Source organism: Streptomyces sp. 3330, assembly GCF_031456635.1.
Classification (GTDB): Bacteria; Actinomycetota; Actinomycetes; order Streptomycetales; family Streptomycetaceae; genus Streptomyces.
Genome location: NZ_JAVDVA010000017.1, coordinates 1 through 113983, shown reverse-complemented (window position 1 = coordinate 113983; position 113983 = coordinate 1). Strand labels below are relative to the sequence as shown.

General features: G+C 71.2%; 103 protein-coding genes, 3 tRNA genes and 3 pseudogenes (1 of these 109 cut by a window edge). 48 read left to right on the top strand and 61 right to left on the bottom strand.

All coding sequences use genetic code 11. From position 1 onward, the window contains the following. On the bottom strand, positions 1-263 hold the beginning of the coding sequence (locus tag J2X68_RS26485; protein WP_310435072.1) for a peptidoglycan-binding protein. Its footprint begins 1093 nt before the window's first position; the window shows 263 of its 1356 coding nt (coding positions 1-263); the start codon lies at positions 261-263; its stop codon lies beyond the left edge, outside the window. A 194-nt stretch (positions 264-457) separates the two neighbouring features. Here J2X68_RS26485 and J2X68_RS26480 point away from each other — a divergent pair. Continuing rightward, positions 458-531 (top strand) — tRNA-Lys (locus J2X68_RS26480). 548 nt (positions 532-1079) lie between these two features. On the opposite strand, the gene J2X68_RS26475 is transcribed toward J2X68_RS26480, so the two are convergent. The 5 genes from J2X68_RS26475 to J2X68_RS26455 all read right to left on the bottom strand — a co-directional run bounded on the left by J2X68_RS26475 (position 1080) and on the right by J2X68_RS26455 (position 5583). Then, on the bottom strand, positions 1080-1739 hold the full coding sequence (locus J2X68_RS26475) for a class F sortase (RefSeq protein WP_310435071.1): 660 nt from the start codon (positions 1737-1739) through the stop codon (positions 1080-1082). A 2-nt stretch (positions 1740-1741) separates the two neighbouring features. Next, positions 1742-2371: a hypothetical protein gene (locus tag J2X68_RS26470; protein WP_310435070.1), complete on the bottom strand. Its 630-nt coding sequence runs from the start codon at positions 2369-2371 to the stop codon at positions 1742-1744. A gap of 104 nt (positions 2372-2475) precedes the next feature. After that, positions 2476-3255 (bottom strand): HAD-IIA family hydrolase, encoded by a 780-nt coding sequence (locus J2X68_RS26465; RefSeq protein ID WP_310435069.1) that lies wholly within the window; start codon positions 3253-3255, stop codon positions 2476-2478. Positions 3256-3421: 166 nt separating this feature from the next. Next, positions 3422-4369, bottom strand: a complete 948-nt coding sequence (locus J2X68_RS26460; RefSeq protein WP_310435157.1) for a hypothetical protein — start codon at positions 4367-4369, stop codon at positions 3422-3424. Between the two features lie 140 nt (positions 4370-4509). Further along, the gene (locus tag J2X68_RS26455; protein WP_310435156.1) at positions 4510-5583 is read right to left on the bottom strand and encodes an ROK family transcriptional regulator; all 1074 of its coding nucleotides are present in this window, start codon (positions 5581-5583) and stop codon (positions 4510-4512) included. Positions 5584-5756: 173 nt separating this feature from the next. On the opposite strand from J2X68_RS26455, the gene J2X68_RS26450 reads away from it, so the two are divergent. After that, entirely contained in the window at positions 5757-6884 is a 1128-nt protein-coding gene (locus tag J2X68_RS26450) for a Gfo/Idh/MocA family oxidoreductase (RefSeq protein ID WP_310435068.1), read from the top strand. Further along, entirely contained in the window at positions 6884-7393 is a 510-nt protein-coding gene (locus J2X68_RS26445) for a heme-degrading domain-containing protein (protein WP_310435067.1), read from the top strand. Before J2X68_RS26450 ends, J2X68_RS26445 begins: the two co-directional genes overlap by 1 nt. 96 nt (positions 7394-7489) lie before the next feature. Here J2X68_RS26445 and J2X68_RS26440 read toward each other — a convergent pair whose 3' ends face one another. The 4 genes from J2X68_RS26440 to J2X68_RS26425 form a co-directional block, all read right to left on the bottom strand. Continuing rightward, positions 7490-8347, bottom strand: a complete 858-nt coding sequence (locus J2X68_RS26440) for a fumarylacetoacetate hydrolase family protein (RefSeq protein ID WP_310435066.1) — start codon at positions 8345-8347, stop codon at positions 7490-7492. A gap of 170 nt (positions 8348-8517) precedes the next feature. After that, on the bottom strand, positions 8518-9219 hold the full coding sequence (locus tag J2X68_RS26435) for a membrane protein insertase YidC (protein ID WP_310435065.1): 702 nt from the start codon (positions 9217-9219) through the stop codon (positions 8518-8520). 95 nt (positions 9220-9314) lie between these two features. Then, entirely contained in the window at positions 9315-9626 is a 312-nt protein-coding gene (locus J2X68_RS26430; RefSeq protein WP_310435064.1) for a DUF6412 domain-containing protein, read from the bottom strand. Between the two features lie 57 nt (positions 9627-9683). Next, a complete protein-coding gene (locus tag J2X68_RS26425) occupies positions 9684-10211 on the bottom strand; it encodes a helix-turn-helix domain-containing protein (RefSeq protein ID WP_310435063.1) in 528 nt (175 codons plus the stop codon). A 69-nt stretch (positions 10212-10280) separates the two neighbouring features. Here J2X68_RS26425 and J2X68_RS26420 point away from each other — a divergent pair, with 69 nt between their 5' ends. The 4 genes and pseudogenes from J2X68_RS26420 to J2X68_RS26405 all read left to right on the top strand — a co-directional run. Next, positions 10281-11762: an MFS transporter gene (locus J2X68_RS26420; RefSeq protein WP_310435062.1), complete on the top strand. Its 1482-nt coding sequence runs from the start codon at positions 10281-10283 to the stop codon at positions 11760-11762. Positions 11763-12015: 253 nt separating this feature from the next. Continuing rightward, positions 12016-12771, top strand: a complete 756-nt coding sequence (locus J2X68_RS26415; protein ID WP_310435061.1) for a hypothetical protein — start codon at positions 12016-12018, stop codon at positions 12769-12771. Beyond that, entirely contained in the window at positions 12764-13147 is a 384-nt protein-coding gene (locus J2X68_RS26410; protein WP_310435060.1) for a GntR family transcriptional regulator, read from the top strand. Before J2X68_RS26415 ends, J2X68_RS26410 begins: the two co-directional genes overlap by 8 nt. A gap of 403 nt (positions 13148-13550) precedes the next feature. Next, positions 13551-14291, top strand: a pseudogene (locus J2X68_RS26405) (DUF817 domain-containing protein); the annotation flags it as partial. A 24-nt stretch (positions 14292-14315) separates the two neighbouring features. Here J2X68_RS26405 and J2X68_RS26400 read toward each other — a convergent pair. Beyond that, positions 14316-15179: a class E sortase gene (locus J2X68_RS26400; protein ID WP_310435059.1), complete on the bottom strand. Its 864-nt coding sequence runs from the start codon at positions 15177-15179 to the stop codon at positions 14316-14318. Positions 15180-15733: 554 nt separating this feature from the next. Between J2X68_RS26400 and J2X68_RS26395 the strand changes: the two genes are divergently transcribed. From J2X68_RS26395 to J2X68_RS26370, 6 genes and pseudogenes are all read left to right on the top strand, one after another. Continuing rightward, on the top strand, positions 15734-17209 hold the full coding sequence (locus J2X68_RS26395) for a beta-1,6-galactanase (RefSeq protein ID WP_310435058.1): 1476 nt from the start codon (positions 15734-15736) through the stop codon (positions 17207-17209). Between the two features lie 76 nt (positions 17210-17285). Next, the gene (locus J2X68_RS26390) at positions 17286-18314 is read left to right on the top strand and encodes an SEC-C domain-containing protein (RefSeq protein WP_310435057.1); all 1029 of its coding nucleotides are present in this window, start codon (positions 17286-17288) and stop codon (positions 18312-18314) included. Positions 18315-18504: 190 nt separating this feature from the next. Next, positions 18505-18906, top strand: a complete 402-nt coding sequence (locus tag J2X68_RS26385) for a very short patch repair endonuclease (protein WP_310435155.1) — start codon at positions 18505-18507, stop codon at positions 18904-18906. After that, a pseudogene (locus tag J2X68_RS26380) lies at positions 18903-19328 on the top strand (DNA cytosine methyltransferase). The gene J2X68_RS26385 and the pseudogene J2X68_RS26380 overlap by 4 nt, the downstream one beginning before the upstream one ends. A gap of 304 nt (positions 19329-19632) precedes the next feature. Beyond that, a complete protein-coding gene (locus J2X68_RS26375; protein WP_310435056.1) occupies positions 19633-19881 on the top strand; it encodes a DNA cytosine methyltransferase in 249 nt (82 codons plus the stop codon). 97 nt (positions 19882-19978) lie between these two features. Next, complete coding sequence (locus tag J2X68_RS26370; protein WP_310435055.1) at positions 19979-21208, top strand: DNA cytosine methyltransferase; 1230 nt, start codon at positions 19979-19981, stop codon at positions 21206-21208. Between the two features lie 207 nt (positions 21209-21415). Here the strand turns inward: J2X68_RS26370 and J2X68_RS26365 are convergent, their stop codons facing one another. From J2X68_RS26365 to J2X68_RS26355, 3 genes are read right to left on the bottom strand one after another with little or no spacing between them, the layout of a single operon-like run. Further along, positions 21416-22321, bottom strand: a complete 906-nt coding sequence (locus tag J2X68_RS26365; RefSeq protein ID WP_310435054.1) for a DUF6339 family protein — start codon at positions 22319-22321, stop codon at positions 21416-21418. Further along, positions 22318-23292, bottom strand: a complete 975-nt coding sequence (locus tag J2X68_RS26360; RefSeq protein ID WP_310435053.1) for a hypothetical protein — start codon at positions 23290-23292, stop codon at positions 22318-22320. The genes J2X68_RS26365 and J2X68_RS26360 overlap by 4 nt, the downstream gene beginning before the upstream one ends. Continuing rightward, the gene (locus tag J2X68_RS26355) at positions 23289-25382 is read right to left on the bottom strand and encodes a helix-turn-helix transcriptional regulator (protein ID WP_310435052.1); all 2094 of its coding nucleotides are present in this window, start codon (positions 25380-25382) and stop codon (positions 23289-23291) included. The genes J2X68_RS26360 and J2X68_RS26355 overlap by 4 nt, the downstream gene beginning before the upstream one ends. Positions 25383-25699: 317 nt before the next feature. On the opposite strand from J2X68_RS26355, the gene J2X68_RS26350 reads away from it, so the two are divergent. The 10 genes and pseudogenes from J2X68_RS26350 to J2X68_RS26305 all read left to right on the top strand — a co-directional run bounded on the left by J2X68_RS26350 (position 25700) and on the right by J2X68_RS26305 (position 40924). Continuing rightward, a complete protein-coding gene (locus J2X68_RS26350; protein ID WP_310435051.1) occupies positions 25700-26083 on the top strand; it encodes a hypothetical protein in 384 nt (127 codons plus the stop codon). Positions 26084-26204: 121 nt separating this feature from the next. Continuing rightward, the gene (locus tag J2X68_RS26345) at positions 26205-31004 is read left to right on the top strand and encodes a DEAD/DEAH box helicase (RefSeq protein ID WP_310435050.1); all 4800 of its coding nucleotides are present in this window, start codon (positions 26205-26207) and stop codon (positions 31002-31004) included. Next, complete coding sequence (locus J2X68_RS26340; protein WP_310435049.1) at positions 31001-32917, top strand: UvrD-helicase domain-containing protein; 1917 nt, start codon at positions 31001-31003, stop codon at positions 32915-32917. The genes J2X68_RS26345 and J2X68_RS26340 overlap by 4 nt, the downstream gene beginning before the upstream one ends. Continuing rightward, a complete protein-coding gene (locus tag J2X68_RS26335; protein WP_310435154.1) occupies positions 32914-36165 on the top strand; it encodes a helicase-related protein in 3252 nt (1083 codons plus the stop codon). Before J2X68_RS26340 ends, J2X68_RS26335 begins: the two co-directional genes overlap by 4 nt. A 3-nt stretch (positions 36166-36168) precedes the next feature. Further along, positions 36169-38025, top strand: a complete 1857-nt coding sequence (locus J2X68_RS26330; RefSeq protein ID WP_310435048.1) for a DUF1998 domain-containing protein — start codon at positions 36169-36171, stop codon at positions 38023-38025. A 217-nt stretch (positions 38026-38242) separates the two neighbouring features. After that, positions 38243-38413: pseudogene (locus tag J2X68_RS26325) on the top strand (IS1380 family transposase); the annotation flags it as partial. A 29-nt stretch (positions 38414-38442) separates the two neighbouring features. Then, complete coding sequence (locus J2X68_RS26320; protein ID WP_310435047.1) at positions 38443-38820, top strand: MarR family winged helix-turn-helix transcriptional regulator; 378 nt, start codon at positions 38443-38445, stop codon at positions 38818-38820. 25 nt (positions 38821-38845) lie between these two features. Next, positions 38846-39568 (top strand): RNA polymerase sigma factor, encoded by a 723-nt coding sequence (locus J2X68_RS26315; protein WP_310435153.1) that lies wholly within the window; start codon positions 38846-38848, stop codon positions 39566-39568. Further along, the gene (locus J2X68_RS26310) at positions 39565-40707 is read left to right on the top strand and encodes a CU044_5270 family protein (protein ID WP_310435046.1); all 1143 of its coding nucleotides are present in this window, start codon (positions 39565-39567) and stop codon (positions 40705-40707) included. Before J2X68_RS26315 ends, J2X68_RS26310 begins: the two co-directional genes overlap by 4 nt. After that, positions 40679-40924: a hypothetical protein gene (locus tag J2X68_RS26305; RefSeq protein ID WP_310435045.1), complete on the top strand. Its 246-nt coding sequence runs from the start codon at positions 40679-40681 to the stop codon at positions 40922-40924. The genes J2X68_RS26310 and J2X68_RS26305 overlap by 29 nt, the downstream gene beginning before the upstream one ends. Before the next feature lie 83 nt (positions 40925-41007). On the opposite strand, the gene J2X68_RS26300 is transcribed toward J2X68_RS26305, so the two are convergent. After that, the gene (locus J2X68_RS26300) at positions 41008-41454 is read right to left on the bottom strand and encodes an Hsp20/alpha crystallin family protein (protein ID WP_310435044.1); all 447 of its coding nucleotides are present in this window, start codon (positions 41452-41454) and stop codon (positions 41008-41010) included. 162 nt (positions 41455-41616) lie between these two features. On the opposite strand from J2X68_RS26300, the gene J2X68_RS26295 reads away from it, so the two are divergent. Beyond that, positions 41617-41919, top strand: coding sequence for a hypothetical protein (locus J2X68_RS26295; protein WP_310435043.1), 303 nt, complete (start codon positions 41617-41619; stop codon positions 41917-41919). An 89-nt stretch (positions 41920-42008) separates the two neighbouring features. Here the strand turns inward: J2X68_RS26295 and J2X68_RS26290 are convergent, their stop codons facing one another. Further along, a complete protein-coding gene (locus tag J2X68_RS26290) occupies positions 42009-42278 on the bottom strand; it encodes a hypothetical protein (protein WP_310435042.1) in 270 nt (89 codons plus the stop codon). Further along, complete coding sequence (locus J2X68_RS26285) at positions 42275-43267, bottom strand: helix-turn-helix domain-containing protein (RefSeq protein WP_310435041.1); 993 nt, start codon at positions 43265-43267, stop codon at positions 42275-42277. The genes J2X68_RS26290 and J2X68_RS26285 overlap by 4 nt, the downstream gene beginning before the upstream one ends. 192 nt (positions 43268-43459) lie before the next feature. On the opposite strand from J2X68_RS26285, the gene J2X68_RS26280 reads away from it, so the two are divergent. Beyond that, on the top strand, positions 43460-44077 hold the full coding sequence (locus J2X68_RS26280; RefSeq protein WP_310435040.1) for a protease: 618 nt from the start codon (positions 43460-43462) through the stop codon (positions 44075-44077). Between the two features lie 184 nt (positions 44078-44261). Here the strand turns inward: J2X68_RS26280 and J2X68_RS26275 are convergent, their stop codons facing one another. Beyond that, the gene (locus J2X68_RS26275) at positions 44262-45794 is read right to left on the bottom strand and encodes an MFS transporter (protein ID WP_310435039.1); all 1533 of its coding nucleotides are present in this window, start codon (positions 45792-45794) and stop codon (positions 44262-44264) included. Positions 45795-45859: 65 nt separating this feature from the next. After that, positions 45860-47182 carry a DUF445 domain-containing protein gene (locus tag J2X68_RS26270; RefSeq protein WP_310435038.1) on the bottom strand — a complete coding sequence of 441 codons (1323 nt, stop codon included), beginning with the start codon at positions 47180-47182 and terminating at the stop codon, positions 45860-45862. Positions 47183-47372: 190 nt separating this feature from the next. On the opposite strand from J2X68_RS26270, the gene J2X68_RS26265 reads away from it, so the two are divergent. Beyond that, on the top strand, positions 47373-48695 hold the full coding sequence (locus tag J2X68_RS26265; RefSeq protein ID WP_310435037.1) for an SGNH/GDSL hydrolase family protein: 1323 nt from the start codon (positions 47373-47375) through the stop codon (positions 48693-48695). Between the two features lie 24 nt (positions 48696-48719). On the opposite strand, the gene J2X68_RS26260 is transcribed toward J2X68_RS26265, so the two are convergent. The 4 genes from J2X68_RS26260 to J2X68_RS26245 are packed head-to-tail and all read right to left on the bottom strand — an operon-like array spanning position 48720 to position 52232. Beyond that, entirely contained in the window at positions 48720-49547 is an 828-nt protein-coding gene (locus J2X68_RS26260; protein WP_310435036.1) for a DUF1707 domain-containing protein, read from the bottom strand. Positions 49548-49556: 9 nt separating this feature from the next. Further along, positions 49557-50615 carry an ATP-binding cassette domain-containing protein gene (locus J2X68_RS26255; protein WP_399040862.1) on the bottom strand — a complete coding sequence of 353 codons (1059 nt, stop codon included), beginning with the start codon at positions 50613-50615 and terminating at the stop codon, positions 49557-49559. A 2-nt stretch (positions 50616-50617) separates the two neighbouring features. Next, positions 50618-51382, bottom strand: a complete 765-nt coding sequence (locus J2X68_RS26250) for an ABC transporter permease (protein ID WP_310435151.1) — start codon at positions 51380-51382, stop codon at positions 50618-50620. A 49-nt stretch (positions 51383-51431) separates the two neighbouring features. Continuing rightward, positions 51432-52232 carry an ABC-2 family transporter protein gene (locus J2X68_RS26245; RefSeq protein WP_310435035.1) on the bottom strand — a complete coding sequence of 267 codons (801 nt, stop codon included), beginning with the start codon at positions 52230-52232 and terminating at the stop codon, positions 51432-51434. Positions 52233-52475: 243 nt separating this feature from the next. Between J2X68_RS26245 and J2X68_RS26240 the strand changes: the two genes are divergently transcribed. After that, positions 52476-54899: a transglycosylase domain-containing protein gene (locus J2X68_RS26240; protein WP_310435034.1), complete on the top strand. Its 2424-nt coding sequence runs from the start codon at positions 52476-52478 to the stop codon at positions 54897-54899. Positions 54900-54953: 54 nt separating this feature from the next. On the opposite strand, the gene J2X68_RS26235 is transcribed toward J2X68_RS26240, so the two are convergent. The 3 genes from J2X68_RS26235 to J2X68_RS26225 form a co-directional block, all read right to left on the bottom strand. After that, entirely contained in the window at positions 54954-55274 is a 321-nt protein-coding gene (locus tag J2X68_RS26235) for a multidrug efflux SMR transporter (RefSeq protein ID WP_015660107.1), read from the bottom strand. Positions 55275-55462: 188 nt separating this feature from the next. After that, on the bottom strand, positions 55463-55765 hold the full coding sequence (locus J2X68_RS26230; RefSeq protein WP_372481747.1) for a co-chaperone GroES: 303 nt from the start codon (positions 55763-55765) through the stop codon (positions 55463-55465). A 98-nt stretch (positions 55766-55863) separates the two neighbouring features. After that, positions 55864-56193: a DUF3618 domain-containing protein gene (locus J2X68_RS26225; protein WP_310435033.1), complete on the bottom strand. Its 330-nt coding sequence runs from the start codon at positions 56191-56193 to the stop codon at positions 55864-55866. Positions 56194-56287: 94 nt separating this feature from the next. On the opposite strand from J2X68_RS26225, the gene bcp reads away from it, so the two are divergent. Together bcp and J2X68_RS26215 are read left to right on the top strand one after the other, a co-directional pair. Further along, positions 56288-56755, top strand: coding sequence for a thioredoxin-dependent thiol peroxidase (gene bcp, locus J2X68_RS26220; RefSeq protein ID WP_310435032.1), 468 nt, complete (start codon positions 56288-56290; stop codon positions 56753-56755). A 217-nt stretch (positions 56756-56972) separates the two neighbouring features. Continuing rightward, positions 56973-57045 (top strand) — tRNA-Leu (locus tag J2X68_RS26215). A 56-nt stretch (positions 57046-57101) separates the two neighbouring features. Here J2X68_RS26215 and rdgB read toward each other — a convergent pair. The 4 genes from rdgB to J2X68_RS26195 all read right to left on the bottom strand — a co-directional run bounded on the left by rdgB (position 57102) and on the right by J2X68_RS26195 (position 59327). Continuing rightward, a complete protein-coding gene (gene rdgB, locus J2X68_RS26210) occupies positions 57102-57704 on the bottom strand; it encodes an RdgB/HAM1 family non-canonical purine NTP pyrophosphatase (RefSeq protein WP_310435031.1) in 603 nt (200 codons plus the stop codon). 43 nt (positions 57705-57747) lie between these two features. After that, positions 57748-58164, bottom strand: a complete 417-nt coding sequence (locus J2X68_RS26205) for a hypothetical protein (protein ID WP_310435030.1) — start codon at positions 58162-58164, stop codon at positions 57748-57750. Between the two features lie 111 nt (positions 58165-58275). Beyond that, complete coding sequence (gene rph / locus J2X68_RS26200; RefSeq protein WP_310435029.1) at positions 58276-59013, bottom strand: ribonuclease PH; 738 nt, start codon at positions 59011-59013, stop codon at positions 58276-58278. Positions 59014-59093: 80 nt separating this feature from the next. Next, the gene (locus tag J2X68_RS26195; RefSeq protein WP_009298733.1) at positions 59094-59327 is read right to left on the bottom strand and encodes a glucose PTS transporter subunit EIIB; all 234 of its coding nucleotides are present in this window, start codon (positions 59325-59327) and stop codon (positions 59094-59096) included. A gap of 185 nt (positions 59328-59512) precedes the next feature. On the opposite strand from J2X68_RS26195, the gene J2X68_RS26190 reads away from it, so the two are divergent. Both J2X68_RS26190 and J2X68_RS26185 read left to right on the top strand, forming a co-directional pair. After that, positions 59513-60811 carry a PTS transporter subunit EIIC gene (locus J2X68_RS26190; RefSeq protein WP_310435028.1) on the top strand — a complete coding sequence of 433 codons (1299 nt, stop codon included), beginning with the start codon at positions 59513-59515 and terminating at the stop codon, positions 60809-60811. Positions 60812-61034: 223 nt separating this feature from the next. After that, positions 61035-62285: a PTS transporter subunit EIIC gene (locus tag J2X68_RS26185; protein ID WP_057600394.1), complete on the top strand. Its 1251-nt coding sequence runs from the start codon at positions 61035-61037 to the stop codon at positions 62283-62285. Positions 62286-62368: 83 nt separating this feature from the next. Here J2X68_RS26185 and J2X68_RS26180 read toward each other — a convergent pair whose 3' ends face one another. Continuing rightward, positions 62369-63121 (bottom strand): MBL fold metallo-hydrolase, encoded by a 753-nt coding sequence (locus J2X68_RS26180; protein WP_310435027.1) that lies wholly within the window; start codon positions 63119-63121, stop codon positions 62369-62371. A gap of 261 nt (positions 63122-63382) precedes the next feature. Between J2X68_RS26180 and J2X68_RS26175 the strand changes: the two genes are divergently transcribed. Continuing rightward, complete coding sequence (locus J2X68_RS26175) at positions 63383-63865, top strand: type II toxin-antitoxin system PemK/MazF family toxin (RefSeq protein ID WP_310435026.1); 483 nt, start codon at positions 63383-63385, stop codon at positions 63863-63865. Between the two features lie 4 nt (positions 63866-63869). Here the strand turns inward: J2X68_RS26175 and J2X68_RS26170 are convergent, their stop codons facing one another. The 6 genes from J2X68_RS26170 to J2X68_RS26145 form a co-directional block, all read right to left on the bottom strand. After that, positions 63870-64820 carry a cysteine synthase gene (locus tag J2X68_RS26170; RefSeq protein WP_310435025.1) on the bottom strand — a complete coding sequence of 317 codons (951 nt, stop codon included), beginning with the start codon at positions 64818-64820 and terminating at the stop codon, positions 63870-63872. A 16-nt stretch (positions 64821-64836) separates the two neighbouring features. Further along, entirely contained in the window at positions 64837-65115 is a 279-nt protein-coding gene (locus J2X68_RS26165; RefSeq protein WP_310435024.1) for a MoaD/ThiS family protein, read from the bottom strand. Positions 65116-65243: 128 nt separating this feature from the next. Continuing rightward, positions 65244-65339 (bottom strand): putative leader peptide, encoded by a 96-nt coding sequence (locus J2X68_RS26160; protein WP_020132206.1) that lies wholly within the window; start codon positions 65337-65339, stop codon positions 65244-65246. A 103-nt stretch (positions 65340-65442) separates the two neighbouring features. Further along, a complete protein-coding gene (locus tag J2X68_RS26155) occupies positions 65443-66564 on the bottom strand; it encodes a LacI family DNA-binding transcriptional regulator (protein WP_310435023.1) in 1122 nt (373 codons plus the stop codon). 81 nt (positions 66565-66645) lie between these two features. Further along, positions 66646-67230: a nicotinamidase gene (locus J2X68_RS26150; RefSeq protein WP_310435022.1), complete on the bottom strand. Its 585-nt coding sequence runs from the start codon at positions 67228-67230 to the stop codon at positions 66646-66648. A gap of 97 nt (positions 67231-67327) precedes the next feature. Then, positions 67328-68725, bottom strand: coding sequence for a nicotinate phosphoribosyltransferase (locus J2X68_RS26145; RefSeq protein WP_399040851.1), 1398 nt, complete (start codon positions 68723-68725; stop codon positions 67328-67330). An 8-nt stretch (positions 68726-68733) separates the two neighbouring features. On the opposite strand from J2X68_RS26145, the gene clpS reads away from it, so the two are divergent. The 4 genes from clpS (at position 68734) to J2X68_RS26125 (ending at position 72070) form a co-directional block, all read left to right on the top strand. Then, the gene (clpS, locus tag J2X68_RS26140; protein ID WP_057600402.1) at positions 68734-69099 is read left to right on the top strand and encodes an ATP-dependent Clp protease adapter ClpS; all 366 of its coding nucleotides are present in this window, start codon (positions 68734-68736) and stop codon (positions 69097-69099) included. An 11-nt stretch (positions 69100-69110) separates the two neighbouring features. Next, on the top strand, positions 69111-69719 hold the full coding sequence (locus J2X68_RS26135; protein ID WP_310435021.1) for a DUF2017 domain-containing protein: 609 nt from the start codon (positions 69111-69113) through the stop codon (positions 69717-69719). 350 nt (positions 69720-70069) lie between these two features. After that, positions 70070-71503, top strand: a complete 1434-nt coding sequence (locus tag J2X68_RS26130; protein ID WP_310435020.1) for an amino acid permease — start codon at positions 70070-70072, stop codon at positions 71501-71503. Positions 71504-71647: 144 nt separating this feature from the next. Further along, positions 71648-72070: a Mov34/MPN/PAD-1 family protein gene (locus J2X68_RS26125; protein ID WP_020132199.1), complete on the top strand. Its 423-nt coding sequence runs from the start codon at positions 71648-71650 to the stop codon at positions 72068-72070. A 116-nt stretch (positions 72071-72186) separates the two neighbouring features. Here the strand turns inward: J2X68_RS26125 and J2X68_RS26120 are convergent, their stop codons facing one another. Continuing rightward, entirely contained in the window at positions 72187-72543 is a 357-nt protein-coding gene (locus J2X68_RS26120; protein ID WP_310435019.1) for a hypothetical protein, read from the bottom strand. A 181-nt stretch (positions 72544-72724) separates the two neighbouring features. Then, positions 72725-75073: an immune inhibitor A domain-containing protein gene (locus J2X68_RS26115; RefSeq protein WP_310435018.1), complete on the bottom strand. Its 2349-nt coding sequence runs from the start codon at positions 75071-75073 to the stop codon at positions 72725-72727. A 368-nt stretch (positions 75074-75441) separates the two neighbouring features. Here J2X68_RS26115 and J2X68_RS26110 point away from each other — a divergent pair, with 368 nt between their 5' ends. Next, positions 75442-75801: a hypothetical protein gene (locus J2X68_RS26110; protein WP_310435017.1), complete on the top strand. Its 360-nt coding sequence runs from the start codon at positions 75442-75444 to the stop codon at positions 75799-75801. 66 nt (positions 75802-75867) lie between these two features. Here J2X68_RS26110 and J2X68_RS26105 read toward each other — a convergent pair whose 3' ends face one another. Together J2X68_RS26105 and J2X68_RS26100 are read right to left on the bottom strand one after the other, a co-directional pair. After that, positions 75868-76587, bottom strand: coding sequence for an RDD family protein (locus J2X68_RS26105; protein WP_310435016.1), 720 nt, complete (start codon positions 76585-76587; stop codon positions 75868-75870). 147 nt (positions 76588-76734) lie between these two features. Next, positions 76735-78516, bottom strand: coding sequence for an RDD family protein (locus J2X68_RS26100; RefSeq protein ID WP_310435015.1), 1782 nt, complete (start codon positions 78514-78516; stop codon positions 76735-76737). A gap of 272 nt (positions 78517-78788) precedes the next feature. Between J2X68_RS26100 and J2X68_RS26095 the strand changes: the two genes are divergently transcribed. After that, positions 78789-79265 (top strand): SsgA family sporulation/cell division regulator, encoded by a 477-nt coding sequence (locus J2X68_RS26095; protein WP_310435014.1) that lies wholly within the window; start codon positions 78789-78791, stop codon positions 79263-79265. 65 nt (positions 79266-79330) lie between these two features. On the opposite strand, the gene J2X68_RS26090 is transcribed toward J2X68_RS26095, so the two are convergent. Continuing rightward, positions 79331-80701 carry an FAD-linked oxidase C-terminal domain-containing protein gene (locus tag J2X68_RS26090; protein ID WP_310435013.1) on the bottom strand — a complete coding sequence of 457 codons (1371 nt, stop codon included), beginning with the start codon at positions 80699-80701 and terminating at the stop codon, positions 79331-79333. Positions 80702-80799: 98 nt separating this feature from the next. On the opposite strand from J2X68_RS26090, the gene J2X68_RS26085 reads away from it, so the two are divergent. Beyond that, positions 80800-82272 (top strand): tetratricopeptide repeat protein, encoded by a 1473-nt coding sequence (locus J2X68_RS26085; RefSeq protein ID WP_310435012.1) that lies wholly within the window; start codon positions 80800-80802, stop codon positions 82270-82272. Positions 82273-82324: 52 nt separating this feature from the next. Here J2X68_RS26085 and hppD read toward each other — a convergent pair whose 3' ends face one another. Continuing rightward, complete coding sequence (hppD, locus tag J2X68_RS26080) at positions 82325-83470, bottom strand: 4-hydroxyphenylpyruvate dioxygenase (protein ID WP_057600412.1); 1146 nt, start codon at positions 83468-83470, stop codon at positions 82325-82327. A gap of 126 nt (positions 83471-83596) precedes the next feature. Here hppD and J2X68_RS26075 point away from each other — a divergent pair, with 126 nt between their 5' ends. The 6 genes from J2X68_RS26075 (at position 83597) to J2X68_RS26050 (ending at position 88107) form a co-directional block, all read left to right on the top strand. Further along, positions 83597-84079 (top strand): Lrp/AsnC family transcriptional regulator, encoded by a 483-nt coding sequence (locus J2X68_RS26075; RefSeq protein ID WP_057600414.1) that lies wholly within the window; start codon positions 83597-83599, stop codon positions 84077-84079. Between the two features lie 59 nt (positions 84080-84138). Beyond that, entirely contained in the window at positions 84139-84786 is a 648-nt protein-coding gene (locus J2X68_RS26070) for an ABC transporter permease (protein WP_310435011.1), read from the top strand. Further along, the gene (locus J2X68_RS26065) at positions 84779-86026 is read left to right on the top strand and encodes a betaine/proline/choline family ABC transporter ATP-binding protein (RefSeq protein ID WP_310435010.1); all 1248 of its coding nucleotides are present in this window, start codon (positions 84779-84781) and stop codon (positions 86024-86026) included. Before J2X68_RS26070 ends, J2X68_RS26065 begins: the two co-directional genes overlap by 8 nt. Beyond that, positions 86023-86871: an ABC transporter permease gene (locus J2X68_RS26060; protein WP_399040843.1), complete on the top strand. Its 849-nt coding sequence runs from the start codon at positions 86023-86025 to the stop codon at positions 86869-86871. The genes J2X68_RS26065 and J2X68_RS26060 overlap by 4 nt, the downstream gene beginning before the upstream one ends. 86 nt (positions 86872-86957) lie before the next feature. Next, positions 86958-87839 (top strand): glycine betaine ABC transporter substrate-binding protein, encoded by an 882-nt coding sequence (locus tag J2X68_RS26055; RefSeq protein ID WP_310435148.1) that lies wholly within the window; start codon positions 86958-86960, stop codon positions 87837-87839. A 94-nt stretch (positions 87840-87933) separates the two neighbouring features. Beyond that, positions 87934-88107 carry a hypothetical protein gene (locus J2X68_RS26050; RefSeq protein ID WP_310435009.1) on the top strand — a complete coding sequence of 58 codons (174 nt, stop codon included), beginning with the start codon at positions 87934-87936 and terminating at the stop codon, positions 88105-88107. A gap of 345 nt (positions 88108-88452) precedes the next feature. On the opposite strand, the gene J2X68_RS26045 is transcribed toward J2X68_RS26050, so the two are convergent. The 4 genes from J2X68_RS26045 to J2X68_RS26030 all read right to left on the bottom strand — a co-directional run bounded on the left by J2X68_RS26045 (position 88453) and on the right by J2X68_RS26030 (position 94217). After that, complete coding sequence (locus tag J2X68_RS26045; protein ID WP_310435008.1) at positions 88453-89244, bottom strand: S16 family serine protease; 792 nt, start codon at positions 89242-89244, stop codon at positions 88453-88455. Between the two features lie 255 nt (positions 89245-89499). After that, positions 89500-90150 carry an IclR family transcriptional regulator gene (locus J2X68_RS26040; protein WP_020132430.1) on the bottom strand — a complete coding sequence of 217 codons (651 nt, stop codon included), beginning with the start codon at positions 90148-90150 and terminating at the stop codon, positions 89500-89502. 333 nt (positions 90151-90483) lie between these two features. Then, the gene (locus J2X68_RS26035; protein WP_310435007.1) at positions 90484-92286 is read right to left on the bottom strand and encodes a DEAD/DEAH box helicase; all 1803 of its coding nucleotides are present in this window, start codon (positions 92284-92286) and stop codon (positions 90484-90486) included. A gap of 392 nt (positions 92287-92678) precedes the next feature. Further along, entirely contained in the window at positions 92679-94217 is a 1539-nt protein-coding gene (locus tag J2X68_RS26030) for an MFS transporter (RefSeq protein ID WP_310435006.1), read from the bottom strand. A 219-nt stretch (positions 94218-94436) separates the two neighbouring features. On the opposite strand from J2X68_RS26030, the gene J2X68_RS26025 reads away from it, so the two are divergent. Then, positions 94437-94508: transfer RNA gene (locus tag J2X68_RS26025), tRNA-Cys, on the top strand. A gap of 68 nt (positions 94509-94576) precedes the next feature. Here the strand turns inward: J2X68_RS26025 and J2X68_RS26020 are convergent. Together J2X68_RS26020 and J2X68_RS26015 are read right to left on the bottom strand one after the other, a co-directional pair. Then, entirely contained in the window at positions 94577-95002 is a 426-nt protein-coding gene (locus J2X68_RS26020) for a hypothetical protein (RefSeq protein WP_310435005.1), read from the bottom strand. Positions 95003-95279: 277 nt separating this feature from the next. Further along, a complete protein-coding gene (locus tag J2X68_RS26015; RefSeq protein ID WP_310435004.1) occupies positions 95280-95687 on the bottom strand; it encodes a hypothetical protein in 408 nt (135 codons plus the stop codon). 546 nt (positions 95688-96233) lie between these two features. Between J2X68_RS26015 and J2X68_RS26010 the strand changes: the two genes are divergently transcribed. Further along, positions 96234-98675: a lamin tail domain-containing protein gene (locus tag J2X68_RS26010; protein WP_310435003.1), complete on the top strand. Its 2442-nt coding sequence runs from the start codon at positions 96234-96236 to the stop codon at positions 98673-98675. A 33-nt stretch (positions 98676-98708) separates the two neighbouring features. On the opposite strand, the gene J2X68_RS26005 is transcribed toward J2X68_RS26010, so the two are convergent. From J2X68_RS26005 to J2X68_RS25955, 11 genes are all read right to left on the bottom strand, one after another. Further along, the gene (locus tag J2X68_RS26005; RefSeq protein WP_310435002.1) at positions 98709-99929 is read right to left on the bottom strand and encodes an SUKH-4 family immunity protein; all 1221 of its coding nucleotides are present in this window, start codon (positions 99927-99929) and stop codon (positions 98709-98711) included. Between the two features lie 189 nt (positions 99930-100118). After that, positions 100119-100247, bottom strand: a complete 129-nt coding sequence (locus J2X68_RS26000) for a hypothetical protein (protein ID WP_310435001.1) — start codon at positions 100245-100247, stop codon at positions 100119-100121. Continuing rightward, positions 100244-102553 carry a molybdopterin cofactor-binding domain-containing protein gene (locus J2X68_RS25995; protein ID WP_310435000.1) on the bottom strand — a complete coding sequence of 770 codons (2310 nt, stop codon included), beginning with the start codon at positions 102551-102553 and terminating at the stop codon, positions 100244-100246. The genes J2X68_RS26000 and J2X68_RS25995 overlap by 4 nt, the downstream gene beginning before the upstream one ends. Next, complete coding sequence (locus tag J2X68_RS25990) at positions 102550-104325, bottom strand: 2Fe-2S iron-sulfur cluster-binding protein (RefSeq protein WP_310434999.1); 1776 nt, start codon at positions 104323-104325, stop codon at positions 102550-102552. The genes J2X68_RS25995 and J2X68_RS25990 overlap by 4 nt, the downstream gene beginning before the upstream one ends. Continuing rightward, the gene (locus tag J2X68_RS25985) at positions 104322-105215 is read right to left on the bottom strand and encodes a xanthine dehydrogenase family protein subunit M (protein WP_171397581.1); all 894 of its coding nucleotides are present in this window, start codon (positions 105213-105215) and stop codon (positions 104322-104324) included. The genes J2X68_RS25990 and J2X68_RS25985 overlap by 4 nt, the downstream gene beginning before the upstream one ends. 237 nt (positions 105216-105452) lie before the next feature. Beyond that, positions 105453-107093, bottom strand: a complete 1641-nt coding sequence (locus tag J2X68_RS25980) for a beta-N-acetylhexosaminidase (protein WP_310434998.1) — start codon at positions 107091-107093, stop codon at positions 105453-105455. 1 nt (position 107094) lies between these two features. Continuing rightward, positions 107095-107940 (bottom strand): carbohydrate ABC transporter permease, encoded by an 846-nt coding sequence (locus tag J2X68_RS25975; protein WP_310434997.1) that lies wholly within the window; start codon positions 107938-107940, stop codon positions 107095-107097. Between the two features lie 11 nt (positions 107941-107951). Then, positions 107952-108959: an ABC transporter permease subunit gene (locus J2X68_RS25970; RefSeq protein WP_310434996.1), complete on the bottom strand. Its 1008-nt coding sequence runs from the start codon at positions 108957-108959 to the stop codon at positions 107952-107954. Next, on the bottom strand, positions 108956-110251 hold the full coding sequence (locus J2X68_RS25965) for an extracellular solute-binding protein (protein ID WP_310434995.1): 1296 nt from the start codon (positions 110249-110251) through the stop codon (positions 108956-108958). The genes J2X68_RS25970 and J2X68_RS25965 overlap by 4 nt, the downstream gene beginning before the upstream one ends. Before the next feature lie 265 nt (positions 110252-110516). Then, a complete protein-coding gene (locus J2X68_RS25960; protein WP_078616040.1) occupies positions 110517-110816 on the bottom strand; it encodes a DUF3039 domain-containing protein in 300 nt (99 codons plus the stop codon). Positions 110817-110858: 42 nt separating this feature from the next. Then, positions 110859-111431, bottom strand: coding sequence for a YqgE/AlgH family protein (locus J2X68_RS25955; protein ID WP_310435147.1), 573 nt, complete (start codon positions 111429-111431; stop codon positions 110859-110861). 278 nt (positions 111432-111709) lie between these two features. Between J2X68_RS25955 and murA the strand changes: the two genes are divergently transcribed. Then, positions 111710-113056, top strand: coding sequence for a UDP-N-acetylglucosamine 1-carboxyvinyltransferase (gene murA, locus J2X68_RS25950; protein ID WP_310434994.1), 1347 nt, complete (start codon positions 111710-111712; stop codon positions 113054-113056). Positions 113057-113298: 242 nt separating this feature from the next. On the opposite strand, the gene J2X68_RS25945 is transcribed toward murA, so the two are convergent. After that, positions 113299-113580, bottom strand: coding sequence for an HU family DNA-binding protein (locus J2X68_RS25945; RefSeq protein WP_004000874.1), 282 nt, complete (start codon positions 113578-113580; stop codon positions 113299-113301). Positions 113581-113983: the final 403 nt, after the last annotated feature.

The following is a 113983-nucleotide window of genomic DNA, read 5'->3' as shown; positions in this document are numbered from 1 at the left end:
TTGCGGCCCTGCGGGGTCTCGGGCTCTTCACCTGCGGGGACGCCGGGCCGGTCGGTGATCTGTGGGGCCGCGACGGCGGGCGCCGCATGGGCGGCGCCGAGCGTCGCGGCCGCCGCCGTGGCGACGACAGCGACGCGATGGGCGGTCGGGTGACCGCCGAACCGGGCGGGCGGGGAATTCGACCCCGCCCACCGCCGAGATACGCATCCGGGGCACTCGCAGTCGCTCTCGGGCTCGAATTCCTCGAATACCGGAGAGCCCATGCGATTCCCCTCACACTCCAGCTGGAAATGTCCGCGACTGTGCACGTTCGCCAGTTTCTCAACTGTCTTCCCGACGCGCATGCTGACGGTCCGAATGATGTACGCGGCACCCGCCCGGCCCAGTGCCGCGGCGATCCGGGAGCCAGGTGGTCCGGGGCACCCCCGGGGGTCCTGTAGAGTTATCACGTCAGCAGGCGCCGCTAGCTCAGTTGGTTAGAGCAGCTGACTCTTAATCAGCGGGTCCGGGGTTCGAGTCCCTGGCGGCGCACAGACACCGAAGGCCCCTCGCGAAAGCGAGGGGCCTTCGTCGTATGCGCCCGGTCGCCCGGCGAGCGTGCACACGGAGGGCGCACCTCCGGCAGACCCGCACGCGGCTCCCACGACGGCATACCGCACTCATGTGCGAATAGGGGTGCCGATCACACAATGCCGGCGCCGATCGGCCGTACAGCACCACGGCGGACAACGGCGCCGCGCCCGCCAGGGACGGGATACAGAGCCTCACTGACGCTCACTCACCTTGGCTGCCCAACAACGGAATTGAGGCGCACGACCGCACAACTCCCGCTCTGCATGACCGACATAAGACGCGCACAGCCCACGAGAGTGCCGGAAAACGGTCATCGGCGCGATTCTCTGGGTAGGTGAACCTCACAGCCTCCCGCGCCGGTCGCCGGGCTACTCCCGCAGCCCGGGCGCGCGCGGTCGAGGACCGGCCCGGTCGGCGGTTTCGGGGGAGCGGGCCGTCGACCGGGCCAGGTGACGTCGGACGGGACGGCCATGGCCCGTCGGACCGGGGCCGGACGCCCGTGCCGGTCAGACGCCCGTGCCGGTCAGATACGCGGACACGATCACGTTCGCCGTGTAGCTGCGGCTCACCCGGTCGAAGGTGCCGCCGCAGGTGATCAGGCGCAGTTCGGCGCGGTCCTGCTGCCGGGGGCCATAGGCCTGGCGGGCGTCGAAGCGGTCGCGCTGGACCACCTCGACGTCGTCGACGGTGAACTCGGCGACCTTCCCGTCGTCACGGACCACCCGTACCGTCTCGCCGGCCTTGAGTGTGCTGAGCTTGTAGAAGACGGCGGGCCTGGCCTCGGTGTCGACGTGCCCGACCAGCAGGGCCGTGCCCCGGGCGCCGGGTTTCGCCCCGTCGGCGTACCAGCCGACGACGCCCGCCTGGTCGAAGGGCGGTGGGTCGATGCCCCCCTCGGCGTCCAGCCCGCGGGCGACGACCGGGGCCTGCACCCCCAGGTCGGGGATGTCGATGCGTTGCGGCAGCGCCTGCCCCAACGGCTTCGCGGCGGGCGGGAGTCCGGCGTCCGGCGGGCGGCCCACCGCGGCCATGTCACCGGTGGCCGGGGCGGATATGCCGGGCCGTACGTCGGTCACCTCGCGCCCCCACAGCCACAGCCCGAGCAGCAGCACCGCCCAGGCCAGACCGGTGAGGAAGCGGCCGGAAGAGCGTTCGCGGTCGGACATCCTCAATCCGTCCCGCGTCTGCGCTGCACCCCGCGGAACGCGACGGCGGCCGCGGCGACACCCGCGAGCACCAGCCCGACGACCGCCTGGACGGTGCCGGGACCATGGCCGTCCACCTGCGCGTCGTCGGCGGCGGCGAGCGGGACGAGGGGGGCGGCGCCACCGCCGCCGGCCTGCACCGGGGCGACGGGAGAGGCGGGCGCCGACGGCCGGTACGGCTCCGCCGACCCGACGCCCGAGACCTCCGAGGGCTCCGAGGCCTCCGAAGACTCGCCGGACTCCGGGGCGACGACCTCGACACGGCCCTTCACCTTGAAGTCGACGCAGGTGATCCGCACGTCGTAGGTGCCCGCCCCGATCGAGGACCGGACCCGGGTGTCGCCGACGAGCGTGCCGCCCGCTCCGGCGAGCTGCGCGTCCGCGACGAAGGCGGCCGAGGCCGCGGTGGCCGTTCTGCCGCCGCAGCCGACGACCTTCAGGGTGACCTCGGCGCCGGGTGCGGGCGTGGACGGCGTGATCGAGACGCTGCCGCCTTTGTCCCCGGCGCTTTCGCCCGAGGCGTACGCCGTCGGGACCAGCACCGCGGCGACGGCCGCGACCCCCGCACAGAGAGTGATTTTCAGTGAACCCATCGTGAACCTCCAGCTACAGGGAGACTCCCCCGCCGGGACCCGGCACGCATCCCCAGGCGGGACATCACTGCTCCGTACGAGTGGCTCACGCCCTGTTACGGGTTTCAGATCCGGTCGACGAGATCCGCGATCGAGTCCACGATCTCCGACGGGCGGTACGGGAAGTTCTCGACCTGCTCGGGCCGGGTCAGACCGGTGAGCACCAGGAACGTCCGCATGCCGGCCTCCATGCCCGCGAGGACGTCGGTGTCCATGCGGTCGCCGATCATCGCGCTGCTCTCGGAGTGCGCGCCGATGGCGTTCAGCCCCGTGCGCATCATCAGCGGGTTCGGCTTGCCCGCGAAGTACGGGTTCTTGCCGGTCGCCTTGGTGATCAGCGCGGCGACGGCTCCGGTGGCCGGGAGCGCGCCCTCGGCCGAGGGGCCGGTCTCGTCCGGGTTGGTGCAGATGAAACGGGCGCCGTCGTTGATGAGCCGGACGGCCTTCGTCATCGCCTCGAACGAGTAGGTGCGGGTCTCCCCTAGGACGACGTAGTCGGGCTCGTGGTCGGTGAGGATGTAGCCGATGTCGTGCAGCGCCGTGGTCAGACCGGCCTCGCCGATGACGTACGCCGTGCCCTCGGGCCGCTGGTCGTCCAGGAACTGGGCGGTGGCCATGGCCGAGGTCCAGATGTTCTCGATCGGCACGTCCAGGCCCATGCGCCGCAGCCGGGCGTGCAGGTCGCGCGGGGTGTAGATCGAGTTGTTGGTCAGGACCAGGAACGGCTTGCCCGAATCACGGAGCTTTTTCAGGAAGGCGTCGGCGCCGGGGATCGGCACGCCCTCGTGGATGAGCACACCGTCCATGTCGGTGAGCCACGACTCGATGGGCTTGCGGTCTGCCATGTCCCGGATCTCCCTGCCGTACGCGAACGCGAGTACGCGGTGGCCGCGCCTGTACGCGGTACTGCGCCCGCACGCGGTTGCTGCGTGCGCCCCAGCCTAAGCACAGGCCCGATCTTGAGGGAACGGCCGGTGGCGAGGCGTCCACCGGCTGGGACGCGGCCGCGGTTCAACGACGTCGCCGGGCCAGTCGACGAGCCAGCAGCAGGACCGTCCCGGCGGCGAGGAGACAGGCGGTCGCGCCGACCAGCACCACGGGCGAGCTGAGGCCGGTGCGGGCGAGTTCCTCGGCCTCGTCGGCGAGGGAGAGCCGGCCGGTGCCCGGGGCGGAGGCGTCCGGGGCGGGAGTGGCGGCGGTGGCGGTGGGCCGCGCGGTGGCGGTGGCCGCGCGGGTGGGATCCGGGGTGGGGGCGGCCGGGTCGAGACCGGGCGCGGTGGCGGAGTCGGGATCGGGGTCCGGAGCGGTGCCCGGACCGGGGCCGGCCTCGACGGTGAAGCGGTAGTCGTTCGACTGCCCGATCCAGTCGCCGTCGTCACCGTGCCGCTGGACGACCGCCGCGTTCGCGGTGACGGTGTCGGGCGCGGTGTCCGAGGTGAGGGCGAGGCGCAGCTTGACGGTGAGGGTCCGGCCCGGGCCCACGCTGAAGCCGGGGAACCCCTCGGCGCCGTCGGTCTGCCCCTCGGCCTGCCCGCCGTCCTTTTGGGCCTCCTCCTCGGCCTCTCCGGAGGTGGGCCCTTCGGCGGTGGGCCCTTCGGTGAAGGCTCCGACCAGTTCGTCGTCGTCGGTGGGTTCGAAGCGCACCGGGTGCGGTTGCCCGTCGGCGTAGAACTCCAGGTGCGCCTGGGAGGGCTTCAGGGTGCGTCCGGTGTCGACCAGGACGACGACCGGGTGAACCCCGTTGCAGGTGAGGCGGGTGGTGTTGGTGAGGTCGAGATACCAGACGCCGTAACCGCCGCCGGCGCGGTAGGAGTCCGGGCCCCCGTGCAGCCGGGTGGTGAGGGGGAAGTCCGCGCCGTCGGGAACGGCGCAGCTCGGGCCGGCTGCCGCGTGCGCAGGCGCGGGGAGGAGGGCGGCGGCCACGGCGAGGCAGAGGGAGACAGGCGGGCACAGTCGCATGAACACGTGAGCCTGCCCGAGAGACCGGTCCGCCCGGGAACGGCACACCGCACGACCGTACGCATCCCCTCGTTCGGCGGAGCCGCCCGGCGACTCGTTCAGCCGTCTCCCCGGCTCGTTCAGCCGTCGCCCCGGCTCGTTCAGCCGTCGCCCCGGCCGAAGACCGGGGCCAGCAGCAATTGGGCCGCGCCCTCCGCCACGCCCCGGGGGCCGCCGGGGGCGAGGCGTACCGGTACGGCGCCCTCGCGTGAGCCCTCGCGGCGCGCGTGGGCGTCGAGGACGGCGGCGACTCCCCGGACGAACGGCTCCGGCGTGGCCGCGATCGTGCGGCCGCCCAGCAGCACGGCGTCGATGTCGAGCAGGCCCGCCAGGTTCGCCGCGCCCTCGCCGAGCACCCGCGCCGCCTCGGCCAGGTCGCCCCGGCCGATGGCCGCGAGGCACAGCGCCTCGACGCAGCCCCGGTTGCCGCAGGGGCAGGGCGGCCCGTCCAGCTGGATGACCTGGTGTCCGAACTCCCCCGCGCCGGTGCGGGCCCCCCGGTGCACGGTCCCGCCGATCACCAGCCCGGCGCCGAGTCCCGTGCCGAGGTGCAGGCAGGCGAAGGAGCCGTGTTCGCCGCCGACCGCGAGGCCGAGCGCGGCGGCGTTGGTGTCCTTGTCGACGACCACCGGCGCCCCGAGCCGCGCCGCCAGCACGTCCCGCAGCGGAAACCCGTCCCACTCGGGGAAGCCGGTGACCCGGTGCAGCACCCCGCGGGCGTGATCGAGGGGCCCGGGAAGCACCACCCCGACGCCGAGCACCGTCGACGCGACACCACCGGCGAGGACCCGCGTCACCTCGTCCACCACCGCGCCCAGGACCGCCTCGGCCCCCGCGCCGAGGGACAGCGGGACGCACCGCTCGCCCACCACGCGTCCGTCGAGGTCGGCCAGGACCACCCGCAGCTCGTCCCGGTCGAGGTGGACGCCGACGGCGTGCCCGGCCTCGGGGACCAGGCGCAGGACCGTGCGCGGCTTGCCGCCGGTCGACGCGCGGTGGCCGGCCTCCGCCGCGAGCCCCTCCTCCCGCAGCCGAGCGGTGATCTTGCTGACCGCCTGCGGGGTGAGACCGGTGCGTTCGGCGAGTTCCAGCCGGCTGATGCCCTCCGGGCCCGCGGTGCGCAGCAGGTCGAGCACGAGCGCGGTGTTGTGGCTGCGCAGGGCGAGCAGGTTCACACCCGCCGTACGACCCGTCGTGGAGTCCGTCGTACGCGCGGCCGCGGGGCCCGTCGTGCGCGGTGTCGTGCGGCCCGGCGCGGGGTCCGGGCGGGCTTCGCCGTTCGTCCTTTTCACCCCGCCATTGTCTCCCGCGCTTGCACTTTGGCAACAGCGTTGCCAAAGTGGTCGGCATGACTGGACGCACAACCGGCGAGACCGACACCGGCATCCGCACCCGCACCGACCCGGCCGCCCCTCCGCTCCGCGTGGGCCTGATCGGCTACGGCCTCGCGGGCTCCGTGTTCCACGCCCCGCTGATCGCCGCGACCGAGGGCCTCGTCCTCGACACGGTGGTCACCTCGAACCCCGAGCGGCAGGAGCAGGCCCGCGCCGAGTTCCCGGACGTACGCGTCGTCGCCGGCCCCGACGAGCTGCTCGCCCGGGCCGACGCACTGGACCTGGTCGTCATCGCGTCCCCGAACAAGACGCACGTCCCGCTCGCGACCGCCGCGCTGAAGGCCGGCCTGGCGGTCGTCGTCGACAAGCCGGTCGCCGGCACCGCGGCCGAGGCGCGCCGGCTGGCCGCCCTCGCCGAGGAGCGCGGCCTGCTGCTCTCCGTCTTCCAGAACCGCCGCTGGGACAACGACTTCCTGACCCTCCGCAAGCTGCTCGCCGAGGGCGAACTCGGCGACGTGTGGCGCTTCGAGTCCCGCTTCGAGCGGTGGCGGCCGCTGCCGAAGGGGGGCTGGCGGGAGTCCGGCGACCCCACAGAGATCGGAGGTCTCCTCTACGACCTCGGCAGTCACCTCGTCGACCAGGCGCTGGTCCTGTTCGGCCCGGTGGTCTCGGTCTACGCCGAGGCGGACGTCCGCCGGCCGGGCGCGGAGACCGACGACGACACCTTCATCGCGCTCACGCACGCGAACGGCGTCCGCTCCCACCTCTACGCCTCCGCGACAACGTCCCAGCTCGGCCCGCGCTTCCGGGTGCTGGGCTCGAAGGCGGGCTACGTGAAGTACGGCCTGGACCCGCAGGAGGCGGCCCTGCGGGACGGCGAGCGGCCCGACGGCACCCCCGGCTGGGGCACCGAGCCCGCGGAGCTGTGGGGCCGGGTCGGCGCCGGGGAGTCCCCGCTGACCGGCGGCGGACGACCCGAACGGACCCTCCCCGGCGACTACCCGGCCTACTACGCTGCGGTGGCCAGGGCACTGATCGACGGCGGCCCCAACCCGGTGACCGCCGCCGAGGCGGCCGCCGCCCTGGACGTACTGGAGGCGGCCCGCCGTTCGGCACGAGACAAGGTGGCGGTGACGCTGTGATGGGAACCCACCAGATGACCCCGAAGTTCACCCCGGAGATCACCCCGACGCTGGAGGAGCTCCAGGCGCAGGAACGCCGGCTGGTCTTCCGTCAGTTCACGAACGACGACGCCTGGGAGCTCGGCTCGCTGCTGGTGGAACTGGCCCGCGAGCGCCAGGCCCCGGTCGCCGTCGACATCCACCGGGCCGGCCAGCAGCTCTTCCACGCCGCCCTGCCCGGTTCGACGCCCGACAACGACGCCTGGATCGCCCGCAAGCGCCGGGTGGTGGAGCGCTTCGGCGCCTCCTCCTACCTGGTGGGCTCGCGCTTCCGCGCCAAGGGCACGACCTTCGAGGACTCCTCCCGCCTCGACCCCGACGCGTACGCGGCCCACGGCGGCTCCTTCCCCGTCCACGTGGAGGGGGTCGGCATCGTCGGCGCCGTGACGGTGTCGGGGCTGCCCCAGCTGGAGGACCACCGGTTCGTGGTGGAGGCGCTGGAACAGTTCCTGGAGAAGTACCTGGGCTGAACGCGACCGCGGGGCGCGGGGAACCGCGCGGCCGGCCACGGACCGGCCCGCGGCCGCCGGCCGGTCCCGGCTCCCGGTTCCCCGCCCCCGGAGCGCTCACGCGTCCTTGAACTCCTGGCGCTGACGTCCCAGCCCGGCGATCTCCAGCTCCACCACGTCCCCGGCCCGCAGGTACGGCTTGGGCTCCGGCTCGCCCAGCGCGACCCCGGCGGGCGTCCCGGTGTTGATGACGTCCCCCGGGTACAGGGTCATGAACTGGCTGACGTACCGGACGACCTCCCCCACCGGGAAGATCTGCTCGGCCGTGGTCCCGTCCTGCTTCAGCTCCCCGTTGACCCAGAGTTTCAGGGAGAGGTCCTGCGGGTCGGCGATCTCGTCGGCCGTCACCAGCCAGGGGCCCAGCGGGTTGAACGTCTCGCAGTTCTTCCCCTTGTCCCAGGTCCCGCCGCGCTCGATCTGGAACTCGCGCTCCGACACGTCGTGCGCGACGGCGTACCCCGCCACGTGCGCGAGCCCGTCCCGCGCCGACTCCAGATAGCGGGCCGTGCGCCCGATGACCACCGCCAGCTCCACCTCCCAGTCGGTCTTGAGGGACCGGCGGGGCACGAGGACGGTGTCATGGGGCCCCACGACCGTGTCCGCCGCCTTGAAGAAGACGACGGGCTCGGCGGGCGGCTCGGCCCCGGTCTCCCGGGCGTGGTCGTGGTAGTTCAGCCCGATGCACACGATCTTGCCGATCCGGGCCAGCGGCGGCCCGATCCGCAGCCCGGCCGCGTCCAGCACCGGCAGCTCCCCGGACCCGGCGGCCTCCCGGACCCGCCCGAGCGCCTCCTCGTCCGCGAGCAGCGCCCCGTCGATGTCCGGGACGATCCCCGAGAGGTCCCGCAGGGTCCCCTCGGGGTCGAGCAGCGCGGGCCGCTCCGATCCCGCCGTACCGACTCGCAGCAGCTTCATGGTCCGTCTCTCCCTCGATCGCGGGGCAGTCCTCCGACGGGTGCAGCCATCGGAGGACTGGTCGATCCTCCAAGCTCGCGATTCGGTCCGCAAGCCCCCGTTCACGTACTGGACCGTCACCCGTGCGGCCGGCTCACCCGCGCGCACGGCCGCCGGGCCCCCCAGGGCCCTCACCTGTACAGGACCGCCCGCTCCAGCGCGCTCCAGGTCGTGCTCGTGATCACGTACAGCGCGGCGGCCAGCGGTACGACGGCCACGGTGACCAGCGTGAAGAAGGACAGGAACGGCATCACCTTGGTGATCGCGCCCACCCCGGGCACCTCCTCGGCGCCGCCGACCTGCGGCAGCGGCACCCGCTTCGCGCGCACGAAGTTGAAGGAGGCGACGGCCGCGGCGACGGCGAACAGCCCGAGATAGACCAGCCCGGCCGCGCCGAACATTCCGCCGCCGGCCAGCGCGTCCGCCCAGTGGTCGCCGAGGGTCGCGGCGAACAGCCGGTGCCCGAGCAGGGCGTTGTCCTCGCCGCCGATCGAGGAGCTGGAGAAGAGGTGGTAGAGCAGGAAGAAGGCCGGGATCTGGCAGAGGCCGGGCAGCAGTCCCGACAGCGGCGACACCTTCTCCTCGGCGTGCAGTTCCAGCACCGCCCGCTGCAGCCGCTCGGGGTTCCCGGCATGCTTCCCGCGCAGTTCGGCGATCCTCGGCTGCAACGCCGTACGGGCCTTCTGGCCGCGGGCCGCCGCGCGGGACAAGGGGTGCACGAGGAGTCGTACGAGTGCGGTGAACAGGACGATCGCGGCGGCCGCGGCGGTGGCGCCGAACAGGGGGTGGAGCAGGTCGGCGAGCCGCTCGACCAGGCTGGCGAAAACGGACATGGGTGGGGAGCCCTCCGGGGGTCTCGTCGTGCCGGGAAACGGGATGGCGGCATGACGACCCGCGCGGGTCACCCACGTGATGGCGGAGAGCGGCCCTACGCGACGGTCGTCGGGAGGGCGTGGCCGGGCGCGCGGGGGCGGGGACGGCCGGAGGCGTCGGGGTCGCGTTGCGGCAGGAAGGCCGTACGGCGGGCCCGGTCCCTGATCGCCGTACGCACCCGGGTGGGCGGTACGGCGGGGGCGCTGCGCGCGGCGACGAGTGCGCAGACGGCCAGCGCGGAGCCGGCCGCCGCGGTCGCGGCGAGCGCCACGGCGGCGGAGAGGCTGCCGGCGTCGAGGAGCGCCACGTCGAGGAGGAGGAGGAACAGCACGAGAGCGGGACGCGGGACGAACCGGCTGCGGATCACGCTCGTCTCCCCCCTCTCTTCTCTCCGGGACGCTGATCTCTGTACGTCCGCTGTCGGTTATACCTGACCGGCCTCGATCGGCTCCAGCAGCCTCTTCGGCTTCAGCAGCGCCCGGCTGACCGGATCCGCCGGGTCGGGGTCGAGTCCCGGCCCCGGCACCATGAGGACGTCCGGGACCGGCACGACAGTTCCGCAGGCGGGACATTCGCCGTACGGGCCGAGTTCGGTGCCGCAGTCCGCGTGCCGGAAGATCCGCAGCTTGGCCTCGCCGAAGTGCTCGCGGCCCCAGAGGCCGAGCGAGCGCAGGGTCGGCCACAGGGCGATGGCGCGGTCGGTGACGACGTACTCGTCGCGCGGCGGGGACTCCTGGTAGCGGCGCTTCTCGAGGATGCCCTCGGCGGTCAGCGCCTGGAGGCGGGCGGCCAGGACGGCGCGCGGGATGCCGAGGTGGACGAGGAAGTCGTTGTACCGGCGGACGCCGTAGAGCGCGTCGCGCACGACGAGGAGCGTCCAGCGTTCGCCGACGACCTCCAGCGCCCGAGCGATCGAGCACTCCTGTGCCGCGTAGTCCTTGCCGAGTGCCATGACGCCCACTGTAGCCATTCACCCGGGGTGGGTTCAATGACCGAACCTATGGTGCTAGCGTGCGGAGACATGAGTAGGTTCACTGAACGAACTGATGAGCGCACCGCACCGGTCCCCGTCGGCACGGCCCCCGTCGGCACGGAGCCGGTGGCACCGGTCGCGGCGCCCGTCCGCGCCCGCGCCACCCTCGCCGTGACCAGCGCGGCCACCGCTCTCGCCCTGATGACGTACACCGCGCCGGCGGTCACGCTCGTGGACACCGCCGCCGCCCTGCACACCGCGCCCTCCGCCCAGGCCTGGCTGCTCAACGGCACCCCGCTCGGCCTGGCGGCCGCGCTGCTGGTCGCCGGCAGCCTGGCCGACGACCACGGCCGCAGGCGGCTCTTCGTGTCGGGCACCCTGGCCCTCGCCCTCACCACCCTGCTCGGCGCCCTGGCGACGACGACCTGGCAGTTCACCCTGGCCCGGGTCGCGCAGGGCGCGGCCAGCGCGGCACTGCTGGCGAGCAGTCTGGGCCTGCTGGTGCACGCGTTCCCCACCCCGCGCGGCCGACTGCACGCCACCGGGGTGTGGGGCGCGTTCGTCAGCGCGGGCATCGCCGCGAGCCCGGTGCTCAGCGGCGCGCTGCCCGGCTGGCGCCTGGTCTACGTCCTGCTCGGCGGCGCGACCCTGCTCGTCGCCGCCGTCGCGCCCCGCGTGCTGACGGAGTCCCGCTCACCGCGCGGCGGCCGCCCCGACCTGCCCGGCGCTGCGGCCTTCGGCGCGGCGACCGTCGCCCTGATCGCGGCCCTGACCCTGGGCCGGGACGGCTGGCTGCGGGCGCCGGTGGGACTGCTGCTCCTGGCGTCGGTGGCCCTGCTGGCGCTCTTCGTGGTCGTCGAACGCCGGGTGGCCACCCCGATGATCGACCTCTCCCTGCTCCGCGACCCGGCCTTCCTGGCCTCCTCCACCGGCGGCCTGATGACCGGCCTCGCGGTGATCGGCCTGTTCAGCTTCCTGCCGACGGTGCTCCAGAAGTCGCTGGGCATGACCCCGATGGCCACCGCCTGGCTGTTCCTGCTCTGGTCCGGCCTGTCCTTCGTGGTCGCCCTCCAGGCCCGCCGACTGGCCGGCCGCGTCCCGACCCGGGTCCAGCTGGCCCTCGGGTTCGCCCTGCACGCGGCGGGTGTCCTGGCCCTGCTCGGCGCGGTGGACGCGGGCTCCTGGCACCGGATGCTCCCGGGTCTCGTCGTCGCCGGCATCGGCAGCGGCCTGCTGAACGCGGCGCTGCCCCTGCTCGCGGTGGAGTCGGTGCCGGCGGCACGCGCCGCGATGGGCTCGGGCGCGCAGCAGACACTGCGCTACGTCGGCTCGTGCGCCGGAGTAGCCCTGACGATCGCCATCGCCACCGGCACGGGCGGCGGGCTCGCCCAGGGGACGGACGTGGCGATGACGGTGTCCGCGGGACTGGCGATCCTCGGCGCCGTGGGCGTACTGGGCGCGCTGAGCTTGTCCCGAGCGGCGTCCGCGGCGAGGAACTCGGCCCCGTCGGGGACCCGGGGACGGAGCTGACCGGACCGGCGGGAGAGACCGAGGCGGCGGGAGAGACCGGCTCCCGGCGGGAGAGAACGAGACAGCGGGAGAGACCGGACCGGCGGGAGAGACCGGCTCCCGGCGGGACTCGCCCCTCCTCGGCGGGACTGACCATCCCGCGGCCGAGGAGAGCGCCCCCGGCGGGCTCTTGTATCAACCGATTGACACAAGATCCGACTCCCGGGCATCTTGTACTCACCAGTTGATACAAGAACTCACCGGGGGACCCGACATGCTGGACACCGTTCCACCTGAGCGACTGCTCGCCCGCGCCGACCTCTGCGCCCGCTGGGCCGGGCTGACCCTGGGGTTCGTCGTCGCACAGCAACTGGTGGTGCGGGACAGCGACGACGGCGCCATGACGTTCCTCAGCGCGGTCACGGCGTTCGGACTGTGCGCGGTCGGCGGTGTGCTGCTCGGCGACTCGCTCACCCCCGCCCCTCTCGAAGCGGTCCGCACCGCCAGCCTCGCCCCGCGCCGGGTCCGCGACCACGTACCGCCCCGGATGGCCCCGCTGCTGCTCTTCCAGACGGCGTGCCTCGTCGTCCTCCTGACGATCGGCGCGGCCGCGGCCTCTCCCGACGGCATGGGCCGGGCCGGCCGGGCCGTCACCGTGACGTGCCGGGGCGTGACCAGACCCCTCGCTCCCTGGCCCGGCATCCACTACGCCACCCCGATCCTCGCCTCCCTCACCCTCGGAACCGCCGCCTGCGTGTGGGCCCTGCGCCGCATCGCCCACCGCCCGGGCGAGAACCAGCGGCGCCACGACCGCTCCTGGGCGATCACCGCGGCCTGGGGACTGCTGGTCTCCAGCCAGCTGCTGCTCGTCCTCGGCATGATCGGCAGGGTGCTGTCCCGCACGACCTGCGCCGGCATGCTGGGCAACATCACCGCCCTGGTGATCTACCCCCTGGGCCTGCTCAGCCTGTTCAGCCTGGGCTGGTGCCTGTTCACCATCGTGATCCCCAGGGCCGTCGGCGATGAGTGAACCCGCGGTCCGCGTCGACACCACGAGCCAGGTGCCACCGTTCGAGCAGATCCGCGCCCAGCTCGCCGCCCTGATCGTCACCGGCCGGCTGACGGAGGGCGAACGCCTGCCGACCGTGCGCCAGCTGGCCTCCGACCTGGGTCTGGCGCCGGGAACCGTGGCCCGCGCCTACCGCGAGCTGGAGGCCGCCGAGCTGATCCGCACCCGTCGGGGCGCGGGCACCCGGGTGGCGGCGCCCCCGTCCGAGCCCGCCCGTCCCGACCCGGACCAACTCGCCACCCTGGCGCGTGACTTCACCGCCTCCGCCCGCGCCATCGGCGCCGACACCGAGGCCGTCCTGACCGCCGTCCGAGAGGCCCTGGAGGAGGGATCGTAGACGGGGACCGACCGGCTCGGCGGATGGACGGACCGCGCCGCCGCGGGCCGGGAGCGCGAGGCGGAGCGCAACCGCCGCCCCCGCCGGATCGCTCTACATGACCATGCGCAAGACGACCCCGCACGGAGCGGACCGGGCCGGCACGCACGAAGCGAGCGAGGACGCGGGCAGCACGGACACGGCGACCGCACCCGGAACGACGACGAACGCGACGGCCGCCCAGGGGGAGGCCACCCGCGGAAGGGCCGCGCACGGAAGGGCCGCGCACGGAAGGGGCACGCTCGGAAGGGGCACGCTCGGAAGACGCGCCGCCCTCGGAGGGGCGGCGACCGCGACGGACGGGTACGGGATCAGGAGCCGCGCGGAGACCTTCGCCCGGCAGCCGGCCGGCTTCGCCCGGCAGTTGCCATGTTTCGCGCGGCAGTTGCTGTGCTTCGCCTGGCTCCAGGCGCGCTGCTGCGCGTTCGCGGTCGCGCTGCTCGGCGGCATGGCGGTCTCGACCCTGCTCCCCTCCCTGCCGGTGGCCCGCTACGACCTGCTGCTCGTCTACGGCGTCCTGCTCACCGCCGTCGGCTTCCTGCTCGGCTGGGAGACCCGCCGGGAGGTCGCGGTCGTCGCCGTCTGCCATGTGCTCGGGCTCGCCTTCGAGATCGTCAAGGTGCGGGTGGGATCGTGGAGTTACCCCGAACCCGGACTGGCCAAGATCGCCGGGGTGCCGCTCTACGGAGGCTTCATGTACGCGGCCGTCGGCAGTTACGTCTGCCGGGCCTGGCGGCTGCTCGACCTGGACCTCACCGGCTACCGCTCCCGCGCCACCGCCGTCCCGGCCGTCGGCCTGTACGTCAATTTCCTGAGCCATCACTGGCTGCCGGACCTGCGTCTGCCCCTCGGCGCCCTGCTGCTGGCCGCGACCACCGGGACCCGGGTGCACTTCACGGTCGTCGAACGCCGGCACCGGATGCCCCTCGCCCTGGCCTTCGCGCTGATCGGCTTCTTCCTCTGGCTGGCGGAGAACATCGCCACCTACCTCGGGGCCTGGCGATACCCGTACCAGCTCCACGGCTGGGAGCCCGTCTCCGTGTCCAAGTGGGTCTCCTGGGCCCTGCTGATCAGCGTCACCTTCGTCATCTGCGGGACCGGACGCGGGCGCGGCGGCGCGACGTGCGCGCTACCCCCGGGACCGAACGCCGACCAGCCTGCCCCAGACGACCAGCCGGTACCGGGAGGTGTACTCGGGCGTGCAGGTGGTGAGGGTGAGGTAGCGGCCGGGGGCGTCGTAGCCGTAGGCGGGCTGGGTGAGGGAACGCGGCACGGGCCGGATGACGCCCGAGTCACGCGGTGAGGTCTGCGGCAGGATCTTGTCGACGAGGTAGGTGTAGGTCGCGTTCCGGGTCTCCACCTCCACCGTGTCGCCCTTCCTGAGCCGGTTGAGATACCGGAACGGCTCGCCGTGGGTGTTCCGGTGCCCGGCGACCGCGAAGTTGCCCTGCCGACCCGGCTGTTCGGTCCCGGCGTAGTGACCGACGTACCCCTTGTTCAGCACGTTCTGCTTGCTGGTGCCCTCGGCGACGGGGACCCGGAGATCGAGCCGCGGGACGCGGAGCACGGCGTAGGCCTGGGAGGCGCGCGGCTTCACGGACGACGACTCGGTCCCGCCCTGCCCGGTCCCGTCCTGCCCGGTCCCGTCCTGCCCGGTCCCTCCGCCGGACGCCGAGGGCGCTCCCCCGCCCCGGGTGGCGGAGCCGCTCCCGGGTTCGCCGTCACCGGCGTCGGCGGGGTCACCGGTTCCCGTGCCGGCCCCCCACTCCCGCTCCAGCGCCTCCACCCGCCGCTCGGCGCCGTCCTTCGCCTCCCGGTTGGTCCACCACAGCTGATGCGCGACGAGCAGCAGCACCAACACGCCTGCGGTGACGAGCACTTCGGCGCCGCCCCAGAGCGTCCGCCGCCAACGGGCGCGCCGCCGCCGGGTGCTGTGCTGCACGAGGGGGATCCGCTGCCCGAGGAATCTCCGCTGCACGAGGGGAATCCGCACGCGGGCACGATAAGGGGCGGGAGCCGAGGTCTCCAGACCGCTGAGCCGGTTCGCCCCCGCGAACCCTTCCCCGTCCTTTCTCCACAGGTTTGAGAAAGGGCTGTCAGAACTCTCGACAACACCACGGGCCACACCCGATGCTTCGTGACGCACCGACCTGCTGATGCACCGCCGTACTGATGCACCGCCGTACTGATGCACTGACCCTCTGACGCACTGACGCACCGCAACACCGCCGGCGGTCCCGCGCTGCCGCACCCGCCGGACCGCCACCGTGCCGGACCACCGTGCTGCGGGGCCGCCGGGCCGCGGGACCACCGAACACCCGGCACGCATGCGGCAGGCACCACGCACGGACGCACGGAGCACCACGCACGGACGCACACATGCACGGACGCAGGGACGCAGGGACGCAGGGACGCAGGGACGCAGGGACGCACGCACGGGTGCACTGCCGACGCACGCTCACCCGTGCGCCGACGCACCCGACGACGCACCCGACGACGCCGGCTGGGACGACCGGCGGTCGATCGCTGTCACGAAGCGGAGAAGTCATGATCCGACGCAGGACACTGCTGACGGCCACGGGCGGCGCGCTCTTCGGAGGCGCGCTCGCCACGGGCACCGCCCACGCCGACGCGACGATTTCCGTCAACCCGTCGACGACGTACGGAACCTGGGAGGGCTGGGGCACCTCCCTCGCCTGGTGGGCGAACGTCTTCGGCGCCCGGGACGACTTCGCCGACATCTTCTTCACGACCAAGTCGGTGTCCTACAACGGCAAGACCCTCCCCGGTCTCGGCCTCACCATCGCCCGCTACAACCTGGGCGCCTGCAGCTGGAACACGGTCAGCGGGGCGAGCATGGTGGCCTCCGCCAACATCCCCGCGTTCAAGCAGATCGAGGGCTACTGGCAGGACTGGAACAACGAGGACCCCACCTCCTCGGCCTGGGACTGGACGGCGGACGCGACCCAGCGCGCGATGCTCCAGAAGGCGGTGTCGCGCGGCGCGACGACCGAGCTCTTCGCCAACTCCCCGATGTGGTGGATGTGTTCCAACCACAACCCCTCCGGTGCCTCGGGCGGCGGCAACAACCTCCAGACGTGGAACTACCGCCAGCACGCCTCCCACCTGGCGGCCGTCGCGCTGTACGCGAAGTCGAACTGGGGCGTGAACTTCGCGACGGTCGACCCGTTCAACGAGCCGTCGTCGTCCTGGTGGACGGCGACCGGCACGCAGGAGGGCTGCCACATGGACGCGGCCGTCCAGTCGGCCGTACTGCCCTACATGCGCAGCGAGCTGGACAAGCGCGGCCTGGCCGCGACGAAGATCTCGGCGTCGGACGAGACGAGCTACGACCTCGCCCGCACCACGTGGAACTCCTTCTCGTCGACGACGAAGGGCTACGTGAACCGGGTCAACGTGCACGGCTACCAGGGCTCGGGCGGCCGCCGCGACCTGCTCTACACCGACGTGGTGACGACGGCCGGCAAGGCGTTGTGGAACTCGGAGACGGGCGACAACGACGGCACCGGCCTGTCCATGGCGAGCAACCTGCTCTACGACTTCCGCTGGCTGCACCCGACGGCATGGGTGTACTGGCAGGTCATGGACCCGTCGACGAACTGGGCGATGATCGCGTACGACGCGAGCACCCTGGCGGCGGGCGCGGTCACGACGAAGTACTACGTGATGGCCCAGTTCAGCCGGCACATCCGCCCCGGCATGACGATCCTCGACACGGGCGTGAGCTACGCGGCGGCGGCGATCGACAAGACGGCGAAGCGGCTGGTCATCGTGGCCGCGAACACCTCCGCCTCGGCCCAGACCCTGACCTTCGACCTCTCCCGCTTCACGACGGTCACGGGAGGCTCGTCGGGCCTGGTCCCCCGCTGGAACACCGTGACGAGCGGGTCGGGCGACCTCTACACGGCCCGCTCGGACACCTACCTGAGCGGCAAGACGATCAGCGTGCCGTTCGCGGCGGGCGCGGTGCAGACCCTTCAGGTGGACGGGGTGACGATCTAGGGAGCGCGAGCCGGGGGTCGGCCCCTGGCCTGCAGCTATCTCCTTTTTGTCATCGGCGGGCAGTACGGTGTCGTGCATGCGCCCCGACACGCCTGCCGAGAACGTCGACCACACCGCCGAAGCGGCACGCCTGGAGCGGACCGCCGGCCTGTATCCCGAGGACGCGGAAGCCCTGCTGCTGCAGGCCGCGGCCCACCTGGAACTGGCCGGCGACCGTCCCGCCGCGACGACCTTGTACGACCGTCTCCTGTCCTCCTCGGAGGGTCCGGACAACCTGGACGCCCCCCACCTGATCCGGGCCCTGAAGGCCGCCAACCTGTGGGAGTACGGCCACGAGGCCGAGGCCCGGGCCATCATCGACGGCATCCGGGCCGCGGCCCCCCGCGACCCGGCCCCCTGGGTGATCGTCGCGGAGTCGCTGGAGGCCCACGACGAGCTGGAGGCGGCGCAGAAGACGTTCACGGAGGGGGCGACCCTGCTCCTGGCGGACGTGCCGGAGCCCCCGCACGCCGCCCACCCGCTGCTCTTCGGCCGCCACCGGGTCCGCCGGATGCTGGGCGCGGCGCACGACGAGTGGGATCTGCTGGCGGACACCCTCCACTCGCTGCCCGTCTCCCTGGACGAGCTCCACGACCCCAAACGCGTCTGGTCCCTGGGCTCGGACAACCCGGCGGAACTGGAGGCGGAGATCTCCCGCCTGCGCGCCGAGCTGGGCGCCTTCCGAGAGGAGCTGTCCCGCCCGTTCCCGGTCGCCGTCCTGCACTGGCCGGCGGGCGAGCTGGCGGAGCTGGTCGCCGCGTACCCGTCGCTGTCCGCGGAGTACCCCTCCCACGAGGAGCACCTGGCGGGCATAGAGGCCTCCCTGACCGAACTCTCCGCCTCGGGCACGGCCAACCTCGGCATCGTCACCGGCACGGTCCCGTCCTACGAGGCCTTCGCGGCCTCGGAGGCCACCTCCCCGGCCGACACCGACCTCCTCCCCCAGTACGCGACGACACTGGCGGCCCGAGGCCGCGCGGTGAGCTGGCCACCGGAACGGGGGGCGGCTTGCTGGTGCGGGTCGGGGAGCCCGTACTCGGCGTGCCACGGAAACTCGGAGGGCTGAAGGTCCCTTGTAACCGGCGGTACCGCCGGACTCACCGCCGTGATGGAATCGACATTCACAGCCATAGTCCATCGGCTCGGCCGACTCGGGCCGGGCGACTCGGCTATGAATCGACCGGACCGAGCCACGATCGTGAGGCACATCAGCCTTGAGCACGATGAAGCCGTTGTCGCCTTCCGTCTCTGCGCGCATGAGCCGACAAGTCAGCAAGGACACGGCCGCTGAGCTCTCGGTCCGTCGCCTGCTCCACGCGGCCGGCCTGCGCTACCGCGTGGAGTACCCGGTGCCAGGCATGGCTCGGCGCCGGATCGACGTGGCCTTCACCTCGGTCAAGGTAGCCGTCCTGATCGACGGGTGCTTCTGGCACGGCTGCCCCGAACACGCGACGCAACCGAAGTCGAACGCGGAGTGGTGGCGCCAGAAGTTGGACCGCAACATGGCACGGGACATGGAGACCACGGAGCACCTCATGGCCGCCGGGTGGGAAGTCCTGCGGTTCTGGGAGCATGAGGCTCCGGAGGATGTGGCCCTTCGCATCGCGGCGGCGGTGAGGCACCGAAGGGCCCAACGGGGACGGGTGACGAATCGATGAGCCGGCTGACCTTTGTCGACGTGTGCTCAGGGGCGGGCGGGCTCGGTCTGGGACTGGAGCGGGCGGGCTTCGAGCCGACACTGCTCCTGGACGAGGACGCCAACGCCTGCCCGACCCTGCGGACCAACCGACCGTAGTGGAATGTGCTGCAAGCGGACCTCATGGACCTCGACCCCAGCGAGCACCCGGAAAGCTACGACATAGACCTGCTGTCCGCGGGACTGCCCCGAGTCAAGTCCAACGCCACGGCCGCCGGGACGGAGTCGGGCGAGGAGGAACGGCTGCTGAAGGCCGCCGTCTACTTCGCCCACGCCGTCAGGCCTCTGGCCCTGCTCCTCGAGAATGTGCCCGCCCTCGCGGACTCGGACGTATTCCATGACTTCCGTAAGTTCGCCCGGGCCGAGCTGGAGCATCTCGGATAGGAGTTCAGCCGGTTCGTCCTAAACACCGCCGCCTTCGCAGGGCCGCAGGACCGCAGGACCGCAAGCAGGGGATTCTGGTGGCACTCAAGAAGGGGTGGTTGTCCTCGTTCCGGTCCCCCCTCCCCCACCGTGACGGACCATGTGTCGGCCGGCGAGGCCCTGGCATCTCCATGCGATCGGCTGGTTGGAGGAACGTCGAGCGATGGGCGGCCCAGGCGACCTCGGTCGCTCCGACACTCGTCGGTGGGTCAAAGGATCGAGAGAGAGCCGACCTGGGGCCGGAACCAAACGAAAATGGGAGAAAATGGAGGTGAACGCTTACTCGCTGGGCAACGACATCCCCGGACCGGACTTCGTGTGGTCCCCGGAGCTCGGCAAGGACGGCATGGTGCGGCTCACAGTGAACCAGGCCGCTCTGCTTCAGGGCTTCCCGAAGGACTGGGAGATCGCCGGAAGGAAGGCGGCCCGCTACCGGCAGATCATCGGCCACGCCTTCCCGCCGCCTGTGGGCGAGGCGCTCGGGTTGGCGATCGCCCACGCACTCCGTTCCTGAACGAAGAACTTCCTGGTCAGAGCAGAAATCGCGGGCCCTCCACCGGCCTCACGATACGGACCTAGGCACCTTCCCCGGCCGGCTACACTTTCACCTCATGGCCCGAGCACCTCATCCGGACGCGAAGCAGGATCCGCCCGTCATCGTCGATCTCTTCGCGGGACCGGGTGGCCTGGACATCGCGGCAGAGGTACTCGGAGTACCCAGCATCGGTGTGGAGTGGGAGAAGTCGACCCGAGCGACCCGGCACGCAGCCGGTCTGCGCACCACCGAAGTGGGCGACGTGGCGAAGGTGAACCCGCTTGACCCCGAGGTGCGCTCGGCCAGCGTCCTCACCGGGGGTCCGCCCTGCCAGACCTACTCGGTGGCGGGCAACCGAGAGGGCCACAAAGCCCTCGAAGAGGTGATGGATCTGGCCGAGATCGTGGGGAACGGCAAGAGCATCGAGGAGCTGGAAAAGGCTTGGGCCGAGGTGGAGAGGAGGGCCCACGAACTGGCCTGGGCCGACGAGCGCACCGGGCTCGTGCTCCAACCGCTTCGGTGGATCGTCGAGAAGAAGCTCAAGGCCGACCCCTACGACGTGGTCGTGCTGGAGCAGGTCCCCACCGTCCTCCCCGTCTGGAAGAAGTATCGCGAGATCCTTCGCGATCTCGGATATGACGCCGACTGTCACATTCTGCACACCGAGGAGTACGGGGTGCCACAGACGCGTCGTCGCGCGGTGCTGATCGCCCGATACCAGGGGGACGGCAGGGGCCGAGATGTCGAGTTCCCGCCGCTGACCCATCAGCGCTACCGCAAGGGGGCGAAGCGCCTCCCTGCGGTTCCGGAACCCACGGTGCGGACACAGGCCCTCCAGCAGAGCCCGCTCTTCGACTCCCTAGCGCCAGCCCCCCAGTCGGTGAAGCCCTGGGTCTCCATGGGTGACGCGCTCAAGGATTCGCGTTCCACGGACTTCGTGGTCCGTTCCAACTACGGGTCGGGCGGTGACCCCAAGAAGCGAGGACTCCGCGCCTCCGACGTGCCGTCCGCCACCGTCACCGGCAAGGTGCGCCGCAACACGGTGTTCGACCTCAAGGGCTTCAACGCGGACGGCGAGCCCGAACTGGGTCCGGAACAGGACCGTTTCACGTTCCGCGAGGTCGGTCTGCTGCAGACCTTCCCGGTCGAGTACCCCTGGCAAGGCACCGACGTCGCACAGCAGATCGGCAACGCGATCCCGCCGCTCCTCGCCCTCCACGTCCTGTGCACGGCACTGGGACTGGACGAGAGCCGCAAGGAACGAGCCATCGAGGCGCTGAAGTGCTGGCGCCCTCCCCACCTGTAGGACGAAGGACTCGGATCAGTCCTCCCCACCTTGTTGTTCGGGATGAGCGAGCCATTCCCAGGTCTTCCTCATCCTCAAATCAACCACTCGGCAGTTGTTCACTCCGCCGAGTTCGACCCACGCGATGGTGGGACGCAGGTCGGAGCGCACATCGAACTGCGCCCACGCGTCCACCGCCGCTAACGCGCCATCTCTCCTGCGATCGCTCTAAGCGTGCGCCGTCCCGGACCGAGCTCGGTCACGCAACGGCGCCTCTGCGGCGAATCGCTCGAACATCCGCGACAGTACCTCGCAGGAGGAACGCCGGGCGGTGCCGTCGTCCGGCCCTCCGGGAAGCCGGTCCCACGGAACAGCCGGTGCCGATTCCGCATCGTCGATCCAGTCGGTGAGTGCGTGGTGGTCGGGCGCCTCGTCCGGAGCGATCACCTCGTACATGAGCGTGCTGCCGGCCGTATTGACTGCCGTACAGAGCGCGTTGACCCGATCCCCGAGTCGTGTGGCCCCCTCGTCGGCCAGCCCTTTGAGGACCCGCACCAGGGCCAGTGCTGTGGGTTTGTGATCGATGACAGCGAGCCGGAGCGCAGTGTTGGTCATGTCCTGATTGCGGCAGGCGATTTCCGCGGGGGTGTAATCAGGCCCGTCCCGGAACATCTCGGCGGCCCACCACAGTCGGGCGAACGCCTGGCTGTAGTGAGGGCCTACGAATCTGGCGCTGTTGACCTTCCTGGGCGTGCCGTCGCCGGCCTCCCCAGGCGGCATGTGCCGCCACAAGACAAAGTCCGGTGCCACGGCCAGCGCCAGGAAGTTCCACAGATCCGGGGTCGCCGCCTCAGCACGGGTCATCCGCAGGGTCGCGTGCAGCCGAGGCGCCAGCCAGGCATCGGCGTCGGTCCGCGCCGCATCAAACCTGTGCATGGCCTCCTCGACGATCTCCCGCACCGGGGCGGCGCTCCACCGGACGGAGTCACTCTCGATCTGCGTGCTCGACCGGAGAATCGCTACCTGTGGCAGGCCCTCCTGCCCCGCGCGTACCTCATGGGTGAGGAAGGCCGTGGCTAGGTGACTGGGGAGCAGCGCGAGCCGTTCGGGGGGCTCGATGCGGAGTCGGCTCATCGGCTCACTTCCTGGGCACGGGTTACGGCACGGATGGCCGCCGTCAGATTCTTGGGCACCTGGCCGCGCCTTCCGGCTGCGAACTGAATCCGCGACTGGACCTCTGCCCACCCTCGGCCGTCACCTCGACGGCTGTGGGCCTCGCCCAAGGCCTCGGAGAGGGGCAGCCCGGGAAACACCTCGGGAAGCATGGAGCGCAGCACTGACTCCCGCCATCCACCAGGAAAGCGCGGGGTGCCATCTTCATCGCAGTCGAGGTCGCTCAGCGCGGAGTGGAACATCGTCGCCCAGGCCTCTCCCGCAATCTGTGCGGCCACCAGTCCCGCGGTTGCCTTCTCCAACGGTCCACGAGCACCGGACAGCAGCTCGGGAAGCCCCTCGAAGGACGTGTTGAGCAGGACGGCCGGCACGTCTCCGGTGGTGTCGATTAACCAAGGCGCATCCATGAACGGACGCAGCCACTCCTGCGGACCGTCCCGGAAATCCTCCTCCAGGATCTCCAGATCGCGTTGTCTCGTGGGAGTGCGGGCAAGGAGGTCCACGATCCAGGGCGTATCCGTGGTACCGAGGACACGCCCGTCAACTCCACCGTGACTGCCGACGACACTTACGTCCAGGACGGCGCGCGCCACATGAGTGGAGCGGCGTACTCGGACCTCACCTCGCCAATGGGTGTCGTCACGACGGCGTTCCAGACGACTCACTCTGCGGGTGTTGGTGGCTCCCTCGGACAGTACGGCGACGCAGGTGACTCCGGACCATGGGCCGTCGGCCAATTCATCCATGGGGAGGGAGACTTCGAGATCCAGAACGCCTTCGGTCCAGTCGTTCCGCTCGATCTGATGAAGGGCGACGACCTGATCACGTTGGGAGATCAGCGAGAGGTGCAGTGGCTTCCCATCTATGCTCGCCCCCCGGACGGTGACCTCGATCTTCCCCACCAAAGTCGGATACGCGTACACGGTGCTCACGCCGAAGTCTCCCGTGCCTGTTGGATATCCACGATCACACCGGCCATGGCGGCGGCCACCGGGTGGCTGCCGACAGCCGTGACGCCACCGAAGCGCGCCGACCGCACGTCCGGATCGATGAGCAGCCTGCCGTCGACGATCTCGCAGTTCTCCTTCGCGGACAGCTCCGCCCACTCCAATGAAGGACGTCCCCCTGACCGCACATCGAACTTGACCACCGGCAGTAGCTGCCAACGGTCGTGGCGCTGCGGGACGGTCAGCGTCACGTCCAAGGTCCAGGCCCCGTCTCTGTCCACCTTCCCGACGACCCGGTCCACGAACGGGTGTCCCTGGCCACGACGACCACTCACTGCGGCCGGCGCATCGAGGCGCAGCAGCCTCCGGAGGACCTCGGGACCGGCCGATTCTTGACCGGCAGTCCGCCGACCCATCACGCCCCGCAACGCTGCGTCCATGGCCGCGTTGAACTCGGTCAATCGCCGAGGTGCGTTGGCATAGGCGGCGGTGAGTTCCTCTGTCGCCCCCCACCTGTCGTGCTCCGGCGGCTCGGCGGCCCGTAGGAACGCTTCGGCGGCATGGGTCGCCGCGCCATCGTCGCCAGTGGCGAAACCGGCGAGCAAAACAGCCTGGAAGGGGTCCCCTCCCGGCCGCAGGCCGCGCGGACGCCGGGCCGTGACCGTCATCCGGGTGCCGCGCATGCAGGTGATACGGCTGTGCTCCTCGTCCTTGTCGGCGGCTGGAGTGACCAGGAGTACGGCACGGTGACTGTGTCCTTCAGCCCTACGCCCGGCGGCCCGCAGCGGCGGGACGACGAGGGCGACGTCCACTGCGGCGACCTGTCCGGTGGCCGTGAGCTCGTCGACCGTCTCGCCGTCGATGTACGCCTGGAGCGCGTGGGCCAGCGCCGGGTGCCGATCGAGCGGATCGACCCGCTGCTCCGGAACCACAGATTCGCCGTTGCGAAGGGCACGGACCGATGCTTCCAGCACGGCCGACGTCGTACGGCCAGAGGTCATGGCGGCCCAGAAGTTGTCGGCCAGCGCCCGGCTGAGGGCCTCGTGCAGATCTTCCAGGGTGTCGTTGTTGCCGGCCGCGTCGTGGGCGCCGACGACGAGGAAGGAAGTTCCCGGATCGTCGCTGTCCCGATCGAGTCGCAGATCGGCGACGGTACGCTCGTCCGCCCACCAGGAGCGGGAGACACCTTCGTGCTCCTTCTCCGTGTCCGGCTCACCGAGCCATGCAGGCCCTGCGTATGCGACTCCGTCGACCTCTCGCCAAGGAAGATCGAGACGTCCCACTACCCGGCGCGCCGTCCGCCCCTCATGCGTCTCGGACAGGGTGCTGTTGATCAGCACCAGGCCCAGCCGACTCGCTGCCCACAGGGTGGCCTTCCCCAGCCCATACGAACCACCGGCCCGGTCGTTGCTTTTGTGGCTGTCGAGCTGCCGGCGAACCACAGCGGCGTATCGGCCGTCCCCGTACTCGGGCCCAGTCAGCCCCGAGGCGTTGTAGTCGTCCACCCGGAGAAGCAGAAGAGAGGACCCCTCGCGCAACGCCCGTAGCCCCTCGGCGAGGACCCGGCCGACCTTCTGCCGGGACTGTGCCGCCGCCGTGTAGTGGGGCTCCAGCTCGTCCCACTTCAGCGCGGAGAGGAAGGAGTGCAGGTGTTCGCCGGTCAGCTCATGCAGGGTGAAGCGCACGCGCACCGGGCGTCGCGGGTCCAGCCGCTCGTCCAGGGAGTTCTGTGTGACCTCCCGGGCCAGCACGGCCAGGTTCGCGTCGAATGCGAAGGCGGCCGCGTTGCCGTACTCCCGACCTCCGTCGTGATGGGCGATCCGGTGATACCAGCCGATCGGTCGGGCCGATCCGACGTCGGCGTCCCTGGTAACCAGGGTGGCAACGTCCGTCTCCAGGATCTCGGCGATCCTGACCATCATCTCCGCCCGCGGCCGTGCCCTGCCAGTGACCCACGCCGACACCGCCGCACGCGTCAGGTCCCCCAGTTGCTTGGCAAACTCCGCCTGCGAGATCCCCTTGCGGCGCAGCTGGCGCCCAAGCCACAGGCCGAAGTCCTCGGTGTCGTCCTCCACAGCCCCACTTCCCCATCGGTTCCGGGCAGCGTCACGATAGCACCGCGATTGACGTCAACGGCACTGTCAAATTTAAATAGACATGCGTGATCGATTCGAGCGCCAGCAGGGTGGGTTGAATTTTATTCCGATCTTCAGATCGGCACACAAGCTGCGTGCTAGGCTCCTCCTGGGCAACTCCCCACGTGGCCAAGGCCGTTGAGGATGCGCTTGCTCCGGGGACACAGCTCTGTCCTCAGACCAGTTGCACAGTCTTGTTTGCATTGCGTCATCCAGTCACGGGCGCTCGTTGGCGCGCCCACAGGGAGGGGACCCACATGAACGACGATGAGACCTGGATGGCGTGGTTCATCAAGGAGTACGACAACACGGAGGACCCCGATCTCCGCGCAGAGCTCCTGATGTGTCACGGTATCCACCCCCAGGTCCTCGCGTCGGAGCGGCGGCGTCTCGCCCGCCGCGCGCAGAGCAAGCCCACGGAGCAGACGACCACCCCCTTCGTCCCGCCCGTGCCCCGCACGTCCCGTGCCACCCGTCGCCCCACCACGCCTCGGCGCGCCGGTAGCCCCCGCACCTACCAGATCAAGGTCACCCGCACCAAGAGGATCCGCTCGGCCAAGCGGACCGCGACGGTCGTGACCGTGACGACGACCGTCACCACGATCACGACCGTCACCACGGTCACCACCACCGACAGCTGATCCCCCTCATTTCTCATAAGCTGTCCTGATTTGCTTCAGCCGGGGGGTGCCGGCTTCATAAGCGGTACCCCCTCCCCCACGGTGTCCTCGGTTCGTTTCTCTCGTTCGAGACAGGTGCCTCATGACCGACCGGCAGTTGGCCGACCCTTCGCTCCCGCCCGTGATCGACACCGTGATCCGACAGTCCTCGACCGTCCTGAAGACGTATCAGGTCGACCCGGGGCTGATACAGGAGCATGCCAACGGTGAGCGCCGAATTACCCAGGGCGGCTATGGCGAAAGGCAGTTGCTTGAACTCGTCCAGAACGCGGCGGACGAGATCGCGGCATCACCCGGCGGCAAGCTGCACGTCGTCCTGACCGAGAACCACCTCTATTGCGCGAACGAAGGCACCCCGGTCACGCCGGAGGGCGCCGAGACCATCCTGCGCATGAGTGTCTCGCGCAAGCGCGGCGGGCAGATCGGCCGCTTCGGCGTCGGCGTCAAGTCTGTGCTCTCCGTGAGCGACTCGCCTCAATTCTTCAGCGGGAACGGTGCCTTCGGTTTCGGCTTCGACCGGGACTGGTCCGCCGCCGAGATCGCCCAGGCCATCGGCCGGCAGGGCGACATCGGAATGGACACCCCGGTGCTCCGTATGGCCCGGCCCCTCGATGTCGAACAGGAGCGTGCCGACGACAATGTGCTGGACAAGCTCCTGCGCTGGGCCACGACCGTCGTCCGCCTGCCGTTGATGCCCGGCGCCGCTGAGCGTCTCGGACGCGACATCAGCGGGCACAGGAGTCGCAGCGGGCGGGTGACAGAGGCTTTCCCTGCCCACTTCCAGTTGTTCTCCTCCCACGTCGGCCAGGTACTCCTGCACGACGAGCGCACCATGCCCCCCGCGCGCAGGGAGATCTCGGTCGAACCCAACGGCATCCACCGCACCCTCAAGGAGGTGGCACGCGGCGCCAAGCAGACCACCGAACAGTGGAAGGTGTTCTCTGTCGCCCACTCCCCCACCGACAAGGTCTCGGACAGCGCTGGCGAGCTGCACAACCGGCCGGTGCTCGAGATCTCTTGGGCGGTGCCCGAATACGCCGTCCGCAACGGCCTGTACACGACGCCCGGCGGCAGGGGTTCGTTCTGGGCGTTCTTCCCGACGAAGTACGAGGTGTCGCTGACCGGCATCCTGAACGCCCCGTGGAAGACGAACGAGGACCGCCAGCACCTTCTCGACGGCAGCCCCTTCAACCGGGAGCTGTTGCAGGTCGCTGCCCGACTGGTGATCGATACCCTGCCCCAGCTCGTGCCCGCCGAAGACCCTGCCGCGTACCTTCCGCTGCTGCCGGGCCGCACCAAGGAGAAGCTCAACTGGGCGGACGAGCATTTTCTCAGGCAGTTCTGGGAGATGACGTCCCGGCGCCCCTCTTTGCCTGACCAGAACGGCGAACTCCAGGTCCCTCGGGACCTGTTCATCACGCCATCGGGTCTTGACAAGGAATGGGTCCGGATCTGGTCGGAGTACAGCGGTCGCCCCACCAACTGGGTGCACGGATCCGTCGACGCCTCCGACACCGCCCTCCGTCGCGGCAAAATGATGCACATCCTGGACGCGGCCGGGAAGACGCCCGAGAACGTCAAGGACTGGCTCGAAGCGCTCGTCGCCGACGGCTCCGCGGAGGCATCGTGCCACGCCATCGAGATCCTGTCGCTGATGGTGCTGAAGGATCAGTCCGGAGGCTTGCGCGGGGACTCCCCGCTCACCGCCGAGGCCCGCAAGGCCCGGATCGTGCTGACCGAGGAGCACGGGGTTGTCGCCCCCGTAGCCGGTGAGATCTTCCACCGAACCTCCGCCGACACGCTCCGCGACGACATGGTCTACGTCCACCCGTCGATCTCCGAGCGCCCCGAAATGGCGCGGCATCTGCACAACATCGGCATCAGGGTCGCCGATGCGCAGGGACGGTTCGAGGGCGTCCTCGATCAAGGGTTCGACAACTACGATGACAACTCGTGGTCGAACTTCTGGATCCTGCTGCGCAGCGCCGGCGGTAGCGCGAACGTCGACCGCATTCGTGCCAAGGTGCCCAGGCCACTGAAGACGCTGCGCGTCCGTACCATGGACGGTCGTTACAGGCCGATGTGCGACTGCCTCCTACCCGGACCGGTGGTGCCCCGCGACGGAAACCGCGACAAGGCCATCGTGGTCGACCTCGATTTCCATGAGAGCGACAGACCGGTCTTCCGCGACCTAGGGCTGTTCGATCGCCCTACCGGCGGATACCGAGCCCACGAGGAAACGTGGTTCGAGGAGTACCGACAGGTCGTTCACGACTCGCACCTGCGCAGTCTGCCGAGCGCCGCCCCCCGGCCCAGCATCTCCCGCCTCTCCGTCGAAGGTGCTCCGACGTTGGGACCGCTGCACCTGCTGCCCGCGCTGTCCGAGGAGGGCCGCGCAGCCTTCGTGGCGGCCCTGCCGGCGTCCGACATCTCGCAGCACTGGCAGATGCGGTACGGAGCCACCGCCAGCACCCGCAAGGCCGTGATGTCCCCGCTGCGCTGGATGATCTCCAAACATGGCCTCGTGAAGACCTCCTTGGGACTGACCCGGGTGTCCGAGGCCGTCGGTCCCCAGCTCAAGGCTTACCGTGCCGTGCTCCCTGTCGCCGAGATCTCGGAGGAGGCGGCGCGGAAGCTCAACATGCCCACGACCTCCGACGAGGTGCCCACCCGACGCTGGGGCAAGCTGTTGGACCTCGTACTCAAGAGCGAGGACGACGCCTTCATAGGTCGTGCGTACGCCCTGCTGCACCGGGTCGGCTTCGAGTTCCCGGAAGACGTGCTCACCCGCTGTCGGGTGGGGTCCTCCTGGGAAGGACGCGCCGACAACGAGATCGCCGTCGCGCTGAACGAGGTGGAGTTCAAGGAGCTCGTCCGTGAGCGCCTCCCCGCGCTCCTGGTCACCGACAAGGCGGACGTGGCCACGGCGAAGGTGATGATCGAGGAATGGGGAATGCTCAAGGTCTCCGACGTCATCAGCAGAGAGATCGAACCCGTCAAGACCGGCCGGCCCGTATCCCTGTTCGAGGAGTTCACAACGGTCAAGGCGCGCCTCGGTCAGGCAGGCAGCAGCTACAAGATCCAGCGCTGCTCCGAGCTTGAGCAGGTGGTGCGCACGCCCATGGGCAGCAAGCGGAAGTCGCTCAAGTTCGCGAGGAAGGGCCAGACCCTGTTCGTACTGGACTCCCTCGACCGGCTGCAGATTCTGCAGGCCGCCGATGAGGAGTTCAAGTGGGGCTTCGGCGTGGCCGGCTGCAGCCAGGCTCTCGCTCTCCAGGACAGGCAGGAGCACGACCAGGCTCTGCTGGGGCGGCTGCGCGCTGTGCGGGAAAGCGAGAGCGTCATCGACAAGATCGCTCTGCTGATCGGTGAGGAGGCCCTGCGTGGCGAACTTCCGCCCGGCCTCATGGAGAGCGAGATCCAGGAGCAGGGCGCCGAACCGAACCCTCGACGCATCGCCGAGATGGCCTTCAACGCCCACGGCGAAGCGATCCTTCGGGTTCACTCCCGGGATCTCGCTCTGGACTTCCCCACCCGCGCTCCCAGTTCCTTCACCGGGAACACCAAAGCCTTGCGTTTCGTCACCGACCTCGGGTTCCCGGACTCCTTCGCGGGCGCCCAGGTGCCCTCGCTGGATCCCCGCCTCGAGGTCGACGGTCCGTCCGAGTTCCCTTCCCTGCACCCCTACCAGGAGGAACTCGCGCAGGCGCTGCTCGCCCTGCTGGAGAACCGGATGCCCCAGCGCGGCATGCTCAGCCTGCCGACCGGATCAGGCAAGACACGCGTCACAGCGGAGGGAGTGATCCGGTGGATCCGTGATCGGGAGGATCTGCCCGGTCCGGTCCTGTGGATCGCCCAGACCGAAGAGCTGTGCGAGCAGGCCGTGCAGAGCTGGAAATTCGTCTGGTCGAAGGTGGGCCCCGAGCTACCCCTGGTCATCAGTCGTCTCTGGGCCTCGAACGAAGCGACCCCCGTCGACGGACGCCCGCACCTGGTCGTCGCCACCGACGCCAAACTTGACAACTGTCTGGAGAAAGAGGACTACGCCTGGCTGAAGGAGGCTGCCGAACTCGTCATCATCGACGAGGCGCACACCGCGATGTCCCCGCGCTACACACGGCTGCTCGAACAGCTCGACCTCACGCACCGCCGCACCAGTCGTCATCTGATCGGACTCACCGCAACCCCGTACCGGAACAACGAGGAACTGACCCGGCTGCTGGTGCAGCGGTTCGGCAGCCGCCTCGACACCGGCGTCTTCGACGGCGATCTGTCCGTCGCCATCAAGGGGTTGCAGCAGATCGGTGTCTTGGCCCAGGTCAAGCACCGAGAACTGGTGGGCGCCGATATCGCGCTCACGGCGGACGAGCGTGCCCAGTCCGAGAAATTCTCCACCTTGCCCAAGGGCGCCGAGCAGCGGTTGGCTGAGGACCACGGACGTAGCCAGCGCATCGTCGACGAGATCGTCGCCATGCCCTCCGACTGGCCGGTGCTGGTGTTCGCAACCTCCGTGGCCCACGCCAAGCTACTGGCCGCCAAGCTCGGTGACCGGGACATCAAGGCCGCCGCGATCGACTCGACCACGCCCCCCAGCGAACGACGCAAGCGGATCGACGACTTTCGCAAAGGCAGGATCCAGGTCCTGACCAACTACGGCGTGCTCACCCAGGGCTTCGACGCACCGGCCACCCGCGTCGTGGTCGTGGCCCGCCCGACATACAGCCCGAACATCTACCAGCAGATGATCGGACGTGGTCTGCGCGGCCCGAAGAACGGTGGCAAGGAGAGCTGCCTGATCCTGAACGTGCGGGACAACATCACGAACTTCGGTGAGGAACTCGCCTTCACCGAGTTCGAGTACCTGTGGAGCGAGGGCCAGTGACCGTCACCCCGCTCCCCGAGCATCGACTCACCGCCGCGCAGCAGGCCGTCGTGGACCAGCCCTGGGACACCCGGGTACTGGTCACTGCCGGCGCCGGCGCCGGCAAGACGCACACCCTCGTACGGCGGCTCGACGTGTTGGTGGAGCGCGAGGAACTGGAGGCCGGGGAGATCCTGGTGCTCAGCTTCTCCCGTGCCGCCGTTCGCGAACTCACCGAGCGGATCGAGCGGCACGCCGCCGCCGCGCAGCGGATTCGTGTGCAGACCTTCGACGCCTGGGCCGCAGCCCTGCTCAACCGCGCCTACCCGGACACGGACTGGGGAACGTACACCTTCGACGAACGCATCGAGGCCGCCACCGAGGCCATCGACAAGGGGGCGGTCGAGGGCGGCGAGTACCTGCCCGCCCATGTGGTGATCGATGAGGTTCAGGACCTCGTGGGGGTCCGTCGGGAGATGGTCGAGGCCCTGCTCGACCGATTCCAGGAGAACAGCGGCTTCACCGTGGTGGGTGATTCGGCTCAGGCGGTGTACGGATTCCAGGTGTCCGATCCGGATCAGCGGGCCGAGGAGACCGACCGCTTCCTGGCCTGGGTGCGTGCCACCTTCGGTGAGGACCTGGTGGAAATCCATCTGGGCGACAACTTCCGGGCCCGCAGCGAGGCTGCCCGGATGGCCCTGCCCTACGGCGCCCAGTTGCAGCGGCTGGCCCGTGATCGGGCCGTGGCCGCCGCCGAGGCCGAGCGTATCCACGGCGACCTGCGTGCTCTGCTGCTCTCGGCACCGAACTTCGGAAGCCTGGAGGACGAGTTCGTGCTGGCAGCGCTGCGCGACTATCCCGACACCACCACCATCCTGTGCCGCGACAACGGCCAGGCACTGACGTTGTCCGGCATGTTGGCCGACGCCGATGTCCCCCACACATTGCAGCGATCGGCGCGCGAGCGCTCGGCCCCTGTGTGGATCGCCGAACTCCTCGCCTCGACCGGCGCCTCCACTCTGAGCCGGGAACGCTTCGAAGAACTGCTGGTCGACCTGAGAGTCCCTGACGGCAGCACACCGGAGGCGCTGTGGCGGTCGGTGCGCAAGGTGGCGCGGGGCAGCGGCCGCGGCACCCTCGATGTCGTCGGACTGCACCGGGCACTCGCCGAGGGCCGGCTGCCCGACGAGCTCACTGCGGCTCAGTCGTCCTCGCTCGTGATCTCGACCGTGCACCGAGCCAAGGGCCTGGAGTTCGACCGGGTCCTGATCGTCGAACCACGCGTGCTGAAAGAGCCGGCCCAAGTCCGGAAGAAGAAGTACGACTACGACCCGGCGGCGGAAGCCCGGCTGCTGTATGTGGCCATGACCCGGACCCGGGACGATCTGTACGTCCTGGACGCCCCCAACTCGTGGCTCCTCCGCAAGGACAAGAAGATCGACCGCTGGTACCTGGGTGGTCGCAGCACCTGGGCCCGCAACGGAATCGAGCTGATCGGCTCGGACGTGTCCCACGAGCAGCCTCCGGGCACGGAGGGAATTCACCAGGACGCTGCGGAGGTGTCACGGTACCTCTTGGCCGACGTAACCGCCGGTGCCGAGGCGGAGCTCGTGCTGCTGCACGGCATCCCCGTCGCCGCCGACCAGTCCCCACCGTACGCAGTGGTGGTCGGCGGCCGACAGATCGCGGTGATGTCGGAGCGCTTCCGCACCGACCTGCACCGAATGCTGCGCCGCACCGCGCACTCTGAGGTCGATCGCTGGCCGCCGCTGATCACGGGTCTACGGGTCGAATGCGTGGAGAGCGTGGCGGGCAGTCCTGCGGCGACAGACGCCGCCGGGCTGGGTACGCACGGCGCGTGGGTCGCACCCCGGTTGTGCGGTCTGGGGCGCTTCCACTGGCACACGGACGGACCGGAAGGGAACGAGGGATGAGCGGGTCGACTCACCAGGCACATTACGAGGTGTGCGATTCGCTCCTCGGCGCCCTGCGGCAAGACCTGCTCGGCCCCGTGGGTGGTCCGGACGAGGTTCTCACCGACGATGCGCCGATCACCATGTATCCGATCGGCGTGCTCTTCCCGCGCTCGCAGCCGGACCCCGGGGTCTCGCCCCAAAGTGGTCCGGCCGAACAGGGGGAGCTGAAGTACGAGCGGGACGGGCTCGACGTGGTGTCACTCGGCACCCGTCGGGACATCGAGGAAGGCCCCGGCGACCTGGGCGTCTCGCTGGCGAACGTCCGGATGCCGTCGTCTCTCGGTTTGACATTCGCCGTGGATCCGACCATATCCACGCGAATTCGATTGACCGTACACGCTGCCGTCTACACCCCCGAGGACGCCGAGGGAAACCCGGTGTCGGCCAAGCGGACCGAGGCACGCAGCACGAAGGCCCAGCGGGAACATTGGCGTCGTTCCGCCCTGCGGATCGAGCCCGTCGACGTGGACGTCACGCAGTCCGGCCTGCTCGCCCCCTTCGGCCTCCATCCCGGGCTGGAACTGCGTGTACTGGTCCGCCCCCGGTCCGAGTCGGACGGGACGGTGACCGTGACGGCCACGGTCGTCAACAGTCTGCAGGTCGGCCAGTTCGACCTCCGGGACGCGCACTGCTTCTACCAACCGGAGCTGATCGTCACCGCTGAGGACGGCAGCAGCCCCGTGTTCGTGGCACGGCCGACCGCTCTGGACGCGGTCGACTCGGAACATGCGCTGAGCCGCCTCCTGTACCGCCATGCTCCGAGCTTCGCCACCGGCCATGGCTGCGCGGCGCATTGGGACTGGCCGCCACCTCCGGTGGGATCCGTATCGACCGATCGTCCGGCCGTCGCCACCCTGCGGACCGAGTTCATCCCCTCCCAGGAAGTGTTGCTGACAGACTCCAACCCGGAGATCGACGACAAGGCGCTGACCATGTACCGGCTGGGAACCGACCCGGCCCACGAAGTCGTCTCGGCCCTTCGTACCTTGCTGAGCGGATACGAGCGGTGGATCGAGACCCAAGAGGGTCAGGCTCGCCTGCTGCACGACACGGAACACGGCAAGATCGCGGCCGAACAGGTCCAGCTCTGCCGGCAAGCCCTGCGCCGGATGCGCGAAGGTGTGGATCTGTTGGAGGACACCGAGCAGCCGAACATTCTGCGCGCGTTCCGGCTGGCGAACCTCGCGATGGCCGACCAGCGGGCACGTACCGCGTGGATCAAGGACGGCAGGTCAGGTGAACCGGACAACCAGGCCGGGCGGTGGCGGCCCTTCCAGATCGCCTTCATCCTGCTCTGCCTGGCCGGGATCGTCGCTCCGGACCACGAAGACCGAAAAGTCTCCGACCTGCTGTGGTTCCCCACAGGTGGTGGCAAGACGGAGGCGTACCTCGGCCTGATCGCCTTCACCACCTTCCTGAGGCGCCTCCGGAGCGGGGATGCCGGGGCCGGCGTCACCGTGCTCATGCGGTACACGCTCCGACTGCTCACCCTCCAACAGTTCGAGCGCGCAGCGGCGCTCATCTGCGCGATGGAACTACTGCGGGCAGCCGACCCGGCGAGCCTGGGGCACGAGGAGATCTCCATCGGCATGTGGGTGGGCCGTTCGGCGACCCCCAACACCTTGGCCGTCGCCACGAGCAAGCTGGCCGAGCTCGTGCGCAACGAGAATTTCCAGTTGGAGACCGAGAACCCGGTCCAACTGCGCAACTGCCCCTGGTGCGGCGAATCGCTACGGGCGGCGGACTACTCGGTCGATGAAAGCGCCGTACGCATGACCGTCAACTGCCCCTCCGGCACGTGCGACTTCCACTGGGGGGGACTGCCGGTACACCTCATCGACGAAGCCATCTACGCCCATCGACCGACCTTGGTCATCGCAACGGTCGACAAGTTCGCCTCGATGCCGTGGCGACCCGCGTCGGCGGCCTTGTTCAACCGGGACGTGGACGGAGTGCGACCGCCCGAGCTCATCGTCCAGGACGAGCTCCATCTGATCTCGGGCCCGCTCGGCACGCTGACCGGCCTGTACGAGACGGCCGTGGACGCCTTGGCGGATCGCCCCAAGGTCGTCGCCTCGACCGCGACCATCCGACGCGCCGACGAGCAGGGCACCCGACTGTTCGCCCGTTCGGTGGAGCAGTTTCCGCCCTCGGGCCTCGACTCCCGGGATTCCTGGTTCGCCGTGGAGACGCCACGGGAGCGGAAGGCCGCCCGCCGCTACGTCGGCCTTTTGACCTCCAGCACCAGTCAGGCCACGTTGCTGATCCGGGTGTACGCCTCGCTGCTCCATCGGGCTCACACTCATGATGCTCCGCCTGAGGTGAAGGACGCCTATTGGACCCTGATCGGCTACTTCAACAGCCTGCGACTGCTTTCGGCGGCGGAGCTCCAGGTCCTTGACGACGTCCAAGAGCGTCTGGGACACCTCGCGCTGCGTGACGGAGTCAAAGTACGCCGCGCCGACGCCCTCACGGAGTTGAGCAGCCGGGCGAATTCCAGCGACATCTCCCGCCGGCTCAAGGCCGTGGAACGACATCTCCCTATGCCGGACGTACTGGATGTGTTGCTCGCCACCAACATGATCTCCGTGGGAGTAGACGTGGACCGACTGGGGCTGATGGCAGTGATGGGCCAACCGCAGACCACCGCGGAGTACATCCAGGCGACGAGCCGGGTCGGCCGGCAACATCCCGGTCTCGTCGCGATCATGCTCAACTCCACTCGCTCACGGGACCGTTCGCACTACGAGGACTTCCGGAGCTTCCACTCGGCCCTGTACCGCGAGGTGGAGTCCACCAGCGTGACCCCCTTCTCCGCCCGGGCCCGCGACCGAGGGCTGCACGCCGTGGTGGTGGCTCTGGCCCGGTTGATGTTGCCGGCCGCACGGAACAACGACGCGGCATCACGCGTGGAGGACTTCGTGGTGGACCTCCGCGAGACGGTCGGTACCCTCCTGCTCGACCGGGTGGCCGTGGTCGAGCCGGCCGAGCTCGAGTCCACCACAGCGGCCTTCGAGGACTTCGTCGGATGGTGGCAGGACGAAGCGCTGGCAAGCCCGAACCTTGTGTACGAGGCTCCGCGCGGCTCCCGCGTGCCCGCCCTCTTGGCCAACTACGACGACGAGTCGCCCGACGCCTCACCGTGGAAGACACTGTGGAGTCTGCGCGACGTCGACGCCTCGTCCACCTTCTTCGAGGAGCGCTGAACCATGAGCCCCGCCCCGCCTCGCACCCGTCGCCGTGGCCTCCCGTCGACCCCGGCCCGTACCGCCCGCAGGCTCGGAGAGATCCGCCGGGCCCAGCTCATCACGACGTACGGCGTCGGAGCCATGATCGCGGTGGAGAACGAGTCCTTCCTCGTCCGCGGCATCGACTCGTGGGACATCTCCGAGGCTCCCGTCATCTCGGAGCCCCGTCTGGCCTGGCAGTTGGGCGTCTCCGGCTTCCGGATGCCACCGGCTCCCGATCCCGACAAGGCCCGGGACGGCGTACGGGCAGTGCGCTTCCCGGAGATGTACTCATGCCCCAACTGCCATCAACTGCAGCCCTTCCGCAAGTTCAACTCGCCCGCCGGTCGGGCCGAGTGCTCGACCTGTCAGGAGAACCTGGTCCCGTCCCGTTTCGTGATCGCGTGCACGCACGGCCATCTGGAGGATTTCCCCTACTGGAAGTGGCTCCATAGGGGCAACCGGACGACATCCGGGGCCTGCGGGGGGCAACTGACGTTCCGGGCCGACGGCTCGACCGCATCACTGCGTGCCGTGTTGATCGGTTGCAGTTGTGGGGTGGAGGAGGTGTCCATGGAGGGGTCGTTCCGACGGCAGGCACTCAGGGACCTCGGCATCCGGTGCGCCGGCCGTAGCCCCTGGCTCAAGGACGCTCCCGCCGTGAGCTGCCAGGAGCCACCGCGCACCCTCCAGCGCGGTTCCTCCTCGGTGTGGTTCCCGGTCATGTACTCGGCCCTGTCCATCCCCCCGTGGAGCCAGGGCATCGCCAAGATCGTCGCGCCATATTACGAAATCTTCAAACATGAGGATGCCGCCTCCATCGAGGCGTACGTGCGCATGCAGAAACTGCTGCGTCACCACCCGGAGTACACCGGGAAGGACGTGGTGGCCGAGGTGGAGCGGAGGCGCACGGCCGAGGCCGCCGCGACGGAGCCGGCCGATGGTACGAAGATCGCCAAGCACGCACGCAACTACCGGCAGGAGATCTACGAGGGCGAGTACCAGAGCCTGTCCACGCCGCACCCCGAGGTCGCGGACCAGGAGCAGGAGTTCGTCTGCGAGCCCCCCACCACTCCGATCGGTGCTCTGCTCTCGTCCCGTGGCCTGGCTCAGGTGATGCTGGTCAAGCGGCTGCGCGAGGTTCGGGCACTGCAGTCGTTCCGGCGCGTGGAGGAACCGAGTCCGGCGGACTCCGCACTGCGCGAGGCCGCGATCTCTCTGGATCGGCCGAGTTGGCTGCCGGCTTTCGAAGTGAGCGGTGAAGGGGTGTTCGTTCGTCTCGACCCCGAGCGGGTGCGAGTCTGGGAGCAGGAACCGGGGCAGGTCGTTCGCGCCGCCCAGATCCGGGAAAATCACGAGAGGTTGCTGGCAGCACGCGTCGGCGACTCGGACAAGCCGGTTCCGCCCTCACCCGCCACGCCCCGTTTTCTCCTTCTACATGCCCTGGCACACATATTGATCAACGAATGGAGCCTGGACGGCGGTTACCCGGCAGCTTCCCTTCGCGAGCGGATCTACGGCGAGGAAGACATGGCAGGCGTACTCGTCTACACGGCCACCAGCGACTCCGCCGGCAGCCTCGGCGGCGTCGTCGCCCAGGGTGAACCGGACCGCCTCGAAGCCTCGCTCCGGGCTGCCCTGCACAGAGCGAGCTGGTGCTCTAATGACCCCCTGTGCATGGAGTCCGAGTCGAGCGGCGCGGACAGCCTGAACGTGGCCGCCTGCCATGCCTGTCTACTGCTCCCCGAGACGAGCTGCGAGAACAACAACATCCTGCTCGACCGGGCAGCCCTCGTCGGGACACCGGACGGTCTAGTGCCAGGCTTCTTCACTCGCTGACGCCTTGGCCGTTCGAGGCCGGTACGCCAGCCACCGGATCGGCTCACATTGCAAGAACTTGCGGACGAGCGCATCCCGGACGGGGAGTGTCAGCTTAACCTCGCGCTTTCGCGTGCAGGGCGTCCGATGGGTGATCAGAAACGCAGAGAGTGATCCTGACCTGCAACGATGGAGCTTGTCTAGGGTCCCGGTCGTCGCCTGAAAAAGTACTCTCCGGGTGGAGAAGCTGATCGAGACGGTCCGCAAGACCGGCCTGAACGGGGCGATATCGGCGGCGCTCGCACCGCGGCGGCGTCCTCGGGCTGTTCACGATCCAGGCAAGATTGAGCTGGATGTGGCTCTAGCGGTGGCGCTGGGCGGAGACTGCCTGGCCGATATGGGCTCGCTGGCGTTAATGGTCTGATCCGGCCCCTCAAGATGACCTCCCAAGTCCTGCGAGCCCTGGAGAACAAAGGACTCATCGAGCGGGAGGTCGACCCGGCCGGCACCCGCGCCAAACGACTGCGCGTCACCGACACCGGTGGCGACCTGGCCCCCCCGTGCGATGGCCGCGGTGGAGCAGGCCGACGCGCAGTTCTTCCAGCCCGTGCCGCTCGACGACGCCGTAGTTTTGCTCGGTCGCCTGGCCCATCCTCATCCCCAGCCCTGAAGCTCTCGCCGATCCCGAACACCACACCCGGCCGGGCGTGGCGGGCACGCGGGTTGTCCGCTGCGGTGGCGGTTGTGAGCCACGCCATGGGAACTCCCTGTGCGGTCCCGGAGAGGTACATGTGTGAGTTCCAACGAAGACGATGACGACGGCGACGGTGACGGCGGGCTGCTGCGGGCGCGGGTGCGGGACGGGGAGCGGGCCGCGTTCGCCGAGCTCTACGAGTCGTACGCGGCGGCCGTGTACAACCACGCCCTCCGGCTGACCGGTGACTGGTCCGTCGCCGAGGAGGTCATGTCGGAGACGTTCCTCGCCGCCTGGCGGGGGCGGGGGGCCGTGGAGGTCGAGGGCGGGTCGTTGCGGCCCTGGCTGTTCGGGATCGCCACCAACAAGGCGCGCAACGCCGACCGGAGCCTTCGGCGACGGCTCGCCTTCCTCGCCCGGCGGGCCCAGGCCAGCGCCGGCGCCGGGGGTGAGGAAGCCGTCGGGGACTTCGCCGAGGACGTCGTCGGACGGATCGACGACGCCCGCCGGCTCGCCGAAGTGCGGCGGGTGCTCGGGCGGTTGAGACGGCACGAGCGGGAGGTCATCGCCCTGTGCGTGTGGGGCGGGCTGGACTACGCGCAGGCCGCGGAGGCGCTCGGCGTGCCCGTCGGAACCGTCCGGTCCCGGTTGTCGCGGGCCCGGGCCCGGCTCCGGGAGATCGTCGAACGGGAGACACGGGAGGCCGGGCGCCGCCCGGAGCGGTCCGCGGAACGGCGTCCGGGGCCGCCGCCCGTGGAGCGGTCTGCGGGACGGCGTACGGGACGGCGTACGGAACCCCGTTCCCGTCGCGGAGAGGTAGAGAGTGAGACCGCGTTCGCGGTCCTGCCCATTCAGGAGGAAGCCCGATGAACGCCGTTCCCGCCGGGTCCGAGCAGGAGGAGCGCGCGGAACTCGCCGAACTGGCCCGGCTGTTGCCGACCGGTCCCGCCGAGCAGGTGCTGTCCCCCGGGCGTCGCTCCCATCACAAGGACGTTCTGATGCAGCTCATCGACCACGACCACGCCCGCGACCGCGACCACGAGAGGAGCGCCGCCGAATCGCCGGTTCGGTCCCGTCCGCGGCTCGCGCGGCCCGCTCTCGTCGCCGGGTCCGTCGCCGTCGCCGTCGCGTTGGCCGCCGGGCTCACCGTCGGGATCGGCGCGGGGCGGGACGACGGGGGTGCGGCGGTCCGGCCCGGTGCGAGCGGCACGGCGGGCGGTGCGGCGGAGGACGCGGGGGGCGGGAGTCGCGCCGCCGTCGTGACCCTCGACCGCATCGCCGCCGTCGCCCTGCGGACGGACGTCGAGCCGGTCGGCGACGGTCAGTTCGTGTACGTGCGCAGCAGGGGGGCCGGGAACGAGGGCGTCTTCGACGGGCCCGTCGAGCTCGGGAAGATGCACGAGCGGGAGGTGTGGTTCTCGCAGCGGCAGGGCCCGGTGACCGACGTCGGGCTGATCCGCGAGTACGGGCAGGACTGGCCGATCGAGGTCGGCGTGCCGGACGGTACGGATCCGCGGGACGCCGCGGTGCCGACCGGGTTCGACCGGCCCACCTACGCCTGGCTCGCCGCTCTGCCCACCGATCCCGCCGCCCTGCTGAAGCTGCTCTACGCCGATACCCGCGTCGAGGAGGGGGAGGACAAGGATCAGGAGGTCTTCGGCCGCATCGGCGATCTCATCGGCGAGCAGATCATGCCGTCCGCGACCGCCGCCGCGTTCTACCAGGCCACCGCCCGGATCCCCGGAGTGACCACGGTGGCCGACGCGGTGGACGCCGTCGGGCGGCACGGCATCGCCATCGCCCGGGAGGACACCCGGCACGGCACCCGCACCGAGTGGATCTTCGATCCCGGCACCCTGGAGTACCTCGGCGTACGCACCGTCTTCAGCCGGGACACCGAACGGGCGAAGGCGGGGACGGTCTACGACACCAGCGCGGTGCTGGAGCGGGCCGTCGTGGACAGGAGCGGGCAGGAGCCCGGTGAGCGGGGCCGGGCCGCACGGAGCTGACGCTGCCCGACGCGCGGCACGCTGCGCGGGGCGCGGGGCGCGGCGGCTGCGGCTGCGGCTGCGGCTGCGGCTGCGGCTGCGGCTGCGGCTGCGGCTGCGGCTGCGGCTGCGGCTGCGGCTGCGGCTGCGGCTGCGGCTGCGGGGGAACGCGGGATGCAGCACGTGGGATGCGGGATTCCCGGCCGCCGCGGGAAGTTGCTCGTGCGGCGCCCCGTGACCGGTGGTGCCGGTGGTGCGGGGCTCGGGCGAGCGCCGGGGCGTGGCCTCCTCGGCGCTCGCCCGAGCCACGTCAGGCGGCCGTCATCCGCTGAGCTGCCTGCGGTCGCTCCTCGCGCCGCCGGTGATCTGGATGCGGCGCGGCTTGGCCTGCTCGGCCACCGGGATGCGGAGGGTCAGCACGCCTGCCTCGTAGGACGCGTCGATACGGTCCGTGTCGAGGGTCTCGCCGAGGAAGAGCTGGCGGGTGAAGGTGCCGGCCGGACGCTCGGCGACGATCAGCTCGGCGCCCTCGGGGGCGGGGGAACGGCGCTCGGCGCGCACGTTGAGGACGTTGCGTTCGACGTCCAGTTCGATGGTCTCCGGGTCGATGCCCGGGAGGTCGAAGTGGACGAGGAACTCGTCTCCGGACCGATAGGCGTCCATCGCCATCGCCGCGGGGTGGTGATCGGTGCCGGTACCCGTACCGGGACCGAAGAACTGCTGGGCGAGTCGGTCGAATTCACGGAACGGGTCGGTACGCATGAGCATCACGGGTCACTCCTTCCAGAGAATGTGGGGTGCGATGCCTCACGTCTTCTTATATATACCGAGCGAGGAAAGTTGACAAGCCTCGACTCATGTTCGTGGTGTCGCCGGGTCCACGGTTAGCCTCGGGGCGACCGATGCCGACCGACGAGAAGGCAGGCAGACATGGCGAAGGTTCCCAGCGCGGTGATCGCCGCGGGCGGGCTGGTCGGCGGGTACGGCGTGGCCCGGTGGACGAGGAAGCGGCCGCTGGGCGGGGCCGTCCTGGCCGTCGCGGGAGCCGCGGCCGCGCAGCAGTGGCGGCAGCAGGCGGGCGGGAAGGCGGCAGGGGCACTGACCGCCGCGTACGTCGCCGCCTTCGCGGGGTCGCATCCGCTGGCGAAGAAGGTGGGCGCCTGGCCGTCGGTGTTCGGCGTCGCGGGCGCGGTCGCCCTCGCGTCGTGGGCGGTCGCCGACCGGCGAGGCTGAGGCAGGAGCGCCGGGCGGCCGGGAAGCGCGGGCCGGGAAACGGGCCGGGGAGCGGGCCGGGAAACGGGCCGGGAAACGGGCCGGGGAGCCTACCGGCCCAGTGCCGACCGCAGCGTCACCCCGTGCCGGCGGCGCAGGCGCCCCACCTCCCACACCGACAGCAGCGTCACCGACAGCGGGCCGCCCACCAGGAAGCCGTAGAGGACGAGGGGCGGGGCGGCCACCTCGGGGTCGTCCAACAGGCCCAGGCCGAACAGCGACCAGACCAGCAGCGGCGAGATCAGCGCCGGCAGCAGGTCGTGGACGTCGCCGAGGCGGAAGCAGGAGTTGAAGGCGTACACCAGGGCCAGCACGGTCACGGGGATCGCGAGAGCAGCGCGGCGGCTCCCCCGCTCCCTTCCCCCGACCGGAACGCCCGCCGATACCCCTGGGGGCTGGTGCCGACCACCTTGCGGAAGCGTTCGCGGAAGGCCGTCGGGGAGCCGAAACCCGCTTGGGTGGCGATGCGTTCCACCGGGTACGCCGTCGACTCCAGCAGGTACTGCGCGCGCCGCACCCGCGCCCGGTGCAGCCAGCGCAGCGGTGTCGTGCCGGTCTGTTCGCGGAAGCGACGGTTGAGGGTACGGGTGCTCATGCCGGCCCGCCCGGCGATCTGCTCCAGGGTCAGCTCCCGGCCGCAGTGGTCCTCCAGCCAGGCCAGCACGGGTTCGAGCGACGCCCCGGCAGGCGTGGGCGGCAGCTCGTGGACGATGAACTGGGCCTGGCCGCCCTCCCGTTCGAGCGGCATGACCGACATCCGGGCCGCCTGTGCGGCGACCGCCGAGCCGTAGTCGGCGCGGATCATGTGCAGGCACATGTCGAGGGCCGCGGCGGCGCCCGCCGAGGTCAGGAACTGGCCGTTGTCGACGTAGAGGACGTTCGGGTCGACCGTCACCTTCGGGTAGCGCTCGGCCAGTTCCCGCGCCGCGATCCAGTGCGTCGTCGCGCGCATCCCGTCCAGCAGGCCGGTCGCGGCGAGCAGGAACGCGCCGACGCAGACCGAGGCGATCCGGGTGCCGCTCGCCGCCGCGTCCCGCAGGGCCTCCGTGACGTCGATCGGCAGCTCGTCGGGCGGGTTCGCGACCCCGGGCAGGATGATCGTGTCCGCTTCCGCGAGCGCCTCGAGCCCGTGCGGCGCCCGCACGGTGAACGCCCCCGCGCTCGCCTCCCCGGAGGGCGACGGCGAGCAGACCCTGACCCGGTACGCCGGACGCCCGTCGGGCAGCCGCGGCCGGCCGAAGGCGTCGATCGGTGCGGACAGATCGAACGGGACGACCCCGTCCAGGACCAGTACGGCGACGGTGTGCATGGCAAGAGCGTAGGTGTGCGACGGATTACGGCCATCGCGGCCCCCTGATCACGGGTCGCTGATTCCCGCCGACACCTGGACGGCGGGGTGCCGTGCGGGCGGGGAACGGCCGGGTGCGCGGTGGCGAGAATCCGTCGGCCTCTGGCATTTCCGCCGCTTCCACGGGCCGCGTGCGCCGCCTAGCGTCGGTGCGTGACCAAGTTCCTCCTCGCCGTGCACGTGCTCGCCGCGATCGTCGCCATCGGGCCCGTCACCGTAGCCGCCAGCATGTTCCCGCCCGCCGCGCGCCGCGCCCTGGCCGCGCCCGACGACGCCCGCGCGAGCGAGACCGTACGGCTGCTGCACCGCATCTGCCAGGTGTACGCGGCCGTCGGGCTCGCCGTCCCCGTCTTCGGGTTCGCCACGGCGGGCGCCATGGGCGTGATGGGCGACCCCTGGCTGATCGCGTCGATCGTGCTGACCGTGCTGGCCGCGGGTGTGCTGCTGGTCCTCGTGCTGCCCGGGCAGGAGGTGCTCGTCGAGGCAACGGGGGCGGGCGAGGAGGCGGTGGCGGGAGCGGGCGAGGGTGCGGGGGCGGAGGTCGCCGCAAGCACCGGCACCAGCACCAGCGCCGGCTCCGGCTCCGGCTCCGGCACGGACACCGGCACCGTCCCCGGCTCCACCACCCACACCGGCACCGGCACCGGCACCGGCACCGGCTCCAGGGAGGCGACCGTTCGGCTGGCCATGGTCACCGGGATCTTCAACCTGCTGTGGGCGACCGTGACGATCCTGATGATCGTCAGGCCCGGGTCGACGACAGGCGCGTAGCCGGTCAGGTCGTCGATATCGGCCCGGCCTCCGGCGGAGCCGGGCCGAGCGGGGGACCGGCCGGGAGGGCCCGGGCATCAGGGCCCGGCGGCAAGGCGCCGTCGGCAGGGCCCGGGCGGCGGGGGCCGGGCAGCAGAGCCGGTCTCCGGGCCCGGGCACCCGCGTGGGGCGGCCGACCGCGCCGTCAGGCGGTGGCGTTCCGCGGGCCGCCCGGCGTCGGCCCGCCCGGCGTCGCCGCCTCGCGCGCCTTCGTCGTCGCCGCCGTCAACGGCCGGGCGATGTCCTCCAGGGAGCGTCGCTCGGCGTTGACCGCCAGGAACACCGCCACCAGACCGGCCGCGCACATCAGGGCCGCGCCGATGCAGAAGGCGAGGACCGTGTCGCCGACCTTGCCCGTGTCGGTGAGCTCGGCGAACAGCAGCGGGCCGCTGATGCCGCCGGCCGCGGTGCCGAGGGCGTAGAAGAAGGCGATGGACATCGCGCGGGTCTCCATCGGGAAGACCTCGGACACCGTCAGGTAGGCGCTCGACGCGCCCGCCGAGGCGAAGAACAGCACCGCGCACCAGCAGGCCGTCATCGTCGTCGCGTCCAGCGCGCCCTGGTCGAACAGCCAGGCCGTGCCGAACAGCAGGACACCGGAGAGCAGATAGGTGGAGGAGATCATCACCCGTCGGCCGACCGTGTCGAACAGCTTGCCCAGCAGCAGCGGACCGCAGAAGTTGCCGATGGCGATGACGGCGAAGTAGTAGCCGGTGTGGCCGCTCGGCACGTCGAAGAACTTGGTCAGGATCGCGCCGAAGCCGAAGGTGATCGCGTTGTAGAGGAAGGCCTGCCCGATGAACAGGGAGAAGCCGAGGACCGCGCGCCGCCGGTAGGACGAGAAGACCGTGCGGGCGATCTCGACGAAGGAGACGCTGCGGCGCTGGTGGATGGTGAGCTCGCCCTCGGCCCGCGGCAGCCGCTCCCCGTTCTCCTCCTCGATCTGCTGTTCGATCGAGCTGACGATCTGCTCGGCCTCCCGGTCCCGGCCGTGGATCAGCAGCCAGCGCGGACTCTCCGGGACGTGCCGCCGTACGAGCAGGATCACCAGGGCGAGGACGGCGCCCAGCGCGAACGTCAGCCGCCAGCCCACGTCCGCCGCGAAGATGTCCGTGTTCAGGGCGACGATCGACAGCAGCGAACCGGCGACCGCGCCGAGCCAGAAGCTGCCGTTGATGATCAGGTCGACGCGGCCCCGGTACTGCGCGGGGATCAGCTCGTCGATCGCGGAGTTGATGGCCGCGTACTCGCCGCCGATGCCGAAACCGGTGAGGAACCGGAAGAGCAGGAACCACCAGGTGTCGAAGGAGATCGCGGTCAGGGCGGTGGCCGCCAGATACACCGCGAGGGTGATCATGAACAGCTTCTTGCGGCCCCACTTGTCGGTCAGCCGGCCCCAGAACAGGGCCCCGAGACAGGCGCCCGCCACGTACAGCGCGGCGGCGATACCCGTGACCTGCCCGGAGGTGATGGGCAGGCCGCTTCCCGGTTCGGACAGGCGGCTCGCGATGTTCCCGACGACCGTGACCTCCAGGCCGTCCAGGATCCACACGGTGCCGAGTCCGAAGACGATGGTCCAGTGCCAGCGCGACCAGGGCAGCCGGTCGAGGCGGGCGGGGATGTCGGTGGTGATCGTCCGGCCGGACTCCGCCGGCACGGCGGCTTCTGCGCTGGTCATGGGCTCCCTCCTCGGCACGCTCCCCATCGGGCGGCACGCGGATCAGGTTCCCCCGGCCGACGGCTTCACGCCCCGAGCGCGCGCGCCACCGTGTAGATCAGCAACCCGGCCAGCGAACCCACCACCGTGCCGTTGATCCGGATGAACTGGAGGTCGCGGCCGATGTTGGCCTCGATCTTGCGCGTCGTGTGCTCCGCGTCCCAGCCCGCGACCGTGTCGGTGATCAGGGAGGTGATCTCCTTCCGGTAGGTCGTCACCACGTGCACCGCCGCGCCCTCGACCCAGCCGTCCACCTTCTGCTGGACCTTGCGCTCGGTGGCCATCCGGGCCCCCAGGGACAGGAGCGAGGCCCGCACCCGCAGCCGCAGCTCGCTGCGCTCGTCCTCCGCCGCCGCGACGATCATGGAGCGGACGGCGGTCCAGGCGGACGCGATGAGGTCCTGGACCTCGCCCCGGCCCAGCACCTCGCCCTTGAGCCGCTCCACCCGCGCCCGCGTGTCCGTGTCGGACTGCAGGTCGGAGGCGAAGTCGGTGAGGAACCGGTCCAGGGCGCCCCGGGCCGGGTGGGACGGCATGTCCCGCATCTCCCCGCAGAACCGCAGCAGTTCCTTGTAGACGCGCTCGCCGATCCGCTTGTCGACGAAACGGGGGGTCCAGCCGGGCGCGCCGCCCTCCACCGCGCCCATCACCGAGTCGCTGTGCAGCAGCAGCCAGTCGTACGCCCGGGTCACCACCAGGTCCACGGCCCGCCGGTGACCGCCGTCCGCGACGACCTTCTCCAGCATCTTGCCGATGCCCGGCGCGATCTCCTGCGCGTCCGCGCGCCGGGTGATCGCCTCCCCCACCACCGCCTGCACGTCCGAGTCGCGCAGCACCGTCAGCGCGCCCCGCAGCGCCGTCGCCAGCTCGGCCGTCACCCGGTCGGCGTGCTCCGGATCGGCCAGCCAGGCGCCCAGCCGGGTGGCGATGCCGACCGCGCGCAGCCGCTGCCGTACGACGTCCTCGGAGAGGAAGTTCTCCCCGACGAACTCACCCAGCGAGACGCCCAGTTGGTCCTTCTTGTTCGGGATGATCGCGGTGTGCGGGATGGGCAGGCCCAGCGGGTGGCGGAACAGCGCCGTGACCGCGAACCAGTCGGCGAGCGCACCGACCATGCCCGCCTCCGCGGCGGCCGCGACATAGCCCGCCCAGGGACCCGCGCCCCGGTGGGAGGCCCACTCGGCGAGGACGTACACCACGGCCACGAACAGCAGCAGCCCGGCCGCGGTGAGCTTCATCCGGCGCACCCCGCGCCGTTTCTCCTCGTCGGCGGCGCTGAAGACGGTCATCGTGCGCGCCGCCTTGACGCCGGCCGGCTGCTCCGTTTCCGTACGATCCATCCGTTCCATCCGTTCCGGTCGACGCCCCGTGCCACCCGTGTCCCGCACGCAGATATTGTCCCTGCTTGACCGACTCCCGGAACGGAACAAGAGTTCCCGGCGTCTGTCAGGTGGGGAGCTCGACGGTGAACTCCTGCGTGAACGCATCACCCGCACGACCCGGAGCCGCACCGCTCCCCTCACCGAGGAGAACCCCCGCATGACCAGGCGACATGGTGCCCTCCTGTCGGCGATCATCGCCCTCGTCGTGGGCCTTTCCGCCGCCATATACGTCTCCGCCGCCTCCGACCACGGTCCCGGGCTCGGCCCCGGGGCCGTCACCCGCGCCGCCGCACCCGGCAGCGCCGCCCCCGTCTCCACGGGCGTCTGGGTCGGCGCCTGGGCCGCCGCCCCGGTAGGCGGCGAACCGGGCACCGCGGCCGACGGCACCGCGGGCCGCACGGTCCGCAACGTCGTACACACCGGCGTCGGCGGGACGAGTGCCCGCGTCACGCTCTCCAATCTCCACGGCACCGGCCCGCTCACCGTGACACACGCCACCCTCGCCGTCGCGGCGGGCGACGGGAGCGCGGCGGCGGTGCCCGACACGCTGCGCCGGCTCACCTTCGGCGGCGCCACCACCGTCGTCGTCCCGGCCGGCGGACAGACGGTCAGCGACGCCGTGACCGTCGTCGTCCCGCACGACTCCGACGTCCTGGTCAGCACCTACACCCCCACCTCCGCCGGGCCGGTCACCTACCACCCGCACGCCCGGCAGGCCAACTACGTCGCCGAGGGCGAGTCCACCGAGGACGTCACCGGCGCCGCGTTCACCGGGGCCGGCGAGTACTGGCGCTACCTGACCGCCCTCGACGTGCTCAGCAACGAGGCCGACGGCACCCTCGTCGCCCTCGGCGACTCCATCACCGACGGCGTCACCTCCACCCCGGGCGCGAACCGCCGCTGGCCCGACGTCCTCGCCGGCCGGCTGCGGGCGAGCGCCGCCGCCGACGGGGACACGCCCCGCTACGGCGTCGTCAACGAGGGCATCAGCGGCAACCGGGTCCTCTCCGACGACTCCCGCCGCGGCGCCTCCGCGCTCCACCGCTTCGAACGGGACGTCCTCGGCCGCCCGAACGTCAAGGCCGTCGTCATCGACCTCGGCATCAACGACATCCTGCGCGACCCGGGACTCGCCGACCCGCAGGCGATCGTGGACGGCCTGCGCACCCTCGTCGAGCGCGCCCACGCCCACGGCATCAGGGTCGTCGGCACCACCCTCACCCCGTTCCGCGGCCACCGCGGCTACGACGACGGCCGCGAGGGCGTACGGCAGCGGATCAACCAGGTGATCCGGGCGGGCACGGTGTTCGACACGGTCGTCGACATGGACCGGGCGCTGCGCGACCCGTACGACCCGCGCAGCCTGCGCCCGGAGTACGACTCGGGCGACCATCTGCACCCCAGCGACCGCGGCTACCGCACGATGGCGCAGGCCCTCGACCTGGGGAAACTGGCAGGGGCGGCGCCCGCCCGGCTGTGACGGCCGCCCGGCCGCACGGCGGACTCAGTCCTCGTAGCGGCGCTCCCGCCGGTCCTCCCGGGCCCTGGCGGCGTGGCCCCGGCCGTGGCCGGGTCCATGCCCGCGCGGGACGTCGTCGTGGCCCTCCGGCATCGGGCGGCCGCTCTCCCCGGCGTCCTCCCGGGACGACGCACGCAGCTCACGCTTCGCCGCTCTGCGGTCCAGCTTCTCCTGCCGCCGCGCGGCCCGCGTCTTCTTGCGCTCGACGCCCACCCCGCCCCAGAAGGCGAACCCGCCGACGACCACCCGCGGCGCGCCCGGATCACCCGGCACCCCGGTCTCCCGCTGGTCGAAGCCGCCCATCACGCCGATGCCGCGGACCACGACCTCGACCCCCGGCGGCACGGTGATCTGCACCCCGCCCATGATCGCGACACAGTTGATCTCGACCTCGCCGGCGGCGAAGTCCGCCTCACGCAGGTCGATCTCCCCGCCGCCCCAGAAGGCGAAGCAGGTGAACCGCCGGGGGACCGTCCAGCGGCCCCTGCGCTGGAAGCCGGACAGCACCGCCACCGCCCAGGTCGACGAACCCTCGCCGCCCACGATCCGCCCGGCCCAACTCCCCTCGGCCGCCGGCTCCTTGTGCAGCGACACGACGGCGGGAGGCGTGACCCCGGCGACCGGCAGATCCCGGGTGATCGGCGCCAACTCCCCGTACGTGCGCGCCTTGTACGTCTCCTCCAGCCGCTCCTCGAACTCCGTCATGTCGAGCCGGCCCTCCGCGAGGGCGTCCCGCAGGACCTCGGCGACCCGCTCACGATCGGCGTCGGAGGCACGGAGATCCGGCAGGCCCGGGGCTGCGTCGTCGGTCATATCAGCAGCCTACGAGTTCCCGGGCCCCGGCACTACGGTCTCCGCGGCGCGCTCCCGGTCCGGCGGGGACCCGGGGGCGTCGCCCGTCGCGTACAGCATCTTCGCGATCACGGCCTCGATGTCCGGCTCCCGCACCGACAGGTCCACCAGCGGGTACTCCGCCGCGATCCGGGCCACGAGCGGAGCCGCCGACTCCGACGCCGGGAACGCCAGCCACTGCCGCGGCCCGTCCACCTTCACCACCCGCGCCGCCTCCCCCACCTCGACCGGCGGCAGCTCCCGTTCCAGGTCCACCACCAGCGTCCGCTCGCTCGCCCCCACCTCGTGCAGCCCGGCCGGCGCACCGTCGTAGACCAACCGGCCGTGGTCGATGACCATCACCCGGGAGCAGAGCTGCTCGATGTCCTGGAGGTCGTGCGTGGTGAGCAGCACCGTCGTGCCGCGCTCGGTGTTCAGCTCCCGCAGGAACTCCCGCACCCGCGCCTTGGAGACCACGTCCAGGCCGATCGTCGGCTCGTCCAGGTAGAGCACCTCGGGATCGTGCAGCAGCGCCGCGGCGATGTCCCCGCGCATCCGCTGGCCCAGCGACAGCTGACGCACCGGCACCTCCAGCAGCGGCGACAGATCCAGGAGTTCGACCAGCCGGTCGAGGTTCTCCCGGTAACGGCCGTCCGGGATCCGGTACATGCGGTGCATCAGCCGGTAGGAGTCGATCAGCGGCAGGTCCCACCACAACGTCGTACGCTGCCCGAACACCACCCCGATGCGATGCGCCAGCCGCGTCCGCTCCCGGGACGGGTCGATCCCGGCGACCCGCAGCCGGCCCCCGCTCGGTGTCAGGATCCCGGTCAGCATCTTGATCGTCGTCGACTTCCCCGCACCGTTCGGCCCGATGTAGCCGACCATCTCACCGCGCGCCACGGTGAACGAGAGCGCGTCCACCGCCCGCACCCGCCGCAGCTCCCGCTTCAGGAAACCGGTCCGCCTGCGCACGTCGAAGACCTTCTCGACCCGGTCCACCTCGATGAACGCGCTCTCCGACACCCTCGCACCCTCCGACACGGTCACCCTCAACTCCCCGTACTCCGATACGTCCGCAGCCCCGCCCGCCACGCCAGCCCCGCCACCGCACAGCACGCCACCGCCACCACCGGCGGAGCGAACGCCGCCCACTCCGGCAGCCCCAACGGATACGGCCGCCCCAGCACATGCGCCGCCGGCACCCAGTTGACGAACGCCAGCGGCAGCACGAACGTCACCCCGCGCACCAGCTCCGTGCCGAACACCGTCGGCGGATACTGCAACAGTGTCTGGCCGCCGTACGTGAACGCGGCCTGCACCTCGGACGCGTCCTGCGCCACGAACTGGAACGCCGCGCCCGCCACGAACACCGCCGAGAAGATCATCCCGCCGCACACCAGCATCACCGGCACCAGCGCCACGTCCACCGGCGTCCAGGCCACGTCCAGCGCGACGCACGCGTAGCCCAGCACCAGGGCGCCCTGGATCAGCCGGGCCACCCGGCGCAGCGCGAACCGGTCCGCGGCGACCTGGGCCAGGACCGGCGCGGGCCGCACCAGCAGCGTGTCGAGCGTGCCGTCCCGCACCCGCGAGCCCAGCCGGCCCGCCGAGCCGATCGACAGATCCGCGAGCCCGAACGACGTCGCCGACAACCCGTAGAGGAAGGCGACCTCCGGCAGCGCGTAGCCGCCCAGCACGTCCACCTGCGAGAACATCAGCAAGATCGCGACAAAGTCCAGCCCGGTCACCAGCAGACCACCGACCACCGTCAGCACGAACGACACCCGGTAGGCCAGCGTCGACCGGATCCACATCCCGGCGATCAGCCGGTAGGCCCGCAGCCCCTCCGCCGCCCGGCCGCCCTCACCCACCCTGCACCACCACCCGCCGCGTCGCCGCACCCTGCACCAGCCGGCCCACCGCCAGCAGCACCACCGCCCAGCAGGCCTGGAAGGCGAACGCGTACAGCGGATGCGTCCGCCCCATCAGCACGTCGGCCGGCATCTGCAGCAGCGCCGACCACGGCAGCAGCACCACGATGTCACCGAGCGGCCGGGGAAACGCGTTGAGCGGCAGCGCCATCCCCGAGAAGAACATCCCGGTGACCATCAGCACCTGCACCGCACCCGTGCCGTCCATCAGCCAGAACCCGCTCAACGCCACCAGGAACCGGATGCCGTAACTGACCACCATCGCCAGCACGATCGTCACCGCGAAGGCCAGCCAGGTCACCGGATCGTGGGGCAACGCCGTCGGAAAGAACAGCGCGCCGAAGACGAACGGCACCACCCCGCGACCCAGCAGCTGGAACGACGCCCGGCCCAGGTCGCCCGCCAGCCACCACACCTGGAGATCGGCCGGCCGGTACAGATCGACGGCGACCTCACCCGTGCGGATCCGCTCCATCAACTCCGTCTCGAAACCGCCGCCCTGGATCGCGAGCGTCGCGAACAGCGCCTGCCCCAGCCACACATAGGTGACGGCCTGCGCCTGGTCATAGCCCCCCAGGTGCGGTCGCTCGTCCCACAACGCGAGATAGGTGTAGACGAGGATCAGGCCGAAAACGGTGTTGGTGAACACCCCCGCGGCCGTGGCCACCCGATACGTCGCGTACCTTCGGAAACCCCCCGCCGCGACGGTCGCGTACAACCGCGCCGATCCCAAGGCAACCGTCCTCCTCGCCCACTAGTCACCCTTGGTGCCCGCTTCGGCACCGAAGCGCAGGAGCCTAGTGCGCCGCTCCGGCCACGTGCCACGCGTTTTCCGGGCACGACGTGTGACCGAACGCGCGCCGATTGTCGGGAACGGAACGCTGGGTGCGAGAGTCTTCAACAGGGGACGCAGAAGGCGTACGAGGCTTACGAGGCGTACGGGAACGTACGACGCGAAACAGGAGTCCAGCAACACATGAGTGACGAGCCACAGCCGCAGCAGCCCACCGAGGGCTCGGCACCCGGAGCCCCCGAGGCGGGTGACGGAGGAAGTGGCGAGGAAGGCAAGAAGATGAAGCGACCCAAGCGCACCGGACTGCGCCGGCTCCTGCCCACCTGGCGGATGGTGCTCGGCACGTTCGTCCTCGGCGTGCTGGTCCTCGGCGGGCTCTTCGTCCTCGGCTACTCCATGGTCAAGATCCCGCCGGCCAACGCGCTCGCCACCAAGCAGTCCAACGTCTACCTCTACGCCGACGGCACCGAGATCGCCCGCGACGGCACCGTCAACCGCGAGAACGTCGACCTCTCCCAGATCTCCAAGGACGCCCAGCACGCCGTCCTCGCCGCCGAGGACCGCGACTTCTACACCGAGTCCGCCATCGACCCCAAGGCGATGCTCCGGGCCGGCTGGAACACCGCCACCGGCAAGGGCAAGCAGTCCGGCTCCACGATCACCCAGCAGTACGTGAAGAACTACTACCTCGCGCAGGAACAGACCGTCACCCGCAAGGTGAAGGAGTTCTTCATCTCCATCAAGCTGGACCGCGAGACCTCCAAGGACGACATCCTCGAGGGCTACCTCAACACCAGCTACTTCGGCCGCAACGCCTACGGCATGCAGGCCGCCGCCAAGGCCTACTTCGGCATCGAGGCCGCCAAGCTCACCCCCGCCCAGGGCGCCTACCTCGCCGCCCTGGTCAACGCGCCCAGCGAGTACGACATCATCGCCCACCCCGAGAACAAGGCCGCCGCCGAGGCCCGCTGGAACTACGTCCTCGACGGCATGGTCACCAAGGGCTGGCTCGGCGAGACCGCGCGCACCGGCATGAAGTTCCCCGCCGTCAAGGAGACCTCCGGCGCCGACACCGGCATGTCCGGACAGCGCGGCTACCTCGTCAACGCGATCAAGGACTACCTGCGCGACAACAAGATCGTCACGCAGGACGAGCTCGACGCCGGCGGCTACCGCATCACCACCACGATCGAGAAGAAGAAGCAGAACGCCTTCGTCGACGCCGTCAACGACAAGCTGATGAAGAAGCTCGACAAGAAGAACCGCAAGGTCGACACCTACGTCCGCGCGGGCGGCGCCGCCGTCGAACCCAAGACCGGCAAGGTCCTCGCCCTGTACGGCGGCATCGACTACGTCAAGCAGTACACGAACAACGCCACCCGCCAGGACTTCCAGGTCGGCTCCACCTTCAAGCCCTTCGTCTTCACCTCGGCCGTCGAGAACGGCTCCGAGACCCAGGACGGCCGCCAGATCACCCCCAGCACGATCTACGACGGCACCAACAAGCGCCCCATCCAGGGCTGGTCCGGCGGCACCTACGCCCCCGAGAACGAGGACTACGTCAACTACGGCAACATCGACGTCCGCACCGCCACCGACAAGTCGGTGAACTCGGTGTACGCGCAGATGGCCGTCGACGTCGGCCCCGCCAAGGTCAAGCAGACCGCCATCGAGCTCGGCCTGCCCACGGACACCCCCGACCTGCAGCCCTACCCCTCCATCGCCCTCGGCACGGCCAACGCCAGCGTCCTGGACATGGCGGAGGCCTACGCCACCCTCGCCAACCACGGCAAGCACGGCACGTACACCCTGATCGAGAAGGTCACCAAGGACGGCTCCGACGTGGTGGACCTGCCCGAGCAGAAGTCCTCCCAGGTGGTCAGCCGCGAGGCCGCCGACACCACCACCTCGGTCCTGCGCAGCGTCGTCCAGAACGGCACCGCCACCGCGGCCCTCGCCGCCGACCGGCCCGCCGCCGGCAAGACCGGCACCGCCGAGGAGGACACCGCCGCCTGGTTCGCCGGCTACACGCCCGACCTCGCCACCGTGGTCGCGGTCATGGGCCAGGACCCGCAGACCGCCGCCCACAAGTCCCTCAAGGGCGCCATGGGCCTGCCCCGCATCAATGGCGGCGGCGCGCCCACCGAGATCTGGGCCCAGTTCACCAAGAACGCCCTCAAGGGCGAACCGGCCAGGGACTTCAACCTCCAGATCCAGGAGGGCGGCGAGCAGTCCGCCTACCCCTCGTCCCCGCCCTCCGAGGACGAGCCCAGCGACGACGAGACCGACGGCAGCACGCCGGACGCCGGCGACACCAAGGGCCAGACGCAGGGCCAGACCCAGGGGCAGACGAACGGCGGCACCACGACCGGCGGCACCACCGGAAGCACCACCTCCGGCACCACCGACGGCGGTACGACCAGCGGCAACACCTCGACCGGCACCACCGACGGCGGCACGTCGAGCAACGGAACGACCTCGGGCACCAGCTCCGGCACGACCGACGGCGGCACATCCACCGGCAGCACCGACGGCACGAGCGGAGACACCGGCACCACGACGGGCACGACGACCGGCCCCCAGCTCACGGCCACGGGCTGGGACTGACGCGAACGGCCTCGGCCGACGCGGACCGACGTCGGCCGAGGCGCACCGGCGCCCTCAGTGACCGCTGGTCGCCTTGAGGCCCACCACGGCGACCAGCAGCAGGCACACGAAGAAGATCCGGGCGGCGGTCGCCGGCTCCCCCAGCACCACCATGCCGACCACCGCCGCCCCCGCGGCCCCGATCCCGACCCATACGCCATAGGCGGTACCGATGGGCAGGGAGCGTGCGGCGTACGACAGCAGCAGCATGCTGGCGACGATGCCGGCGCCGGTGAACAGACTCGGGACGAGCCGGGTGAACCCGTCCGTGTACTTCATCCCGACCGACCAGCCGACTTCCAGCAGACCGGCGACGACGAGCAGAACCCAGGCCATGGGAGACACCTCCGAGACGCGAACGCGAACGCACTGACACAGCGATGCGTCGTCTTTTCCTGCGCTCCGCAGGCACTCCTGTCCGCGGCATCCCGGTACGGCGCGTCTCGTCGGGCTCCTTCCCAACGTAGCAAAGAAACGACAAAAGGGCTGGTGACCATGGTCACCAGCCCTTTTCGCCCACTACTTCAGAGGTACAGGCCGGTCGAGTCCTCCGAGCCCTCGAACCGGTCGGCCGCCACGGCGTGCAGATCGCGCTCCCGCATCAGCACGTACGCGACGCCCCGCACCTCGACCTCCGCACGGTCCTCGGGGTCGTACAGCACCCGGTCCCCCGGCTCCACGGTCCGCACGTTCTGCCCCACGGCGACCACCTGGGCCCATGCCAGCCGGCGACCGACGGCCGCGGTGGCGGGAATCAGAATGCCGCCACCCGAACGCCGCTCGCCCTCGCCGGTCTCCTGCTTCACGAGCACGCGGTCGTGCAGCATCCGGATGGGCAGCTTGTCGTGCGTGGTACTCAGATCGTCTCTCTTGGCGCTCACACCACTGAACCTACCCCGCGCGGATGCCCGGGGAGCGCAGGGGATCAGCCCCTGCGGCGCCGCCCGCTGAACGCGAGCAGCCCCACCACGCCGACGACCACGAGCGCCACCGGCACGACCCGCTCCAGCCGGGGCGCGCCCTCCTCGTTCACGAACTGCGCCCGCACCTCGCTCACGGCACGGTTGACCTGGACGTAGGCCTTCCCGAGCGTGTGATCGACGTTGGCGACGACCTTGGCTTTCGCGTCCCCGACGATGGTCTTCGGATGCACCCGCACCCCGATCTCGTCCAGCGTCTCCGCCAGCACCTCGCGGCGGGCCCTGATGTCCGCCTCGATCTGCGCCGGGGTTCTGGTGTCCGACGTCTCCGCCACGGTAAGGCCTCCGAAGTCAGCTGTGTCTTGTTCTGGACAGTCTGTCAGCTCTGCCCGCCGCCGCACTGTCAGGACCCCCGGTTACGCTGGCCAGATGAGCGAGCGACTCCAGCCCGGGGACGTGGCCCCCGCCTTCACCCTCCCCGACGCCGACGGCAACCAGGTGTCCCTGTCGGACCACAAGGGCCGCAAGGTCATCGTCTACTTCTACCCGGCCGCGCTTACCCCCGGCTGCACGAAGCAGGCCTGCGACTTCACGGACAACCTGGAACTGCTGACCGGCGCCGGGTACGACGTCATCGGCATCTCCCCCGACAGCCCCGAGAAGCTGGGCAGGTTCCGCGAGAAGGAGTCCCTGAAGGTCACCCTCCTGGCCGACCCCGAGAAGACCGTCACCGAGGCCTACGCGGCGTACGGCGAGAAGAAGAACTACGGCAAGACCTACATGGGCGTCATCCGCTCCACGATCGTGGTCGACGAGGAGGGCAAGGTCGAACGGGCCCTCTACAACGTCCGCGCCACCGGCCACGTCGCCAAGATCATCAAGGATCTGGGCATCTGAGAGCCCTCCTCCCGTCACCGAGCGGCCCGCGCCCGGGAATCCCCGGCGCGGGCCGCTCCTCCCTTTCGGGCGTGTCGATCACATCGACGGGGACGGGAGCGACGGCCGCCGGGAGAACCCGCGTTGTCGTGTCCTGACTGCCACGCCGTCACCGGAACCTGATGCGGAGGGGGCGGACGCGGAGCGACCCGGCCCAGTAAAGTAGGCCGCAGCACTGGCGCCCGTACGCCAAGGGCTGAGCGGCAACTTTTAGGTAGTTGTGTCTGTCGGTTCGAATCCGACCGGGCGTACAGAAAGAACAGGCCCTGCACCTTCGATTCGGAGGTGCAGGGCCTGGGTCTTTGGTTCAGCCCAGCAACTCCCGCACCACCGGCACGAGTCCCCGGAACGCCTTGCCGCGGTGGCTGATCGCGTTCTTCTCGGCCGGCGTCAGCTCCGCGCAGGTGCGGGTCTCGCCGTCGGGCTGGAGGATCGGGTCGTAGCCGAAGCCGTTGGTGCCGGTCGGGGTGTGGCGGAGGGTGCCGGTGAGGCGGCCCTCGACGACGCGTTCCGTGCCGTCCGGGAGGGCCAGGGCCGCGGCGCAGGCGAAGTGGGCGCCCCGGTGCTCCTCGGCGATGTCCGAGAGCTGGGCCAGGAGCAGGTCCAGGTTGGCCCGGTCGTCGCCGTGCTTGCCCGCCCAGCGGGCCGAGAAGATGCCCGGGGCGCCGTTCAGGACGTCGACGCAGAGGCCCGAGTCGTCGGCGACCGCCGGATGGCCCGTCGCCCGGGCGAGGGCGTGGGCCTTCAGGAGGGCGTTCTCGGCGAAGGTGACGCCGGTCTCCCTGACATCGGGGATGTCGGGGTAGGCGTCCGCGCCGACGAGGTCGTGGGGCAGACCTGCGTCGGCGAGGATCGACCTCAGTTCGGTGATCTTTCCGGCGTTGCGGGTGGCGAGGATCAGGCGGGTCATGCGCCCAGTATCCCCAGTGGCGCCGCCCGGGCGCCGCCGGGTGCTACGGGGTGCAGACCTTCGTCAGTTCGCCCGCCGCGTCGGTGACGGGGCTGAGGTCGGGGGTGTTGTCGCCGTTCTCGACGGCCGTGCGGACGTTGGCGACGGCGGTCTGGAGGTCGTCGACCGCCTTGTTGACGTCGGCGTTGTCCGTCTTGTCGCCTATCTTGTCGAGGTTGTTCTCGATGGAGGTCAGCGACTCCTCGGTCTGCGTGGGGTCGTTCGCGGCGTTCTCCACGGCCTGCTGGAGGTCGGTGACGCTGTCGGCGATGGAGTCGGCGGTCTGGACGCAGTCCAGGGCCTTGTTGACTGCGTCGCAGCCGGTCGCCGTCAGTCCCACGGTGAGGGCGACGGCCGCCGTGGCGGCGGCTATGACGGTTCGGCGACGCCGCAGTGGGCGTCGGCTCGCGGCCGTGGACATCAGTGTGTTCCTCCCCTTGCCAGGCCCAGGAGGCCCCCGTCGGTGTACTGGCCAAGACGCCGGGGCGGGCGGGCCGGTTGCTCGGGCCCGCCGCCTGTCTTGGTGTTCCCTTTACTTTCCGAGGACGGTATCAAGTGCCGTGCGCTGCAGGACAGTCAGTTCCGTGCAGCCCAGAACGGCCAGGTCCAGCAGGGAGTTGAGTTCCTCGCGGGCGAACGGATCGGCCTCGGCGGTGCCCTGGACCTCGACGAAGCGGCCGTCGCCGGTGCAGACGACGTTCATGTCGGTCTCGGCGCGGACGTCCTCCTCGTAGCGGAGGTCGAGGAGCGGGACTCCCCCGACGATGCCGACCGAGACGGCGGACACGGTTCCCGTGAGGGGTTGGCGGCCGGCCTTGACGAGCTTCTTGCCCTGGGCCCAGGTGATGGCGTCCGCCAGGGCGACGTACGCGCCGGTGATGGCCGCCGTGCGGGTGCCGCCGTCGGCCTGGAGGACGTCGCAGTCGAGGACGATCGTGTTCTCGCCGAGCGCCTTGTAGTCGATCACCGCGCGCAGGGAGCGGCCGATGAGGCGGGAGATCTCGTGGGTGCGGCCGCCGATCTTGCCGCGGACGGACTCGCGGTCGCCGCGGGTGTTGGTGGCGCGGGGGAGCATGGAGTACTCCGCGGTGACCCAGCCCTCGCCGCTGCCCTTGCGCCAGCGGGGGACGCCTTCGGTGACGGAGGCGGTGCAGAAGACCTTCGTGTCGCCGAAGGAGACGAGGACGGAGCCCTCGGCGTGCTTGCTCCAGCCACGTTCGATGGTGACGGGGCGGAGCTGTTCGGGGGTGCGGCCGTCGATTCGAGACATGGCGCTGAGCCTAGCCGCACCTGCGCAAGGGGCTCCTCCCACGGTGGTGGGAGGAGCCCCTCAGGAGTGAGCGCGAAGGCTCACATCATGTCTTCGATCTCCGCGGCGATGGGGTCGGCGTCGGTGCCGATGACGACCTGGATCGCGGTGCCCATCTTGACGACGCCGTGGGCGCCGGCGGCCTTCAGGGCGGCTTCGTCCACGAGCGAGGGGTCGTTGACCTCGGTGCGCAGCCGGGTGATGCAGCCTTCGATCTCTTCGATGTTGTCGAGGCCGCCGAGTCCGGCGACGATCTTCTCAGCCTTGGTGGCCATGTTCCGTCTCCCTGAATTCCCTGATGCGACCCGCGATGTGCACCGCTTTGTCGCAGTAACCCACAGTTGGCCCAGCTTCGCGAGCGATTGTGCCGGGTGTACCGAAGGATGACGTCAGTGATGACGTCGCAGCAACCCAATCGTCCGTAGCTGGTCTACACCACCTGACAGGCGGTCGCCAAACGATGAGTGCCGAGAGCGCCGAGACCCAGGTCAGTCCCGCACGCCGGCGCCGGCAGGCCGCATTCCAGGGTCTGCAGAAGATGGGGCGCAGTCTCCAGCTGCCGATCGCGGTGCTGCCGGCCGCGGGCATCCTCAACAGGCTCGGCCAGCCTGACGTGTTCGGGGACGACGGGCTCGGCTGGACCGATGTGGCGAAGGTGATGGCGGGTGCGGGCGCGGCGCTGCTCGACGGTTCCCTCGGGCTGCCGCTGCTGTTCTGCATCGGTGTGGCCATCGGCATGGCGAAGAAGTCGGACGGGTCGACGGCGCTGGCGGCGGTCGCGGGGTTCCTCGTCTACTACAACGTGCTGCGGCAGTTCCCGGAGGACTGCGGGCCGGGTTCGAAGGTGATCCCGAACATCGGATGCCAGGCGACCGACAACACGGTGGGGGCCTTCACCTACCAGAACCCGGGGGTCTTCGGCGGGATCGTGATGGGTCTGCTGACGGCGTTCTTCTGGCAGCGGTACCACCGCACGAAGCTGGTGGACTGGCTCGGGTTCTTCAACGGGCGGCGGCTGGTGCCGATCATCATGGCGTTCGTCGCGATCGCGTTCGCCGCGCTGTGCCTGTGGGTCTGGCCGCCGATCGGTGACGCCCTGGAGAGCTTCAGCGACTGGCTGGACGGGCTGGACGCGTGGGGTGCGGGCATCTTCGGCGTGGCGAACCGGGCGTTGCTGGTGATCGGGCTGCACCAGTTCCTGAACGTGCCCATCTGGTTCCAGTTCGGCAGCTACACGAAGCCGGACGGCACGGTGGTGCACGGCGACATCAACATGTTCCTGGCCGGCGACCCGGACGCGGGGCAGTTCACCTCGGGCTTCTTCCCGATCATGATGTTCGCGCTGCCCGCGGCGGCACTGGCGATCACGCACTGTGCCAGGCCGGGCCGCCGCAAGGAGGTCGGCGGTCTGATGCTGTCCGTGGCGCTGACGTCGTTCGTGACCGGTATCACCGAGCCGATCGAGTACTCGTTCCTGTTCGTCGCGCCGCTGCTGTACGCGCTGCACGCGGTGCTGACGGGGGCGTCGATGGCGGTGACGTGGGGGCTGGGCGTGCACGACGGTTTCAGTTTCTCGGCCGGGCTCATCGACTACGTCATCAACTGGAACCTGGCGACCCGGCCCTGGGGGATCATCCCGATCGGCCTGTGCTTCGCCGTCGTCTACTACGCGATCTTCCGCTTCGCGATCACGAAGTTCGATCTGAAGACCCCCGGCCGGGAGCCGGAGGAGGAGCTGGAGGACGTCACGAAGGCGTGAGGAAGGCCTGCGGCGGCCTCCCGCCGCACGACCCCAGGGCCCTCGGAACTCGGTTCCGAGGGCCCTTTCGCATGCCCCGCGCGGAGCGGGAGAACGACCAAGATCCGGCACGGCGCGTAGCCCTCCGGTTGCAGGTTTGACGGGTTCCTTATATCGCCTTCACCGTGCTACAACATGGTCTACACCACTGAGTGGTGTAGACCATCACCGATGGAGGAAGTCTATGAGCACCGCCACCGCGCCCACGGCGGCCCCCTCGAAGAAGTGGGGATCCGGCCTGTTGCAAGGCCTGCAGAAGGTAGGCCGAAGCCTTCAGCTCCCGATCGCCGTGCTGCCGGCGGCGGGCCTGCTGCTCCGGTTCGGCCAGGCCGACGTGCACGACAAGCTGCACCTGCCCGACAAGGTCACCGCGGTGTTCGCGACGGCCGGCGGCGCGATCTTCGACAACCTGCCGATGCTGTTCTGTATCGGTGTGGCGATCGGCTTCGCCAAGAAGTCGGACGGATCCACGGCGCTGGCCGCGCTGGTGGGCTTCCTGGTCTACAGCAACGTCCTGAAGGCGTTCCCGGTCTCCGAGGCCAAGGTCCAGGCGGGTGCGGACATAGCCGCGACCTACAACAACCCCGGTGTCCTCGGCGGCATCGTGATGGGTCTGCTGGGCGCGGTGGTCTGGCAGCGGTTCCACCGCACGAAGCTGGTGGACTGGCTCGGCTTCTTCAACGGCCGCCGTCTGGTGCCGATCATCATGGCGTTCGTCGGCACGGTGATGGGTGTCTTCTTCGGTCTGGTCTGGGAGCCGATCGGTGAGGTCATCTCGAACTTCGGCGAGTGGATGACGGGCCTCGGCGCGTTCGGCGCGGGTCTGTTCGGTCTCATCAACCGCGCGCTGATCCCGGTCGGCATGCACCAGTTCGTGAACACCGTCTCCTGGTTCCAGATCGGCGACTTCACCAACGCGGCCGGCGACGTCGTCCACGGCGACCTCAACCGCTTCTTCGCCGGTGACCCGACGGCCGGCCAGTTCATGTCCGGCTTCTTCCCGATCATGATGTTCGGTCTGCCGGCCGCCGCCCTGGCCATCGCGCACACCGCCCGCCCCGAGCGCCGCAAGGCCGTGCTGGGCATGATGATCTCGCTCGCGCTGACCTCGTTCGTCACCGGTGTCACCGAGCCCATCGAGTTCTCGTTCATGTTCATCGCGCCGCTGCTGTACGCGATCCACGCGGTGCTGACGGCCCTGTCCATGGCGATCACCTGGGCGCTCGGCGTCCACGCGGGCTTCACCTTCTCCGCGGGCTTCATCGACTACGCGCTGAACTGGAACCTCGCCACCAAGCCCTGGCTGATCATCCCGATCGGTCTGGTCTTCGGCGCGATCTACTACGTCGTCTTCCGCTTCGCCATCACGAAGTTCAACCTGCCCACCCCGGGCCGTGAGCCCGAGGAGGAGGTCGAGGACCTCACCAAGGCGTAGGCGCGCCGCGCGTCCGCGCCGGACACGCGAAGGACCCCGGAGCCCTGAACCGCTCCGGGGTCCTTCTGCGTGAGACGTCGGGTCTAGATCTCGTACGTCAGCCGTGGCGCGGCCAGTTCCACCGGGCCGTCGAACACCGCGCGGGCGTCCGCCAGGTTGACCCGGGGGTCGGTCCACGGCGGGATGTGGGTCAGCACGAGCTTGCGCGCGCCCGCCCTGCGTGCCGTCTCGCCGGCCTCCCGGCCGTTGAGGTGCAGGTCGGGGATGTTCTCCTTGCCGTGCGTGAAGGCGGCCTCGCACAGGAAGAGGTCGGTGTCACGGGCGAGGTCGTCCAGCGCGGGACTGACGCCGGTGTCACCGGAGTAGGTCAGCGATCTGCCGTCGTGTTCGACGCGGATGCCGTACGCCTCGACCGGGTGCGCGACGCGTTCGGTGTGCACGGTGAACGGGCCGATGTCGAAGGTGGACGGCTTGACCGTGTGGAAGTCGAAGACCTCGCTCATGGAGGACGCCGACGGGGTGTCGGCGTACGCCGTGGTCAGTCGGTGCTCCGTGCCCTCCGGGCCGTAGACCGGGATGGGGGCGCAGCGGCCGCCGTCGTGCCGGTAGTAGCGCGCGACGAAGTAGGCGCACATGTCGATGCAGTGGTCGGCGTGCAGATGGCTCAGGAAGATCGCGTCGAGGTCGTAGAGACCGCAGTGGCGCTGCAACTCGCCCAGGGCGCCGTTGCCCATGTCGAGAAGCAGCCGGAAGCCGTCGGCCTCGAGGAGGTAGCTCGAGCAGGCCGATTCCGCGGACGGGAACGACCCCGAGCAGCCGACGACGGTGAGCTTCATGAAGGCGAAACCTCCGCTGGCGGGAAACCGAGAAGTACCGGGTGAGGTCCGGGGGACGGATCGTGGAACGAATGATCGTTAAATGGGGCGACGGGGGTCGTGCGGTGCGTCGAGCGTAAGGCGCAAAACCCCGGGTCGCTCCTCCGCCAGGGGCCGTTGTGGGCGAACTCACCTGTGCTGTCACCGGTTCGGCTGGACCGGGGGCACGGGGAAGTGGTGATGGGGCGCGCGGTGGCGCTCACGCGCCGGTAACGTCGTCGTATGGACACGTCCTGGTGGCTCGCGCTCGCGGCGGTGATACTGCTCGCGCTCGTCGCGACGCTCGTGGACGGCTGGGGGCGGGGCCGCCGGCCGCAGCGGCGCAGGACCCGGCCGCCGGGCCGGACGACGGGTGGACCCGCGGGCCGGACGACCCGCGGCCATGACGTCGCCGGCCGTCCCCAGCCCGCCGAGATCTGGTGGGCGGACGTGCCGTTCGAGGATGGTCCGGGGGTGAAGGACCGGCCGTGTCTGGTCATCATGGTGCGCGGTGACCGCGCCACCGTCGCGAAGATCACCAGCAAGTACCACGACGAGCGGGCCGGAGTGATCCCGCTGCCGCCGGGTGCCGTGGGTGACGCGCAGGGGCGGCCGAGTTTTCTGGAGACGGACGAGCTGCGCCAGGTCCGGGTGAGCGACTTCCGGCGCAGGGTCGGTGTGGTGGACCCGGTCCTGTGGGACCAGGTCCGTCACCTGGCTACCTGAAACCCTACGCCCAGAGCTGGCCCTGGAGCGTCTCGATCGCTTCCTCGGTGGTGGCCGCGGTGTAGACGCCCGTGGACAGGTACTTCCAGCCGCCGTCGGCCACGACGAACGCGATGTCGGCGCTCTCCCCCGCCTTCAGCGCCTTCCTGCCGACGCCGATCGCCGCGTGCAGGGCGGCGCCCGTGGAGACGCCCGCGAAGATGCCCTCCTGCTGGAGGAGTTCCCGGGTGCGGGTCACGGCGTCCGCCGAGCCGACCGAGAAGCGGGTGGTGAGGACGGAGGCGTCGTACAGCTCGGGCACGAAGCCCTCGTCGAGGTTGCGCAGGCCGTAGACCAGGTCGTCGTAGCGCGGCTCGGCGGCGACGATCTTCACGTCCGGCTTGTTCTCGCGGAGGAACCGGCCGACGCCCATCAGGGTCCCCGTCGTACCGAGGCCGGCCACGAAGTGGGTGATGGACGGGAGGTCGGCGAGGATCTCCGGGCCGGTGGTGGCGTAGTGGGCGCCCGCGTTGTCGGGGTTGCCGTACTGGTAGAGCATCACCCAGTCGGGGTGCTCGGCGGCGAGCTCCTTGGCGACGCGGACCGCGGTGTTGGAGCCGCCCGCGGCCGGGGAGGAGATGATCTCGGCACCCCACATGGCGAGCAGGTCGCGGCGTTCCTGCGAGGTGTTCTCGGGCATCACGCAGACCATGCGGTAGCCCTTGAGCTTGGCCGCCATGGCGAGGGAGATGCCGGTGTTGCCGCTCGTCGGTTCCAGGATGGTGCAGCCGGGGGTGAGCCGGCCGTCCTTCTCGGCCTGCTCGACCATGTGCAGGGCGGGGCGGTCCTTGACCGAGCCGGTGGGGTTGCGGTCCTCCAGCTTCGCCCAGATGCGGACGTCGGCGGACGGCGAGAGCCGCGGCAGGCGCACCAGAGGGGTGTTGCCCACCGCGGCCAGCGGGGAGTCGTAACGCATGGGGTCCGGCGGCCGATCAGGCCATGCCGCCGGCCACGGCCGGCAGGATGGTCACGGTGTCGCCGTCGGTCAGCTTGGTGTCGATGCCCTCGACGAAGCGGACGTCCTCGTCGTTCAGGTACACGTTGACGAAGCGGCGCAGCTTTCCGTCGTCCACGATGCGGGCGTGGATGCCCGCGTGCCGGGTCTCGAGGTCGTTGAACAGGTCGGCGAGGGTGTCACCGTTGCCCTCCACCGCCTTCTGACCGTCGGTGTACTGGCGGAGGATGGTGGGGATGCGGACCTCGATGGCCATGGCTCAGGGCTCCTGTCGGAAGGTGTGGGCAGCGCGGGTTCGTGCGTGTGTGGCTCCCCCACGCTCGGCTGCGCTCGCGCGGGCGTACCCCCGTCGGCTCATGGCCGGTACGGCGGCGGGGTGGCGCGTCAACAGATGGCGCTGGCGAGCCTGCACAGGTCGACGTGCAGCCGCGCCACGAGCAGTGCGCCCGGCGTCTTCTCGCTCACGTCGTTCAGAACCATGGGCTCATCGTATCGATTCCCGGTCCGGCTCCCGGAATGTGATCCCACATCGCGGACGGTATCGGGCCGATGCGTGAGATGTCGCCGGGTCGCCGTCGCTCCGCTAGGCCGACGCGCGGCGCACCAGGCGGGTGGGGACGATCACGGAGGGTCCCTCGGACGACCCGCGCGGGGACCCGTCCGGCGATCCGTGCGAGGAGCCGGGTGACCCGTCCGGCGATCCGTCCCGCGATCCGATCGGCGCGTCCTCCCCTGCGAGCAGCAGCCGGGCCATGAGGCGGCCCATCTCCTCGATGTCCTGGTGGACGGTGGTGAGCGGCGGGTCGGTCGTCTCGGCGATGGAGGCGAGGTCGTCGAAGCCGACGACGGCCACGTCCTCGGGGACCCTGCGTCCGCGCTCGCGCAGGCTCTGCAGGGCGCCGGCCGCCATGAGGTCGGAGGCGACGAACACGGCGTCGAGGTCGGGACGGCGGTCCAGCAGCGCGGCCATGGCGTCGGCGCCGCCCTGCCGGGTGTAGTCGGCGCGCTCGACGAGGGGCGGCGACCCGGCTTCGCGCAGCACGTCCCGGTACCCGGCCAGCCGGTCCGCTGCGGAGTTCTCCTGGTCGTAGGGCCCGGCGACGGTGGCGATCCGCCGCCGTCCGAGGGCGACCAGATGCCGGACGGCCAGCCGGGCGCCGCCCCGGTTGTCGCCGTCGACGTGGGCCAGGCCGGGCCGCACGGGGTCGCCGTCGCACGGCAGCGGGCGGCCGCCGAACACGGCCGGGAGGCCGAGCCGGTCGATGATCTCGGCCAGCCGGTCGCCCGGGCGCAGGGAGAACACGATCGCGCCGTCGACATGGCCGCCGCCGAGGTAGTCGGTCATGCGCGTGTAGTCGTCGGGCTCCTCCAGGAAGAGCAGGACGGCCTGGGCGCCGTGGAGCGCGAGTTCGCGGCGGATCCCGCGCAGGAGGAGGTCGAAGAAGGGGTCGATGAAAAGCCGGTTCTCCGGCTGGGCGGCGACCACGGCGACGGCGTTCGTGCGGTGGGTGACGAGTTGCCGGGCCGCCTGGTTGGGGACGTAGCCCAGCTCGGTGATCACCTGGCGGACCCGGTCGACGACCTCCGCCCGTACCCGGGCCTCCCCGTTGATCACCCGGGACACGGTCGACTTCGACACGCCCGACTGCCGGGCGACGTCTGCGAGCGTGGGCCGCCGTACGTGCGAGCGTTGCGTCAACACCATCTCCGTTGGGGCGAGTTGTGCGTGCACCTTGCGGAAACGGTATCCGGCGGACCTGTGGCCGGGACCGGGGCCCGGCCGGCCCTACACGACCGGCTTGCCGGTCAGTTCCACGCCGGCCGCGCGCAGCTCCTCCAGCGCCCGGTCGGTGCTCTCCTCGGCCACGCCCGCGGTGAGGTCCAGCAGGACCTGGGTGCGGAAGCCCTCGCGGGCCGCGTCCAGGGCGGTGGCGCGGACGCAGTGGTCGGTCGCGATGCCGACGACGTCGACCTCGTCGATCTGGCGTTCCCGCAGCCAGTCGCCCAGCGAGGTGCCGTTCTCGTCGGCGCCCTCGAAGCCGCTGTACGCGGCCGCGTAGGCGCCCTTGTCGAATACGGCGTCGATGGCGCCGGAGGCGACGGCGGGCGCGAAGTTGGGGTGGAAGCCGACGCCCTCCGTGCCCGCCACGCAGTGCGCGGGCCAGGAGTGCACGTAGTCGGGGTTGTCGGCGAAGTGTCCGCCGGGCGCGATGTGGTGGTCGCGGGTGGCCACCACATGCCGGTATCCGGCGGGCGCCTGCCCGATCAGCTCGGTGATGGCGGCGGCCACGTCGGCGCCGCCGGCCACCGCGAGACTGCCTCCCTCGCAGAAGTCGTTCTGCACGTCTACGACGATCAAGGCGCGGCGCATGGTCGGTGTCCTTCGACTGAGGGTGAAGTAATTGAGCCTAGAGACTTTGTCGGCCCCGCGGGAGGGGGCGTCGCCCGGTGTGCGCCGGGTACACGGCCTAGTTACCCGACGGGCCCTGTACATACTCCGTGGGAATGACGGGTTCCCCGCGCGACAGCTGGGTCGCGGAGAGGGGCAGGCCGGCGCGGGCCGCGATGTGGCGGTCGCGGACGGCGTCCAGGGACTCGCGGCCGACGACCTCGCCGGCCTTGACCAGCTCGACGAGCAGCTGGTGGCCGGCCAGCTCGGCGGGGACGGCGCCGGTGCCGACGACCTCGGCCTCGGCCACCCCGGAGGGGTCGGGCCGGCGCGCGGCCCACTTGCGGCCGCCGATGGAGGTCTTGCCGCCGGAGGACTTCTTCGCCACCGGCGCCAGCGGCGCCCCCGGGTCGGCGGACGCGGCGCGGGCGACCAGCTTGTAGACCATCGAGCAGGTCGGGTGCCCGGAGCCGGTCACCAGCTGGGTGCCGACGCCGTACGCGTCGACGGGGGCCGCGGCCAGTGAGGCGATGGCGTACTCGTCGAGGTCGGAGGTGACGACGATCCGGGTGTCCGTCGCGCCGAGCTCGTCGAGCTGCTGGCGCACCCGGTGGGCGACGAGGAGCAGGTCGCCGGAGTCGATGCGGACCGCGCCGAGGTCGGGCCCGGCGACCTCGACGGCCGTCCGGACGGCCTCGGCGACGTCGTACGTGTCGACGAGCAGCGTGGTGCCCCGGCCGAGCGAGTCGACCTGGGCCTGGAAGGCGTCCCGCTCGGTGTCGTGCAGGAGGGTGAAGGCGTGGGCGCTGGTGCCCACGGTGGGGATGCCGTAGCGGAAGCCGGCGGCGAGGTCGGAGGTGGTGGCGAAGCCGCCGACGTAGGCGGCGCGGGCGGCGGCGACCGCGGCGAGTTCGTGGGTGCGGCGGGCGCCCATCTCGATCAGCGGGCGCTCGCCCGCGGCGGCGGACATCCGGGAGGCGGCGGCCGCGATCGCGGAGTCGTGGTTGAGGATGGAGAGGATCACGGTCTCGAGGAGCACGCACTCGGCGAAGGAGCCCTCGACGCGCATGATCGGCGAGCCGGGGAAGTAGACCTCGCCCTCCGGGTAGCCCCAGATGTCACCCGAGAAGCGGTATGCGGCGAGCCACCGCAGGGTCTCCTCGTCGACGATCTTCCGCTCGCGCAGGAAGCCGAGGACGTCGGCGTCGAAATGGAGGTTCTCGACGGCGTCCAGGACCCGCCCGGTGCCCGCGACGACGCCGTAGCGCCGGCCCTCCGGCAGCCGCCGGGTGAAGACCTCGAACACGCTGCGCCGTCCGGCCGTGCCCGCTTTCAGGGCAGCCTGGAGCATCGTGAGCTCGTACTGGTCCGTGAAGAGCGCCGTCGACGGAACACCCACCCGTCGCCCGCCGCCGCCCTCTCGACGCAGCGCTTCGCGCCCTTCTTCTTCTGACAGCCCAAGGTCCGCTGTGTTCATGGCAATGGATGGTACTCCCTTTTCGTCGGTGTGACGATTTCCCGGATGCGTGGCAGCATGGGCTTGTGACGTCACCCGCTCCCCTTGAGATCGAACGCACCGAGTCGGCGGAGGAGGTCTTCGCCGTACCCGAGCCGGACGTCCCCTGGGTCACGATCGTCCACAACGACCCGGTCAACCTCATGAGCTACGTGACGTACGTCTTCCAGTCCTACTTCGGGTACAGCAAGGACAAGGCCACCAAGCTCATGATGGACGTCCACCACAAGGGCCGGGCGGTCGTCTCGAGCGGCTCGCGCGAGGAGATGGAACGCGACGTGCAGGCGATGCACGGATACGGCCTGTGGGCCACCCTCCAGCAGGACCGGAAGTAGCCTCCCCTCCTATGCCTGGACACTTCGAACCGCTCCCCGGCGGCGGCGCGGCCGTCGCACTCGACGACGTCGAGATCTCCATCATCCGGTCGCTGGCCGTGCAGCTCCTGGAGCTCATCGGCCCCGGCCCCGCCGAGGACGCCTCCGACGACCCGCTCGCCGAGCTCTTCGCCGAGGGGCCGAGCGAGCCCCCCGCCGACCCGGTGCTGCGCCGCCTCTTCCCGGACGCCTACACCGATCCGGAGGGCACGCCGGGCCCCCAGCGGGCGGACGAGCAGAAGGCGCACTCCGCCGAGTTCCGCCGCTTCACCGAGAACGACCTGCGGGCCGGCAAGCGCGAGAACGCCCTCACGGTGGTCCGCTCGCTGGACGCGCTGGCCTCCGAGGCGGCCGGCGAGGGCGGCGCGGTGCTGAAGCTGACGCCGCAGGAGTCCCAGCAGTGGCTCCGCGCGCTGAACGACCTGCGCCTCGCGATCGGCTCCCGCCTGGAGATCACCGACGAGGACGACACCGACCTCCTCTACCGGCTGCCGGACGAGGACCCGCGCAAGCCGATGGTGATGGCGTACCTGTGGCTGGGCGGGCTCCAGGAGACGCTGGTGACGACCCTGCTGCCGTAGCGCGTCCGCCACGGTGCCCCTTTGCGGGGATTCGTTCGCATTCTTGTTCGCTCAGAGGACGCTCAAATCCGGATAACGATCGCGTCACCGCGACGGCCGGGAGTGTCCTCTTTGTGTCTCGTTCATCCGCTTCTTCTTGTGTCGTGCGCCACAGCCGACCTGGCTGATCGATATTGCGGGCGTGATAAATCTTCACGACCGCCCGGCGAACACCACCCGTATGTTCCGCCGGGTGCGCCACCGAGCCGGTCGATCGCCGGCCAGGCATCGCTCCATCAATCCGGGGGGATCGAAACCCGATCCGAGGCCGACGAGAGGCCCGGTTCGGCATGGAGAAAGGCGCACCACACATGACCTCTGAGAAGGTCACCGACACCGCTGTCACCGACACTCCCGAAGAGGGGTACGAGCGCGGACTCGGCAGCCGCCAGGTCCAGATGATCGCGATCGGCGGCGCCATCGGCGTCGGGCTCTTCCTGGGCGCCGGGGCGAACATCGCCAAGGCCGGTCCCAGCCTCATCCTGATGTACGCCCTCGCGGGCGGGATCATCTTCTTCATCATGCGGGCGCTGGGCGAGCTGCTGCTCTACCGCCCGGTCTCGGGTTCGTTCGCGGAGTACTCGCGCGAGTTCCTCGGCCCGTTCTTCGGCTACTTCACCGGCTGGACGTACTGGCTGATGTGGGTCGTCACCGGCATGGCCGAGCTGACGGCCGCCGCGATCTACGTCAACTACTGGTTCCCGGCCGTCCCCCAGTGGGTGACCGCGCTGGTCTTCCTGGTGATCCTCTTCGGGGTCAACCTGATCTCCGTGAAGCTCTTCGGTGAGCTGGAGTTCTGGTTCTCCATGGTCAAGGTCACCGCGCTGATCGGCATGATCGTCATCGGCCTCGGCGTCCTCACCTTCGGCTTCAGCAGCGCCGGCGACACGGCCGCGGTCTCCAACCTGTGGGCCTTCGACGGCTTCTTCCCCAAGGGCGTCGGCTCGTCCCTGATGACCCTCCAGGGCGTCATGTTCGCCTACCTCGCGGTCGAGCTGGTCGGCGTCACGGCGGGCGAGTCGCAGGACCCGGAGAAGACGCTCCCGAAGGCGATCAACACCCTGCCCTGGCGTATCGCGCTGTTCTACGTCGGCGCGCTCACCGTCATCCTCTGCGTCGTGAAGTGGACGGAGTTCGCGCCGGGCGTGAGCCCGTTCGTCGAGGCGTTCGCGAAGATCGGCATCCCGGCGGGCGCCGGCATCGTGAACTTCGTCGTGCTGACGGCGGCCCTGTCCTCCTGCAACTCGGGCATGTACTCCACGGGCCGGATGCTGCGGAACCTGGCCGACAGCGGCGAGGCGCCCGCGGTCTTCCGCAAGCTGTCGTCGACGAAGACCCCCGCCTTCGGCATCACGGTCTCGGTCCTGTTCATGGGCATCGGCGTGATCCTGAACTACGTCGTCCCCGAGAAGGCCTTCGGCTACGTCACCTCGGTGGCCACCGCGGCCGGCATCTGGACCTGGCTGATGATCCTGATCAGCCACGTCCTCTACCGCCGCGCGGTCGTCGCGGGCCGGCTGCCCGCCTCGTCCTTCCCGGCCCCGGGCGGCTCGGTGTTCAGCTGGGTGGCCATCGCCTTCCTGCTCTTCGTCACCGGCCTGATCGCGTACGACGCCGACTCCCGGGTCTGCCTCTACGTGATGGCGGTCTGGGCGGTCGCGCTCGGCATCGGCTGGGCGATCCTCAAGGGCCGCAACCCGGAGATCACCGCCCGGCGCGAGCCGGAGTTCGAGAAGGTCGGCTGACCGACCGGCAGACCATCCCCGGGACGTCCGGCCGCAGGGAGCACTCGTGGCGCCCCCTGCGGCCGCCGCTCAGGACGTCCGCGATGCGGGCCGTTCCGTACCACTCCTCGGTACGGAACGGCCCCTTTGCTTATCCTGGCGACCATGCTGACCATCACCCAGGCCCTGCACGACCAGATCGTCGCCCACGCGCGCAAGGACCACCCCGACGAGGCCTGCGGCGTGGTCGCGGGTCCGGCGGGCACGGACCGCCCGGAGCGCTTCATCCCGATGCTGAACGCGGCCATGTCGCCCACGTTCTACGAGTTCGACTCGGGCGACCTGTTCAAGCTCTACCGCGAGCTGGACGACCGCGACGAGGATCCGGTGATCATCTACCACTCCCACACGGCCACGGAGGCGTACCCGTCGCGCACGGACATCTCGTACGCGAACGAGCCGGGCGCGCACTACGTGCTGGTGTCGACGGCGGACACGGACGGCGGGGGCGAGTTCCAGTTCCGCTCGTTCCGCATCGTGGACGCGGTGGTCACGGAGGAGGACGTGCGGGTGGTCGAGGCGTACTGAGGCCGAGGCGTACAGGGACCGAGGCGTACAGGAGCCGAGGCGTACAGGGACCGAGGCGTACAGGGGCCTGCCGAGGCCGCGGCGGGGCGCGTCCCCGGCGTCCGGCGGCCCCGCGTCTAGGCCGCCGCCGTGCCCCGCAGCAGCGAGCGGATGGGGCGCCACAGCTCCGGCACGGCCACGACGTCGATCGGGACGCCGCCGCCGGGCGCCGTGCGCCAGATCAGCCCGTCCGGGTGGTGGAGCACCGCCGTGACCTCGTCCGGGGTGGGCGGCGCCGCGTTGCCGCGCAGGTAGACGGCCCGCAGGCCCAGATTGCGGAGCCTGGTCAGGGCGCGGGCCCGGTTCCGGGCGTGGACCAGGACGCGGACGTCCGCGGAGGGGCCCGGGAGGCCCTCCCTGGCGCGGGGGCTGGGCAGGTTCAGCGCCACCACCACCATGCCGTCGGGCAGCTTGCAGAAGCCTCCTGCGGCCATGCGGTCACACCCCCGTGCGCGTCGGTATCGCGGTCGTCGCCGGGGCCGGCGCCGAGGTCGCTGTCGATGTCCTGGTCGATGCAGGTGTCAATAAGAAGGGCACAGGAGGCACCTAAACACGATCGGCGGCAACCCGCCAGGGGGTTGCCGCCGATACGCGTCTGACCTGCTGAAACGTCGACTACTTGGCCGCGGGGCCGACCTTCACCTTGATCGTCGAGCCGCTGAGGGGCTCGTCGACGATCTTGATCGAGGTGTTGGTGTCAGTGACCTTGACGCCCGCGAGCGGGGTCGTCGCGTCGTAGTACGTGGACTTGCGGTCGTCGAAGACCGGGACGCCCGGACGCGACTTGATCTTGACCGCGACGTCCGCCCTGTGCAGCGTGATCGCGTCCGTGCGGTACAGACTGAAGGGCGAGTCGAAGCTCTGCAGACGGGCGTTCATGACGGAGCCGTCGGCCCACTTCAGCGCGGTCGGGTGCGAGTCGATCGGGAGGATCAGGCCCTCACCCGGGTGCTGGCTGGTGTTGTCGTCCGCCTGCGAGGTGTCCCACTTCCAGATCAGCAGACCGTTCTGGTACGGGTAGTGCTCCACCCAGTCCGGACGGGTCGTCGAGAAGCCGAAGTTGTACGGGCCGACCTTGAGGGTCTTGTCGTACGACACGTACTGCCGGTTCTCGGCGATGTAGTACTGCGCGTAGTCGTCCGTGATGGACGCGCCGATGCGGGAGAAGCCGGCCGCCGTCCACGCCGCGTCCGCGGTCTCCGCGTTGTCGGCGAAGAGCGTGGCGCCGTCCGCCGTGACCGTGATCTCGTCGGCCGCGAAGCCCTTCTGGGCCACGCCGCCGTCGGTGGCGTAGCGGAACCGGATGCTGATCTTCTGGCCCGCGTAGGCGTTCAGCGGGAAGGTCAGCTTCTGGTAGGCGTCGACCGTGCCGGTGAGGGCCGGCTTGCCGCTGCCGTCCCGCGGGACGGCGCTGCCGTCGGCCAGAGTGCCGTCGACCGGCGTCCAGTTGGAGCCGTCGGTGGAGACCTCGGTGTACAGGTAGTCGTAGTCCTGCTCGATGTCCCACCAGCCGTCCAGGGACAGCGAGGCCGACGTCTTGCCGGTCAGGTCGACCGCGCGGGTCAGGGTGTTGCGCAGGTCGTCACCGCTGCCGCTCCACCACTGCGTGGCGCCCTGGGCCGGGGCGACCACCTCGGTGGTGACCTCCTTCTCCGGCAGCTGGACCACGAGGGCCTGGGCGTTCTTGGTGTTGTACTCCGCGACGCCGAGCGTGTGGGTGGACTTGACGCCCGCCTTGGCCACGTCGTAGTCGAGCCAGCCGAGCTGGAGCTTGTCCCAGGCGTTCATGTCGCCGGGAAGGTCGCCGATGGCCTCCTTGCCGGTGCCGAGCCAGGAACCGGAGGACATCAGGGTCCAGAAGCCGGTGGAGTTCTCGCCGCCGCCGGACGTGTCGTACTCGTCCGGCAGGCCGAGGTCGTGGCCGTACTCGTGCGCGTAGACGCCGAGTCCGCCGTTCTCCGGCTGGATGGTGTAGTCGCCGACCCAGATGCCGGTGTCGCCGACCTGGGCGCCGCCGAGCTTGTTGGTGTCCGGGCCGGTGGAGCCGGCGTCGGTGCCGAAGGCGTACCAGCGGTGCGCCCAGATGGCGTCCGCGCCCTGGGCGCCGCCGCCCGCGGACTCGTCCTCACCGGCGTGCACGATCTGGAAGTGGTCGATGTAGCCGTCGGACTCGTTGAAGTCGCCGTCGCCGTCGTAGTCGTAGCGGTCCCACTGGTCGAACTCGGCCAGCTCCGCCTTGATCTCGGCCGCGGTGGCGCCGGCCGCCTCACGCTCGGCGACCCAGGCGTTCACACCGTCCTGGACGGCGTACCAGGCGCCGGTGGAGGCGCTGTTGGAGCCGTAGCGGGCCTCGTTGTAGGGGACCTTGACCCAGTCGGTCACCTCGCCGTCGACCGAGTAGCGGCCCGAGGACTGCTTCTCGTAGTACTTCTTCAGCGACTCGGTGTTCTTGCCGGTGCCGAAGTACAGCTCCTGGAAGTGCTTCTGGTTGTAGTCCGCCTGCCAGGCCGTGGAGTTGTCCTTGGTGCGGTCCGGCGCGGCTATCTGGTTGTGCAGCGGGCCGGCCGTGCCGCCGTAGCGGCTGTCGACCTGGTCGCCGAACTCGACGAGGATCGTGAAGATCTTGTCGGTCTTCTCGCGGCCGAGTTCGACGTACTTGCTGTCGCCCTTGCGGCTCTTGAGCTGGACGACCTTCGAGCCGTCGCGGTCCTTGACCGACGCCTCGCCGGATATGACCTGTTCGAGGGCCTCCTCGCGCTGCGCTTCCTGGGTCTTGCTGAGCGGGCCGTCGAAGTCGTGCTCCTTGGCCTTGGCCGGCTGCGGGTCCTGCCGGTCCACCGCCGGGGCTTTCGCCGAGGTGTTGTCGGCGGCCTGTGCCACGGCGAACGTCGAGAACGTCGCCGAGGCCGCCGCGAGGGCGACGACCGTGGCGGCCGTCCTGAACGTCCAGGATCTACTGGTCACTTGATGTCCTCCCACGCACGCGTCCGGACGCGCGGAAAGGGGGGATCCCTGTCAAGGAAGGTCCGCGCGCTGTTATACGCGTGTAGTCAAGTGACGCCATTTGACTACTGGTTTACGAGAAAAGACAGACCTTGACTTGGACAGGTCAACTGCACTATTAGGAGCGGGTGTTCGCATTGCGGACATGTGACGGTAACGTGACGGATGCCGTGACAGGCGCGCAGGACAGTCCACTTGATGGACGCCATGACTCCGTGCGCCCCCTGTGCACCGGCACCGTGGGTTAGGTCACGCTTACCGTTCGTCCCGCTCGGGCATGCAGGCGATTAGAGTCGAGACCGCCCCCGCTTCCGAGGACACCGATTGCCATGCCTCGTCCGACTGTCGCACAGCTCACGTACGGTTCCTGCACCGTCATCTGCTCGACGCTCGCCATGCTGCTGCTGTCACAGACGAGTTCGGGCCCCGGGATCGCGGTCGTCGTCGTCGCCGCGGTCGCGCTCGGCTTGCTCGTCGCCATGACGGTGCCGGTGCCGAAGCCGTCCCGGGCCCCCGTGGCCCGCTCCACGACCCGTTCCGTGATCCGACCCGCGGCCCGCCCCACGGCGGGCGTGCCCGCGAGCCGGCCCGAGCCCGTCACCGTTCCCGCGCGCGCCCCCGTGCACGCGTCGGTCCGGGCCTCGGTCGCCTCCGCACCCGAGCCCGTCCGGGAGCCCACGGCCCCCTGACGCACACGCGCGTGACGGAGGGCCCGTGCCTCGCGGCGCGGGCCCTCCGTCGTGCACGCGGTCGGCTCAGCGTGTGCTGACCACCACCGTCTTGGCGGCCTTGTCGTGCAGACCCTGCTTGTAGGGCTTGTCGAAGAAGCTCCAGCCGCCGCAGACGGCCGTCCACACGCAGGCGCAGCAGAACGCGAACGGCACCCACAGCACCAGGGCGCGGATCAACGAGGTCTGCGCGGAGGGCGTGGAGCCGTTGTCGAGGTTCGCCACCCGCATGCCGAGCCACTTCTTGCCCAGCGTCTGGCCGGACTTGGCGGTCAGGATCGTGTCGTACGCGACGTACAGGATCGCGGCGAGGAGCTCCCGCCCGAAGGTCTTGCCGAACTCGATGTCGTCCGCGTCCACCGTGTACTGCGCGACCCCGAAGGCCCAGGCCAGCAGGCTCACCACGAGGAAGACGAGGATCATGTCGATGATCCGGGCCAGGGTGCGCTTGCCGCTGTCGGCGAGCGGGGGCATCCCGGACAGCGGGTCGGCCGGGTAGCCGCCGTAGGGGTCGCCGCCCTGCGGACCGCCGCCGTACGGGCCGCCGCCGAAGGGCGGTGGCTGACCCGCCCCGCCGCCGTACGGATCCTGCGACGCGTCGTACGGCGAGCCCTGCCCCGGGCCGGACGGGGGCTGACCCTGCCCGTACGGGGGCTGCACAGGCTCCTGGTGCGGAGGCCGCTTCCTGAACGGGTCGTCCTCCGGCGGCTCGCCGCCGCCGGAGCCGGGGGGCGGTTCGGTGGTCATGCCCCCGAGTCGACCGCGAACCCGCGGACTCCGCATCCGGCGAGCGGCCGTCCGGGGGACGGCGGCCGGGGCGCGGAGCCCGGGGTACGGGTCCGGAGGCGGGCGGGCCGAGGTGCGGCCGTACGGGTCCGGGGTGCGGGGTGCGGGTCAGCCGGCGACGAACGTGTGCGCCGCCTTGTCGTGCCAGCACTGCCGCCACGGCTTGTCGAACAGGCCCCAGGCGACGCCCACCACGCCGACGACGAGCAGACCGGGCACGCTGTAGACGAGCCAGCGGCCCAGGGACGCCCGGAAGGACGGGGGTTCGCCGCCCTCGATGTCCCGCACCTGGAGGCCGAACAGCTTCTTGCCCAGCGTGCGCCCCCACTTGGCGGTCGGCAGGGCTTCGTACACGATCCCGAAGACCAGCAGCACGCCGAGGACGATCCCGAGATACACCGACGTCGTGCCGTCCAGCAGCCAGACGGTGACGGTCTCTCCGGTCAGCTCGGCGGCGTCGACCTTGGCGCTCACGTGGTCGACGGCCCTCACCCCCAGCGGCACGGCGGCGGCCGTGGTGACGGCCCCGACGACCAGCGTGTCCACGAGCCGGGCGGCCAGCCGCTTGCCGAGCCCCGCGGGACGGGCCTCGGCGGCCCGCCGGGCCGCCGCCTGGAAGATGTCGTCGACCGGCGGCTTCCAGGGCGCGACGGGTCGGTCCTCGGCTCCCGCGAGCTGATGCACCTGCTGCGCCCACGAGGACTGCCCACCGCCGGGACCGGCGGCCATCGGGACGGCGGCCTGCGGCGGCTGCGGCTGGGGACCGCCGGCCTGCTGGGGCACGCTTGGCGCGCCCGGCCGGGCCCCGGAGGGCGGGGCGGACGGGGCGGACGCCGACGCCTGGGCGCCGGGCTGCGGCGCGGCCGGGAACCCCGCGGGTGCGGGGGCGGGTGCGGGTGCCGGCGCCGACGCGGGGGCGGGGGCGGGCGCCGGTGCGGCGGGCACGACGTGGGCCGGGCCCTGCGGGGCCGGGACCCCGGGGGCCGGGGCCGCCGCCGCACGCTCGGCCGCCGCCTTGCCGGCGCCGAAACCGGGCGCGGCCGGGGCCGCGCCGGGACCGGCCGGGGCCGCGCCGGGACCGGCCGGCGCCCCGACCGGACCTTGCGCGCCGAAGGCGCCGGAATCGGCCGGAGGGGCCGGAGCGGCCGAGGCAGAGCCGCCGGACCCGGGGGCGCCGGGAGTGCCGGGGGCCGCCGTGGGAACCGGCTCCTGGGCGGCGGCGGGGAAGGCGGGCGCGTCGCCCGTCGGCTGCGCGCCGGACGCGCCGTCCTGGTGGCCCGAGCGCGGGGCCGGGGCGCGGAAGGTCACCGTGCCCTTGTCGGGGGCGGGTCCCGCGGGTCCGGACGCGGGGGTGGGGCCGGACCCGGGTGCTGCGCCGCCCGGCGTGGGCCGGCGGAAGACGAACGTGCCCCCGGAGACCACGTCCGCGGCGCCGTCCTCCGGTTCCGCGGGCGGGATCGTCGACGTGCCGTCCGTGCTCGCGGACAGGCCCTCGGGTTGCGCCGGGACCGCCGGGACCACCCTCGGGTCGGCGCCCTGCGGGGCGCCCCAGGAGACCCGGCGGTCCTGGTCCCCGCCGAAGCCGGACTGGTGGGCGCGGTCGGCCGCCCACGCGGAGGCGGGCTCGGGGCGGCCGCCGTACGGCTCCGCCGGGGCCGGGTCCGCGGGCGCCGGGTCCTCGTCGAAGAAGTGCGGGCCGGTCTCCTCCACGGAGGCCGGGGGCGACCCGGGCGGAGGCGTGAGCGGTCGGCCGTCGGAGGGCGCCGGCCGGCTGGTGCCCGGTACCCAGGAGGCACCGTTCCAGTACCGGACGTATCCAGGGATGGACGGGTCCGGGTAGTACCCCTCGCGGGGCCTGTCGTCGCCGGGTGCCGGGGTTGGGGCGCTCATGTCCGTCGTCCCGTATCTGCTCGGGGGTGGGATGGGGGGCTCCACATCTATCAGACCGACGCAAGCCCCACTGCCAGTCCTGCCGGACCCGCCCCTTTCCGGGCAACCCCGTGCACGCTCTTCACACGTTCGGAACCGCCCGCAGGGGCCCGGCCCCCGACCCGCCGGAAAAAGTTCTCCACACCCGCGTAATGGTTCCTGGTCCGGCCCCTCTCCACTCGTACGGGCCCCCCGCGGACCCGTACGAGATCCGTCCCGAGAGGAGAACCGACATGCATCACACCGTGGTGGAACGCGAACTGGAGCTCAAGCTGATCCTGTCGCCGGAGCGCAGCATCCCGGTGCCGGCCCGGCTGGGCTACCGCAGCGACGACCCGTTCGCCGTCCACGTCGCCTTCCACATCAACTCGGAGCAGCCGGTCGACTGGACGTTCGCCCGTGAGCTGCTGGTGGAGGGCGTGTTCCGGCCGTGCGGGCACGGTGACGTGCGGGTGTGGCCGACGAAGGTGGAGGGGCGCAGCGTCGTGCTGATGGCGCTGAGTTCGCCCGACGGGGACGCCCTGCTCGAGGCGCCGGCGGCCCAGGTCTCGGCCTGGCTGGAGCGGACGCTGCGGGTGGTGCCCCCGGGGACCGAGGCGGATCAGCTCGGCATCGACGACGGTCTGGCCGAGCTGCTCGCCCCGACTCCCGCGGACGACCTGTGGCTGTGCGACCCCTGGCCGTCGGACGAGTCCAAGGACGGGGAGTGAGACGCCGGGCTCCGGTTCCGGTCCCCGGCGATCCGGCCCGGGACCCGGCCCCTGCCCGGGCGGCGTCAGAACAGTTTGCCCGGGTTGAGGATGCCCAGCGGGTCGAAGGCCGCCTTGACCGCCCGCTGCATCTCCACGCCCACCGGGCCGATCTCGCGCGCCAGCCACTCCTTCTTCAGCACGCCCACGCCGTGTTCGCCGGTGATGGTGCCGCCGAGTTCCAGGCCGAGGCCCATGATCTCGTCGAAGGAGTCGCGGGCGCGTCGGCACTCGTCGGGGTCGGCCGCGTCGAAGCAGACCGTGGGGTGGGTGTTGCCGTCGCCCGCGTGGGCGACGACGCCGATGGTCAGCCGGTGCTTCTCGGCGATGCGCTCGACGCCTTCGAGCATCTCGCCGAGCCGGGACCGGGGCACGCACACGTCGTCGATCATCGTGGTGCCCTTGACGGCCTCCAGGGCGACGAGCGAGGACCGCCGTGCCTGGAGCAGGAGTTCGGACTCGGCGAAGTCGTCGGCGGGGACCACCTGGGTGGCGCCGGCCGCCTCGCAGAGCGCGCCGACGGCGGCGAGGTCGGCGGCCGGGTCCGGGGTGTCGAAGGCGGCGAGCAGCAGGGCCTCCGTCGTCGCCGGGAGTCCCATGCGGGTCAGGTCGTTGACGGCCCTGACCGTCGTACGGTCCATGAGTTCGAGGAGGGACGGGACGTGCCCGCCGGCCATGATCCGGCACACCGCGTCGCAGGCGGCGGTCCCGGACGCGAACTCGGCCGCCAGGACCAGCTGCTGCGGCGGCTGCGGCCTGAGGGCGAGGACCGCCCCGACGACGATCCCCAGCGAGCCCTCCGAGCCCACGAACAGGCGGGTGAGGTCGTATCCGGCGACGCCCTTCGCCGTGCGGCGGCCGGTCGTCATCAGGCGGCCGTCGGCGAGCACGATGTCCAGGCCGAGGACGTACTCGGCCGTGACCCCGTACTTCACGCAGCACAGGCCGCCCGACGCGGTGCCGATGTTGCCGCCGATCGTGCACATCTCCCAGCTGGAGGGATCCGGCGGGTAGGAGAGACCGTGTTCGTTCACCGCGCGGGAGAGCGCCGCGTTGACGACGCCCGGTTCGACGACGGCGATCCGGTCGACGGGGTTGATCTCGATGATCCGGTCCATCTTCGTCAGCGAGAGGACGATGCAGCCCTCGGAGGCGTTGGCGCCCCCGGACAGTCCGGTGCGGGCGCCCTGCGGGACGACCGGGACGCGCAGCTCGGTCGCCGTGCGCATGACGTGCTGGACCTCTTCGACGGTGCGCGGCAGCACCACGGCCGCGGGGGCGCCGGCGGGGCAGAAGCTGGCCATGTCGTTGGCGTAGGAGCCCGTGACGTCCGGGTCGGTGAGGACGGCCTCGGGGGGCAGGCCGGCGAGCAGGCGGTCGACGAGGTGACGGCTCATGATCACAGGTTCGCACCCGGGGCCATCGGTGTGAACCCCGTCCGCCCGAGCCTTCGGCTGACGTCGTACGGTCGTCGTACTGGCGCACAGTGAGCGCCATGGAGAACGCTGAGCGCGCCGCCGAAGAGCGTACCGCCCCCGAAGAGGCCGCCGCGGACGGCACGGCTCCCGCGGCCCCCGGCAAGGTTTCCCGGCTGCGTCGGCGGCTGCTCGTCGGCTCTCTCGTGGGATGTCTCGCGCTGGGCGGCGGGGTGTGGCTGTGCCTGCCCGGCGGGGAGCCCGCGGCGCGCCGGGCGTCCGCCCCGGCTCCGGGGGCGCTGGCGGGCACGGCGGTCCGTTCGGGGGTGCCGGCCGCGCTGCCGGACCTGGCGGTGCTGATCGACGAGCGCGAGAGCAGGGTGCGGGCGCATCCGCGCGACGCGCGGTCCTGGGCGGTGCTGGGCGCGGCCTACGTCGAGCAGGGCCGGCGCACCGCGGACGCCGCCGCCCTGTACCCGAAGGCCGAGCAGGCGCTGCGGACCTCGCTGAAGGTGCGCCCCCGGGCCAACGCCGAGGCCCTGGACGGTCTGGCGGCGCTGGCGAACGCGCGCCGGGACTTCCGGGCGGCCGTGTCCTGGGGCGAGGCCGCGCGCAGGCTCGCGCCGAAGCGCTGGACCACGTATCCGCAGCTCATCGACGCGTACACCGGGGTCGGCGACTACAAGAAGGCCCGCAAGGCCCTCGACTCGCTGACGGCGCTGCGTTCCGGCCCCGCGGTGCGGGCCCGGGCGGCGGGCGTCTACTGGGACCGGGGCTGGCGCGAGGACGCGCAGGCCGCGCTGGCCGACGCGGCGGCCGGGGCCTCCTCCCCCGCCGAGCAGGCCGCCTGGCTGGAGCGGGCCGGGCAGCTGGCCTGGGAGCGCGGTGAGCGGGCGGACGCCCTGCGGCACTTCCAGGAGGCGGTCCGGCTCGATCCCGACCAGCGGGCCGCGCAGGCCGGGCAGGGGCGGGCGCTGGCGGCGCTGGGGCGTACCTCGGAGGCGTTGAACGCGTACCAGGTGGCGCTCGCCAAGCAGCCGTCGCCGGCCTGGGCGCTGGAGCTGGGCGAGCTGTACGAGTCGCTGGGCCTCAAGCAGGCGGCGCGCGTGCAGTACGACCTGCTGCGGGCACGGGTGCGGCAGGACGCGGCGGGCGGGGTGGACGGGCAGCTGGTGCTCGGCCGGTTCGAGGCGGACCACGGGGATCCGGCCTCGGCGGTGCGGCGGCTGCGGGCCGAGTGGCGGCAGCAGCCGGGGATCGCGGTCGCGGACGCGCTGGGCTGGGCGCTGCACCGGGCCGGGGACGACAAGGAGGCGCTGGGGTTCGCCATGATCGCCACCGACCGGGTGCACGGCGGCGCCGTGCACAGCGCGCCGTACATGTACCACCGGGGCATGATCGAGCGGGCGCTGGAGATGCCGGGTCCGGCCCGGCGTCACCTGCGGGAGGCGCTGCAGATCAACCCGTACTTCTCACCGCTGCTGGGCCCGGTGGCCCGGTCGGCGCTGGCGGGGCTGGGCGGCGAGCCGGCCCCGGCCGAGCTGCCCGAGTAGGGCCGGGGCCGCCGCCCTCGCGATCAGCGCGTCGCGCGTGACCGGCGCCCGGTCACAGGTTGCCGCGCTTCTCCTGCTCCCGCTCGATCGCCTCGAACAGGGCCTTGAAGTTGCCCTTGCCGAAGCCCATCGAGCCGTGCCGTTCGATGATCTCGAAGAAGACGGTCGGCTTGTCCTGGACCGGCTTGGTGAAGATCTGGAGCAGATAGCCGTCCTCGTCGCGGTCGGCGAGGATCTTCAGCTCGCGCAGGGTCTCGACGGGGACGCGGGTGTCGCCGACCCACTCGCCGAGGGTGTCGTAGTAGGAGTCCGGGGTGTCGAGGAAGCGGACCCCGGCCGCCCGCATCGTCCGTACCGTCTGCACGATGTCGTTGGTGTTGAGCGCGATGTGCTGGACGCCCGCGCCGCCGTAGAACTCCAGGTACTCGTCGATCTGGGACTTCTTCTTGGCGATGGCGGGCTCGTTGATCGGGAACTTGACCTTGAGCGTGCCGTCCGCGACGACCTTCGACATCAGGGCGCTGTACTCGGTGGCGATGTCGTCGCCCACGAACTCCTTCATGTTCGTGAAGCCCATGACCTTGTTGTAGAAGCCGACCCACTCGTTCATCCGGCCGAGTTCGACGTTGCCGACGCAGTGGTCGATCGCCTGGAAGGTGCGGTGGGCGGGCGGTTCGACGATGGGCTCGGCGGCGACGAAGCCGGGGAGGTACGGGCCGTCGTAGCCGGAGCGGTCGACCAGGGTGTGGCGGGTCTCGCCGTAGGTGGCGATCGCGGCGAGGACGACGGTGCCGTGCTCGTCCTTCAGCTCGTACGGCTCGGCGACCGAGCGGGCGCCGTGCTCGATCGCGTAGGCGTACGCGGCCCGGGCGTCGGGGACCTCGATGGCCAGGTCGACGACGCCGTCGCCGTGCTCGGCCACATGCCGCTCGAGGAACTCGCCCCAGCCGGTGGCGGCCTTGATGACGGAGGTCAGGACGAACCGGGCCGAGCCGTTGGTGAGCACGTACGAGGCGGTCTCGCGGCTGCCCGTCTCCGGTCCGGAGTAGGCGACCAGCTTCATGCCGAAGGCGGTGGAGTAGTAGTGCGCCGCCTGCTTGGCGTTGCCCACGGCGAAGACGACCGCGTCCATTCCCTTGACCGGGAAGGGATCGGCCTGCCGGGCGGTGTCGGGAGTGTGGTGTGTGGTCTGCGTCATAGCCGAAGCCTCGCGCCGGGCAGCAAGGTGCGCAATAGTTCGCTTCATCGCTGGGCAATGTGTTCAGCGGTACGGCGGTTTCGACGGCATTTCTGTACAGGGTGACCATCGTGGAGGCGGGCAGGTATGGCGATCGACCGACTGGACGGCCGGATCATCGTGCTGCTGGCCCGGGAACCGCGGCTGGGGGTGCTGGAGATGTCCCGGCGGCTGGGAGTGGCCCGGGGGACCGTGCAGGCGCGGCTGGACCGGCTTCAGTCGAATGGAGTCATCCGGGGATTCGGCCCCGAGGTCGATCCGGCGGCGCTCGGCTACCCGGTCACGGCGTTCGCCACGCTGCAGATCCGGCAGGGGCAAGGGGCCGACGTACGGGCCCACTTGGGGTCCGTTCCGGAGGTGCTGGAGCTGCACACCACCACCGGCAGCGGCGACATGCTGTGCCGGCTGGTGGCGCGTTCCAACGCCGATCTCCAGCGGGTGATCGACCTGGTCGTCGGTTTTGATGGCATTGTCCGGGCCTCCACCGCGATCGTGATGGAGAACCCCGTTCCGCTGCGGATCATCCCGCTGGTGGAGCAGGCGGCCGAGGACGACCGGGACCGGCCCTGACCCAGGTGACCTGCCCCGGAGCTGGTCCGGGCCTGGTCGACATGGGGCGGTGAGGGCGTGTGAGCTTCTGGGAGTACGTGAGCAGCCGTCATCAGCAGCTGCTCACCGATGCCTACCAGCACGCCAGCGTCGTCTTCCAGTGCATGGTCGTGGCGACCCTGCTGGGTGTGGTGGTCGGGGTCGTCACCTACCGCAGCGGCTGGGCGGGCAACCTCGCCACCCTCGGCACCTCCGCGATCCTGACCGTCCCGTCGCTCGCGATGATCGGTCTGCTGATCCCGCTCGTGGGGCTCGGCGTGCCGCCGACGGTGATCGCGCTGACCCTGTACGGCCTGCTGCCGGTGGTGCGCAACGCGATCGTGGGGCTGCGCGGCGTCGATCCCACGCTCGTGGACGCGGCCAAGGGCATCGGGATGTCCGGGGCGATGCGGCTGCTGCGGGTCGAGCTGCCGCTGGCCTGGCCGCCGATCCTGACCGGGATCCGGGTCTCGACCCAGATGCTGATGGGCATCGCCGCCATCGCCGCGTACGCCTCCGGGCCCGGCCTGGGCAACGAGATCTTCCGCGGCATCGCCTCGCTCGGCAGCAAGAACGCGCTCAACCAGGTCCTGGCGGGCACGCTCGGGATCATCGTCCTGGCCCTGCTGTTCGACGCCGTGTACGTCCTCATCGGACGGCTGACGATTCCCAGGGGGATCCGTGTCTGAGACCGAGTCCGGGGGCGCCCACGGGGCGACGATCGAGCTGGTGAACCTCACCAAGCGCTATCCGGGCAACCCCAGCCCCGCCGTCGACAACGTCACCATGGAGATCAAGGCGGGCGAGACCGTCATCTTCGTCGGCCCGTCGGGCTGCGGGAAGTCGACCACGCTGAAGATGATCAACCGGCTGATCGAGCCGAGCGGCGGCCGGATCCGCATCAACGGGGAGGACGTCACCGACATCGACCCGGTGAAGCTACGCCGCAAGGTCGGGTACGCGATCCAGTCGTCCGGGCTCTTCCCGCACATGACCGTCGCGCAGAACATCGCGCTGGTGCCGAGGATGATCGGCTGGCCGAAGGGGCGGATCCGGGACCGGGTGGAGGAGATGCTCGACCTGGTCGGCCTGGATCCCGGCGAGTTCCACGGCCGCTATCCGCGCCAGCTGTCCGGCGGGCAGCAGCAGCGGGTCGGCGTGGCCCGGGCGCTGGCGGCGGATCCGCCCGTCCTGCTGATGGACGAGCCGTTCGGCGCGGTCGACCCGATCACCCGCGACCACCTCCAGGACGAGCTGATCCGGCTCCAGCACGAGCTGCACAAGACCATCGTGTTCGTCACCCACGACTTCGACGAGGCGATCAAGCTGGGTGACCGCATCGCGGTGCTGCGCGAGCGCTCGCACATCGCCCAGTTCGACACCCCGGAGGCGATCCTCACCAACCCGGCGGACGACTTCGTGTCCGGGTTCGTGGGGGCGGGGGCGGCGCTGAAGCGGCTCAACCTGAGCCGGGTGCGGGACGTGGAGATCACCGACTACCCGACGGTGACCGTCGACGACCCGCTCCAGACCATCTTCAACAAGCTCCGCTCCAGCGGCACCAACGAGATCCTGCTCCTGGACCAGCGCAGACGCCCGTACAAGTGGCTGCGCCGCGGGGACCTGATGCGGGCCAGGGGCTCGCTGGCGCGGGCCGGGACCCTGGTCAGCGACACGGTGACGAAGGACGCCACCTTGCGGGACGCGCTGGAAGCGGTGCTCACCGACAACACCGGGCGGGTCGCGGTCACCGGGCGGCGGGGCGAGTACACCGGGGTCGTCGACATGGAGACGCTGCTGAACTCCGTGCACGAACTGCTGGAGGCGGACCGGCTGGAGGCGCTGGAGGCGCAGCACGAGCTGGAGGAGGCCCGGGCCGCGCAGACGCACGCCGAACAGGAGGGCCCGGGCGGGGAGGCGAAAGCGTGAGCACCCCCGACCTGGACGAGCACCGCCGCCCGGAGGGCACTCCCGGGCCGCACGGCGAGGCCGAGGACGAACGGCAGGTGACCAGGACCCCGCCGCCGGGGCCGCCCCGCCGCATCACCTGGCAGAAACTGACCTTCCTGCCCGCCTTCCTGGTCGCCCTGCTGCTCGCGACCTGGCTGTGGTTCCAGCAGGCGGACCTGGACCCGATCTCCGAGAACGCGCTGTCGAACGGGCAGGTGTCGAAGGCGCTGTGGCAGCAGGTGCAGCTGACGGTGATCTCCACCTTCTTCGTGCTGATCATCGCGATCCCGCTCGGCATCCTGCTGACCCGGGGTTCGCTGCGCCGGGCCACACCGTTCGCGATGGCCGTCGCCAACATGGGGCAGGCGACGCCCGCCATCGGGCTGCTCGCCCTGCTGGTGATCTGGCTGGGCACGGGCACGAAGGCCGCGCTGATCGGCATCATCGCCTACGCCATCCTGCCGGTGCTCGCCAACACCATCGCGGGCCTGAAGTCGAACGACCCGACCCTGCTGGAGGCGGCCCGCGGCATCGGGATGTCCTCGCTGGGCGTGCTCCGCAAGGTCGAACTGCCGCTGGCCGTGCCGCTGATCCTGGCCGGCGTGCGGACGGCCCTCGTGCTCAACGTCGGCACGGCGACCCTCGCGACCTTCGGCGGGGGCGGCGGCCTGGGCGTGCTGATCACCACCGGCATCACCAACCAGCGCATGCCGGTGCTGGTGCTGGGCTCGATCCTCACCGTCTCGCTCGCCCTGCTCGTCGACTGGCTGGCCTCACTGGCGGAAGTGCTGCTGCGGCCGCGGGGGCTGGAGGTGGACTCGTGAAGCGCTCGCGCCCGGTGATCGCCGGGGCCCTGGCGGCACTGGCCGGCTGCGCGCTGGCCGGCTGCGGGCTCACCAGCGGCTCCCCCATGGTCGACGACGTCTCGCCCGGGTCGATCGGACAGGGCGAGCCGCTCAAGGGCGCGCATCTCACCGTGACGTCCAAGTCGTTCACCGAGAACCTCATCCTCGGCGCGATGATGGGCATCGCCTTCGAGGCGGCCGGCGCGGACGTGCTGGACCGCACCGGCATCCAGGGCTCCATCGGCTCGCGCGAGGCGGTCAGGAACGGCGACGCCGACGCCATGTACGAGTACACGGGCACCGCCTGGATCACGTACCAGGGCAACAGCGAGCCCATCCCCGATCCGCAGCAGCAGTGGCAGGCCGTGCACGACGCCGACCTGAAGAACGGCGTGACCTGGCTGCCGCCGTCGCGGCTGAACAACACCTACGCGCTGGCCATGAACCAGGCCGACTTCAAGAAGTACGGCACCAGGACGCTGTCGCAGGTGGCCGCGCTGTCGAAGTCCGACCCGAGCGCCGTGACGCTCTGCGTGGAGAGCGAGTTCGCCAACCGCGCGGACGGCCTGCCCGGCATGGAGAAGGCGTACGGCATGTCCGTTCCGGCGTCGCGGATCACGCAGATGGACACCGGGATCATCTACACCCAGGTCCAGAAGGGTGCCTGCACCTACGGGGAGGTGTTCACCACCGACGGGCGCATCAAGTCCATGAACCTGGTGGTGATGGCCGACGACAAGAAGTTCTTCCCCAACTACAACGCGGCCCCCGTGATCAACTCCGAGACGCTGAAGAAGTGGCCGGCGATCGCCACGGTCATCGACCCGGTGACGAAGAAGCTGGACAACACGGTGGCCCAGGACCTGAACGCGAAGGTGGACGTCGACGGGGAGGATCCCCACCAGGTGGCCCTGGACTGGATGAAGCAGGAAGGGTTCGTCAAGTAGCCCGCCGGGCGGGACCGGAGTCGCGACCGGCCAGACCCGGGACCTGTCGACCTGGCTGGACGACCGCGGCTCCTGGCCCGAGGAGTGGAACCGGGTGTGGGACACGAGCAGTGCGACGCTCCTGCTGACCCCGGAGCAGACCCGCGAACTCATCGGCAAGATGCACGCGTTGATCGACACCTGCCGCGACCGGGCCGCCGAGGCGGGCGACGCGGGCACCGCCCGGGTCCGCGTGCACACGCACGCCTTCCCCATCGCCACCGACTGACGCCACCGACCACGCCGCCGGCCCCGCCGAACAGCGCGCCGCACCGGCGCGACGCTCGACTCGGAGCACCGCAGCAAGGCACCGCGGCACCGCACCGACGCCACCCCGCCGCCGCCACCCGCCGACGCACCGGACCGAGAGGCATCGCCATGTACCTCGAGCACCGGCTCGCCCTGTCCCGCAACGCCGAGCTCCGCGCCCGCGCCGACGCCCACCGGCTCGCCGCCGCGTTCCGGCGCCCCCGCGCACTGCGGACGCGCCTCGGCTGGACCCTCGTGGAGGTGGGGCTGCGGCTCGCCGCGGCGCCCGGGGCGAACACCGCGGCCGTCGCCTGCCAGCGGGCCGCTAACAGCTCGGTACCGAGCCCTTGCCCTTCTCCAGGGCGGTCAGCGCGCTCACCGCGCCCTTCAGGGTGGTGACCGGGACCAGCCGGAGCCCTTTCGGCAGCTCGGACTTGGCGTCGGCGCACTCGGCCTTCGGCACCAGGAACACCGTCGCCCCGTCCCGCCGGGCGGCCTGCGTCTTCAGGGCCACGCCGCCGACCGCGCCGACCGTGCCGTCGGCCTCGATGGTCCCGGTGCCGGCGATCGTGCGCCCGCCGGTGAGGTCGCCGCCGCTGCCGTCGCCGTCGAGCTTGTCGACGATGCCGAGCGAGAACAGCAGCCCGGCGCTGGGGCCGCCCACGTCGGACAGCCTCAGCGTGACCTTGATGCCGTCGTCGGCGCGGCCGAGGTACTTCAGCGCGGCCTCGGTCGCGGCGTCCTGGGACTGCCGCATCTGCTCGGTGTTGTGCTGCTCGATCTCCTTGGTGCTCTCCCCGCTGGGGTAGACGGAGTCGCGCGGCATGACCGCCTGGTCGGTACTGAACCAGACGTCGACGAGCTCGGAGAGCCGGACGTCCGTGTCGGGGTTGGTCGCCTCGATCGTCGTCATCCGCAGCTGTCCGCTCGTCGTGCGGACGGGCGCGCCGGTGATCGTGATGACCGGGGTGCCCTTGTTCTCGCCGAGGACGTTCGCCGTCATGCCCGGCTGCGCCACCGAGAACGGCAGTGGCGCGAACGCGGCCGTCGCGAGCAGCGCCACGAGCGGCAGTGCGCAGACGGTGAGGGCCTTGGGGCGTGAGAGGCGTGAGAGCACGAGGTCAATCTAACGTGACGGCGAGTTCCGGCTCGCGGCTGGATGTCGTCCGGCCGGGCGCGAGCCCCGGCCCACGCCCCTCCCCCTCACCTCCGCGTCCCCTCTGCGGCCCCCGTCCGCCGTCCGTCCTCCCGTCCTCACCGGTCACCGTCACCCGTGGCCGCAGGCCGTAAGCCGCTGGCCGTTCGTCGCCCGTAGCCCGTCCGCCGGTCCCGAGAGCCTCCCGGCGTCGGCCGCGTCCGTCGGCGCCGCGCGTCAGCGCAGGGCCTCCGCCACCTCCCGTGCCGCGTCCACGACCCGCGGCCCGACGCGCTCGGGCACCGCGTCGGCCAGCATCACCACACCGACGCTGCCCTCGACGCCGGTCACGCCCAGCAGCGGAGCAGCGGCCCCGCTCGCGCCGGCCTCCAGCTCCCCGTGCGTCAGCGTGTAGCCGGGCTCGTCCGCGGGCCGCGCCGGGTTCTGCCGCGCGAAGAGGATCGCCCGGCCCGCGGCGCCCCGGTCCAGCGGATGCCGGAATCCGGCCCGGTACGCCACGTGGTAGTCCGTCCAGGTCGGCTCGACGACGGCGACGGCGAGCGCCTCCGTCCCGTCCACCAGGGTCAGATGCGCGGTCGCCCCTATGTCCTCGGCCAGCGACCGCAGCGCGGGGAGCGCGGCCTCCCGCACCAGCGGATGCACCTGGCGGCCGAGCCGCAGCACCCCGAGGCCGACCCTGGCTCGCCCGCCCAGGTCACGCCGTACGAGTGCGTGCTGCTCCAGCGTGGCGAGCAGCCGGTACACGACGGTCCGGTTGACGCCCAGTTTGTTGGAAAGTTCGGTGACGGTCAGCCCGTGGTCGGTGTCGGCCAGCAACTTGAGGACTTTCAGCCCTCGATCGAGCGTCTGGGAGGTCTCCGCGGTCACGACGCCCACTCCTTAAGTGGTGAGGTCGGCAGCCTCCGTCGCGGCGGATGCGTCACCGAGTCCCGTCAGTGACGCGCTTCAGAGGCCGCCGATCGACAGATGGGCCCGGCGTGTCCGGGCCCAGTCGCTTCACGGCTGCGCTCCGCGGCGGCGCTGCCACGGGGCGTGTGCGTAGCGGGACAGTAGCGAAGCCGGTTCGCTGAGCGGAAGGCTCCGTCCAGAATCCGGTCAGTGGCCGGTAGGGACTACTTGCATTTATCCCGATACGTACGGAGCGTGACATCACGGTTCGCGCCCCCGGTCCGGGACCGGGGGCGCGGGCGAGGGGAAACCTCACCGCATCCGGGTCGCCCACTCCTGCACCTTCGCGATGCGCTGCCGCAGCTGCCCCGCCGTCGCCTCCGCGCTCGGCGGACCGCCGCACACCCGCCGCAGCTCGGTGTGGATCACCCCGTGCGGCTTGCCGCTCTGGTGGACGTACGCCCCGACCATCGTGTTGAGCTGCTTACGCAGCTCCATCAGCTCCTTGTGCGAGACGACCGGCCGCCGCTCGGCCGGCAGCTCCAGCAGATCGGCCTCGGCGTCCGGCCGCTTCTTGCTGTGCGCGATCTGCTTGGCCTGCCGCTTCTGGAGCAGCATCTGCACCTGGTCGGGCTCCAGCAGCCCGGGGATGCCGAGGTAGTCCTGCTCCTCCTCGCTCCCCGGGTGGGCCTGCATGCCGAACTCGGCGCCGTTGTACATCACCCGGTCGAAGACGGCCTCGGACTCCAGCGCCTCGAAGGCGAACTGCTCCTGCTCGCCGGTGTCCTCGTCCTGCTCCTTGTTCGCCTCGTCCATCTCCTTCTCGGACTCGGCGTACGGATCCTCCTCGCCCTCCTTCTTGGGCTTGTCGAGGGCGTGGTCGCGCTCGACCTCCATCTCGTTGGCGAAGGTGAGCAGATCGGGCACGGTCGGGAGGAAGACGGAGGCGGTCTCGCCGCGCCGCCGGGACCGCACGAAGCGCCCGACGGCCTGGGCGAAGAAGAGGGGGGTGGAGATCGTCGTCGCGTACACGCCGACCGCGAGCCGCGGCACGTCGACGCCTTCCGACACCATCCGCACGGCGACCATCCAGCGGTCGTTGCTGCCGCTGAAGTCGTCGATGCGGCTGGACGCGCCGGTGTCGTCGGACAGGACGAGCGTCGCCTTCGTGCCGGTGATCTCCCGGATCAGCTTGGCGTAGGCGCGGGCCGACTCCTGGTCGGAGGCGATGACGAGCGCCCCGGCGTCCGGGATGGCCTTCCTGACCTCGGTGAGCCGCTGGTCGGCGGCGCGCAGCACGCTCGGCATCCACTCGCCGCGCGGATCCAGGGCCGTCCGCCAGGCCTGGCTGACCGCGTCCTTGGTCATCGGCTCGCCGAGCCGCGCCGCGATCTCGTCGCCCGCCTTGGTCCGCCAGCGCATGTTGCCGCTGTAGGAGAGGAAGATGACGGGCCGGACGACCTGGTCGGCGAGCGCGGACCCGTACCCGTAGGTGTAGTCGGCGGCCGAGCGCCGGATCCCGTCGTCGCCCTCCTCGTAGGTGACGAAGGGGATGGGGTTGGTGTCGGAGCGGAACGGCGTTCCGGTGAGCGCGAGGCGGCGGGTCGCGGGCTCGAAGGCCTCGAGACAGGCCTCGCCCCAGGACTTGGAGTCACCGGCGTGGTGGATCTCGTCGAGGATGACGAGGGTCTTGCGCTGTTCGCTCCGGTTGCGGTGCAGCATCGGGCGGACGCCGACACCCGCGTACGTCACGGCGACGCCGTGGTAGTCCTTGCTGAGCGGGCCCGCGCTGTACTCGGGGTCCAGCCGGATCCCTATCCGCGCGGCCGCCTCCGCCCACTGCTTCTTCAGATGCTCGGTCGGCGCGACCACGGTCACCTGCTGCACGACATGGTGGTGCAGCAGCCAGGAGGCGAGGGTCAGCGCGAACGTCGTCTTGCCGGCGCCGGGTGTGGCGACGGCGAGGAAGTCGCGCGGCTGCTCCTGGAGGTACTTCTCCATCGCCCCCTGCTGCCAGGCCCGCAGTTTGCTCGCGGTGCCCCAGGGGGCTCGGCCCGGGAAGGCCGGTGACAGGTGGTGGGAGTGGGAGGTGGAGGAAGCGGCGGTGGTAGTCACGGTCTCCGGGTTCGGGGTCGAATCAGAGGGGCCGCGCGAAGCGCGTCGGACGGGGCGGTGGGGCGGCTGACGGACGGCTGACGGGTGGGTGGACCGGCTCTCGGCTGCGGAGGACAACCGGGCCACCCTACCGGCGGCCCGACGCCGTCAACGAGCGAACAAGGCCGGGTCGGGTGCGGGTGGGACCCACGTCACAGAAGACGGGCGACGCCGGCTCAGCGCGCGAAGCGCGGCAACCGGGCCGCGATCTCGGGCACGCCGAGGACGCCCTGGCACATGTCCGGCCACGCGATGCGCTGTGCCGTGGCCCCGACGGCACCCACAGCACCCACAGCACCCACAGCACCCACAGCACCCACAGCACCCACAGCACCGACCGATACCACGTGGGGTCATTCCGGTTCCGCCCGCAGCCGCGTCGTCACCCAGGCGCCGAACAGCGCGACGGCCGCCATCGGCAGGAAGACGGCGGCGAAGGCCGCCGGATGCGAACCGGCGGACGTCGTCGCCGTCGTCGTCGCGTGCGCCACGCTCCCGCCGCCGAGCGCCGCGAAGGCGGCGCCTCCCGCGGCCAGCAGCAGCACGTTGGACAGCCCGTCCGAGATCTGGAGGGCCGCGGAGTTGGCCCCGGCCTCCTCGGGGGCGGACAGCTTCAGCAGCAGCACGCTGGAGGCGGCGATCACCAGCCCCATCCCCAGACACCCGAAGCCCCAGGCGACGGCCACGGTCCAGACGGGCACGGAAGGGACCAGGACGCCGGGCGCCGCGGCGATGGCGGCGGCCGACAGCACCATCCCGAGCGCCATCAGGCGCTCCCGGTAGGGCTCCGCCCACGGCCGTGACTGCACCCACGATCCCAGCGCCCAGGTCGCCCCGCCGGCCGCCAGCGAGAACCCGGCGAGGGTCGGGCTGAGCCCCCGCTGCGTCACGAGCATCAGCGGCACGAAGGACTCGGCGGCGATGAAGGACCCGGCGGCCACCCCGCGCAGCAGCACGACGGACGGCAGCCCGCGGGCCGCCCGCCAGGTGCCGCGCGGCAGCAGCCCCAGCACGGCGGGCACGAGCAGCGCGACGCCCGCGGCTCCGGGGAGGAGGGAGACCGGCCGCAGATCCTGGGCGGCGTACTGGAGCAGTCCGGCGCCGAGGGAGATCCCGAGCGCGAGCCGGATCCGCCGCCGGTCGAAGGCGCCCGCCGCCATGCCCTCCACCGGGCCGGCCGCCCGCCGCCGTATCTGGGGCAGCGCGAGCGCGAGCGGAAGCACCACGAGGCCGGGGATCCCGAGGAAGACCCACCGCCACCCCAGCTGCTCGGTCACCGCACCGGCGGCCAGCGGCCCCACCACGGACGGTACGACCCAGCAGGCGGCGAACGCGGCCATGATCGCGGGCCGCAGCCGCTCCGGATAGGCCCGCCCGACGACGACGTACAGGGCGACGATCACCAGCCCCCCGCCGAGCCCCTGCACGGCCCGCCCGAGGATGAAGACCCACATGCCCCCGGCGCTCCCGGAGAGGAGCAGCCCGGCCGCGAAGGCCGCTATGCCCCCGCCCAGCGCGCCGAGCGGCCCCCGCCGGTCCGACCACTGCCCGGCGAAGACCATCCCGAACAGGCTGGTGGTGAAGTACCCGGAGAACGCGTACGCGTACAGCGCCACCCCGTCGAGCTCCCGCGCCGCCACCGGCATCGCGGTCCCCACGGCGGTCGCCTCGAAGGCGATGAGCAGCACCACGGAGACGATCCCGATGGTCAGGGCCCGATAGGACCGCCCGAGCACGCCCTCGCCGGTCCGCCCGGGCACCGCCTCGCCGGTCCGGCCGCTCCCGCCCGTCCGTTCGCTGTCACGGATCCCGTCGGTCTCGCCGGGGCGTTCCACGGCGGCGGGCAGGACTTCGTCGGCGACACCGGTGTCGCGGGGTTCGAGGGCAGCCATGAGGGCCAGCGTAAGGTCCGCAACCGACATTGACCCCTGTCGGAAGGCGGGTCCCCGCCCGGGACGATGGTCCTACGACCACCGCGCCGCACCCCCGTTTCATGAACGGCGTGTGGCAGTCCCGTTGCAGCCGCCGCGTCCCCCTTGAGCCCCTCCTCGCCGCGCCCGTACGGTCGACGTACCGAGTTCGGAACGGGGCGAGATCCCCGCTCCCGACCTGGCCGTGTGCCCGAGTGGCTTAGGGACTCGCCTGCAAAGCGAGGTACGTGGGTTCAATTCCCGCCACGGCCTCTGACCGGCCTGACCAGGAAGAACGAAAAGGGTGGCACCCCTCGGGGGTGCCACCCTTCTTCGACCGGCTAGTGGTCGTTGACGTAGTAGTGCGTGGTCACGCTGCCGTAGTCCGGGCCCAGCCAGACCGCGACGCTGATCGACGTGTCCTCGGGCAGGTCGTAGATGCCGCCCTGGGAAGCACGGGCCGAGGCGCAGGCGCCCTCTCCGCCCGAGGCGGTGAGGGTGTACCGGATGTGATACGCGCCGCTCGGGTACTGGACGGCGATCTGCACCCGGGGCGAGACACCGTCGGCGTCCGTGTCGCAGACCGAGACGATGTCGCCGTACTCGGCGATGTAGGCCGTGCCGCCCGGATTGGAGTCGGAGGTGGTCCAGGTGTGGTCCCAGCCACCGCTCGGCGGATCGACGGTCGCCGACGCCGACGTCGCGTTGGCGAGTGCCCCGCCGGCAAGAAGAACGGTCGCGGCCAAGGCCGCAATCTTGTGGCGCATTCCATACCCCCTGTATGTACCCGCTCGGGCATTCCGGCGAGCCGTGGTGACCTTACGTCAGGTGGGCATTTTTATCGATGGAGTTTATCGACCGCGCCATCGCGAGCTGTCCCGTTTTCTTTCATCCGTCTTTCTCGTCTTCCCTGTTGTTCCCTGTTTTGGCATGGCTTCTGGGTAATTGGCGGGCAGCGCCACGACAATGGGGTGGTCGAATATTGGCGGGCCTTTTACAAAAAAAAGGGGGCGGCACCCTTCCCGGGTGCCGCCCTCTCGGTCGTCAGCCTGCGGAACAGAGGCCGCCGTTCGGGCAGAACATCACCCAGGTGAAGTTGTAGCCGGTCCGGATGGTGACGGGGTTCGGTGTGGGGCCGTCATTGACGTAGGAACCCGAGTCGGGGATGGCGGTGAAGGTGACCGTCGTGCCGACCTGGAAGCTCGCCGTGCAGGTGCCGGTCGGGTAGGGCTGGGGTTCGTTGCTGCCGTACGGGTCCCAGGCCGACTGGTGGCAGTTGATGCCTGCGGGCCGGCTGGTGATGGTGCCGCCGCCCCAGCCGTCGCTGACCCACGCGGACAGTTGAGCGGTGGACTGGGCCTGAACGGGTGCGACGGAGGCGATCGCGGCGGCCGTGGCCAGTGCGGTGACGATGCCCGTCGCGCGCCAGGCGCCCTTTCTGTTCTTCCTCATGGAAGGCTCCTCGGATCGAACCGTGCCGACCCCCTGCGACCAGCCTATTGGCGCCCTCACGCGTGTGCTAGGCGAGCGAGTGGTTGACCGCTTGACCTCTGATCCGGTGGGTCGGGGCGGTGAAGTACCCGGGCGCCGGGCGGGATCCGTGGGCCGTGCGGACGCGGTGGTCGGCGCCGGGGAACGCCTCTGCCGTCGGCGTCGCCCGGTGATGGCGGCCATGACCACACCCGCCAGGGCCGGCCGGGCCGCGCCCGGAGACCCCGCGTCGCCGCCGGGCCTCGTCGGCGAACCGGCCGGACTCACGAACCGGCCGGACTCACCCGGCCTCTCGGGAAGGCGACGTCACGTCGGACCGGATCCCTCGTCGGCATCGGGGCGGTCTCCTCGGTTCCGCGTACGCACGCGCATCGGGGCACCACACCTTTCCGTTCCCCCGATTTAACCTACGGCCCCTTAACAACCCTCTCTCTACGCGCGTAACTTGAGCCGACTCCCCCACACCGCCACCGGCCGTACACGACGACGTACGAGGAGACCTCCAGCGTGTCCACACCCGTAGGAAACAGATCCCGCCGTGCCGCCAGCGCGCTCATCTCCGTGGGCGTGGCGAGCGCGTTCGCCATCACCTCGCTGCCCGCCGCCTATGCGACGCCGTCCGCCACCGCGGTGATCTCCGAGGTGTACGGCGGTGGCGGGAACTCCGGGGCGACCCTGACCCGGGACTTCGTCGAGCTGGCCAACGCGGGACCGGCCGCCTACGACCTGGCCGGGTACAGCGTGCAGTACCTGCCGGGTGCGCCGTCGGCGTCCTCGCTGTGGCAGGTGACCGCGCTGAGCGGGTCCGTCGCGCCCGGCGGCCGTTTCCTGGTCGCCGAGGCCGCCGGGACCGGGGGGACCACCGCGCTGCCCACCGCGGACGCCACCGGGTCCGTCGCCATGAGCGCCACCAGCGGCACCGTCGCGCTCGTCTCCGGGACCACCGCCCTGACGTGCAAGACCGCCGCCGACTGCGCCGCCGACGGCCGGATCGTCGACCTGGTCGGCTACGGCAGCGCCCTCGTACGGGAGGGCGGCGGTCCTGCCGCCGGGGCCTCCAACACCGCCGCCGTCGCGCGGGGCGCCGCCCTGGCCGACACCGACGACAACGCCGCCGACCTGTCGGCCGGAACCCCCTCGCCCGTCAACTCGGCCGGGCAGACGCCCGGTTCGGGGGACGGTGGCGGGGACGGCGGAGACGGCGGCGATCCCGGCACGCCCGGCACCGTCCGCGTCCACGACATCCAGGGCACCACCCGGCTGTCCCCGCTCGCCGGGCAGACCGTCAGCCGGGTGCCGGGCATCGTCACCGGGGTGCGGACCTCCGGGTCCAGGGGGTACTGGATCCAGGACCCGGCGGCGGACGCCGACCCCCGCACCAGCGAGGGCGTGTTCGTGTATACCGGCTCCGCCGCGCCCACCGTCGCCGTCGGCGACTCCGTGCTGGTCAGCGGCAAGGTCAGCGAGTACTACCCGAGCAGCACCAGCCAGTCGGTCACCGAACTCACCGCGCCGACCGCGACCGTGCTGTCCGGCGGCAACGCGCTGCCCGCCGCCGTCGCCGTGGACGCCACCGGCGTCCCCGGCGCGTACATCCCCACCGCCGGAGGCGGGAGCATCGAGGCGCTCGCCCTCGAACCGGCCGTGTACGCCCAGGACTTCTACGAGTCGGCGGAGGGGATGCGGGTCGCGTTCTCCGACGCCCGTGTCGTCGGTGCGAGCGACGCGTACGGCGAGCTGTGGGTGACCGTCAAGCCGGACGAGAACGCGACGACCCGCGGCGGGACGCTCTACTCCTCCTACGACCGGCCGAACACCGGCCGGCTGGAGGTCATGTCGCTCGACACCGCCTCCGCCTTCCCCGCCGCCGACGTCGGCGACGAGCTGTCCGGCACCACCACCGGGCCGCTCGACTACTCGGCCTACGGCGGCTACAACGTCCAGGCCACGCAACTCGGCACCCTGGTCGACAACGGGCTGAAGCCGGAAGTGACCCGGCGGCAGAAGGGCGGCGAGCTCGCGGTCGCCACGTACAACGTGGAGAACCTGGACGCGCTGGACGCCCAGGAGAAGATCGACCGGCTCGCGCACGGTGTCGCCGTCAACCTCAACTCCCCCGACGTGGTCGCCCTGGAGGAGATCCAGGACGACAACGGCGCCACCGACGACGGCACGGTCACCTCCGAGGCCACCCTGAAGCGGTTCACCGACGCCATCCGCGCCGCCGGCGGCCCCCGCTACCGGTGGCGGTACATCGCCCCCGCCGACAACCAGGACGGCGGCGAGCCCGGCGGCAACATCCGTCAGGTCTTCCTCTTCAACCCCCAGCGGGTCTCCTTCACCGACCGGGCGGGCGGCGACGCCGTCACGGCCACCGGTGTGGTGAAGACCAGGAAGGGCGCGCAGCTCACCGCCTCCCCCGGCCGCATCGCCCCGGCCTCGGACGCCTGGGACAACAGCCGCAAGCCGCTGGTCGGCGAGTTCGTCTTCCACGGCGAGACGGTGTTCGTGATCGCCGACCACTTCAACTCCAAGGGCGGCGACCAGCCCCTGCACGGCCGCTACCAGCCGCCGTCGCGCGGCTCCGAGACCCAGCGCCAGGCGCAGGCGGCCGAGGTGAACTCCTTCGTCAAGTCCCTGCTCGCGGCGGACAAGGACGCCGAGACCGTAGTGCTCGGCGACCTCAACGACTACGAGTTCTCCCAGACCGTCGGCACCCTCACCGCCGGCCGTGTCCTCATCCCGCTGATCACCACCCTGCCGGCGGCCGAGCGCTACACCTACGTCTACGACGGCAACGCGCAGACCCTGGACCACATCCTCACGAGCCCGGCCGTCACGCACTACGACTACGACGTGGTGCACATCAACGCCGAGTTCGCCGACCAGGCCAGCGATCACGACCCGCAGGTCGTGCGGATCGACGTCGGCCGGTGCCGCAGGGGCTGACCGCGGCGCGGGAGAGCCGGTGCGGGCGCGGGGCTACGCGTACAGGCCCCCGCCCGCCTCGTCCTCGAAGACGCCCGGCCAGTACCGCCGGCCGTCGTCCGTGGGCACGGCCGGCACCGGGGTCGGGTCGCAGGCGACGGGATCGACCGCGGCCAGGGTCCGGGACATCGTCTCGGCGAGCTGGTCGTAGGCCTCGGTCAGTCGGTGCACCGCGTCCAGGGTCCGCTCACGGCGGATCAGCCAGAGGGTGAACGCCAGGGTCGAGATGTCGGCGTTGAGCGGGCGCAGGCCGAGGTCCGGCTCGCTCCAGCTCAGCACCGCGCCCGTGGCGCCGTCGACGACCAGGCTGGTGTCCTCCAGGAGGCTGCCCAGCCGGATCAGCCGGTCGGCGCCGGCCGGCAGCCGCTCGGCGGCCACGGCGCCCTCGCGGTCGTCCGCGCAGTACTCGGCGAGGGTCTGGAGCGGCGTGTCGGTCTCCAGCGAGAACCAGACGACCTCCTCCGGCAGGCCCACCTCGCGCAGGAAGCGGCGGGTCGGGGCGTGCGTCAGCTCCCTCGGGCAGTCGACGTCCTCGAAGCGGACGATCCCGCCGGCGCCGAACTCCTCGTCCAGGAGACGGACCGGGAGGTCCAGGGCCAGGCCGGACACCGTGCCCGGACCCGCCACCAGGGCCAGCGGGCGGATCACCGCGGCCAGCTTCCAGAAGGGGCCGGACGCGCCGCCCGTGTCCCGCGCGCCCTCCTCGAAGACCGCCAGCAGCTGCCGCGAGGCCCGCGCCACCGCCTGCGGACCGAGCCGGCTCGCGTAGCAGGCGAACTGCCCGCGCAGCGCCGCCAGTTCGTCCACCGCCGTCGCGAAGCGCACCAGCTTCTCCAGGGAGGGCGCGAGCGGGCGGAGGTCCATCAGGTCGGGGCGGTCGTGCAGGAAGTACGTGGTGGAGATCTCGCCCGTCATCCCGTCGAGCAGGACCGACTCCGTCTCCCGGCCGTCGGCGCCCAGGATCCCGCCTATGACCAGCCGGTCGCGCAGCTCCGCCGCCAGCCGGCCGTCGGGGTCGCCCGTGGAGTCGCCGACCGTGCGCAGGCCGTCCGTGCGCAGCGCCTCGAACGTCAGCAGGCCGGCGTCGCCCGGGGTCGCGGGCAGGCCGGGGCCGGTGAGCCAGCGGCGCGTCGGCGCGTGCGTGACGTACGGGTACAGCTCGTCCTCGGTGAAGATGATCGTCGTCGTGGCGGTGGTGCTCCTGGTCGTGCCCATCGGGTCCCCCGTGCGGAAAGTTGCGTGCGCCGTCCCACTGCTCCGCAGCCTATGCGGCGCCACTGACAACGGCTGTGACCGGCGAGCGCACCCGGGACACACCCGGCGCACCCGTCACCGGTCACGCACTGACAGACGTCGGGACGGCACCCCGAGTTCCCTTTCCGGCCCGATCGGCCCGATCACCCCTCAGGTGAGGTACACGCCGCCGAGCACCACGACCACCGCCGCCACCACGAACAGCGCGATCCAGCCCAGCAGCCTGCCCGCGCCCGGCGCGGGCTCGTACTGCCGGGGACCCGGCTCCGGCCCGCTCACCGGTCCGTCACGACCGCCGCCTGGGGCCTTATCGGCAGCCGGTTCACCGGGCGGCCCGTCGCGGCCCGCACGGCGGAGGCGATCGCCGCGGGCGAGGTCACGACCGGGACCGCGCTGGCGGCCTTCGCGCCGAACGGGGCGACCACGTCGCGTTCCTCGACCAGCTTGACGATCCTGATGTCCGGGGCGTCCAGGGCGGTGGGCAGCGCGTAGCCGGTGAGGTCGGGGTGACGGATCAGGCCCCTCGGCGTGCGCAGGTTCTCGGTGAGCGCGATGCCGACGCCCTGCGTGACACCGGCCTCGATGCGCGCGGTGAGCTGCGCCGGGTTGAGGATGCGGCCGACGTCCTGGGCCACCGCGAGTTCGACGACCCGGACCGAGCCGAGTTCGATGTCGACGTCCACGACCGCGCGGATCGCGCAGAAGGCGAGGCCGACGAACGCGTCGCCCTGGCCGGCCGCGTCCAGCGGCTCGGTCGGGTGCGGACGGCACTGGGCCGTCGCCCACAGCTCCTTGCCGTGCATCTCCTCCGTGACGGTCGTCGACAGGACGCCGTCGTACGAGGTGATCTTGCCGTCGGTGATCTGGAGCAGCTCCGTGGACATGCCGAACTTGTGCGCCAGCGGCTGGAGCAGTTGCGTGCGGACCATCTTCGCCGCGCGTTCCACCGCGCCGCCCGAGACCCACGTGTGGCGGCCCCGGCAGCCGGGGCCCGCGGGCGGCTGGTCGGTGTCGACGGGGGCCACGTGCACCTCGTCGACGCCGAGCGTCTCCTGGACGATCTGGCGGGCCAGCGTCGTGAAGCCCTGGCCCGTCTCCACCGCCGCGCACAGGACCGTGGCGATGCCGTCCTGGACCTTCACGGTCGCCGTGGAGACCTCGTCGGCGCCTTCCGCGCCCAGCATGTGCACCATGCCGAGGCCGTAGCCGACGCCCCGGCGCACCGCGCCCGGTTCGCCCGCGCCCTCGGGGCCGCCGGGCAGCAGCCAGTCCTCCTCGGGCGTGTCCTTGGGGAGCGCCGGCAGGGGGAACTCCTGGACGGCCTGGAGGAGTTCGGCCACGGGGGCCGGGCAGGTCACCGTCTGGCCGGTCGGCAGGACGTCCCCGGTCGCCATGGCGTTGCGCAGCCGCAGCTCCGCGGGGTCGACGCCGAGCTTCTTCGCCAGCTTGTCCATCTGCGCCTCGTAGGCGGCGCAGACCTGCATCGCGCCCTCGCCGCGGACGTGGCCCGACGGCGGGTTGTTCGTGCGGACCGCCCAGCCCTCGATGAAGGCGTTCGGGACGACGTAGGGACCGCAGGCGAAGGAGACGGCGGCGGCGAGGGCCTCGGCGGAGGTGTCCGCGTACGCGCCCGCGTCCAGCAGGATCTGCGCCTCGACCTTCACCAGCCGGCCGTCGGCGTCGGCGTGGTGGCGGTAGCGCAGCAGCGTCGGGTGTCTGTGGGCGTGGCCGAGGAAGGACTCCTCGCGCGTGGCCGTGAGTTTCACCGGGCAGCCGGTCTTCAGCGCGAGCAGGCCGAGCGGGAGCTGGAAGCCCTGGTCCTCGCGGTCGGCGGTGGCGCCGGGCACACCGGTGACCACGATCTTCACGCGCTCGGGTTCGAGGCCGTAGCAGGCGGCGGCGGTGTCGCGGTCGGTGTGCGGGTCGGTGGAGGCGAGGTACAGCTCCACGCCGCCGTCCGGGCGGGGCACGGCGAGGCCGGCCTCGGCGCCGATCGGGGCGGGGTCGGCGCGGCCGATGCGGTACTGGCCCTCGACGACGACCTCACCGGCCGCGGCCGGGTCGCCGTGGTGCAGCGGGATGTGCCGGATCAGGTTGCCGTCGGGGTGCAGCGCCTCCGCCTCGAAGGCCTGCTCGGGGTCGATCACCGGGTCGAGCACCTCGTACTCGACGATGACGGCGGCGGCGGCCATCCGCGCGGTGTCCGGGTGGTCGGCGGCGACGGCCGCGATGGGCTCGCCGTGGTGGCGTACGACGTCGGACGCGAACACCGGCCGGTCGGCCTTGCCGCGGCCGTGCAGGGCGCGGCCGGGGACGTCCTCGTGGGTGACGACGGCACGGACGCCGGGCATCTCCCGCGCGTGGGACGTGTCGATGGACACGATGCGCGCGTGCGGGTGCGGCGAGCGCAGGACGGCAGCCCACAGCAGGCCCTCGGCCCACAGGTCGGCCGCGTACGGGAAGGTGCCCTCGGTCTTGGCACGCGCGTCGGCGGGCTGCAGGGAGGCGCCGAGGCCGTGCGGGATCGGCTCGGCGGCCGGGGCGGGGTCCACGGCGGTCGTCGCGGTGACTGTCTCGTTGCTCACGCCTGGCCTCCGTCCTGGCCCTGTCCGTACGCCGGGTCGTGCGGGTGGGGCTGTGCGGGATTCTCGAACGCCGACGGGTGGACGCCTCCGGCGCCCGGTCCCGCCTGGTGCGGAATACGCGCCTCGTCGCCGTCCGTCTCGGCGTCGGCGACCGCCTCGCGTTCGGCGACAACGTCCTGGACGGCCCGCAGGACGCCCCGGTAGCCGGAGCAGCGGCACAGGTTGCCGCACAGGGCCTGGCGGGCCTCCAGCTCGGTGGGGGCCGGGTTGCCCTCCAGCAGGTCGTGCACGGTCATCGCCATGCCGGGCACGCAGAAGCCGCACTGCACGGCGCCGCACCGGGCGAGCGCCCGCTGGACGTCCGAGGGCTGCCCGTCGACGGCCAGGCCCTCGACGGTGCGGATCTCGCTGCCCGCGGTGGTGACGGCCGGGACCAGGCAGGAGGCGACGAGCCGCCCGTCGACCTGGACGTTGCAGGCCCCGCACTCGCCCTGCGAGCAGCCGTCCTTGGCGCCGGCGAGGCCGAGCCGCTCGCGCAGGACGTAGAGCAGCGACTCGCCGATCCAGGCGTCGGTGACGGGGCGGTCGGAGCCGTTGACGCGCAGCGTGTAGCCGGCGAGGGGGTGTTCCTCGTGGAACGGCGCCGGGGCGTCGTCCGGCTCCTCGGCGGCCCCGTCGGGACCGGCGGCCTCGGGGGACCGCGGGTCGGCGGCGCCGGGGGCGTCGTCCGCCTCGGGCTCGTGCGCGGTGCCGGCGGCGGCGGACCGGTCCTCGGGCGCCTCGTCCGGACCGGGCAGGGCCCCGTGCGGGTCGGCGGGTCCGTCGGACGGCTCCGCGGGGCCGTGGGCGGCCTCAGCGGGCTCGTGGGCGGCCTCGTGGGCGTCCTCGGCGCCCGCGGGCGCCCCGGCGCTCCCGTCGGCCTCAGCGGCCCGCTGAGCGTCCCGCCCGGCGGTCTCCGGGGACCGGCCGGGGGCGACCGTGTACGCCTCGGCGGAGATCTCGGGGGCGAACGTCCCGTTCGGGTGCGCGTGCTGCCCGCCGTGCTCGTCGCCGGGGTGGCGCCGGCCGGGGTCCGCGGCCGCCGGGCCGTGCTCCTGCGGGTGCCCGAAGTCGGGCAGCTCCGTCGCCGGTCGCGCGGCCGGGCCGGTCTCGTCGGTGTGCTGTGCCCACGTCCGGTCCGGCACGCCGTGGTCCGCCGGGCCCGCCGGTTCCGTCGCCCAGGGCGCGGACGCGCCGCCGGGCAGGGTGGCCGGGGGCGTGCCGCCCCACTGCTCGACCAGGGACGAGGTGGTGAACTCGCCCGACTCGTCGGGCAGGTCGCCGCCCGCGACGGGGATCGACCACTGGCCCGTCACGTCGTGGCCGGGCGCGGCGCCCGGAGCGCCGGACGACCCGGAGGTGTCCTCGAAGACCCACTGGCCGGTCGCGCCCGGGTGGTAGGTGAACCGGTCGTCGCCGACCGTCTGCGGGGTGTCCTGCGGAGCGGGCCAGTCGGAGCCGCCGGCCGGGGCCGCCCAGGTTCCGGTGCCGTCCGTGGGGGGCGCCACCGCTATCTGCGGCGGCACGTACCCGTGACCGGGCGCGGCGAGCGGGCTGTCGCCGCGGGCGGCCAGGAAGGCGTCGATGCCGCCCTCGGGGAGCTTCACGAAGGCGGTCGCGCCGTCGTCGTAGTCCCCCTGGGGCAGCGGGTCCCAGCGGCCGCCGCCCTGCGGCGCGCCCTGGCCCTGCCCGTCTTCCTGTCCGTGTCCGGGTCCGTGCTGGTCGTCGCTCACGACAGCGCCCTCCCCAGTGCTCGTCGGGCCAGCGCGGCGACGGTGCGCCGCAGGTGCAGTACGGCGGGCGGAAGTTCCGGTACGGAGCCGTCCACGCCCGGCACCGGGTCGGGGATGCAGGCGGCGGCGACGTACTCCCCGAAGGCGGTCAGCGCCTCGGGGACGATGGTGCGGTTGTTGTCCCAGTCGATGAGCCGGGCGACCCACTGCTCGGCCTCCAGCGGCCGCAGCGGCATCGGCGCTATGGCTCCGACGGCGCACCGGACGCCGCGCCGGGCGGGGTCGAGCACCAGCGCCACAGAGGCCACCGCGCGGCCGGGGCCGGTGCGGCCGGTCGCCTTCAGGAAGATCTGCGGGGCGTGCAGCAGCGGCACGCGCACGTACCCGATGAGCTCGCCGCCGCGCAGCATCTCCATGCCGGCCAGCAGGTGCGACACCGGCATCTCACGGCGGGCTCCGCCCGGGCCCGCGATGATCAGGGTCGCCTCCAGCGCGGCCAGCACGGGCAGCGCGTCGCCCGTGGGAGCGGCCGAGGCGATGTTGCCGCCGAGGGTGCCCGCGTTGCGGATCTGCGGCGGGCCGGCGGCGCGGGCGGCCGCGGCGAGCGCCGGGATCAGGGCGGCGAAGTCGGGGCGGCCCATGCGCGCGTGGGTGAGTCCGGCGCCGAGCAGCGCGTGGCCGTCCTGGTACTGCCAGCCGCGGATCTCGCTGATGCGGCCGAGGCCGACCAGTCCGGTGGGCCTGAGCTGCCCCGAGTTGACGGCGGCCATCAGGTCGGTGCCACCGGCCACGGGCACGGCGGCGGGCATGGCGGCGAGCGCCGCCACGGCCTCGTCCAGCGTCGTGGGCAGCGTGACGGCCTGCCCCGCCTGCGGTGCGTGCGTGGTCAAAACCGGCTGCCCCTTCCCGCTGCCCCACCTGGTCCCACCTGTGCTGCCGTACGGTACGTGCTGACAGGGCGGACGTGGCAACTCTGGCACATCTTCGCAACACCCGAACGCGGGGGTCCGCTAGGAGGCATTCGCCCACCTCACCGCGGAGATGGTCCGTTTTCGCCCGCCATCACCGGTGCGCGCGAATTGCCACTCTTCGGTGTCCGTGCCGGGGTTTATCCGGGACGGGCGGTGTCACCGGTTCGGGGGCGGCCCGTCGATCGGACGGCCCAGGACGCCGGGCCGCCGCTGCCACGGCCGGGGACCGGTCGGCGGCCGGTAGCCGACGCCCAGCGCGTCGAGCCGCTCGTAGTGGGCCCCCATCCGCCGCTCGAAGCCGGCGAAGTCCCGCTCCGCCGGGGCGGGCAGGGCGCTCCAGGCGACCTCGGCGAAGGCGGCGAGCCGCGGGAAGGCCTGGTAGTCCACCCGCGCGGGGTCCTCCATCACCTCGGTCCACAGGTTGGCCTGCGCGCCGAGCACGTGCGCGGCCTCCTCCGGCGTCAGCTCCGCGGGAACGGGTTCGAACCGGTAGACGTCCTCCAGGGTGCGTACGTACCCGATCGGCACGGGCTCGTCCGCGCCGCCGTCCTGCCGGTGGTCCAGGTACACCTGCTGCTCGGGGCACATCACGACGTCGTGCCCGGCCCGCGCGGCGGCGATCCCGCCCGCGTAGCCGCGCCAGGACGACACGGCCGCCCCGTCCGCCAGTCCGCCCTCCAGGATCTCGTCCCAGCCGATGAGCCGGCGTCCGCGCGCCGAGAGCCAGGTGTCGAAGTGCCGGATGAACCAGGACTGGAGCTGGTCCTCGTCGGCGAGTCCGAGTTCCCTGATGCGGGCCTGCGCGGTCGGCGACCGCCTCCACTGGTCCTTGAGGCATTCGTCACCCCCGACGTGAAGGAACTCCGAGGGGAACAGCTCCAGTACTTCCTCGAAGACCCCCTCGTAGAAGCGCAGGGTGCCGTCGGTGGGGGCGAGCACGTGGGGATTGATCCCCCAGGTGTCCCACACGGAGAGGGCCGTGGTGTCGACGACGTCGGTGTTGCCGAGTTCCGGATAGGCGGCGATCGCGGCCTGCGAGTGGCCCGGCAGGTCGATTTCGGGGACCACGGTGATATGCCGCTCGGCGGCGTAGGCGACGATCTCCCGGATGTCGTCCTGCGTGTAGAAGCCACCGTGCGGCTTCTCGTCCCACAGCGGTGAGGCCCGGTGACCGCTTTTCGTGCGCACCCGCCAGGAACCGACCTCGGTCAGCCGGGGGTACCTCTCGATCTCGATCCGCCAGCCCTGGTCGTCCGTCAGATGGAAGTGGAACACGTTGAGTTTGTGGGCCGCCATCAGATCCAGGTAGCGCAGGACGCCGTCCTTGGGCATGAAGTGCCGGGCGACGTCGAGCATGAGGCCGCGCCAGCGGAAGCGGGGCGCGTCCTCGATGATCTGGTGCGGAATGCCGCAGGTGGCCCCCGGCCGCACGGGGGCGCGCCGGAAGGCGTCCCTGCCGAGCAGCTGACGCAGCGTCTGCGCGCCCCAGAAGACGCCGGCCGGGCCCCCGCCGCGGATCTCGACGCCCCGGCCGGCGAGGACGCTCAGCCTGTACGCCTCCGGCTCCATCGTGTCGTCCGGACAGAGCCGCACGGAGTCGCGCGCGTCCGGCGGCCCGGGCCGCAGGGGCAGGCCGAAGGCCGCGCCGAGGGTGGCGCGCAGCCAGCGTTCGGTGCCCTCCGTGCCGGGCGCGGCCCATACGGTGGTGCGCTCGTCGATGCCGACGCGGCAGGGCCCGGGGCCGTCCACGGCACGCGGCGCGGGGACGAGGTCGACGCGGTCGACGGCAGAAGTCACATCAGTCCTTTACCGCTCCGCCCAGCCCGGAGACCAGCCGTCGCTGTACGAGTACGAAGAACACGAGAACCGGAATCGTCATGACCGTGGAACCGGCCATCACGCCGCCCCAGTCGGGGTCGTCCGGCTTGTAGAAGACCAGCAGGGCCATCGGCAGGGTCGACTGCGACGTGTCGCTGATGATGAAGGATTTCGCGAACAGGAAGTCGTTCCAGGCGGAGATGAAGGAAAACACGCTCGTGGCCACCAGACCGGGCAGGACGAGCGGGAAAAGGATCTGCCACAGAAAGCGCGTACGGCTCGCCCCGTCGAGGTACGCGGCCTCCTCCAGCGCCTCCGGAACCGCTTTCACGAACCCTCTCAGCATCCAGATCGCGAAGGGCAGCGAGAAGGCGATGTGCGGCAGGATCAGCGAGCCCAGGGTGTTCAGCTGACCGAGGTCCCGCATGAGGAAGAACAACGGGATCGTCAGCGCCTCCACGGGCACCATCTGGGCCACCAGGAACATGATCAGCAAGGTGGTGCGGAAGCGGAAGCGGAATCGGGTCACGGCGGTCGCGGCGAGAAACGCGATCAGTCCGGAGGCGATCACCACCGCGGCCGCCACGACCACGCTGTTGAGGAAGTAGCGGCCGAATTCCTGTTGCCCGAAGACGCGCCGGAAGGAATCCGGCGAAGGCGCGAGCGTCCACGGCCGCGGCTCGCCGGAACGGATCTCCCCGGCCGGTTTGAAGGCGCCCAGCACCATCCAGTAGAGCGGGAAGGCGACGACCACCGCGACCAGCAACGCGCAGGCCTCGGCGGCGAACCGCCACGGACGGGCGACCAGGCCCCGCACGGAACGCACGCCCGCTCCTTTCACAGTTCCTCCCCCTGCCGGCGCAGCAGCCGCAGGTACGCCAGCGTGACGGCGAGCAGGATCAGCAGCATCACCACGCCGATCGCCGAGCCGAGGCCGTACTGCGAGGACGCGAAGGCCTGTTGGTAGGCGTACACGTTCAGGACGAGGTTCTGGCCGGCGATGCCGCCCCCGTTCGTCATCACGTAGATCTGGGTGAAGACCTTGAAGTCCCAGATGACCGACTGGATGGTGACGACCACGAGGATCGGCCGCAGCATCGGGGCCAGCACGGACCGCCAGATCCGCCACTGCGAGGCGCCGTCCAGGGCGGCCGCCTCCAGAACCTCCGACGGCACGGAGCGGATCCCTGCGTAGACGGTGACCATCACGAACGGGAAGGAGCACCAGACCACTTCGAGCAGGACGAGGAAGAAGGCGCTGAAGCGGCCGTACGTCCAGGAGTGGTCGCCGAGGCCCAGCAGCCGGTTCACCGGGCCGAAGTCCGGGTCGAACAGGAACAGCCAGACCGTGGAACCGGTGACCGCGGGGGTCGCCCAGGCGCCCATCGCGGCCAGCATCAGCGCGAGCCTCGGCACGGCACGCACGCGCGTGAGGAGCACGGCGAGCGCGCAGCCGACGGCGAGGGTGGAGACCACACAGGCCGCCGCGAAGACGACCGTCGACAGGAGCACCTGCCAGAACCGGTCGTCCGAGAAGACGTCCGCGTAGTTGCCGAGGCCCCGGAAGGCGGTGGGCTCCCCGCCGCTGACCTGGGCCTGGGTGTAGCGGAAGAGCGAGATCAGGCCGAGCTGGTAGACGGGGTAGGCGAGCAGCGCGGCGAGGACGACGAGAGCGGGCGCGAGGTAGAGCCAGGGCGCCGTCCGCGCCCGCCCGCCGCGGCCCGCCGGGGGGCGCGGGGCCCTGCCGGGTGTGCGGCCGTCGGCGCCCGGGTGCGACCGGCCGCCGGCCGCCCGCGGTCGCCGGCGGCCCGCCGTCCCCGGGCCGTGGGTGGTCACCGGCGTCATCCGGCGGAGCCGAACGCGGCGTCCATCTTCTTCGCCGCCTCCGCCGAGGCCGCGGCCACGTCCTTCCTGCCGCTGACGACCTCCTGGAACATCGTCGGCAGGACCAGGGAGGAGTCGATCTGCGACCAGGCGGGCGACGCGGGCACGAACTTCGTCCCGGCGGCCAGGGTCTGCACGAAGGGCTTCACGAAGGGTTCCTTCGCGGCGGCCTGGTCCCGGACGTCCGTGAACGTGGGCAGGAAGCCCATCGCGTCGAACAGCGAGGCCTGGGTCTTCTTCGAGGCGAGGGCCTCCATCAGCCGGACGGCGAGGGTGCGGTGCGAGGTGCTCTTCAGCACCCCGATGTTGTTGCCGCCCGCGAAGGCCGGGGCGATCGAGCCGGACGTCACACCCGGCAGCGGCACGACGGCGTACTCGTCCTTCACCTTGCCGGCCTCCACGGCCTTGTGGCTGAAGTCGCCGCCGATCGCCATGCCCGCCTTGCCCGCGGCGAACGCGGTGACGGTGTCGTTGCCGCCCATGCCCGCGCACTTGGCCGCGGGGCAGTTGTCGTCGGAGAAGAGGGACGTGTACGCGGCGATGCCCTTCCGGGCGGCCGCGCTGTCGATGCCGGAGGCGTACGAGCCGCCCTTGCCGGTGGCGAGTTCACCGCCGTTGGCCCACACGAAGGGCATCGCGCCGTAGGTGTAGGCGCCGCCGACCGCCAAGCCGTACAGGTCGGGCTTGGCGGCGCGGATCCTGCGGGCGGTGGCCGCCAGCTCGGTCATCGTCCGCGGGACGGCCAGACCGAGTTCCTCGAAGACGTCCGTGCGGTAGTACAGGGCGCGGACGCCGACGTAGAAGGGGGCGCCGTAGAGCTTGCCGTCGACGGTGACGGACTGCCTGGCGGTGGGGTCCGTCGTGCCGGCCTCGCTCCAGTCGCCGAAGTCCTCGGTGACGTCCAGGAGTCCGCCGTCGTGGACGTAGCCGGCCGTGTCGGTGTTGCCGTACTCCATGACGTCGGGAGCGGAACCGGGGTCGTTGAAGGCGGCCTTGACGCGCTGGGCGCGGGTGTCGACCGGGATGTACTCGACGTCGACCTTCGCGCCCTCGTGGGCCTTCTCGAAGGCCGCGACGACCGAGTCGACGACCTGTTCCTTGGGCTTGTTGCCGACCTCCTGGAACAGCCAGACGCGCAGGGTGCCCGTCGTGTCGTCCCTGCCGGAAGAGGAGTTGTCGGATGTCTGGGGGGCGCAGGCCGCGACGACCAGGGCGGCGGCCGCGAGCGCGGCCGGCCGGATGGGGAGCTTCATGGCGCGTTCCTCCGAGCGTTGCAACATATGCAATGACTGTTTCGCTCTGCACAACACACCGGAGGCTAGGGACTGCGGGAACGCACCGACAAGAGGTCTCAACCACTCTGTGACCACCCGACGCACCCCGTGCAACGACAAAGGCGGCACGAGGGGGCAGACGGCGACAAGGCGGCAGGGCCCGCCGGGAGGCCGGCGCCGGAACACGCGAAGGCCCCCGGGGCGCGTCATCACGCGCCCCGGGGGCCCCGGAAAGTCTCTGCGGCTACTTCTTGTCGCCGCCCTTGCCCTTGTCGTCGCCGCCGCCGGCCATGGACTCGAAGATCTCCTTGCACATGGGGCAGACGGGGTACTTCTTCGGATCGCGGCCGGGCACCCAGACCTTGCCGCACAGCGCCACGACGGGCGTCCCGTCGAGGGCGCTCGCCATGATCTTGTCCTTCTGGACGTAGTGGGCGTAGCGCTCGTGGTCCCCGTCGCCGTGCGACACCTGCGGCGTCGGCTCTACGAGGGTTCCCGTCCCAGTGCCTCGCTGGGGCTGGGTCTCAGGCTCAAGAGTGCTCATAGCGCCAAGGGTACTGAAGCCGCGTACCGAAGCTCACCCCCGTCAGTTGAGCGAGGCGTCGTCCGGATACGTCGCCACCATCGCGAGTTCGCTGCGCTGGCGGCGCAGCACCTCGCGCCAGAGTCTCTCGGGGGACGGCGAGGAGACGTCGCCCGGCTCGGACTCCACGACGTACCAGGCGCCCTCGCCCAGCTCGTCCTCCAGCTGGCCCGGGCCCCAGCCGGCGTATCCGGCGAAGATCCGCAGGGAGCCGAGGGCCGAGGCCAGGAGCTCCGGCGGGGCCTCCAGGTCGACGAGGCCGATCGCGCCGTGCACCCGCCGCCAGCCGAGCGGGGTGCCGTCGACGGCCGCGCCGCCCGGGATGACGGCGATTCCGAGGGCCGAGTCGAGGGACACCGGGCCGCCCTGGAAGACGACGCCGGGCTCACCGGTGAGATCCGCCCAGCCCTCCAGGATGTCGCCCACGCCCACCGGTGTGGGCCGGTTGAGGACGACACCGAGGGAGCCCTCCTCGTCGTGGTCGAGGAGGAGCACCACCGCACGGTCGAAGTTCGGGTCCGCCAGGGCGGGCGTTGCCACGAGCAGCCGCCCGGTGAGCGAGGACACCTCGGTCATGCCAGACATGATCCCGCATCTTCCCGCGAAGTGGGGAGCCAATGCGGACACACGGGACGCGCACGGGCGCGGTGCGGGCGCACGGGCCCGCAGGACGGGCGGTGGTGACCGCATGTGCCCGGTGGGAAACGGTTCGTGTTGTGACACAGCTATGACCTACCTGGGCGGTCCCTGGGCTTACGGGACAGGGGTCCACGGCGATTACTCTGTCTCATCTGGCCCTGCCCCCTACACCAACGGCCCTTGCCCCAATCCACCATCCATGGAACGCGAGATACATGACCGTCAACGGCTCTGACGACGTACTGCTTGTCCACGGCGGCACCCCGCTCGAGGGCGAGATCCGTGTCCGCGGTGCGAAGAACCTCGTACCCAAGGCCATGGTCGCCGCCCTGCTGGGCAGTGAGCCGAGTCGGCTGCGCAACGTTCCGGACATCCGTGACGTGCGGGTCGTACGCGGCCTGCTCCAGCTGCACGGTGTGACGGTCCGGCCGGGCGAGGAGCCGGGCGAGCTGGTGCTCGACCCGACCTACGTGGAGAGCGCCAACGTCGCCGACATCGACGCCCACGCGGGTTCGAGCCGCATCCCGATCCTGTTCTGCGGCCCGCTCCTGCACCGCCTCGGCCACGCGTTCATCCCGGGCCTGGGCGGCTGCGACATCGGCGGCCGGCCCATCGACTTCCACTTCGACGTGCTCCGGCAGTTCGGCGCGAAGATCGAGAAGCGGGAGGACGGCCAGTACCTGGAGGCCCCGCAGCGGCTGCGCGGCACGAAGATCGTGCTGCCGTACCCGTCGGTCGGCGCGACCGAGCAGGTGCTGCTGACCGCCGTCCTGGCGGAGGGCGTCACCGAGCTCTCGAACGCGGCGGTGGAGCCGGAGATCGAGGATCTCATCTGCGTGCTCCAGAAGATGGGCGCCATCATCGCGATGGACACCGACCGCACGATCCGCATCACCGGTGTCGACAAGCTCGGCGGCTACAACCACGCCGCCCTGTCGGACCGCCTGGAGGCCGCTTCCTGGGCTTCCGCGGCGCTGGCGACCGAAGGCAACATCTACGTCCGCGGCGCCCAGCAGCGCTCGATGATGACGTTCCTGAACACCTACCGCAAGGTGGGCGGCGCCTTCGAGATCGACGACGAGGGGATCCGCTTCTGGCACCCCGGCGGCCAGCTGAAGTCCATCGCGCTGGAGACGGACGTCCACCCCGGCTTCCAGACGGACTGGCAGCAGCCGCTGGTCGTCGCCCTGACGCAGGCCACCGGCCTCTCGATCATCCACGAGACGGTCTACGAGTCCCGCCTGGGCTTCACCTCCGCGCTGAACCAGATGGGCGCCCACATCCAGCTGTACCGCGAGTGCCTCGGCGGCTCCGACTGCCGCTTCGGGCAGCGCAACTTCCTGCACTCCGCGGTCGTGTCCGGCCCCACGAAGCTCCAGGGCGCCGACCTGGTCATCCCCGACCTGCGCGGCGGCTTCTCGTACCTGATCGCCGCCCTCGCGGCCCAGGGCACCTCCCGGGTCCACGGCATCGACCTCATCAACCGCGGCTACGAGAACTTCATGGAGAAGCTCGTGGAACTGGGCGCGAAGGTCGAGCTGCCGGGCAAAGCGCTCGGCTGACCCGGCCCACCCCACCCGCTCGCCCCGGCCAGGAACGCCCCGCCTCCCGGCCGGGGGCCCGAGACGGCCCTCCAGGGGCACCGCACGCCGATACGCCGATGGGGCGGCCACCCGGAACCGGGTGGCCGCCCCATCGGCGTTTTCCGCGCTCGTGGCGCGGACGCGCCGTCGAGAGGCGCCGGGGAACTGCGCGACCAGCCGCCAGGCGGCCCGCAGCTACCCACGGCGCTCCGACGGAGCGCTTACTTGCCCTTGGCGGCTTCCTTGAGCTTCGAGCCCGCGGAGACCTTGACGCTGTAGCCGGCCGGGATCTGGATCGGGTCGCCGGTCTGCGGGTTGCGGGCGGTGCGAGCGGCACGGTGGGTGCGCTCGAAGGTCAGGAAGCCGGGGATCGTGACCTTCTCGTCGCCCTTGGAGACGATGTCGCCGACGACCTCGGCGAACGCGGCCAGCACTGCGTCGGCGTCCTTGCGGGTCACCTCGGCGCGGTCGGCCAGCGCGGCCACCAGCTCACTGCGGTTCATGTTGTTACTCCCGTGTTCTTCTTGCCGTTGCGGCGTGCCACGCGGCGGAGCCGCATGTTGGGCACAGCGAAGTCGTTGTGCACGCGCCCAGAGACGCATCCTGCCCCTACCAGCGGCGCGAAAGCCAATCCGGCACCCGCTCGGAGTCGTGAGACAACCCTTGGGAGTCACACGAAGGGCGGTTGGGTCGGGCGCAACCCTAGAGGGCCGTCCGCGGCGCGAGGTTCCGCGACGCGCCGTGGCGGGGGCCACCGTGGCGATCCTCACAGCCCCCGCACACCCGGTGCCCCGAGCCTACGAGGCCGACGCTCCGGCCGCCTTCGCGGCCTCCCGCACGGCACCCGCCACCGCGCCGGCGACCTTGTCGTTGAAGACGCTCGGGATGATGTAGTTCGGGTTGAGC

Coding starts and splice junctions, on each gene's coding strand:
- J2X68_RS26275 (WP_310435039.1), bottom strand. CDS start 45,794: ATGACCAGCGCAGAAGCCGCCGTGCCGGCGGAGTCCGGCCGGACGATC.
- J2X68_RS26105 (WP_310435016.1), bottom strand. CDS start 76,587: ATGACCACCGAACCGCCCCCCGGCTCCGGCGGCGGCGAGCCGCCGGAG.
- J2X68_RS26435 (WP_310435065.1), bottom strand. CDS start 9,219: ATGTCCGTTTTCGCCAGCCTGGTCGAGCGGCTCGCCGACCTGCTCCAC.
- J2X68_RS26100 (WP_310435015.1), bottom strand. CDS start 78,516: ATGAGCGCCCCAACCCCGGCACCCGGCGACGACAGGCCCCGCGAGGGG.
- J2X68_RS26350 (WP_310435051.1), top strand. CDS start 25,700: ATGAACGACGATGAGACCTGGATGGCGTGGTTCATCAAGGAGTACGAC.
- J2X68_RS26330 (WP_310435048.1), top strand. CDS start 36,169: ATGAGCCCCGCCCCGCCTCGCACCCGTCGCCGTGGCCTCCCGTCGACC.
- J2X68_RS26015 (WP_310435004.1), bottom strand. CDS start 95,687: ATGAGGAAGAACAGAAAGGGCGCCTGGCGCGCGACGGGCATCGTCACC.
- rdgB (WP_310435031.1), bottom strand. CDS start 57,704: ATGACCCGCCTGATCCTCGCCACCCGCAACGCCGGAAAGATCACCGAA.
- J2X68_RS26095 (WP_310435014.1), top strand. CDS start 78,789: ATGCATCACACCGTGGTGGAACGCGAACTGGAGCTCAAGCTGATCCTG.
- J2X68_RS26310 (WP_310435046.1), top strand. CDS start 39,565: ATGAACGCCGTTCCCGCCGGGTCCGAGCAGGAGGAGCGCGCGGAACTC.
- J2X68_RS26465 (WP_310435069.1), bottom strand. CDS start 3,255: ATGGCAGACCGCAAGCCCATCGAGTCGTGGCTCACCGACATGGACGGT.
- J2X68_RS26470 (WP_310435070.1), bottom strand. CDS start 2,371: ATGGGTTCACTGAAAATCACTCTCTGTGCGGGGGTCGCGGCCGTCGCC.
- J2X68_RS26265 (WP_310435037.1), top strand. CDS start 47,373: ATGACCAGGCGACATGGTGCCCTCCTGTCGGCGATCATCGCCCTCGTC.
- J2X68_RS26020 (WP_310435005.1), bottom strand. CDS start 95,002: ATGCGCCACAAGATTGCGGCCTTGGCCGCGACCGTTCTTCTTGCCGGC.
- J2X68_RS26300 (WP_310435044.1), bottom strand. CDS start 41,454: ATGCTCATGCGTACCGACCCGTTCCGTGAATTCGACCGACTCGCCCAG.
- J2X68_RS26175 (WP_310435026.1), top strand. CDS start 63,383: ATGGACACGTCCTGGTGGCTCGCGCTCGCGGCGGTGATACTGCTCGCG.
- J2X68_RS26125 (WP_020132199.1), top strand. CDS start 71,648: ATGCTGACCATCACCCAGGCCCTGCACGACCAGATCGTCGCCCACGCG.
- J2X68_RS25945 (WP_004000874.1), bottom strand. CDS start 113,580: ATGAACCGCAGTGAGCTGGTGGCCGCGCTGGCCGACCGCGCCGAGGTG.
- J2X68_RS26440 (WP_310435066.1), bottom strand. CDS start 8,347: ATGAAGCTGCTGCGAGTCGGTACGGCGGGATCGGAGCGGCCCGCGCTG.
- J2X68_RS26090 (WP_310435013.1), bottom strand. CDS start 80,701: ATGAGCCGTCACCTCGTCGACCGCCTGCTCGCCGGCCTGCCCCCCGAG.
- J2X68_RS26155 (WP_310435023.1), bottom strand. CDS start 66,564: ATGGTGTTGACGCAACGCTCGCACGTACGGCGGCCCACGCTCGCAGAC.
- J2X68_RS26335 (WP_310435154.1), top strand. CDS start 32,914: ATGAGCGGGTCGACTCACCAGGCACATTACGAGGTGTGCGATTCGCTC.
- J2X68_RS26160 (WP_020132206.1), bottom strand. CDS start 65,339: ATGGTTCTGAACGACGTGAGCGAGAAGACGCCGGGCGCACTGCTCGTG.
- J2X68_RS26295 (WP_310435043.1), top strand. CDS start 41,617: ATGGCGAAGGTTCCCAGCGCGGTGATCGCCGCGGGCGGGCTGGTCGGC.
- J2X68_RS25955 (WP_310435147.1), bottom strand. CDS start 111,431: ATGACCGAGGTGTCCTCGCTCACCGGGCGGCTGCTCGTGGCAACGCCC.
- J2X68_RS26460 (WP_310435157.1), bottom strand. CDS start 4,369: ATGCGACTGTGCCCGCCTGTCTCCCTCTGCCTCGCCGTGGCCGCCGCC.
- J2X68_RS26005 (WP_310435002.1), bottom strand. CDS start 99,929: ATGGGCACGACCAGGAGCACCACCGCCACGACGACGATCATCTTCACC.
- J2X68_RS26320 (WP_310435047.1), top strand. CDS start 38,443: ATGACCTCCCAAGTCCTGCGAGCCCTGGAGAACAAAGGACTCATCGAG.
- J2X68_RS26375 (WP_310435056.1), top strand. CDS start 19,633: ATGGAGGTGAACGCTTACTCGCTGGGCAACGACATCCCCGGACCGGAC.
- J2X68_RS26055 (WP_310435148.1), top strand. CDS start 86,958: ATGGTCGACGACGTCTCGCCCGGGTCGATCGGACAGGGCGAGCCGCTC.
- J2X68_RS26150 (WP_310435022.1), bottom strand. CDS start 67,230: ATGCGCCGCGCCTTGATCGTCGTAGACGTGCAGAACGACTTCTGCGAG.
- J2X68_RS26130 (WP_310435020.1), top strand. CDS start 70,070: ATGACCTCTGAGAAGGTCACCGACACCGCTGTCACCGACACTCCCGAA.
- J2X68_RS26145 (WP_399040851.1), bottom strand. CDS start 68,725: ATGAACACAGCGGACCTTGGGCTGTCAGAAGAAGAAGGGCGCGAAGCG.
- J2X68_RS26385 (WP_310435155.1), top strand. CDS start 18,505: ATGAGCCGACAAGTCAGCAAGGACACGGCCGCTGAGCTCTCGGTCCGT.
- J2X68_RS26415 (WP_310435061.1), top strand. CDS start 12,016: ATGCTGGACACCGTTCCACCTGAGCGACTGCTCGCCCGCGCCGACCTC.
- J2X68_RS26235 (WP_015660107.1), bottom strand. CDS start 55,274: ATGGCCTGGGTTCTGCTCGTCGTCGCCGGTCTGCTGGAAGTCGGCTGG.
- J2X68_RS26240 (WP_310435034.1), top strand. CDS start 52,476: ATGAGTGACGAGCCACAGCCGCAGCAGCCCACCGAGGGCTCGGCACCC.
- J2X68_RS26030 (WP_310435006.1), bottom strand. CDS start 94,217: ATGGCTGCCCTCGAACCCCGCGACACCGGTGTCGCCGACGAAGTCCTG.
- J2X68_RS26260 (WP_310435036.1), bottom strand. CDS start 49,547: ATGACCGACGACGCAGCCCCGGGCCTGCCGGATCTCCGTGCCTCCGAC.
- J2X68_RS26195 (WP_009298733.1), bottom strand. CDS start 59,327: ATGGCCACCAAGGCTGAGAAGATCGTCGCCGGACTCGGCGGCCTCGAC.
- J2X68_RS26075 (WP_057600414.1), top strand. CDS start 83,597: ATGGCGATCGACCGACTGGACGGCCGGATCATCGTGCTGCTGGCCCGG.
- J2X68_RS26410 (WP_310435060.1), top strand. CDS start 12,764: ATGAGTGAACCCGCGGTCCGCGTCGACACCACGAGCCAGGTGCCACCG.
- J2X68_RS26285 (WP_310435041.1), bottom strand. CDS start 43,267: ATGCACACCGTCGCCGTACTGGTCCTGGACGGGGTCGTCCCGTTCGAT.
- bcp (WP_310435032.1), top strand. CDS start 56,288: ATGAGCGAGCGACTCCAGCCCGGGGACGTGGCCCCCGCCTTCACCCTC.
- J2X68_RS26270 (WP_310435038.1), bottom strand. CDS start 47,182: ATGGAACGGATGGATCGTACGGAAACGGAGCAGCCGGCCGGCGTCAAG.
- J2X68_RS26230 (WP_372481747.1), bottom strand. CDS start 55,765: ATGCTGCACGACCGCGTGCTCGTGAAGCAGGAGACCGGCGAGGGCGAG.
- J2X68_RS26345 (WP_310435050.1), top strand. CDS start 26,205: ATGACCGACCGGCAGTTGGCCGACCCTTCGCTCCCGCCCGTGATCGAC.
- J2X68_RS26135 (WP_310435021.1), top strand. CDS start 69,111: ATGCCTGGACACTTCGAACCGCTCCCCGGCGGCGGCGCGGCCGTCGCA.
- rph (WP_310435029.1), bottom strand. CDS start 59,013: ATGTCTCGAATCGACGGCCGCACCCCCGAACAGCTCCGCCCCGTCACC.
- J2X68_RS25965 (WP_310434995.1), bottom strand. CDS start 110,251: ATGAAGCTCCCCATCCGGCCGGCCGCGCTCGCGGCCGCCGCCCTGGTC.
- J2X68_RS26250 (WP_310435151.1), bottom strand. CDS start 51,382: ATGTGGATCCGGTCGACGCTGGCCTACCGGGTGTCGTTCGTGCTGACG.
- J2X68_RS26370 (WP_310435055.1), top strand. CDS start 19,979: ATGGCCCGAGCACCTCATCCGGACGCGAAGCAGGATCCGCCCGTCATC.
- J2X68_RS26170 (WP_310435025.1), bottom strand. CDS start 64,820: ATGCGTTACGACTCCCCGCTGGCCGCGGTGGGCAACACCCCTCTGGTG.
- murA (WP_310434994.1), top strand. CDS start 111,710: ATGACCGTCAACGGCTCTGACGACGTACTGCTTGTCCACGGCGGCACC.
- J2X68_RS26165 (WP_310435024.1), bottom strand. CDS start 65,115: ATGGCCATCGAGGTCCGCATCCCCACCATCCTCCGCCAGTACACCGAC.
- J2X68_RS26475 (WP_310435071.1), bottom strand. CDS start 1,739: ATGTCCGACCGCGAACGCTCTTCCGGCCGCTTCCTCACCGGTCTGGCC.
- J2X68_RS26445 (WP_310435067.1), top strand. CDS start 6,884: ATGGGAACCCACCAGATGACCCCGAAGTTCACCCCGGAGATCACCCCG.
- J2X68_RS26120 (WP_310435019.1), bottom strand. CDS start 72,543: ATGGCCGCAGGAGGCTTCTGCAAGCTGCCCGACGGCATGGTGGTGGTG.
- J2X68_RS25970 (WP_310434996.1), bottom strand. CDS start 108,959: ATGACGCCGGTGACCACCCACGGCCCGGGGACGGCGGGCCGCCGGCGA.
- J2X68_RS26085 (WP_310435012.1), top strand. CDS start 80,800: ATGGAGAACGCTGAGCGCGCCGCCGAAGAGCGTACCGCCCCCGAAGAG.
- J2X68_RS26425 (WP_310435063.1), bottom strand. CDS start 10,211: ATGGCACTCGGCAAGGACTACGCGGCACAGGAGTGCTCGATCGCTCGG.
- J2X68_RS26110 (WP_310435017.1), top strand. CDS start 75,442: ATGCCTCGTCCGACTGTCGCACAGCTCACGTACGGTTCCTGCACCGTC.
- J2X68_RS26205 (WP_310435030.1), bottom strand. CDS start 58,164: ATGTCCACGGCCGCGAGCCGACGCCCACTGCGGCGTCGCCGAACCGTC.
- clpS (WP_057600402.1), top strand. CDS start 68,734: ATGGTACTCCCTTTTCGTCGGTGTGACGATTTCCCGGATGCGTGGCAG.
- J2X68_RS25960 (WP_078616040.1), bottom strand. CDS start 110,816: ATGAGCACTCTTGAGCCTGAGACCCAGCCCCAGCGAGGCACTGGGACG.
- J2X68_RS26180 (WP_310435027.1), bottom strand. CDS start 63,121: ATGAAGCTCACCGTCGTCGGCTGCTCGGGGTCGTTCCCGTCCGCGGAA.
- hppD (WP_057600412.1), bottom strand. CDS start 83,470: ATGACGCAGACCACACACCACACTCCCGACACCGCCCGGCAGGCCGAT.
- J2X68_RS26185 (WP_057600394.1), top strand. CDS start 61,035: ATGAGCACCGCCACCGCGCCCACGGCGGCCCCCTCGAAGAAGTGGGGA.
- J2X68_RS26365 (WP_310435054.1), bottom strand. CDS start 22,321: ATGAGCCGACTCCGCATCGAGCCCCCCGAACGGCTCGCGCTGCTCCCC.
- J2X68_RS26420 (WP_310435062.1), top strand. CDS start 10,281: ATGAGTAGGTTCACTGAACGAACTGATGAGCGCACCGCACCGGTCCCC.
- J2X68_RS26390 (WP_310435057.1), top strand. CDS start 17,286: ATGCGCCCCGACACGCCTGCCGAGAACGTCGACCACACCGCCGAAGCG.
- J2X68_RS26395 (WP_310435058.1), top strand. CDS start 15,734: ATGATCCGACGCAGGACACTGCTGACGGCCACGGGCGGCGCGCTCTTC.
- J2X68_RS26190 (WP_310435028.1), top strand. CDS start 59,513: ATGAGTGCCGAGAGCGCCGAGACCCAGGTCAGTCCCGCACGCCGGCGC.
- J2X68_RS26450 (WP_310435068.1), top strand. CDS start 5,757: ATGACTGGACGCACAACCGGCGAGACCGACACCGGCATCCGCACCCGC.